The following is a 99,193-nucleotide window of genomic DNA, read 5'->3' as shown; positions in this document are numbered from 1 at the left end:
GCCCGCAGTCATCGAGGTCGTCACTCACTTGGGAGTGGTTGCCGATTTTCGCTCGATAGGTGCGGGTTGTCTCCAGCATTGTACTGTGTTCATAAGAACTTATGGGACCTTTCATATTAAAGGTAGTGGTTGGCGTGGAATACCCAGCCGTGCAGTCATCGGTGGGTGGCGTCATCCAGTGACGGCGCGTATCCCCGCGCTAAAGCGCGAGGTTTCGCGCCTGCTCATCCCATAATGATGTTCCGAACCAGTTCTCCCATGCCGAGGAGTAGTCGCTCACGTTCCACCCGGCCGAACGCCCCCACTTCGCGTCGTCTCGAGAAGAAGAAAAGCTCAGAACGGCGGCGAGGTCGGGATGCCCGTGCTGTAGTCGCCGAGCGGGCGGACGCCGATGCCGTGGAAATCGGGGGTGGCGACGTCGTCGTCTTCGATGTCTTCCTCGCTGTAGTTGTCGATCGAGTCGGGTTCGATCAGTTCGACGATCTCGCGGTCCTCGACGTCGAGGACGGTAAATCCGGGCGTCTCACCGCTCGCGGCGTGCGGGCTACCCGACTGCTGCTCGGGACCGCGCAGGGTGACGAACATGAACTCGCCGTCGGGCGAGGCCCACATGATGTCCGGGGCGCGTCCGTAGTCGTCGATCTCGTCGATGACGTCGTCGGTGTCGGGATCGAGGATGATCCCGTCGTCGGTCTGTCGGTTGAGCACCCACAGTTCCTCGCCGTCGGTGGTGAACCAGAAGCCGTGGGCGTCGACGCCGCCGGTCGATCCCTGGTCGATCAGTGTGTGGTCTTCGGTGTCGAAGATGTAGTACTCACCGACGCCGTCCTCGACGTTCTCCGCCGGCAGGCCGGCAGTGAGGTAGAACTTCGACTCGGTCGGGTGAGGCATCGTCCCACAGTTGGTCGGGATGCCGTCGTCGTCGCCGTGGAAGATCTTCTCGATCGAGAAGTCGTCGTGGTCGACGATGACGAGACCGGCGTTGTTGTAGCTCGGGCCGAGCGTGTGATACGAGTAGCGCTCGTCCTGCGTGAACGAGTGACAGATCGGGTTGCGGTTCTCGAAGTCGCCGCCGTGGTCGGCCGCGGCGTCGCTCTCGGCGATGACGATCTCGTCGACGATCTCGAACTCCTCGTCGTCGAGGTCGGCGTCGATGCGAACGATCTTGTTCTCGCCGATGACGTCGACGTGGATGTACTCGTCGTCCGGCGAGAAGCCAGCCATGTGCGATCCGCCGCCGGTTTCGAGGACCTCGACGACCTCCTTGTCCTCGGTGCGGACGACGACCGTCTTCTGCCCGGCCGTACAGGCGATGGCGGCGTACTCGTAGTCCGAGGAGTACGCGATCATGTGCGGTACCTCCGCCTCGTACTCGTTGAAGTCGATGCTGTCTACCTCCTCGAAGGAGTCGCCGTCTTCCTCGGGTTCGTAGATGTAGACGATGTTCCGTCCCTGGTCGAGTGCCCAGATCTCGTAGCCCGGGTCGCCGCCGGTCAGCGACGACGCACACCCGGCGAGAGCGATGCCCCCCGCGACCGCTCCAGCCTGTAGCACGTTTCGTCGTGTTACCTGTCTCGTCATGAACCTCCCTCGAAAGTCGAACGGTTAATAGATGGCGGTTCTCCCCCGCCGATGCGGTAAATTTCGGCGGTTGACGCCGGTCGGTGCAAATTTTCACCTGTCACCCCGCAACCGGCAATATTAACCTCGAGCTGTGACGGAGGATCGAGTGCCGGTGTGCAACGATACGGATCGCTCGTCCCCCGTGAGCGGAAATTAGCGCCAGTTCACCCGGACACAGCAAGCGACGTACGGGCGGAAGTAGACACGGTTTTACTCGTTCGCCCCGAGCCATCCCGGTAGTGAGTCTCCTCGAGCGGACGGACCTCTCGCGGCGAGCCTACCTCCGCACGGCGGTCGCCGTCGGCGGCGCGGGTGCGCTGAGCGCCTGCCTCGAACGGAGTGGTGACGACGAGATCCCGCGGGGGACGGACGACCAGCGTACGCTTCCCGGACGCCAGCACGCCTGGAACGGGGTACTCGAACGTGACGACCACGGCAACGTCCGCCCGCCGGAACACCACGTACTGCTCGCGCTCTCCCTGCGCGGGGAACCGACCACCGAGGACCGCGAGACGGTCGAATCGAGCCTGCGAACGCTCGAGCGTGCGTTCGAGTGGGGTGCCTCGGGCCTGGTGTTCACGGTCGGCTACAGCCACGCCTACTTCGAGCGGCTGGGTGAGCCGCCAGCGGGCGTCGACCTGCCAGCACCGACGGCGCTCACCGAGCGGGAGGACCCAGAAGTCGACGAGTTCGACGCGCTGGTCCACCTCGCGAGCGACCACGCGTCGGCCGTCCTCGCCGCCGAAGAGGCGCTGTTCGGCGAGGTCGAGACGCTCAACGGTATTTCCGTCGAGGTGGACCTCTCGAGCGTGTTCGAGCGTGAGGGCGCACTCCGGCGGACGGGATTCGTCGGACCCGGATTACCAGCGGCGGAGACGGACCTCCCGGCCGTCCCCGACGCGGTTCCCGAGGACGCGCCCTTCTTCATGGGCTTTCGCTCCGGCTTCCGCGAGAGCCAGGCGAGCGAGGACCGCGTGACGATCACGGAGGGTCCGTTCGCGGGTGGAACCACCCAGCACGTCTCCTCGATGACCCTCCAGCTAGACGTCTGGTTCGAACAGGACAGCCACGCCCAGCGCGTCGCGAAGCTGTTCAGTCCCGAACACGCCGACGAGGGGTTGGTCGGTGAGGTCGGTGAGCGCCTCGGCGACTCGAGCGGACTGACGAGCGAACGCATCGAGGCGACGGCGAACGACGCGCGCCGGCGCGGGGTCGTCGGCCACGCACAGAAGGCCGCACGCGCCAGGGAGGACGGCCAGCCGTTACTGTTGCGCCGGGATTTCAACACCGTCGACGGCGACGTGCCGGGCTTGCACTTTCTCTCGCTGCAGCGAACGGTCGAGGAGTTCGGTCGCGTCCGCGAGGCGATGAACGGGACGGACCTGGCAGGAAGCGGCGTTGGGACCGTCCTCAACAACGGGATCCTTCAGTATCTGTTCGTCGACCGTCGCGGGAACTACCTCGTGCCGCCGCGTAAACACCGCGCACTCCCTCCGAGTGCACCCACGACCGAGTAGGAAATATTTGCCACAAACGATGACACGAAACGACGACTCGAACGCGACTCGCGAGCGAAAACCGCGACAGTATCGGACGAATCGGCGCGGATTTCTCTCGCGCGCGGGAGCCGCGGCCGGCCTCGTTGCGGTCACCGGCTGTCTCGCCGAAGACGACGGCACCGACGCCGTTCCGGCGTTCCCGAGGGTCGAGGACCCGCCGGAGGCGGTCTACGTCCCGACCCATCGGGAGGCGATGCGCGTCCTCGAACCGCTCGAGGCGGGCGAGTACACGCTCGCGTCGATGCTCTCGTATCCACACCCGTTCTGGCTCGTCGACGGGACCGAGACGGTGCCGGTCGAACCCGATAGCGATCTCGGCGTCCACATGATGTTCACCGTCTGGGACGAAGCGACCGGAACCGTCATCCCGCTCGATTCCGGGGCGGAGATTAGACTCGAGCGCGACGGCGAGCCCGTCGGCACGCCCCGCCTCCCGTGGACGATGATCTCACAGGAGATGGGCGTCCACTTCGGCGACAACGTCCCGCTCGAGTCGTTCGGCACCTACACGGTCGAGGTGAGTCTGCCGCCACTGGGTGTCGAGCGGACCGGTGCACTGGCGGGTCGCTTCACCGACGGCGGCCGCGCCACCTTCGAGTTCGACTACGACGAGGCGTTCGTCGAGGAAGTCGTCGGCGGTGTCGAGTACCTCGACGAAGCCGTCTGGGGTCGCTCTGGTGCGCTCGAGCCGATGGACCACGCCGGCCACGGAGACAGCCAGCACCACGGCGACGACCACCACCACGATGACGGCCACAACCACCACGGCGACACCGGGGGACACGCTCACGCACACGTTCCGTTCTCGGCGCTCCCGGCCAGCGGCGACTATCCCGGGACGCACCTGCTCACCGCAGACGGCGCGTACCCACAGAGCGGTGACGCGACGTTCGTGCTCACGGTGCTCGAGGCTGGGAGTCGCTTCGCCGACGAGCGTTACCTCCTCGTGTCGCCCCGGACGCCCTACAACCGGGTCCCGCTCGCCGACATGGCACTCGACGTCCGACTCGAGCGAGACGGGACGACCGTCCAGCGGGGACCACTCGAGCAGACGCTCGACGACGAGTTCGGTCTCCACTACGGGAGGGCACTGGAAGACGTCGAACCCGGTGACGAACTGACGCTCACGGTCGAGACACCACCGCAAGTCGCCCGTCATCAGGGGTACGAAACCGCGTTCCTCCGGATGGAACCGATCGAACTGCGCGTCCCCGAACTGGGGTGAGTACGATGGGAACGTCACCACGTGCCGAGACCCAGCGACCGGCCGAACACTCGAGGGCGCGCACCGCCGCCCGTCTCTGTCTCGTCGTCCTCCTCCTCTTCGGGACCGCGTTCGCGAGCGTCCCGGTGACGGCCGGCGACAACGTCGCGCTCTTTTACGTCGAGCCGGACGAGGTCGACGCCGACCCCGGTGAGACGGTCACACTCGAGGTCGTGATGAGCACGCACGGAGGCTGGAGCGGCGAGGGCGTCGGGGACGCGGCCCTCGCCGTCGAAACCGACAGCGACGCACTGATACCGGTGGCGATCGACCCCGGGCCGTTTCTCGCCGGCGACGGGAGCGACCTCGAGGTCCGGACGAACGTCGACGAAGAGAACGCGAGCGCGTGGATCAGCCAGAAGCGGGTGCCCGCAGGCGACGGGGCGACGGGAACCGAACCCGTCGCGACAGTCACCCTCGCCGTCGCAGCCGATGCGGAGCCGACGAGCGCGACGGTCTCGATCGTCGGCTCACAGGCGACGCTCGTCTCCGAGATTCGCCAGGCCACGATGACGCGCGAGGCGACCGTCCACGTCGACGGCGGCGAACCCGACGACGCGAGCGACGACGGGAGTCCCGAGGGTGTGACGCTGGCCGAAGACGAACCACCGACGGGTGACGACGCCGACGCGATACCCGGCTTCGGACACGCACTCGCCGTCGGCGTACTGGCGCTCGTACTGACGGCGCGCTACGCGCGGACTCGGTGAGAGACGGGACGAAAACAGCGCTCTCGCGACGACCGATCAGAAGTCAGTGCTCACGAACCGACAGCCACACGGCGAGGCGTAGTGTTCGAGCGGTCCGACCGTCGTCACGACCGAGAGCGGCGTGTGACACACCGGGCATCGTTGGCGTGAGTCCGACGATTCCGGTTCGTCGCTGTCGACATCGACCGCCTCGACCTCGACGCCACCGTCCGCCTCGAGATCGAGCTGGACGTCGACTGCCCGGCTCATCGTCGCCACCACCGGACGCGACGCTGTCTCTCGAGCGACCGGTTCCAGACGAGTCTCCGCAGCACACTCGAGTATCGTCCCAGACGCAGTGATTCGTATCTCATCGTAACCCGATTCGCCGCGGATACGCACCGTCGTCGACGAGAGGGCGACGACTGCGTACGGTTTTCCAGGGCGACCGTACTCTCGAGAACATCACTCACTGATTTAAAATTATCGTCTTCAGAGATAATATTATATATTCGTGTACGGTTCTGTGCTCATCGAGCGCCGGAGCGACTGGTGTAGTAGAGCGGGATCAAGAGGACGAGAAACACCGTCCCCATCGCTGCGATGGCGAGCCAGATGGCACCGAGCGTCCGCTCGTCGACGTACCCCGCGATTTCGGCCAGCCACAGGAGACTGTAGAGACCCACGATGACGAGCGACGCGACGTAGAGACGAAGTCCGAGACCGACGACGTGATACAGGTGCGTCCGCGTCGGCCGCGGAAGCCGTTCGATCATCGAACCCCCTGAGTTCGAGACGGTCGTCTCGGTACGCCCTCGAGAGGAGACGGTCTCATCCACCGGCGAATAGGCGGGGTTCGGAGCACCCACGCCATAGCGCCCACCCGATGCATAGTCGAGAAGGTGCGGGCGACCGCTTCTGTATTCCGGCCGACTCGGGCGACCGACTCCCACACCTCGGTCACGGCCACTGCCAGTACACTTAATGGTGCATGCTAACAAAGGTCGAAGCTACCGATGGGAGACGGGGAACGAGCCGACGGCCACCGGCCGGACGAGAACCAGTCACCGGCGCGTGAAGACGCCGCGGACAGGGAGACCCCGGCACGCGACGAGCGCCACGAACGCGGTACGACGACAGCGGCTCGAGCAGCGTCCACCGACGAGGGAGCGACCGAACAGACCGACGAGACGGACCGACCGTCCCGGCCACCGAGCACACCGATCCGTGTGTTACACGTCGACGACGACGACGCCTTCCTCGAGCTCGCCGCGACGTTCGTCACCCGCGCGAACGGCCGCCTGCGCGTCGAAACCGAAACCGACGTCGGCCGCGTATTCGAGGAGGGTCTCCTCGCCACCGTCGAGTGCGTCGTCTCCGACTACGACATGCCGCCGACCGACGGCCTGCAGTTTCTCGAGCGGGTCCGTGAGCGCTGGCCGACGATGCCGTTCATCCTCTACACGGGCAAAGGCAGCGAAGAAATCGCGAGCGAAGCCATCTCCGCGGGCGTCACCGACTACCTCCAGAAGGAAGTCGGCACCGACCAGTACGCCGTCCTCGCCAACCGGATCGTCAACGCCGTCGAACAGCGCCGCGCCAAACGCGGCTTCGCCGACCGCGAACGCCGCTTCCAGGTCGCCACCACCGAAGCCTTCGACGCCATCTGGATACTCGACCTCGAGACCGGCCACCTCGAGTGGCGCGGTCTCACCGAAACCTTCGGCTTCGACACCGAGACGGTCGAACCGACCCTCACCTGGTGGCTCGAACGCGTCCACCCCGACGACCGCGAGGAGGTCCGTGACTCGCTCGAGTGTGCACTCACGACCGGCGAGCGCTGGCAGCAGACCTACCGAATCCGCGACGCAGACGGCACCGACGTCCGCGTTCACTGTCGCGGGCGCACCGTCGGCGAGGGTGGCAGCGAGATGATCGGGGCGGTGCGACCGCTCGGAGAGTAGGGGCTCGAGCGGGAACCGCTCCCGGCGGTTCGGATCGAGGTGAACAGCCGCCCTCATAATGTATTCCCTCTCGAACGGGAACACCTATACCGAACGGACTGACAGGGAGAGGTGGAATGAACGAGAATCGAGACGTTGTGGACATTCTCGAGCGGGTGCGAGCGTCGCGACGGCGCAAACGCTGTCGACACTGCAGCGGTGTCGTTTCGATCCGAGGGTTCAGAGGGTCGTACCGCTGGGAGTGTCGAGAGTGTGATGCGCTCGGGATCGGCTACCGATCCCGGGCGGCCGCGGTGAACGGCATCGGGAACCGGCGCGACTAGTATCCTCCGAAGCGAGTTAGCGAACGCAGAAGACGCGGTCGGAGCGAGGTACGGTGTGGGGTTTATGCCGGAGTTTGTGGTACGGCTGTACGGTCTTCATGCCAATCGAAAACCTAGCCCGAAGCGAGGTCGTAACGGCCGAAGAAGACGAGTCCGTCCAGGAACTCGCGACACGCATGGAGGAGTCGCAGGTCGGCAGCGTCGTGATCACCAGTGAGGACGAACCAGTCGGAATCGTCACCGACCGTGATCTCGCGACGCGCGTGATCGGCGACGGAAAGGACCCGTCGGAGACGACGGCCGGAGACGTCATGTCCGAAGACCTGGCGACGATCGACCAGACAGACGGGTTCTACCAGGCGACCGAACTGATGAGCGAACACGGCATCCGTCGGCTCCCGGTCTGTGACGAGAACAACGACCTGGTCGGGATCATCACGTCCGACGACCTCAACGAACTGCTCGCCGACGAGCAGATGCAGCTCTCAGACGTGATCCAGACCCAGCGGCCCGACTACTGAAGACACCCGTACAACCCACCACACCCTCCGAGCAGTACGCGCAGGCGGTCGCTCCGCCTTCCCGTACGTAGCGGTCGCTGCTCCCTCGAGCGTTGCGTCGTGAAAAATGGGACCGCGGTCACAGCGAAGCTGTTCCCTGCTCCCATTTTCTCCGAAAATATGGGACCGCCGAGAGTGAGCAATTCCGGAGGAATTGCGATCTACGGCGGTCTCACGAGTGAACGAGTAACACGAGTAAACGAAGTGGGACCGCCGAGAGTCGAACTCGGGTCCTACGGACCCCATCCGCAGAGGATACCACTACCCCACGGTCCCGTGTTTGGACCGATGCGGGTGTCGGGTTTAAGAGTGTCGTTTCACGGTGACTGGTCGGCGTCCGTGAACAGGGGGGCGACCTCGCCGTCGGCGGTCTCGAGCGTGCCTGCGAACGCGACCGGATCGCCGATGGCGGCGTCGCCCTCGAGCCGACAGAGCAGTCGGGTTGCGCCGAGGTCGACGATCCCCACGCGGTAGGGGGCGTCGAAGCCGGTGGGGGAGACGGCGACCGTCGTCTCGGTGTGGAGAGTGCCCTCGAGCGGGAGGGTCGTCGGCTCGAGGTCTCGAGTCGCACACTCGAGGCAGGCGGCCTGTGGGGTGGCGCTCGTCCAGCCACACTCGCGACAGCGGCCGCCGAGGAGGACCCCGTCGCGGAGGGCGTCGACCCAGGCGGCGTGGCTGTAGGGGTCGTCGCTCACGCGGAGACACCTCCGTCGAGGACGGTGACGAGAGTCGTCGCGGCGTCGCCGCCGAGGTTGTGCGCGAGGGCGTAGCGGGCGTCGGGAACCTGTCGTTCGCCAGCCTCGCCTCGCAGTTGGTCGGTCAGTTCGACCAGCTGGGCGACGCCGGTCGCGCCGATGGGGTGACCCTTGGCTTTGAGACCGCCGCTGGGGTTGACGGGGATCTCGCCGCCGAGTGCGGTGGTTCCCTCGACGGCCGCGTGGCCGCCCTCGCCAGTGTCGACGAAGCCGAGCGCTTCGATGGCGAGGATCTCCGCGCCGGTGAAACAGTCGTGGACCTCGGCGACGTCGACGTCTGCCGGCTGGATGTCGGCTTCCGCGTAGGCCGCGGCGGCGGCGTCGCGCGCCGACTGGGTGGCGGTGAGGTCGGCCTTCGTCGCGAGTGGGACGGCGTCGGTGGCGTGGCCGATGCCCGCGACGCGGGGGGCGGACTCTGGGTCGTCGACGGCGTCTTCGCGGGTGACGACGACGGCGGCAGCGCCGTCGGAGAACGGACAGCAGTCGAGCAGGCGAAACGGCGAGGCGACGACGGGACCTTCGAGGACCTCCGCGACGGTGGTCTCCGTGCCGAACTGGGCGCGGGGGTTGAGGGTGCCGTGGCGGTGGTTCTTGACGGCGACGGCGGCGAGTTGTTCCTCGGTAGTGCCGTACTCGTGCATGTGGCGGGTGGTGAGCAGGCCGAAGACGCCGGGGAAGGTGAGTCCGGTCGGCTGTTCGTACTGGCGGTGGGCGGCGCTGGCGAAGACGGCGGTCATCTCGTCGGTGCCGAGACCGGTCGCGGGCGTGCAGCGCTCGACGCCGCCGACGAGGACGGTGTCGTACTGGCCCGCCGCGACCGCGCGGACGGCGTGAGAGAAGGCGTTCGAGGAGGTCGCACAGGCGTCTTCGAAGCGCGTACACGGGATGCCCGCCATGCCGAGGTGGCTCGCCAGCGTCGGTGCCAGGTGGGTGTCGCCGTCGGTCTGGCCGCTCATCGCGTTGCCGAGGTAGAAGGCGTCGATGTCGGCCGGAGCGCACGCCGCGTCGTCGAGTGCGTCGACGGCGGCGTCGGCGAACAGTTCCGCGAGCGGGCGGTCGTGGACGCCGAAGTCGGTCATCCCCGCCCCCACGATTCGAACGTCGGTCATGGAGGTACTCGAGGGCGCGAGCGCCAAAAGCCGTTCGTGAACGCCGCAGAACGCGCCGGCGGTTCCACTCCCCGTCAGACGAGGACGCGCTCGAGCGAGACGACCGTGCCGCTCTCGGCGTCGGGGTCGCCGACGAGGCGGCCGAGACAGACGGCTGCGCCGTCGGGGGTGTAACACGCCAGCAGGTCACCGCGGTCGACGTGCTCGGCGTCGGGTGCCGGCTCGACCGCGAGCACGCCGGGTGCGTAGACGGGCGCGCCGTGGGCCACCTCGCGGGCAGCGTTCTCGGCGATCGTCACCGAGGGGAGGTGCTCGAGGACGCGCTCGGCGGGCGAGACGGTCTCGTAGAGCGGGTCGGTGTCGCCGTCTTCGGTCCAGAAGGCGAGGGCGTCGAGGAAGTCGTGAGCCGAGACGAGCGTCCGGTCGTCGAAGGGGTCGGTCGCCGTCCGCCGGAGGTGGCCCATGTGTCCGCCGGTGCCGAGTGCGAGACCGAGATCGTGACAGAGCTTTCTGACGTAGGTGCCGCTCTCACAGCGGATGCGCAACAGCGCCTGGCGGTCGGTCGTCTCGAGGACCTCGAGATCGTATATCTCGCGCACGCGAAGGCGTCGGGAGACGGCGCTCTTTCGCGGCGGTTTCTGGTAGATGGGGGCTTCGAACTCGCTCGCGACCGAGTCGATGTCGGTGGGAACGGGACCGTGACACTCGAGGACGGCGACGTACTCCTTCGCGCCCTCGAGGAAGGCGGGAGCGAGGCGGGTGGCCGTGCCGAGCATGATCGGGAGACAGCCGGTGACCTTGGGGTCGAGCGTTCCGGCGTGGGCCGCACGCTCGATGGGGTCGCCGCCTGCGCCCTCGAGCGCGTCGGCGACGGCGTCGCGCAGCCAGCCGCTGACCTGGTGGGAGGAGGGACCGGGCGGTTTGTCGAGGTTGCAGACGCCGAATGCCAGTAGTTCCTCGGGGGTTCGCTCGTCGGGTGGGCCGCGAAGGGGAGCAGTCATGCGCGGTCAGAACTCGTAGGAGACGCCGGTGATCGGGTAGGCACCCTCGTCGGCGTCGGGCTGGTTCTCGTAGGCTTCGACGGCATCGGCGAGCGTCTCGATGACGGCGTCGGGCGACCAGCGGCCGGTGTTGATCGCGAGGTCGTAGATCCGCAGGTCGGTGAAGTCGATGCCGTAGTACTCCCGGTAGCGGAGAATCTCGCTCTCCTCGCGAGCCTGGGTCTCCTCGAGTGCGACGGCGGGGTCTTTGTCTTCGCGGTCGGCGATGCGTTCGCCACGGACCGCCGGTGGGGCGTCGAGCCAGAAGCGGAGGTCGGCGTGCTCGCCCGCCAGCCAGCCAGCGAGACGTGACTCGAGGACGAGGTCTTCGCCGTCGACGGCGAGTTCGCGCAGGCGTCGATCCAGGTCGCGGTCGATCTCCTCGTCGTCTTCGGCGAGTTTGTTGAACTCGAGCGGGGTGCAGTCGTTCTCGGCGGCGAGTTCGCGGAAGATGTCGCCGCCGCTGACGTGTTCGAGACCGAACCGCTCGGCGAGGAGTTCGGCGTTCGTGGTTTTGCCTCCTCCCGGTGGGCCGGAGACGGTGAGTAACATATTCGACCTCCGACGGGGCGGGTAAAATGGGTTTTGAAAGCGCGCGAGTGGGCGCGGGCGGTGTCGAGCCGTAGCGATGCGGTGAAGCGGCGTGAAAAGAGGGTGACGCGGCGAGGTTAGCTCGTCGAGGGCGTCATGTCGATGTTGATCGCCTTCCTGAGCAACTGGGTGAAGCCCATCGAGCAGAGGAAGTACCAGACGATCCAGGCCCACATCGGGCCGATGAGACCGGCGTTCCACTCGGTCGCCCCGGCGATGGGCATGACGACGGTGTTCTCGATGCCGTCGATGTAGCCGCCCTGAATCTTCCAGTACATCCAGAGGAACAGCGGGATGGTAAAGAGCATGATCCAGACCATCGGGCGGAACTGCTCTTTGAACATGCCGAGGTTGTCGGCCATCGCCTCCATCTGTTCTTCCTGGACGCGCTGCATCTCGTTGTCGAGGCGCTCGAGTTCGGCCTCGCTGGCGTCGCGTGCTTTCGCCTCCTTCTGGCGGGTCTGGACGTCCTTTCGTTTCTCCTGCATGGCGCGCATGCGCTCCTGGTACTTGCCCATCCGGTCCATGTTCATCAGGTTCGCCTGCAGGAGCGTCGAGTAGAGACCGGTGAGGAGTGCGACCGAGAGGATGACCGCGTAGAAGGGCAAGGCGGCGTCGAGCGGGGCCATGACGAGGTCGATTGCCCCGCCGACGACCTCGCGGACGGACTCGAGCCAGTAGCCGATCATCAGGAGTACCGAACCGAGGGCGGCGAGTTTGTCCCACTGTGACCACTTCGATTCCTCGGGGTCGATGTCGAGTTCGGGCAGCCCGTCACCGCCGTCGCCGTCACCGTCGAGTGCCTCGTCGTAGGCGTCGCGGTCGTCGATTTTGAACCCTTCAGCGCCTTCGACGAGGACACCTTTCTCGATGATTCGCCCCCACTGCCCGGTCGTGAGGTCCTCACGGACGTTCGCCCACTCGACCTCACCGCCGTTCTCGTCGGCAGCCTCACGGACCGACTCGAGCGCGTCGGCCATCGAGGCATCCTCGCGGACGAGATCGTATATCTTCTCCGCAGTGCGCGTCATCTATACCGAGGCTAGGTTTCGTCCGGTATACAAGTGTTTATCTTTCGGTGGCACGCGTCTCTCCGAAGGTGACACACTGCCGTCAGTAGGGGCGAGAGGGTGGATTCAGGTGACAGTGGGCGAGATAAACGGTGGTGAACGATCAGTCCGTGACGAAACAGGCGGCCTGAATCGGTCATACTCACTGGAAATTACCGAACTGCAGAACGTGTCGGTCTTCCGTGACTTGAATTTCGTCCGCGCGAGGGACGGTAAATAAACGGATCAGAACGAAACGGACGACCGGGCGGGTATATAGGATGTGGAGAATGTCTGGAAACCATGACGTTGTGGAGGCACACAGGATGGAGACCTGCGACGAGCGGGAGGCGTGGACAGACCGCGATGTTGGGTCTCGTACTGTTGCTGGGAATCGTCGCGGTCAGCAGCGTGGGCATCCTGGTCGTCGCGAGTGAGACGACGACGGAGCTTCAACAACAGAGCGAAACGGACCGCATCGAGGGGGCGTTCGTCGAACTGAGCCAGCAGATGGCCGAAGCCTCGACCAAGAGTGACGTTTCGAAGGCGATGGATCTGGCAGCGGGCGAACGCGGAGCGGTCGTGAAGAAGGACTCGGGCTGGATCAAGATCGAGTCGGCAGAACTCGAGGAGCCGTTGAACCTATCGATCGGTACGATCGAGTACGTCGGTGACGACGGAACCCGGATCGCGTACCAGGCTGGCGGCGTCTGGCGCGAGACGGGGAACGAGACGCGTACGGTCGCGGCGCCGCCGATCCACTACAGCAGTCAGTCGGAGACGTTCACGTTCCCAGTCGTAACAGTCAGCGGCGCGGAGTCGCTCGGATCGGGTGACGTCACCATCTCGCACAACCGGACGGGGACCTTCACGAACGCGACGGTCGTCCAGGACGACAGCATCGAGATTGCGATCAAGAGCGAGTACTATCGCGGGTGGCAACAGTACTTCGAACGACAGACCGGCGAATCGTCGATCCGAAGTGTCGACCACGACCGGCAACTGCTGACCGTCCGACTCGGACACCTGGATATCGAAGAAGCGTTCGAGAACGGCATCGTCATCTCCGAGGGCGCGGACATCCACCACAACGCGAACGTCGAGGGAGAGGTCGTCTCCGGGACGCTGCCCCAGCTGGACCGCGTCATCGACGACATGGTCGAGAACTTCAACACGAGCGCGTACGACGTGGGGACACTCGACGGCACCGACGGAACGCTCACGAACGGCACGTACTTCACAGACGGTCTCGAGCTCCAGGCGTCACTTCCGGTCGACGTCGGCGACGGCAACGTGACGGTGGTCGTCGACGGCGACGTCAACGTCAACGGACACCAGCTGCACGTAGTCAACGCCGACGGGACGGACCACGCGATGAAGGTCTACGCGACGGGCGACCTGATCGTCGACGGCGGGAACGTCTGTGTCGATCCGTGCGGCGGAGCCGTCGACGCCGAACGGCTCCAGGTGTACGGGACCTCGACGATGCAGGTGACGATCGGGCCGGGCGGAACGATCTTCGAGGGAATCATCTACGCGCCGAGCGACGACGGCTTCGATACACAGAACGAGGTCGCACCGAACCACTGCGCCGACGAACAGGTCTGTATCATCTCGAACGTACGCTTCGACGGAGCGGTCGTCGCCTCGTCGGTGAACGTCCAGTCATCGTCCGTGAGTTTCGCCCACGACCCGAACCTGGTGAACGTCCGGCCCGACCTCGAGCCCGAAGGCTACACGCTGCCGCCACAGCTCACCTACCTCAACGTCGCCCACCACGAAGTGAACGTCGAGAACGTCTGAGGCGGTCCGTGGTGAGAGGCGAACGCAGTACTCTCGAACGACAGACTGAGAGCCGTCGAGACCGGGAATGGTGAGAGGTGAGACGTGTTCTTCGATATATTATCCACACCGACAATTAATTTTAAAGATAGTGGGTTTTTTGGCCGAACGGTTTATGTCTGTTTGACTGAATGCTAGTGTTCAATGTATCATCGGCCGCGTGCGGGAGTAACGACGGTGACACCATCTCGAGCGCAGACCGCGGTGCTCGGGTTGGTCGTCTTACTCGGCGTCGTCGCGGTCGCGAGCGTCGGCATCCTCCTGGTGGCCGGTGAGTCGAGTTCCGGTCTCGAGCGCCAGGCCGAAGCAGAGCGGGTCGAGTCGGCGTTTCTCGAGATGAGCAAGGAGATCGAGACGGCGACGGCTTCCCGTGACGTAACGCGGTCGGTCACCGTCGACGTCGAACCGAGCAACGGCGAGATCCGTCTCGTCGAGCGTGGCGAAATCGACGTCTCGATCGACGACGAGTCGATCTTCGAGACGGGACCGGTAGCGCTCCGGGCCGTCGAGTACACGTCGAACGACGGGAGCACGATCGCCTACGAGGGAGGCGGTGTGTGGCGCTCGAGCGGTGAGGCGGTCCAGGTCCGCAGCGAGCCGAATCTCTACCTGAGCGACGGGACGCTCACGCTTCCGATTCAGACGTTCACTGCGAACGGTGAGTTCAGGGGCGGGTCGGCGTCAGTGACGAGCACGGAGATCACCTCGCGGTACTCGGGACTCGTCGAAGACGGTGAGGAGGTCACGGTGACGGTCTCGAGTCAGTACTACCGCGGATGGGAACGGTACTTCGAGTCCATCGGTGCCGGGAACGTCTCGGTGAGTGCGAGCGGACCGGACGGGGTGGGGACGGTGTCGGCGACGTACGATGTCGATGGACTGCCCGAGGAACCGTCCGGCGGACTCCCCATCGATCCGTCGTTCGAGGAGGCAGTCAGCGTCGACGGTCCCTTCTCGATGAAGGGGACGCAGTTCGTCGGTGACGTCTCGGCGACCGATGACGTCGTCCTCGAGTCGAACAGCGTCGACGGAACCATCGTGACGGCGGGGGACGTTCACGTGACGAGTCAGACCGGGGAAGTGACGGGCAGCATCATCGCAGAGGGGTCCGTGACGATGGAAGGACACACGCGGGTTCACGGCGACATCGTCGCGGGCGGAAACACCTACGGGAGCGACAGCGGCCACATTCACGGCGACGTCGTCGTCTACGGAACGCACGGGTTCTCGCCGAACTATCAGATCGACGGCGACCTCGTGACCGACCCGGACGGCACGCATCCACACCCCGAGTCGTTGACGGGTGACAACGAGCGTGTGTTGCTCGACGACGACATCGAACGCATGGTCGCGTCGGGAGACGAGAGCGAGTTCCGGACGCTCACCGGCGGAGAGACCCTCACGGCAGGGACCCACTACATCGATTCGATCGACCTCGGCGGCGGCCAGGTCGAACTCGACGTCGGTGACGGTGACGTCCACCTGATCGTGAGAGACGACATCGAAGTCAACCAGTGGGGCGGCATCCACGTGACGAACCACGAGGGTGGCAACGTCGCCCAGCTGTTCACCGCCGGCGACCTGCTCGCGGGCGTCGGCGGCGGCGGTGGCTTCGAGTTCTGTCCCGCGACGAACGGCAACTGCGACGAGACGGCGACGCCGTTGCAACTCTACGGCACCTCCGAGATGACGGTGTCGTTCAACCAGCACTCGAGGCTCCACGGCATCGTCTACGCACCCGGCGCGGCGTTCGAAGGTGACAACTACGGACACATCTTCGGCAGCGTCACCGTCGGCTCGTTCGTCGGCGACAACAACATGAACTACGAGTACGACGGCGAGCTCGAGCACGGTATCGACCAGCCGACAGACCCGACCGGCGGAGAGCCGGAGCCGGACCCCGAAGAGACGGAGTCGGCCGGTCTCGACGAGGTACGGTACCTCCACGCGACGACCTACGAAATCACACTCGTGGCGACCTGATCGGGAGACGGCGCGCCACCGCGGCGGTCGATTTAAAATATCTTCCCTGAAATGGCATAATATTAAATATTCAATAGACCAGTACGTTACATATCTTTTATTGTTTTGTCACACACTGTACTGGACATGGGACCGTGGGGGAGTTGGGGGATAGCTACTGGAGACCGTCGCGGCCAGACTGCGGTACTCGGGTTCGTCCTCCTGATCGGTGTGGTCGCCGTTGCGAGTATCGGACTCCTCTTGGTGGCGGGGGAGACGAGTTCGAGTATCGAAGAACAGGCCGAACGCGACCGGATCGAGGGCGCGTTCCTCGAGATGAGCCACCAGATCAAGACGACCTCGTCGACGGCCGACGTCGCTCGGACGATGGATCTCGCGCCCGAGCACGGGCGGGCCGTGGTCGACCCCGACGCGGGGTGGATCACCGTCGAACTCGTCGACGACGGGACGGCGTGTACGCTCCTCGACGAACGGCCGCTGGGGAGCGTTCGCTACGAACAGGGCGACTCGAGCGTCGCGTTCCAGGGCGGCGGCGTGTGGTCGGCGAGCGCCAACGAGAGCGCGATGCTCTCCTCACCGGCGGTCTACTACTCACCGGGGTCGACGCCCGAAGAGGCGACGCTCCACCTCCCGGTGACGAGCGTCACCGGTGAGGGGACGGTGACGGGAACGATCGACATCGAGAGCCTCGAGACGACGCGCGTCTACCCCGCATCGGGGACGTGCCTGTCGGGGTCACACCAGACTGCGCTGCGAAACGGTGACGTCGAGATCACCATCCACAGCGAGTACTACCTGGCGTGGGGGCGCTTCTTCGAGGCGGAGGTCGACGGCGAGGTCTCGTACGGACCCGACGGGAGCGACGAGGTATCCGTCTCGCTCGCGAGTCCGCTCGAGGGTGGCGGACTCGAGGGACCGATCGTCTCCGACGCGGTGACCCTCGAATTGACCAACTACGGTGAGATCGACAGCTACGACTCGACGGGTGGACCGTACGCGCCCCCGGGGAACGCGAACGCACCGGTAGTCGTCGAAGGGAACTTCACGCCGTCGGTGGACGTCGTCGTCGGTGGATCGGTGAAAGCTGGCGGCGACGCCCACGTCGCGAACGCGATCGACGTGAGCGGTGACGTGACCATCGCCGGAGCGAGCGAGGTCTCGAACGATCCCTGGTTCGGCGGGACGTACGCCACCGGCGAGACGCTGTCCGTCCAGGGTGGAACGTTCGGCGACGACGTCCTCGCTGGCGATCACGTGGAGGCGTTCCAGTCGGCGACCGTCCACGGTGACCTCCACGCGGGCGGCGACGCGGCAATCGGCACGGGCACCGAAATCTTCGGCGACGTGATCGCCGACGGTGACGTGGTCGTCACCGGTGGTGCGACCGTCCACGGGGAGATTCACGCGAGCGGTGACGTCACGTTCGAACACCAGGCGACCCACCACAACGACGTCTACGCGGGCGGCTCAGTCACGCTCGAGCCGGTCGACGCGCAGGTCGTCGGCACCGTCCGCGCTGGCGAAGACGTCAGACTCGAGTGGGCGAGCGAGATCGACGGCGACGTCTACGCGGGTGGAGACATCACGAGCAACGGCGGGAGCGTGACCGGTGCCGCAACTGCGGGTGGGAGCGTCGACGACGACAGCGTCGACGGATCGAGTACCGACTCGGCTTCTCCACCGCCATCCCCCGCCTACCGACTCCCCGACGACCCACCAGCGCCGGAGATCGACACTCCGGACGCCGTCGACGAGGAGATCGAAGCGGCCGGCGACCGACTCGCGGACGAGAACGACAACACGAACACGACCCGCATCGTCGGCGGGGAACTCGTCGGCTGTGAAGCGTTCTCGGGATGTACGCTCGAGGCTGGCTCGTACTACCTCGACGAAATCGCACTCGACGGCACTGGCTCGAACGCGGAGACGCTCGTGCTCGATACGAGCGACGGGCCGATCACGCTCTACGTCGACAGCGACCTCTCCGTCGTCGAGGAGGCGAACGTCGAGGTCGTAGGTGACGGCGGTGTGACCGTCTACCTGAACGGTGAGTTCCTGCTGACGAACGAGGGGACAATCGACGTCGCGGGACAGCGCGCACCGCTGCTCTGGGTCCACATGAACGCCGACAGCAGCGCCCAGTTGAGCGTCGACTCGTCGTTCGTCGGCGTGTTGCACGGACCCGGCGGATCCGGGGCGTCGGGAACGGACGTCGACATTTCCGGACGGACCACGATCTACGGAGCGGTCGTCGGGAACGTCGAATCGACGGCGAACGACAACCGGATCCACTTCGACGAGGCGCTGACAGAGCCACCACAGAGCGAGACGGCGACCACCACGGCACAGGTCTCGTATCTCGACGTGGTCCTGAGCGAGGTCCACCTCAGCTCGGGACCGTAGGCGTTCATCGCCACGTGACATCACCATTCATAACTTTCATCCGGGCATAGGTACGGAATCATAAATACATCCAGGATAGATTATTGTAATTGGACTGCATCTAGACGAATACTTTATATTGAAGACCGCCATAATTAATGATATGGGTGTAGGGGGAGTGAGTGGTGGGTCTCACCGGACGAGGCGAGCGGAGGCGGCGGTGCTCGGAATCGTACTGCTCATCGGAGTGGTCGCCATCGCGAGTATCGGCATCTATCTCGTAGCGGGTCAGACGAGTTCCGAGATCGAACAGCGAAGCGAGAGCGAACGTGTCGAAGCCGCGTTCCTCGAGTTGAGCGCGAACCTCGAGACGACGGCTGCGGCCCACGACGTCGTCCGTAGCACCGACTTCGACCTCGAGACCAGCCACGGCGAGATGCGACTCGTCGAGAACGGCGAGATCGACGTGTTACTCGACAACGACTCGATCTTCGGCCCGGGTGAACGTGAGCCGATTCCGTTACACTCGCTCGAGTACCGCGCGGCCGACGGGACGACCGTCGCCTACCAGGGTGGCGGCGTCTGGCGCGGCAGTGGAGACGGCTCCATCGCAGTGTCGACGCCGGAGGCGCACCTGCGCGAGGAGTCACTGACGCTGCCGATTCCCGCCCTCGACGCAGCGGGTCACTCGAGCAGCGGTACGTTCTCGATGGAGCGAACGGGATCGACGATTCACCACAGCGGCTACGTGACCGACGGGCCGCTCGTCGTCGCCGTGACGACGCCGTACACCGGCGGCTGGGCGTCCTACTTCGAATCGCTCGGACTGGCCAACGTCACAGTCGAAGACGGGACGGTAACTGGTGAACTCGAGACGGCGCCAGCAATCGACCCTGGCGAGACCAACGGCGGCGAGGGGACGAGCGGCGATCCGGTGGAGATAGTCAACGTGTTCGACCGGGCGGTGAACATCGAAGGTGGTCTCGATACGAGTACGGGGGGAACGATCACCGGTGACGTCGTCGCCATCGAGGACTCGGTCGTGCAGATGGGTGTCGACGGCGACGTCATCGTCGACGGTGACGTGGTGGTCTCCGACGACGGCGGTGACGTCACCGGAGACGTCATCGCCAGCGGGACAGTCACGGTCAGAGACAGCGTCGGTGGGGACGTCGTCGCTGGAGGCGACGTGATCGTCACCGACGAGACCAACTCGATCGGTGGCGACATCGTCGCCGGCGGTGACGTCTACCTCGATCCCGGAAGCGTTGGTGGAACGGTGACGGCACCGGGAGACATTCAACTGGGAAGCAAGATCAACCGACAGTACGACGCACTCTACGCGGGTGGACAGATCACGCCGCCACACCCGTTCTACTGCTTCGGTCCCTGTTCGAACCACCACGCCAACGACGGTGAGATCGATGACCGAATCCACGACCACCTCGGGACGGACATCGCCACGTACGTAGATGGGATCGTCCCCGAACCGTTCGAACCGCTCGACGAGACGATCCAGGGCTGGATCGACGACTACGAAGGGGAGTTCGTCGACATCGACGAAGACGATGGGCCGCTCACTGCGGGGACCTACCACGTCGATACCCTGTCTGTCGACGACGAACAGGACCTCGTCTTCGACGTGGGTGACGGCGACATCGACGTGATCCTCAGTGGCGACGCGTACGTCCGCGGGAACGTCCACGTCGAGAACGAAGACGATGGTGTCGTCCGCTTCTGGGCCGCGAACGACTTCGACATGAATAGTTCGAATATGTGCCCCGGTGTCAGCGGCTGCCGAGGCGTCGGTGACAGCGACGCGAGCGTGATCCAACTGTACGGCACGTCGTCGACGACGTTCACCTTCTTCGGTGAACCAGTCCTCCACGGGACGATCTACGCACCCCAGGGTGAGTACGAAGACGACAACGTCGTCTTCGAAGGCGACGGCAACCTCCGCATTTTCGGAGCAGTCGTCGCTGGCGGACTCGATTCCGAGGGGAAGCTGACGTTCATCTACGACGAGAACCTCGCAGACACCTACGAGGTCCCCGGAGCACCCGGCACCGGGGCAGGCAGCGAGGAAGAAGACCCGGCCGAAGAGCACGAGTCGACGGAGAACACGATTCGCTATCTCCACGTGATCGTCTCCGACATCGAAGTCGACCGTCGCTGACCGGCCACGACGGCACGCTGGCGAAGACCCCGGTCCCGTGTCGTATCACACCACCCGTCACGTCTGTACCACTCTCCCGTGTCCGACCGACCGAGAACCAACAGCCGTGAGCCGATGCTCGAGGAGAGACACCAACTCCGTAGATAGTCAATCACTCAAGAACGTTCGGGGAGTAATTATTCCACGCAATTCAGTAATATATTCATCGAGATAAAATAGTATATTACCTTTGAGGGAGTATTGGTCTCAAAGAATGGGTGGAAAAAGTTACTCGGGTGAGTGTACGTGAACCGAGATTCACGAGCGGTGGCACCTGTCCTCGGCTTCGTCATCCTCTTCGGCGTGGTCGCCATCGCCAGCGTGGGTATCTTACTCGTCGCTGGCCAGACGACGACCGACATCGAGCAGAACGCCGAGAAAGAGCGTATCGAGGGGGCGTTCACCGAGTTGAGCGCCGAACTCGAGACCGCTGCCTCCTCGCGTGACGTCACACGCTCGGTCGACCTCGGTCACGATCCAGCGATGGGTGAGATCGCGTTCGTCGAGAACGGTCAGATCGACGTCTTCGTCGACGACTCGTCGGTGTTCGACGACGGGCCACAACCCTTGCGGTCGCTCGAGTGGACGGCCACCGATGGAACGTCAGTCGCCTACCAGGGCGGCGGTGTCTGGCGCAACAGCGGCGACGGATCGGCCGTCGTCTCGTCACCCTCGCTCTACCACCGCGAGGGAACGTTCGTCCTCCCAGTGATGAACCTGACCGAGGCGAACGTCTCCGACGACGGCGACCTGACGCTCCAGAACCACGGGAGTAGCTCGCTCTCACAGTTCACCAACGGCGGCGAGATCAGACTCGAGGTGACCTCCGTCTACTACGGTGGCTGGCAAACCTACCTCGAGTCGGCGTTTCCCGACGCAGAGGTCGAGGTCGTCGACGAAGAGCGTGGTTACGACGGTGCACAGACCGTGATCGCCGAGATAGATGTGTACCCGGGAAATAATCCCTCAATCGGAACCGGTGTCGATGCAGCGAACCTCGTCGATGCGTCGGACGGGTTGAGTGGCCCAACGATCGGTAGCGACGTGATCGCTCGAGAGATCGACTGTGACAATGGTGCATCGACTGGCAACGATAGCGAAATTATCGACTGTCAGTACCAGGAAGACGAGTACAATTCCACGATCCGTCACGACCCAGTCTACGAACCCGAAGACGAGACGATCGATCACATGATCGATACCGCCAGCAACCACGGGACTGACCTGGGACCAGTTGGAAATAACGAGAATCTACGGCTCGACAGCGGATACTACTTTGCGGATGAAATAGACATCGACGATCAGTACGAAACGATCGAGGTCGACCTGTCCGATGGTGACGTCGTTCTGGCAGTCGAAGACGACGTCAATATGACAGGCGATAGTGGAAAGATCAACGTAGTCAATGCTGGAGACAATCGTTTCAGTATGTACGTCGGTGGTGACATTCTGCTACAAAATATCGAGGCGTGTGTCGACGGCTGTGACGGAGAGAACGCGAGCGCTAACTGGATATACGGCAAGTCGTCATCGGTAATTGAGGTCAGCTCTGCTGGAACGATGTTCCAAGGAGTCATATTTGCTCCCAGTAACGACGAAGATGACTTCTCGTCAGCGTACGACATCACGCTTACCGGACAGATCGATTTCTGGGGAGCAATCGTTGGTCACACGCTCTCGATACAGAACGAAGACACGACGATGAACTTCGACGAAGGCGTAAGTGAACTGATTCCGGGCCCTGCTGACGAAAACGTCGTCCACTTGCACGTCCCGACCCACTCACTCGAGATCAGCGCCAACTGATAGTCTCCCGTCGTAGTAGGCGCTTTCGTATCGTACGCGATCGTTGTACGAAGGTAACTTCTGGTCGACATCGCTCACGTGTGAGCAACTACTGGTTGAGCGAACGCGTTCGTCTGCCTCTCAGGAAAGTAGACAGTCGAAAGCAGTGTACACTTCGACAACCAAACAATATAGATATGCTTATACCAACACATCATAAATTGACACCTCAGGCGTCGTCGAGAGACCTACACTGGAACACGCGTCGCTGGTGGTGATTCCTTTCACAGCGTCAATCCACAACCGACTGCTTGTCCTCCGGCGGTCGTCTGATAGCGTGCACCGTCTACAATCACGATGACAGAAGATACTCACGACCCGATAGAACGAGAGATTGCAACGCTCGACACAGCAGAGCACCCAGTCGCCTCGGCCGAAGCGATCGTCGAAGCACTCGTTGCCTCTGCTGATGCCGATACGTACCCTCCTCAAGAAGCATGGATAGGGCGTCTCGAGGAGTGTTACGAGGTCCAGCGAACACCACTGGTTCGGTCGGCGCTGATTCGAGGTCTCGCGGCGGCCACGACGGTAGACAACTGCCTCAATCGGAAGACCGAACTCACGGCGGAAGACGTCGAACGCTACCGAAACAGACTCGAAGAACTGTACGACGACAACGCAGACTCTGAGGCTGCAGAATGGCTCGCTTTCGCGACCAGCCAACTGGTCGCATCGTATGCGACTGACAGTCGGCTCGAGGATATTTCGCTCGAGATTCAACGACTCACTCGGCTACACGAGTCCCACCGACAGGAGGCGATTGCAGCCTCTCTCGCCGACGCCCTCGTCACCGAAGCAGGTCTTCATTTCACGCTCGACCAGGGGCGGACGAGCAAGATCGATGCGAATTATCAGTTCGTCGAGAGCCTCGCACGAGAGTATCCCGGCGAGCGTCTCGACGAACGGCTGGCGGGTGCGTTGAGCTACTCGGCTCGCGCGAGCTACGAGCGAGAGCACCTCAACTACGCCCTCACCGAACGAACGGCTAGTCGAATCGAAGGTCTCTACCAGCGATACCGGAGCGACGAGCTGGCCTACTGGCTGGCCCATGGCACCCACCCGAAGGTGTGGGCTCTCGGCAGCCAGGAGAAGTTTCAGGCAACCGAAGCGGAGATCGAACGCATCGAACAACTGGTCGACACACATGACGACGAACGCCTCCCAAGGCTCCTCGGGTGGTACTACCGCAACGAGGTCTACAATCGCGTCGGCGCTGAACGATCTGTCGAGGTCGAACAGACGCTCGACCGTCTCACGACCTTCTACGAATCGTACGCCGAGTGGGAGTCAGTACCTGAATACTACGCAGACGCGCTCCGGAGCGCCGTAAAATTCTATTTCGAGCAGGAAAACTTCGAGGCAGCGGAACAGAAACTCGAGTTGATCACAACACTCACCGACACACACGACCCAACCGAAACTGCGGTCTCGAGTCGTTACGCCCGAGCGCTCGCCAGGGGAGTCGAAGCGAACGTCGAACGTGGCGAGATCGATACCGCGATGGCGTACTACGATCGTATTCGGGAGTTGGTTGACGACGACAACGACGTCGGATCGCCGTTGACCGAGGCGACCAAAGCGCTGGCCGACCGAATCCTCGCGGCGGAGAACCTTGACGAACTCGAGCGCATCGTCACGGACCTCTGGTCGGTGGTCGAAGCCTCGACTGATCGGTTCGTCGCTGCTGAGTTACAGACTCGTGCTAACCTCACTCGTGGTCACTGGTGGCCCGATGACGGTGAGTTCCAAGTTACTATCGAGGAAGAAACAGCGAGCACAGTGACAGTCTCCGTCTCAGATCAGTACGAGCTCGAGCACGTGATCACCGTCGGAACCGACGGCAGCGTGTCGACCAACACTGGCGAGGGGGACATCCCCGAAACTATCGGCGACCTCTCTCCGTTCCAGCAGCAACTGGCCCAGTTCGTTCGTGGATATGCCGCATACTGGCTTGACCGGGAACACGACGTCGACGTTCTCAGCCCTGAGTCGAAGCCAGAATCAATCGAGGCAGTCAGTAAGGCAATCGCCGAGCTGTCGACCGAGGAAGTCGACGAACTATTTGGCGAGTACCTGGCGCAACACGCTAGTCACTGGAACGATACAGCACCGTTTGTCGACGAAGTCAAACGTCCGGTCGATCCGGTCGGTATTGACCTCGAAAATGAGGTCGTACTCTATGAGGTGTGGGTCTCTATCGAAGACGGAACTGTCGCAGGGGTATCGGACATTCAAATTGCCGTCCTCGACGACGACGAGCGGACCGTACTGCGAGAAGCATCGGTTCCCGACGGAGAGACGTACGCACTGGTGTCGCTTCCGGTTCGGTTCGTCGTGACTCCCGAATTGTTACAGCTTGTAATGGGTGAGCACCTCCGCTGTCAGTGTCGTGACCGGTACGTCGCTCTCGGAATGGAACCGCCAGTCGAGTCCCGAATCCTCGGCCCCGGTCAGCAGTCGCTTACGAGTCTCTATACCGAGTACGACTCGGTTCCTGACTTCCACAACCCAGAGGCAAACGTGGCGGGATACGAACCCGGAACTGCACCCGAGATGCTGGTTGCAAAACACATCCAGAACGTCCTCTACGAGGATGTCGCCTGGGCACGAGACGTTCTCGACCACCTCGAAGGAACACCAACCACGGCACCGATACCGCCGACGATCACCGCACCGACAAACACTTGGAGGGGAGACCAATGAACGCATCAATCACCTCGACCGACGGGCAGACAGTAACAATTGCAGTCGTCGACAACTGGGAGCGCGAACACACGATCACTGTCGATGAACACGGATATATCGAGACCCACGAGACGGCCGATTACTCGTGTGATCCAGCCGATCGAACGCCGGAAGCGGACGAGCAACTCTACCAGGCCCGACGATACGCTCGTCACACACTTGCAGAAGAAACGGGTGAGTTGATGGTTCTGTTAGGTGAATATCCGGACCTGCTCGATCAAGTCGCTGGCCTGGTTGGGGAGCTCTCGGACGACCGATTCGAAGACTTATTTGGCCCACTGATGCAACAGTTCCGGAGCCACACCGAACCCGACGTCGAGCCAGTGATCGAGGTCCCCGATGTCGATGACAAGTTGTTCACCTACTACACGCAAATACTGGGTTTCGAGGAATCATCATCAGCGGGCGTGAACACACGCCAGCAGTTCGCCGACGCACTCGGTGGTGCGTTCGTCGAAAACCAGTTTTCGAAGTCACTCGGTGGGGATGCATCGAGCGGAGTCGACTTCTTGGCCGATGTTCGCCGCGTCGCACAAGAGCGAGGGTACGACCTGAGTGACCTGATCGACCTCACCGACCTCGGGACGTGGTTCTGTCGTATCGATCCTGATTCTGGCGAAGAGGAACTGCTCGAAGCAACGCCGGTCAACGAAGAGCCAGTCGCAGCCATCTCGTTGCCACCGATCGATCCCGGGACGCCAACGGAGTTCCGCCGAACGCTTCAACACCACCTCCTCTGCCAGGCCAGGGACAGTTACATCGGGATGGGTGTCGAACCACCGGAATACTTCAAAGTCCTCGGACACGGCCTTCCACTGATGACACAGCGGTACCGCGCGTCCGAGTGCTACGAGAACTATCACGACCCGGATGCACCCGTCTCAGTCTGGGACCCCGCAAAGCAGTTCCCCAAGTAAGTCAGGACGGGGGCCAGAGGATAGGTCCGACGAGCCGTCTCGACCCACCAACGAATTTATACTGCGTCTTCGATCACTGCCTGCACGTCCGCCCAGACGTCTTCGGGCGACTGCTCACCGTCGACACGCTCGAGGACACCCCGCTCGTCGTAGAGGTCGATCACCGGCGCAGTGTTCTCGTGGTAGACACGCAGGCGCTCGGTGACCGTCTCCTCGGTGTCGTCGTCGCGCTGGATCAACCGTTCCTCGACCGTCTCGTCCTCGGGTGGGTTGTACTCGAGGTGGTAGATGTCGCCCGTCTCGGGGTCCATCCGACGGCCGGTGAGGCGGTGGATGAGTTCCTCCTCGGAGACCTCGAGCGTGAGGACGACGTCTAAGTCGGTCATTCCCTCGAGTTCTTCGGCCTGGGCGCGGTTTCGCGGGTAGCCGTCGAGGACGAAGCCGTCGGCGCTCGAGAGCGCTTCCTCGACGATGGCGTTGACGACCTCGTCGGGGACGAGTTCGCCCGCCTCCATGATCTCGCCGGGCGTGTCGTACTCGTCGTGGACGTCGCTGATGTCCATCTCCTTGTTCGCGCGGAGGGCGTCACCGGTCGTGATGTGCTCGACGTCGAAGTGTTCGGCCATCCGTGCGCTCTGCGTCCCCTTGCCCGCCCCCGGCGCTCCGAGGATGAGAATTCGTGGCTGTGCCATACCCTCCCGTTCTGGGCGGTCACATAAAGCCTTAAAGAAACGGGACCGACCCTCTGTGTATGGGCCAGACTCGTTTCGACGCCGCGACGCCGGCGGACAGACGCGCGCTCTTCGAAGACGCCATCGCTGCGCACGACGGTCGGGGGAGTGCGTTTCTCACCATCGAGGCAGACGCGGCGTCCGTCGCGGACGCGTCCGACGGTCCCGACCCCGCACTCGGCCCACCCTGGGTCCAGCTCGGCGGGCGAACCGTCTCGTTCGACTGTACGCCTGCGGAACTCGAGCGGGCGAAGGCGCTCTGTGGAGACGAACCAACGGCGACGGTCGAAGAACTGGTGCGACCCGACGACGCAGAAGGAGTACACGTGCGCGCGAGCGTCCTCGCCGACGACGGCCGCGTCGCTGCGTTCCTCGACGAGGTCTTTCGGACGGTGTACCGACTCGAGGAGACCTATCGTGCGTGGGTCGTCGAGGTGTGAGGAGCGCCGTTCAGCCGATCGTCAGATCGTCGCTTCCACCATCTTCACCCTCGGCTCCCTCGTCCCACTCGAGTTCGAACTCGACGCTGAACTCGCCGGGACCGCCGCTGCTCGGCGTCTCGTGTTCGGCTTTGATCTCGAAGGTGGGGCGCGCTGGCGGCGACATCGTCACCGACTCACCGCCGGACTCGAGCGAGAGGTCACCGCCGGACTCGAGCGAGTCGGCGACGGTGCGCAGGTAGTCGGCGATCTCGGAACGGTCCATGTCGCGCTCGAATTTGAACAGAATCTCTTCTGGCATGGTGACTCCTACGTCGTCGGGATATAGAGACATTTCGCCGTCGAGAGTTGATACGCGGCCGTCGAGTCGACTGGGCGAACCGACGTGGCGAACATCTTCGGATACCGGGTGACTCGAGCGACTGACAGGGAGACAATATCATATTACAGTGACAGTTTGGCGCGCCGAGAACGATACACAAAAGAGTGGTGGGCCAAAGGTCCATCTAAGGGATCGGACTACGGGATGCAGATCACCGGAGACTGCGGCCGGACGGGCCGTCACATCGACCCGGATCACGACAGTGAGACGGTCGCCGGCGGCGCGTTTCCAAATAGATAAGTGTCCCCAGCAAACATCGTCCGATATAAAAACCCTACAATCGAGGTGAACACAATCTTCATCGCATTTCCATTCCCGATGCAAACGGATACACGGGTCGACGTATTCGAGGAGATCTTCATCGTCTTCCTCGCCCTCGGTACGCTCGTCGGCGTCATCGTCGTAGCGTACACCTTGTACAACGCGTACAAGTACCGCGACGTGGGGGCGGACGAAGACGAGGATCTGCCGACACTCGGGGAGCTGCCGACCGGAGGTAAAGGCGGGAGAAAACTATTCGTATCGTTCATTCTGAGTGCGATCATCGTCGTCTCGCTCGTCGTCTGGACGTACGGCATGCTGCTGTACGTCGAGGACGGGCCCGGGGACAACCCCGGTGACGACGCCGTCGAGATCGACGTCGAAGGACAGGCCTTCGCGTGGATCTTCGAGTACGAAAACGGCGTCGAATCGACCAACACGATGTACGTCCCAGCGGATACACCAGTCTGGGTCAACGTGACGTCAACAGACGTCTGGCACGCATTCGGGATACCCGAAGAGCGCGTGAAAGCCGACTCGATCCCCGGCGAGTACGACCTGACCTGGTTCATCGCCGACTTGCCCGACGGCGAAGAGGAGATCGTCTACGAGGACGGCATCGAGTGCTTCGAACTCTGCGGTGCCGGCCACTCCAACATGAAAGGCGACCTCGTCGTCATGGAGCCGGATGCCTTCGACGAGTGGCTCGAAGAAGAAGCGGCAGCACTCGAAGAGGACGAGGAAGACGAAGATGACGAGGAGGGTGATGCCTGATGGCGGACGACTTCCCGCCGATGACGTCGATCAAGCGGTGGCTCGTCACGACCAACCACAAAGACGTGGGCATCCTCTATCTCGCCACTGCGTTGTTCTTCTTGCTCTTCGGTGGCATCCTCGCGCTGCTCTTTCGCGTCCAGCTCTGGTCGTCGGGCGGCGTGATCCTCTCTGACAGCGCGTTCAACCAGTCGGTCACCACCCACGGGCTGTTGATGGTGTTCTGGTTCCTCTCGCCGTTCGCAGCCGGGTTCGCCAACTACTTCGTCCCGCTACAGATCGGGGCGAAAGACCTGGCGTTCCCCCGGCTCAACGCCCTGAGCTACTGGTTCTACCTGTTCTCGGGCCTGCTTATCGGCATCTCGTTCTTCCAGGGCGGGACGTTCGAGGGCGGCTGGACCATGTACGCCCCACTCAACGTGCCGATGTACACCGGCATGGAGGCCGCGACGGGTGGAAATACCGCGATCCTCGCACTGACGCTGTTCACCATCTCGATCACCCTCGGGACGATGAACTTCCTGACGACCATCCACCGCTCGCGTGCGGAAGGGATGGGACTGTGGAACATGCCGCTGTTCACCTGGTCGTGGCTGCTCACCGTCTGGATGATGCTGTTCGCGTTCGCGGCACTGCTGGCAGCGCTGCTGTTGCTGGCGACCGATCGCATTCTGCTCACCCAGTACTTCGCGACCGATCAGGGCTCGAGCCTGCTCTGGGCGCACATCTTCTGGTTCTTCGGCCACCCCGAGGTGTACATCGTCTTCTTCCCGGCGCTGGGAATCATGTTCGAGACGTTCCAGACGTTCACCGGCCGACGACTGGTCGGGCGTAAGTGGGTCATCATCGCGATGGTCCTCGTCGCCGTCCAGTCGTTCCTCGTCTGGATGCACCACATGTACCTGACGACGATCAACCTAGAGATCAAGACGCTGTTCATGGCGACGACGATCGGTATCTCGTTGCCGTTCGACCTGATGGTCTTCGCGCTGATCTACACGATGGTCAAAGGACGCGTCCGCTTTACGACGCCGTTCCTGTTCAGCCTGGGTGCACTCGTCCTGTTCATCCTCGGCGGCATCACCGGGGTCTTCCTCGGTGCCGTCGTGCTGGACTACGAGTTCCGTGGCACCTACTGGGTCGTCGCTCACTTCCACTACGTGATGGTCTCCGGGGTCACAGCCCTGATCGCCGGTCTCTACTACTGGTGGCCGAAGATCACCGGCAAGATGTACTCCGAGGCACTCGGAAAGCTCAACTTCGCCGTCTACTTCGTCGGGTTCAACCTGCTCTACTTCCCGATGTTCCTCGCCTGGGAGACCCCCCGACGTGTCTTCCACTACCAGGAAGGGATGGAGATCTGGCACCAGATGGCGACCGTCGGTGCGTTCGTCTTCGGACTGTCGTTCCTGATCATGTTCTACACGCTCGGAAAGAGCCTGGTCTCGGGTCCAGACGCACCCGACAACCCCTGGCAGTACGCACGAACCGCCGAGTGGGCGATCCCCTCGCCCCCACCGCTCGAGAACTGGTCCGGCCGGCCATCCTACGCGAGCGGCCGACTCGAGTTCGTCGACGAGACCCCCGCTGCAGCGCCAGCGACCGATGGCGGTTCACCTGCGTCTGACGGTGGGGCGCTCACGACAGCCGACGCCGTACACGGAACACTCGACCAGGCGCACGGACACGGCCACGAGGAAGAACACGCCGACCACGCCAGCATCTGGCCGTTCGGCATCGGTATCGGGATGTTCGTCTTCCTGCTCGGCGTCTCCGGACTGACGCCGTCGGTCGCAGCGCTCGCCGAGTGGCTCGACCCCGAGTGGGCAGCAGAGGCTGGCATCAGCGGGTCGGTCGACTACCTCTATCCGGCGATTACGCTCGCCGGACTCGCCATCCTCGCGTACGTCCTCTTCGAGTTCGGCCGTGAGCAGTTCAACGCGCCCGAGATGGCCGTCGCCGAACGCTGGCCGTTCGAAGGCGTCGGCAACACGAAACTCGGCGTCTGGTTCTTCCTCGCCTCAGACGTCGTCGTCTTCGGTGCGTTCATCGGTGCCTACGTGTTCATGCGCATCTACGCCGGCTGGGACACCTGGGGTCCGGTCCCCGACCACACCTGGGCTGGCCTGCTCAACACGTACATCCTGCTCACCTCGAGTTTTACCGTCATCCTCGCGCTGGTGATGGCCGAACGCGGCAACAAGAAGGGACTCATCGCGACGCTCGGAGCGACGCTCCTGCTTGGGCTGTCGTTCATGGGTGTGAAAGCCTGGGAGTGGTACGATAAGTTCCTCCAGGGCGACTTCTGGTTCAGCGGTCTCGAGTACTCGCTGTACTACGTCACCACCGGTCTCCACGGGGTGCACGTCCTGCTCGGGCTGTTCATCGCCGTGTTCATGCTCTATCGCATCTTCACGATCGATGCCTACCTCGAGGACTCGCGGCCAGTCGAGTTCTTCGGTCTCTACTGGCACTTCGTCGACATCGTCTGGGTGTTCCTCTTCCCGCTGTTCTACCTGATGTAACGGCGGGCGGACACCGCTACCGCTGCTCTTCTTCGTCTGCACACCGCTCGAGCGACGGCTGTAAACGGGCAGTGGCCGACGGAACGCCAGCCGACGGATACACTGCGCCCGGACACCGAAGAGCGGGCCGTCTGTGCTCGTTCACTGACGCACGTCGTACCGTAAGCCGAAACGAATCCGACGCCGTCCGGATTCAGCCGTTTCCCAGCCCGACGACGTGACTGCCATGCCAGTGGGCGGCGCAGGTCACGCGGGACACTCAATGTAGCACCCGGCCGACGTCGCAGGCATCGCTCGCGGTGTGAGACGTCGTCGGAGCTGCTCGCCCAATTGTCTACAGCGATCAGTCGATCCAGGCGAGCGAGTAGATGAACGAGAACATAAAGTAGATCAAGAAGATGGAGACGGCAGCTTTCGCGTGGAAGGTAAACAGGTCGTGTTCCGCAGCCTCGAGTTCCTCCTCGTATGCCTCGCGTTCGGCTTCACTGCAGACGTCTGTGTGACGGACACCGATGTGGACCGTCGCCAGTTGCTCGGAAGTGAACGGCCGCTCGCAGTACGGACAGGTCGCCACGGGATCCTCCCCCGGTGGGACGTCGTACTCTTCGTGGATGATCGATTCGGCGTACGTCTCCGGTTGCGTTGGCAGTGAGTTCGACATGGTGGTGTTGTGTGGGGTCAGGCGACGGTGTACGGTGCCTCCGCTGCGGGCAGCGAGACGAGCCAGAGGCTCACCATGGTGAAACAGATCATCACCAGAATAAACGGATACTGGCTACGGATCGCCTGCAGTCTGCCCGGAAAGAGTTCGAACGAGATGGTGTGAGCGATCCAGACGGCGAGGATGTGTCCCAGCAGGATGCCCGCTATCTCGACGTAGCCGAACCAGGGTGTCAGCCCGAGGACGATGGGGTTTGCGGGGTAGGAAAACGGCGCAGCCAGCGACTCGAGCAGCGACGGCCACAGCGAAATGGTGAAGCCGGCGTAGTGGGCGAAGTGATAGCCCGCCGCGATGGCGAACAGCGGTGGGGCGAAGCGAATCGCGAGGTACCGCTGTGAAAGGTACGTTTGCGCGCGCTCTCGCGTACGCGCGGCGGCGACCCAGTAGACCCAGTAGAACGCGACGAAGCCAGCGACGAGCAAGCCGAGGTAGACCGCTGCCGGTGGCACCCCGAGCGCGACCAGGAACTCGACCGTCCACGCTCCCGGGGGCGTCACGATGAAACCGCTGTAGGTCAGCTCCCAGACGAGGACGATGGCGAACGCCACCGCCGAGAGGTCGGTGAGAACGTCGTCGTCGGCCAGGCGAGAGCCGGGTGCACACAGCTCGAGTCCGTCCTCGGTTCGCTGGATCGGTGCGACGGCACCGTAGAAGCGAAACCAGACCGAGAGTGGGTCCGCCTTCCGGAACCACGCGTCGGGGGAGAAGACGACCCCACCCGTGACCGTGAGCACCGAGTAGACGAGAACCGCCGTCGCGAGCGCTCTGGGTGAGGAACTCAACGGAGCGACGATCTCGAGCCAGATCAGCGCGAGCAGTGCGCCGACGGCCGGCCAGGAAGCGAGGCGGTCGGGATACGCCAGAAAGCCGTGTGGCAGGGCGGTCGCGACTCGCCGCCACGGGTTGAGCGTCGGCCAGGGGTTGTAGACGGTGTAGGCGACCATCGTCAACAGCGCGCGAACGCCGACGAACGTGACGAGAACCGCGGCGCTGACGTTCCCCCACTGTGGCCCGAAGAAGCCGACCGCGAGGACGAGTGCGAGTCCGAGCACACCGAGCGTCCCCAGGAGCGTCCCGCCCACCCGCGCGGCCGAAGCGGCGACCGAGCGCCGGACCGAAACGTCGTGGTAGCCCTCGATAACGACACGGTCGGTGACGAGCATCGAGAACAGCGCCATCACCCCGACGACGCCGCCGCCGGAGGCGAGGTAGAGCCAGGTCGGGACCGAGATGTCGCCGCGAGACTCGGAGAGCCCCACGACGACGTTGCTGGCTGTCACCGCCGTCGAAGTAACAGCCAGGGCCGCGACCAGAGCCACAGCGGCGAGTATCAGCCGACGAATGGACGTCAGATGCATCCCCATCAGTCATCGAGACCGTAGGACCGAACGCTCATTTACGTATCGTTCTCGAGCGCAGCCGACGGACGGAGACGGGTCGTCGGTCCGAACGACTGGTGCGTCCATCCCATCGGAGAGACACCGACACTCGCCGCCCACGCGAGCCATTGAGGAAGCTATAAGTGCGCGTCACCCCGACTGCCTACCAATGGCGAGTGTTCGGCTATACGCGATCATCTACGTCGTGTTACTGGTGTTAGGGACGAGTAAGTTCGTGTTCTTCACGTTCGACCACTACTTCACGTACCTGGCGATCGATCCGTACTGGGGCGCGATGGGAGCGACGCTCATCCTCGCAGTGGCGAAGTCGCTGCTCATCATGGCGTACTTCCAGCACCTGATCGACGAACCGCGGTCGATCTCGTACGTCATGGGTATGGGCCTGTTTATGGTCTTCCTGCTGACCATCGCAGCGGGCTACTCGATTCAGTAGCGAACGAACGACGACCACGACAACGCGACACCGACGCAGCCCTCTTTTGCCGTATCCAACGTGTTCGAGCGGTGCGTCCCGCGGGTGGGAGAGAGACGCAGGACCTCACCGGCAGGTGAGCGCGGCCTGCGGATCGGGCTTCTCGCGAAGGTCTCGAGAGCGCGGACACTCACCAGTGGGTGAACAGAACCGAGACCACCCGCCAGTGGACCAACGCGGCCGAGACCACCCGTGGTCGGTCACTCGAGCGCCGCGGCCGGAGAAACACGTCGACGAAGGCCACGCGTCCGTACGCGCTGTGGCTACACACGTGGCTCCCGCTCACGCGTCGGTTGCGATCACTGCAGGTGGATGCGCGAGAGCGGGAGGCGGGACAGGAGACGACACCTGCCGGTACTCGAGTGCGAGCGACGGAAGAATCAGAACAGGTGAACGATCAGGCCGAGACGAGCGTCGCGACGACGCCGATCAGCAGCAAGAATCCGATCACGACCGAGGCGACGCCGACCGCCGCCGCCGTCTGACCGAACCGGTCACGCGCGGCGAAGTACGAGCCGAAGAAGACGAAGCCGGCGAGTACGGCCCCGCCGACGCCGAGGAAGGCCATCTCGAGGACGCCGGCGTCGACACCAGCGCCCTCCGGGAGTCCTTCGATCATCAGAATCGCTCCGGCGAGGAACACGAGCGACAGGACGATAAACGAGAGCCACCACGTGGTCGGGTTGTTCATCACGGTGACGAACCGACTCGAGGAACCGTCCGCTCTGCCGGACCACTCTGCGAAGCCGCTTCGGCCACCGGCGTCGCCGCTCGGTGTCGCTCGCTGCCCACTTCGGTTGATCGCGATCGCGACGGCGATCACGAGCACGCCCATCAGGAGTGTACTTAGTAGGTAAATCTCTGGCATGGAACCGCCTCGTTGCTAGCGCTTGTTGCTTCGTCCATATATATCCTGCACTTGTGGATTTCCGACTCGAGAGCAGCCAGTCACCCGGTTGAGAGGTTGTCGACAGAGAACAGACACTACCACCGAGAACTGTCGGCGACCGACTCGCGAACCGACTCGAGTGCCTCGCGTGTGTTGACGTTCGACAGCATCCGGGCCGCGTCCGCGGGAAGGTCGTCGCCCCCGACGACGCACGTCTCGAGTCCCGAGAGAACGTCGAACAGCCCGGGCTGACGGCGAGCGGTCTCGTCGGCCGACGGCCGGACCGCGGCGACCGCCTCGCACAACGGCTCGAGCCGGTAGACGCCCGCGAGCGGGTGTGCGTAGCCGTCGTCCGTCTCCGGGACGACAGCGTCGACACCGGTCTCTACGAGTGCGGTCTCGAGCCTCTCGAACAGGACCGACTCGACGAGCGGCAGGTCACACGCGACGAGTCCGACCGACCGGCTCCCGGATCCGTCGAACGTCGCCGGCCACTGCGCTGTGAGCGCGCTCACCCCCGCGCTCACGCCGTAGACCGGTCCACAGTCGGGAACGTCGTCGGCGGCGAACGCGAGGTCGAGACACGCTTCGGCCGACTCGAGCGGCGCGAGCGCGCGACGGAGTGGCGCGTGCTGTTCGGCGCGGGCTGAAATGACTACGCGGTGTGTGAGCGCAGCGAGTCGCGCGACGACGTGGCCCACCATCGGCGTGCCGTCGATGCTCGCGAGCGCCTTCGGTCCGCCGTCGAACCGCTCGGACCGGCCACCGGCGAGGACGATTAGCGCGTCCACTGCTCACCACCGGGGCGGGACGCTCGAGGCAACGCACGCATTCGATGGAGAAGACGGCGCGCCCGTCCGTAAACGGATCGAAATCGGCCCACCCGCTCGAGGCGGACTACCGGTCGACGCTCCCGAGGACGATGTCGAGACTGCCGAGTGAGGCGATCAGGTCGGCGACGTACTCGCCTTCTGCCATCTCGGGCAGCGCCGAGAGGTTGTGATAGCACGGGCTGCGAATCTTGAACCGGGCTGGCGAGTTCGTCCCGTCGGAGCGGACGTAGATGCCGAGTTCGCCCTTCGCCGACTCGACCGCCCGGTAGGTCTCCGCGTCCGCCGGTGGGCGTAGCGTCCGCGGGACGTTGCTCTGGACCTGGCGGTCGTCTTCGGGCCAGCGCTCGAGGAGGTCGAGACACTGCTCGACGATCTTCGCCGACTCTTCGACCTCCTGCATACGCACGAGCACGCGCGAGAAGTTGTCACAGCCGTCTTCGGTGATAACGTCCCACTCGAGTTCGGAGTAGTAGCCGTAGGGGTCGTCCCGGCGGAGGTCGTAGTCGATGCCCGACCCGCGGGCGACGGGACCGGTACAGCCGTAGTCCTTCGCGACCTCCGGTGCCAAGGTGCCGGTGCCGACGGTCCGGATCTGGAAAATCTCGTTCGTGACGATCAGGTTCTCGTACTCGCGGAGTTTCGTGGGGAGTTCCTCTAGGAAGTCACGGCTCTTTTCGAAGAAGGCTTCGCGCGGTTCCGGGAGGTCCCAGCAGACGCCACCCAGTCGGAAGTAGTAGAACATCATTCGCTGGCCGGTCAGATCCTCCAGGATGTCCTGGACGACCTCTCGGTCGCGGAAGGCGTACTGGAAGATGGCGGTGAAGTCGCCGTAGACGTCGAGCGCGAACGTACCGAGCGCCAGGAAGTGCCCGAGCATCCGCCCGAGTTCGGTCGCCATCGTCCGCAACACCTGGGCGTACTCGGGCACCTCGAGTCCCGCCAGGTCCTCGATGGCGCGGGCGACCGCCCACTCGTTCGGGAGGTTCGCCGTGTAGTCCCACCGATTCGAGTAGGGGATGATCTGGTAGCGGTAGGTCCCCTGCTGGCACATCTGCTCCTCACACCGGTGGAGGTAGCCCACGTCGGGTTCGACGCTCGCGACGGACTCCCCGTCGAGCACCGCTTTGAGGTGTAACACCCCGTGTGTCGCCGGGTGGTGTGGTCCGATGTTGAGCAACATCGTATCCGACTCGGCGTGGAGTCGATCCGCCTCGAGCGGATTGGCGTGTTTTGCGAACTTCACGACCTGCGGTTTGTCCTGGTCGTAGCCGAGACTCAGTGGGTGGCCCTGCCAGGTTTCGGGAAGCAAGATCCGGCGGAGGTCGGGATGGCCGTCGTAACGAATCCCGACCAGGTCGTACGCCTCTCGTTCGTGCCAGTCGGCCGTCCGAAACACCGACTCTGCACTCTGACAGACCGGATCGTCTTTCGAGAGCGGAACCACGAGCGTCACCTCGTGGCGGCGCTCGTCGTACTTCGTGAGGTGGAGCAGCGACTCGTAGCGGTCCTCGTACTCCTGGGCCGTGATACACGAGAGGTGGTCGAACCCCGCCTCCTCGCGGAGGGCGACCAGTGCCGACTGGACCGCGTCGGCACGGATCACGAACGCCGGGGCGTTCGTGTGATCGTCTCGAGCCAGCGTGTACGGCTCGAGCACGCGCTCGAGCGTCGTCTCGTCGGCCGTCTCGGCTCGCTCGTGGTCGAACTCGGGGTCGATCCGGCCGCCCAGTGGCTCCTGTTCGCTCATCGGATCACCCCACCTCGCTCGCGTCGTCGCCTACGTCGTCCTCGAGTTCCTGTCCGTTACCGGTGCCCTCCTCTGCCGGGAGGTCGGCGTCGTCCTCACCTTCCGGGCCACCACAGCCTGCGAGAGACACGACACTGGATGCGACACCCGCCAGCCCACACACGCGCCGTCTCGTCAGCGGACGAGGGTCTGCTCGAGCCATGCCGTGCTAGTCGGTACCGACGGGCATAAAGCGAGAGCCGACACTCGCGTGCAGGGGACCCGAAAATCGCTACACAGATTCGCCGGAGCACGAGAGCCGGGACGGCCGACTACTCGTTTGGTCGGACGACGGTGACCGGGGCGGCCGACCGCCGAACAACCGTCTCTGCGACACTTCCCAGCAGGTACCGAGCGACGCCTCGTTTTCCGTGGCTGCCGATAACGACGTGGTCTACGTCGTTGTCATCGGCGTACTGGACGATTCTCGTGGCGGGGTTTCCTGCGTCGATTTCGGTCTCGACCGACACGCCGTCCGGAACCGTCTCGAGAGTCGACTCGAGAACGTACTCGGCCTTCTCCCGTTCGTTTTTGAACCCGTGTTCCTCCGTATAGCCGGGGAACGCTCGCCGTCGCTGGTAATCGACCATCGGGTCCATCACGTACAGGAGCGTCAGCGTCGCGTCTTCGAACCGATTACAGGCGTATTCGACTGCACGGCGAGCGGCCGGCGACCCATCGACTGGGATGAGAACGTGTTCTCCCATGCGTTCGCTTCGAGGTCGACGGCAAAATTAGCAGCGGTGTCGAGAACACTCGTCGTATCCGACTGTCGAAACTCGAGACGGTGAGAAAATCGAAAACGGATGGCCGGAGCGTTACTCTTTGCCGAACATCTGGCGCATCATCGGATGCATCTCCATCATCTGCTCTTCGGCGATCTCTTCGTACAGTTTGTACGTGATCGAGACCGCGAGCAGCAGGCCAGTCCCACCGACCGCACCGATGGTCCCGAGCATGTTCGCGCCGACGGCGAGGATGCCGACGAGCGCGCCGCCGATGACGGTCACCTGCGGGATGTAGCGCTCCATGACCTTCTCGACGACACCGACGTTCTGTCGGAAGCCGGGGATCTGCATCCCGGAGTTGTGGATCTGGCGCGCGGTCGCCTCGGGACCCATGTTCGTCGTCTCGACCCAGAAGATGGCGAAGATCGCTCCGCCGATGACCATGAACGTCAGGTCGACGGCGATGCGGACCATCACCATCCACGGCTCCTGGGTAACGCCTGCGGTCCACCACATCCAGTCACCGGGTGCGTAGATCGGCGCCGTGTAGTAGAAGAATCCACTCACGGGCTGGCCGGCCTCACTGTAGACGCCGAGCCAGCCGGGCATGTTCGCCCACTGGCTGTTGACGATCTGGCCGATGAACTGGACGTTCATCTGCAGCGCACGGACGAGGATCATCGGCAGGACGCTCGCGTAGATGAGCTTCACGGGGAAGCGCCCTCGAGCACCCTTTACACGGGCGTGACTCAGCGGAATCTCGACGCGGACCGACTCCGCGTAGACGACCACCGCGAAGATCAACACCGTCGTCATCAGGGCGAGTAGCTGCCCACCGCCGTCGGCGATGAACAGCGTGTAGAGCGCCTCACCGCTCGCGAACGAGCCGAGGACCGTCTCACCGGTGATAATCTGGATCCAGCTGTAGATCAGCCCCTGGTCGCCCCAGGCGAGCACACCGGAGACGAGACCCTGGCTGACACCGGCGACGATGAACAGCCCGATCCCGCTCCCGATCCCCCACTTACTGACGACCTCGTCCATGTAGAGGATGAGGATGCCACCGATGAAGATCTGGGTGAACAGCAGCCACTGTATCTCGTTGCCGGTGAACGTGAGTCCACCGAGCGTGAGCGCAGACTGGGCTGGAAGGAAGTCACCGGCGAACACCATCGGCAGCGCCGTCAGCGCCGTCATGACGATCACCAGCAGCTTCTGGAGACCCTGATAGAGGACCTGATCTCGAGGGTCGCTCGTATCGAGCCCGAGTAAGTTCGCCCCGCCCAGCAGCTGTAAGACGATGCTGGCGGTGACGATCGGGCCGATGCCGACCTGCATGAGCGAGCCGTGCTCACCGGCGAGCACCGCGCGGAACTCACCGAAGATGTCGCTGGCTTCGCCCACCTCGAGTCCGAGGAGTGCGATGTTCGTCAGGAAGAAGTACAAGACGAGGATGCCGGCCGTCCAGGCGAGCTTTCGCTTGAAGGGGACGTGCCCCTCAGGCCTGCGCACGGCTGGCATCCGCGTGAGCACCGGTTCGACGGTTTCCTTCCATCCCATGGGTTAGTCCTCGCCCTGTTCGTCTTCGTCGTCGGTCGCCTCGGCCAGTGCCTCCTCACCGCGGGCGCTGAGGACGGCCTCGCCGCCGGCGTCCTCGAGTTTCTCCGTCGCCGTCTCGGAGAAGGCGTCGGCAGTGACCGTGAGCGTGTTCCGGACCTGGCCGTTGCCGAGGACCTTCACGATGTCGGCCTCGTAGCCGCCGTCGACGACATCGCGAGCGTCGACCTCGTAGCCGCCGTCGACCTCGTCTGCGAGGTCGTCAGCGACGTAGAGGGCGATGTCCTCGTCGAGCGTCTGTAAGTCGACCTCCGCGACCGTCTCGCGGATGCCGTGTGGGCGCTTGAAGCCGTGTTTGCCTTTCGGTTCGTAGTTGTGGAACTCGTGTTTGCTCCGCCCGGCGCGACCACGGCCACCACGGTGGCCCGCACCACGGCGATTCTTGTGCGTTCCGCCGCCGTGGGTTCGTGTGCCGCGCTGGCGTCGTTTCTTGCTCGTCATGGTTAGCGCATCGAGTTGAGGAGTTCGTTAATCTCCTCTGTTGTATGCTTTCCGAGTTGCCCGCCCCGACCGGCCGGGTGCTTGATACCATCGTGGCCGCCGCGTGGCGGGTGGAGACGGAGCGTCGGCGACAGCCCCTGCTCGCGCAGCGTCGTCTCTTCGGCCAGCAGCGCCTCGGCCAGTCCGGCGAAGTCGTCGTAGTCGGTGTTCTCTGCGACCCACGCCTCGTCGACGTCCGACTGGCGGCCCTCGAGTGGTTCGGCTCGCTTCGCGAGCAGCGTCTCGAGGACCTCCTGGCTGGGTTCGCCGAAGGCGACGAAGTCGTTGACCTTCGTGATCATCCCACGGTAGGTGTCCGTCTCGGGGACGAGCGTACAGTGGTTGACCTTGTGGACGTTGAGCATCGACAGGGTGTCGTCGACCGCCGTCTGGCGGTTGACCTCGCCACGAAGCTGAACGATGGCCTTCATTGTTCGACCACCTCACCGTCGGTCTCCTCGCCCGCGTACTGCGGCGTACGCGACTGCGAGGCGTTCTGCAGCGCGTTGTAGGTCGCCTTCGCGAGGTTGACCGTCGTCCGGGTGTTGCCGTGGCTCTTCGTCCAGGCGTTCTCGATGCCGGCGAGTTCGAGGACGGCGGTAACCGTCTCACTCGCGGCGAGTCCGAGACCCTCGGGTGCAGGGATGAGTTCGACCTCGACCGATCCCGCCTTCCCGGTCGTCCGGTGGGTCAGCGAGTGTGGGCGGTCAGAACGGTCCTCCCAGGAGCCCGAGCCGCGAGGGACCTGGATCATGTTCAGCTTCGCGATACCGATCGCCTTCTGGATGGCGGAGCCGACCTGGTCGTCTCGGCCTTCGGCGTACCCGACGAAGCCGTCGCGGTTGCCGACCGCACAGACACAGCGGAACTTCACGCGCCGACCGGAGTCGGTCATCCGCTGGACCATGTTGATGTCCAGAACCTCGTCGTCCAGTCCGGGGAGGAGCTGGTCGACGATCTCGGGCTCCTTCAGCGGGAGTCCCGAGTTGAGGGCAGCCTCCATCGTGTCGATCTCGCCCTCCTGAACTTTCTTTCCGAGACGGGTAACCGGCTCCCACCCGTCGTTGTAGTTTCGTCCGCTCATTCTAGAATCTCCTCTCGTACCGCATCGAAGTGTTCTGGGAGCGTCGTTGCGTCGAACTCCCCGCTATAGAGCGGGTCGTCGAGCGACTCGGCGTACTCGGCGATGTGCTCGCCGCGCGTTCGCGACCAGTCCGCCAGCACGCTGTCGTTGTGCGGAACCTCGAGTCCCGCGTCGATCGCTCCTTCCTGTACCGCGAACACCTTACTGCCGGGCGTCGCCGTGTTGAGACCGATGTCCAACACGGCCTCCTCGACGCCCGCCTCGACCGCTCGCAGGCCGGCCAGCAGGCCGGTCAGGTAGGCAGCCGGGAGGTTGCCCGTTGGCGCTTCCCAGCCGTACTCTGTGAGGTCGCTCGAGTGTGCGCTCGCGTGTGTGACGTCGCCGTTGGGTCCGGGAGAGACCAGCTGCGCCGTAGTGTGGGCGTTGCTCACGCGAGCAACGAGGCGTGGTTTGCCCGATTTTAGCAGGCGCAACCTCTGGTGGTAGTCGGTCCGGACTTCCCGGCGACGACGCATCGGCACCTTGTATCGTGGTCCTGTTGCCATTAGTCGTCACCGTAGTGATTGTCGATGTAGTTCAGCAGGTACTGGACGCTGCGGAACTCCCCGCCGCTCGCCTTCCGGTAGAGCTGGCGGTACTGCGTCGGCGTAATCTCGCCGTCGTCGCGGAGTTCTCGGAGCGTCCGTCGCTGCGCGCGGATCCGGCTCGTCCAGTCTTCTTTCGAGTTCTGGCGTGCACCCTTGGTCCCTCGGCGCTTGCCGGGTCCCTTCTGGTGTCCGTAGGCTCGCTTGGCGTTGCGCTCGCGAGCGCGGCCGCGTGAGTTCCCGCGGGCGTCTTTCGAACGGATCAGGCCGTCGGCGACGAGTTCGCGAATCTCTTCGCGAGTGATCGCCTCGGCGATGTCCGCCTGTGCGTCGGGGTCGAACCAGACGCGGTTCTTCCCGACGTCCAAGACGTCTGCCGCCAGTCGCTTCTGTGCACGAAGGTCGGTCATTGGTCGTCCACCTCGACTTCGAGGTAGGTCGGGTTCAGGACGCGAATGCCCGCGTCCTCACACTGCTCTTCGATCTGTTCGCGCTTTCGCGCGCCGACCGAGGAACCGATGCGGACCGCCTGGGTGTCGCCGTCGACACCCTCGACGTCAGACGGCGTCTCGACGCGGACCTCTTCGAAGCCGCTCGGGTGTTTGCCCCGAACGGATTTGGGCGTACGGTAGCCGGAGTGGACCTTCGGGCCCTTCCCCTTGATGCCGCGGCGCTGTTTCGAGAGGCCACCACGGGGGCGACGCCACGATTCGGGCGTGCGCTTTTTCTTGTGGTAGTCCTGGCGCTTGAACGCCGGTTTCCCCTCGCGGGCACGCTGGCCGAGCAGTCGCCCCTCCTCCTCGGAGAGGTCGGGCGTCTTCTCGGTCAGCCCACGTGCGACGAGTTCCGTCTCGACGTCTTCGACGACGTCCTCCTCGGCTGCCTCGTCTTCGATCTCGGCGTCGGTCTCCTCAGAGACCTCGAGGTCGCCGACGTCGGCTTTGATACGCGCAGCGAGCGCGTTACCGATGCCGTCGGCCTCGGCGAGGTCGCTCTGGGAGGCCTCGCGGACGTCGTCGACCGACTCGAATCCGGCGTCGCGGAGCGCGCCGGCCTTACTCGAGCCGACGCCGCTGATGTCCTCGAGTTCGGACGGACCGTCGTCTGCGGCGGTCTCTTCCTCGAGTTCTTCGGTCGTCTCGAGTTCGTCGTTGTCGTCTGCCATCTATCAGGCACCTCCCATCTGGGGTTTCTCGGTGATGTAGACCCCGTCCTGGAAGACGCGGATGTCCTTTCCTTTCACCTTCGTCATCTGTTCGATGTCGGCGGCCGTCTGGCCGACGTGCTCTTTGTTCGGACCGGAGAGCGTCAGCGCTTCGCCGTCGACGGAGACGTCGGTGTCACCGTGGATACTCGTTCGTCGCGGTGCTTTCTCGCCGAGGAAGTTCTCGATGACGACTTCCTCGCCTTCGACGCGGACCTGCATGGGGAAGTGAGAGTAAAAGACTTCCATCTGATACTCCCAGCCCTCGGTCACACCGTAGAAGGCGTTCTCGACGTGGCTCTCGAAGGTGCCGACGGTCGCGTTCGTTTTCGCGTTGTCGACGGAACTCTCGATGACCACGTGGTCGTCTTCCACGTCGACGGTCACGTTCGGGTACCACAGCCGTCGGGTGACGGTGCCGTTCGGGCCCTCGATCGTGACGTCTAGGTGGTCGACGTCGGCGGTTACGTCCTCTGGTAGTTCGAGTTCAACTCGCATGGTTAGTAGACGTACGCGATCACCTGGCCGCCGACGCCCTGCTCGCGCGCCTCGTAGTGGCTCATGATGCCACTGCTCGTCGTGACGACGAGCGCGCCGAAGTCTCGAGCGGGGAGATACCGTTTCTCCAGCGTCTCGAACTCGTCGGCGCCGACTGCGTAGCGGGGCTTGACGGGACCACACTTGTTGATCGCTCCTTTCAATTCGACCTCGAACTGGCCGGCTTTTCCGTCGTCGATGTACTCGAATCCGGAGATGTACCCGCGGTCGTAGAAGACCTCGAGTACGCTGCCGATCTCGTTCGAGGCGGGTGATACCTCGTGGGAGAGATGTCCCACACTCTCGGCGTTGTCGATGCCCGAGAGCGCGTTGCTGAGTGGATCGTTCCCGGTCATGTTATCGATACTTCTTGAATCCCATGTCGCGGGCGATCTCGCGGAAACACTGGCGACAGAGGTTGATGTCGTACTTGCCGACTAACCCCTGCTTGCGGCCACAGCGCTGACACGCCTGGACCTGCCCGGTGCGCTCACCGGCCTGCTCGCCCGCCTGTTCGTTTTCACTTTCACTCATCGTCTGGGTCCTCTACGTCCACGTCGAACGTCGACTCGAGGAAGCGGATCGCGTCCTCCGGCGTGAGTCGGTGGTTCGCGGGAATCGACGTGGTGGCCTTGTCTCGCTTGGCGATGCGGTAGCCCGGACGCACCATGTTGACGGTGACGTCGAGACCGTAGATACCGATCGTCGGGTCGTACTCCTGACTGGGGAAGTCGGTGTGTTCTTCGACACCGAAACTGAAGTTCCCCATCTGATCGAACTGCGTCGCAGAGAGGTCTGCGAGCGGCAGCGCGGTCTCGAGGAACGCCTCGGCGTCCTCGCCGCGGAGCGTGACCTTCGTGCCGATCGGTTCGCCCTGGCGGATACCGAACTCGGGTTCGGTCGACTTCGCCAGCGTGCGAACGCTCTGCTGGCCGGTGACGTCCTCGATGATGCCCTCGGCACGGCCGAGGTCGCGACCGCCGCGGCCGACGCCCATGTGGACGACGACTTTCTCGACGCGGGGTTCGCGCATCTCGTGGAAGCCAGCGTCAGCCTCGCTCATTCGTCATCACCTGCGAACTTCTCGTCGATGACGACGACGTACTCCTCGACGGTCTCGAAGCCGTCGTCCTCGTCGATGTCGACGGTGACGACGTTCGGACCGCTACCGGGAGTGACCTCGATGGTCTCGATCGTCCCGATCTTGCCGGCGTGGTTACCGCGGACGGCGGTGACGAGCGCGCCCTCTTCGTAGGGGAAGTGGGCGACGATCTCTTTCGACTCGTTGTCGACGACGACCGAGTCGTTCGAGTTGTACTCGTCGACGTCGTCGACGGTGATGTTGGAGCCGTCGTGGAGCGACAGCTGTGTCGCGCCACCGGTCACCTGGCGCTTGCTGACGACCTTGCCGAGACGGCTATCCGCTGCCGACTCGTCGATCGGCGTCAACGAGAGTCGGCCGCCTTCGTCGGGGAAGATGCGGTAGTACTCTTCGCGACCCGGGAAGGCGACGATGTCGAACATGCCGATCGGTCGCTTCTCGTCGTTGATCGGGTCGCCGTTGACGAGGATCGAGTCGTGTGCGAGTGCGTACCGGGCTTCCTTGCGTGAATCGACGTAGCCGAGGACGTCCCGGAGCAAGATCAGCAACGGCACACCCTCTTCACCGTGGGGACCCGCGCCCGCCTTGACGGTGAACGTGGCGGTCTTTCGCTCGACCGGCCACGACTTCGGTACCGAGAGTCGTTTCTGGTGGTTACTCATTGTTCATCACCTGCTGTGTCACCCTCGAGACGCGCCTCGCGGCGCTCGTCGGAGAGGTCGAGATCCGTGAGTCGGACGTTCGACGCCGGGATCGGCCGGGCGACTTCCTCGCCGTCGGCCGTCTCGACGGTCACGTCTTCGACGTGGATGACCTGCTCTGAGAGGTCCACTTTCAGCACCTCACCGGTCGTTCCGGCGTGGTCACCGCGGAGCACCTCGACCGTGTCGCCCGCGTTGACGCGGGTCCGACGGCGGCCGTACTCCTCGCGGAGCTCGTCCGAAAGCGTCGCGTGCAGCTGCTTGCCGCGCTGGTGGAGCGGGGCACGCGCCGTCTGGGTTCGCTGTTTGCGTGGTTGTTTACTCATGTTAGACGATCATGGTCGCTGTACTCGCGATCGCACCGAAGCGCTCTGCGACTTCGCGAGCGATCGGACCCTTAATCTCCGTTCCACGAGGCTCGTGGTTCTCGTCGATGATGACCGCGGCGTTGTCCTCGAACTTCAGGCGGGTCCCGTCGGGACGACGGATCGCCTTCCGCTGTCGAATAACGACGGCCTCGAGCACCTGTCTGCGCATCTCGGGCGTCCCCTTCGTGACGGAGACGGTGACCTTGTCACCGAGTCCAGCCTTCGGCTGGCGGTTCTTGGTCCCGTGGTAGCCCGCGACGCTGATGACTTTCAGCTCGCGTGCGCCCGTGTTGTCGGCACAGGTGACGAGCGAGCCCTTCTTCAGGCCCTGAGTGATGTCGGCTTTGATCGCCTCCATCACTCCTCACTCTCCTCGTCTGCGGCGACGTCCTCGGCCGAGAGGTTCCGGTCGGGCTCTTCCCGGCGGGTCAGCTCTGCGAGGTCCGTCGCCGTCGCTTCTTCAGTTACTTCGACGACCACGTGCGATTTCGTCTTCGACAGTGGTCGGCACTCTGCGATTCTGACCGTGTCACCGACCGAGAGCGGCTCGAGCACGCCCGGCACGTGCGCCGGGGTGCGCGAACGACGTTTCATCTGACGGTTGTACTTCGGAACCGTCACGTCGTACTCTCGCTCGACGACTACAGTCTTGTCCATGTCCGTCGAGACGACGGTGCCGACGAGGATCTGACCTCGTACGGACAACTCGCCGTAAAACGGACACTTCTCGTAGTCGTATTCCTCCGGGTTCTGTGGTTCCGGAGGGGTTGGTACGTCCAGTCCTATTGCCATGGTGAATCACCGGTCGTTTCTGTTCGTCGGGCCGGTCGTGAGAGCAGTCGCGATCCATCGACCGTAACGTAGGCCACGCCGTCGCCAGCGCAGTCTGTGTCCGTCGTGTCGAACCCAGGTTGAGTGTCGGCCAGTTCCGACGTGGTCCCCAGGGACTTCTCGTCCCCGGCGGCTTCATCTGTGATCGCAAACTCGAATGTCGAACCCGACTTCGGCACCGTCACTACCCGAAACTCGTCGTGGCCGTGACTCGACTCAGCATCTCGAGTCGCTTCCGGCGACTCGCGGACCTCTACTGAGAGCGTGTTCGTCGTCTCGAGGACGACGCGCCCGGAGAGACCCTCCCGCGAGGAGTCGTCGCTCTCGACGACCCGTACCGGGAGTCCGTTGAGTTCGTGTCGCACCAGTGTCTCGGGTGTGAGTGCCATCTTATTCCTCTAGGTCGCCTTCTTCTCGCTGGATCGTTTTGACCCGAGCGATCGTCCGTCCGAGTTCGCCGATTTCGCCCGGATTCTCCGGAGCACCACCGGCAGCGAGGACGGCCTTCGCGTTGAGCAACTCGGTCTCGAGTTCCTCGAGTTCCGCCTCGCGTTCGGCGGGCGTCATGTCGCGAATCTCGGCGACGTGCAAGATCGCCATCAGTTCTCACCTCCCTCGGAACCCTCGCCGTCCATCTCGGCCAGCAGCTCTTCGGCTTCGGTCTCGACGTCCTCGTCGAGTTCCTCGAGGTCCTCGTCGTCTTCGTCGGCTGCGTCGTCAGCTTCCTCGGCATCCTCGTCGTCGGTCTCCTCCTCGAGCACCTCTTCGACGACCTCTTCGTCGATGTCGGCGTCCTCGTCGTCGGTCTCCTCCTCGGCGTCAGCCTCGGGTTCGTCTTCGACGTCGGGTTCGGTCTCGAGCAGTTCCTCGACGCCCTCGTTGGTCTCGACGGCCTCGGGGACGACCTCTGCGGGGTCGATGTCGTCGTGGATACGGAAGTCGTCGGGAAGCTCCGCCCCTGGCGGAATAATCTTCACCGTGACACCGATCGTGCCGAGTTTCATGACGGCGACGCCCTGGCCCTCGTCGACGATCTCTTCGGCCGGCTCGCCGTTGTGTTTGATGTAGCCGCGGTTGAACTTCTCGACGCGCGAGCGCGCACCGGTGACCTTCCCCGCGAGGACGATCTCGGCACCCAGTGCGCCGGCGTCCATGATGCGGTCGATCGTGGTGTGGCCCGCCTTGCGGAAGTACCAGCCACGCTCGAGCGCGTTCGCGAGTCGGTCGGCGACGATACGGGCGTTGAGATCCGGCTCGTCGACCTCCTGTACGTCGATCTGAGGGTCGTCGAGATCGAACTTCGTCTCGAGTGCGCTCGTCACTTTCCGGATGTTCTCCCCGCCTTTGCCGATGACCATCCCGGGCTTCTCGGCCTTGAGGACGATCTGGGTTCCCATCGGTGTCTTCGCGACGTCCATACCACCGTAGCCTGCGCGGCCGAGTTCTTCGGCGAAGAACTCGTCGATCTGCGAACGCTGCAGGCCGTTTTCGATGAACTGGTGTTCGTCAGCCATTAGTTATCGTCCTCCTCGGGTTCGGCGACGACGATCTCGACGTCGACCTGTGGCGTGTTCCACGCGCTCGCCCGCCCCATCGCGCGGGGCTTGCGACCGAGCGACTCGCCGACCTTGTGGGCGGCGACGTGCACGATCTCCATCGACTCGCCGTCGAAGCCTTGGTGGTCGGCGTTCGACGAGACGTTCTCGAGGAGGTCGAGAAACGCCTTGCTGGCCTTCTCCGGGTAACGACCGGCGTCCCAGCCGTCGATGTCCGATCGGTGGCCAACGCCGCTGTTGTGCGATTTGAAGGGGACCGATCGCTCGCCGTCGACGACGGCTGCCAGGTAGTCCTGGGCGTCGGCGACGGTCAGACCCTTGATCTCGCGGGCGATTTCCTTGCTGTGCTTGTGGCTCATGTGACGCTCCCGGAGCATCGCTTTGGCCGTCGATTCCGGGTCCGCATCGACTGAGTAGTTGATTCCCATGATTCGATCACTTCAGTGGGACGAACTTCGACGAACGGGTGGCACCGATACCGGCCTGTCCGTGTTCGACGGAGTTTCGCGTCAGCTGGAACTCACCGAGGTAGTGACCGATCATCTCGGGATCGACCTTCACACGCTCGAAAGACTGGCCGTTGTACACCGCAAACGTCAGTCCAACGAACTCGGGCAACACCGGCATGTCGCGCAGGTGCGTTCTGATCGGCGAGTTCGCCGTCTCGTTTTCGTCCTTGCTGCGGGCCTTCTCGAGCAGTTTCTGTTGCTCTGTGGTGAGGCCGCGCTCGATACTTCGCCGCTTGCGTGCGGGGAGCAGTGCTGCGACGTCCTCCAGGTCCATCTCCTGGAGTTCGTCTAGCGTGTAACCGCGGTAGGTGAACTCCTCACCCTCGCGGCCGGTACGGAACTCCGAACTCATTTGTTACCACCTCGGCCGGTGCGGCGCGAGGAAATGTCACCCACCTTCCGTCCCGGCGGCGCGTGCCGAGAGACGGATTTGGGTCGGCCGGGGTGCTGGCGGCCACCGCCACCGAACGGGTGGTCGACGGCGTTCATCGCGACCCCGCGAACGCGCGGGTACTTCGTCCCGCGGGCGCGCATCTTGTGGTACTTCTTCCCTGCCTTGACGAACGGCTTCTCCGTTCGCCCACCACCGGCGACGACGCCGATGGTCGCTCGGCAGTTGGGATCGAGGCGCTTGACCTCGCCACTGGGCAACTGGACGACCGCCGCGTGGCGGTCGTGGGTGATCAGGTCCGCGTTGACGCCCGAGGCGCGTGCGAACTTCCCACCGTCACCTGGCTTGCCTTCGACGTTACAGACGGGGACCCCCTCGGGGATCTCGGCCAGCGGCAGCGTGTTGCCGGGCTTGATCTCCGCGGAGATGCCGATCTGAATCTCGTCGCCGACGCTCACGCCCTCCGGCGCGAGGATCAGGCGCTGGTCTCCGTCGTCGAACTCCACCGCGACGACCGGCGCAGACCGCGCCGGGTCGTGTTCGACGTCGACGACCGTCCCGCTGATGACGTCCGTGTCTTCGGGCTTCTTGTGGTCGAGTTTCGCCTTGTAGCGGTGGCTCGGCGCACGGAACGTCGGCGTCCCGCGACCGCGGCGTTGACCCTGGATTCGTCGTCCCATGGTCAGAACACCCCGATTCGCGAGGCGACTTCCTGTGCGTCGTCCTCGTCAGCGAGTCGTACGGTTGCTTTCTTCTGGCCGTTCATCGTGATCTGCGTGTTGACGTCGTCGACGCTCACTTCGAAGCGCTCCTCGACGGCGTCTCGGATCTCCGGCTTCGAGGCGTCGACGTGAACGATGAACTGGAGTTTGTTCTCGAAGTCCATGTCGTTCATCGCCTTCTCCGTCACGAGGGGGTACCGGATGATTCCGCTCATCGGTCGGCCACCTCCTCGAGTGCGCTCTCGGTCCAGACGGTCAGGCGACCGGCCTGGGTGCCCGGCGCGAGGTCCTCTGCACACACCTCGCGAGCGGTCGCGACGTCGGCACCCGCCAGATTGCGGGCGGCGCGCGACGGACCGGTCTCGCTCGAGGTGACGAAGAGGATCGAGGTGGGCTGTTTGTACTTCCGACCGCGGAGTTTGCCCTGTCCCGAGCGGACGCTGCGTCCGTCCTCGGCGCGCTCGATGTCGGCGTCGAGACCGACCGACTCGAGGAAGGAGACGACCTCCTTCGTCTTCGTCAGATCCTCGAACTCGTCCGAGACGACGAGCGGAATCTCGGTCTCCTCGTCGAAGCGGTGTCCGCGGGCGGCGACGAGTTCTGCGTCGGCCGTCGCGGCGATGGCGCTCCGGGTCGCGAGCTGTCGTTCTTTCTTGTTGATCGATTCGGACCGGTCTGCCTCGGCCTTCGGCGGGTGCGCTCTGCGTCCCGAAACCGCATGAGGGACGCGGCGTGCGCGTCCGTTCTGTCGGGGGACGTGAGCGAGTCCGCGGCCGCTTCCGAGTGACTCCGCCGGCGTGCGCATGCCAGCGAACTCGTCGGCACCGTAGTCCTGTCTTCGGTTGGCCTGGGCGGCGCGTACGGCGCGAGCGATGACGTCCGGGCGGTACTCCGTCTCGAAGACCGCCGGGAGGTCGACCGATCCCGCCTCGCCGCCGTCCAGGTCACGTACTGTAGCCTGCATGGATTATCCCTGGTTAGATGCGGTGGAGACGAAGCGAACCTCGGGGTCGAGGCGTGGCTGGTCTCCAGGTCGGATCGCCGGGCGAAGGCGCACGAGGCGCTTGTTCGGCCCGGGGAGCGAACCCTTGATCAACGCGTGCGGTCCGTCGACTTCGCCGTAGTTGACGAAGCCACCGTCGACCGTCGCGTCCGCGCCATCGCCGACGGCGATGAGGCGCTTGTTGAGTTCCGTCCGCTGGTGGTAGCCGGTCTGACCCTGCTGGGGGACCGTCGAGCGGACCCGGGAAGGGTTCCAGGGACCGAGGTTCCCGATGCGGCGGCGCCAGCCTTGCCGGGCGTGTTTGCCCTTGCGTTTCTGGACGCCCCAGCGTTTGACGGGACCCTGGGTACCTTTCCCCTTCGTGACGCCGCTGGCATCGACGTACTCGCCAGCACGGAAGACGTCGTTCATGGTGTGCTCGCCGCCGTCTGCGACGAGTTCGAGCGCGAAGTCGACGCGCTCCTCGAGAGAGCCGCCGCCGACGCGCGTTTCCATGACGTCGGGTTTCTTCTTGGGCACCGACGGAATCGTGCCGGGCACCGTGTGAGTGATGACGCGTACGTCACCGATGCGACCCTCCTCGAGGGCCTCCCGAAGCTCGGCTTCGGCAGCATCGGCGTCGTACTCGTCACCGGGAACGTCGAGGACACGGTCGAGTTCGTCGTCGAACTCGGTGGTCCAGACTTCGGTGAGTGGGCGCTTTCCGTACGGTGTATCTTCGTACGCACGCAGGGCGACGGCGCGCATTGGCGGCGTCTCCACGATGGTGACGGGGATGGTCCGTTCCATCCCTTCGGTCGACGAGTTCGCTTTGTCGTCGATCATCACCACGTGGGTCATACCGGCCTTGTAGCCCGCGAAACCCTGGAGCGTCGGCTGTCCGTCGTCGTCCGGCCACGAACTGAACCGTGGGACCTCGCTGGTCGCACGCTTTCGTGGGCCGAACCCGAGTGAGCCTTTGCGTGGTGCGTTTGGTTGTGGCATTCTATCACGCTGTGAGTGAGAGGGAAGCGAGGGTGGCGAACATCGCTTCTTCCGTTCGCACGGTTTCGCTTCCCTGGTTCGGAATCGTGTTTAGCCAGAGGTCGAACCCCAGGTCGTCCGCTGCTGTGGGTTCGACTCTGTCCCTGCCGTCTGGGCCAGGTGACACCTCGATTCCGAGGATGTCCGGCAACCCTCTCTCGGGCGAGCCGAACGCGACGGTCATCCCGTCGCGCTCGAGCCGTCCGGCCAGCGTCTCGAGTCTCCCGACGGTGAGTTGCTCACCGAATCGGGAGGCTGCGATGCGAACGCCGGCGTCCTCACGGCCGAGTGTTGCCGATAGGTCCGCCCGCTCGACCGACAGCCCCGGGAGGGGGCCGTCGACGAGTTTCGCACGAACCGGTCGTCGCGAAGAGATCCTGATGGGTACGCGCTCGCCCACCTCGACCTCCATCGATGGAGGCGTGTTGAGAGCGATCGGGTGTTGCAGTCCGCAATTGACCCGGACGCGTCCGTCAGGTCCGACCTCGGTCACGATCCCTTGTCTTAACGACCCCGAACCGTTCGATTCGGAGCCGGTCTGTGAGACGGCCCGCAACGGCGGTAAGACACCGACGTACTCGAGTTCGTCGCGTCTGTCCCAGGCCTCCTGTCGGAGGTAGGGTGGCGTCGCGGCGTACCGCAACACGGTGTCGACGAACGTGCCGTCGTATCGCCGCTCGCCTTCCGTATCGTGGAAGACGACGAGGCGGTCTGCCCGGAAGATCGTCGCCGCACGGGCGACGTACCCGAGTTTACGAGTTGCCTCGCGTTTGTCCTCGGCTTCACGGACGATCGACGACGGCACGAGCACGCTAACGGTCATACCGTGGCGCTTCGGTGCCGTCTCACTAGACTGTAGCGATCCTTGTGTACAAGCTCTTAAAAGAGTAGCGGATTGAATCCTGGCCTGTGAACGCCTCACAGGGCCGAAAACGTGCTAATCGAAGCCACTGTCACGGACGGTGATGTGCACCGGTGTGGGCGGGCGATCTCGAGTACGAACACCCACCCTCGAGTCGGGGTGATAGGAGCAGTGATCGGCCGCCCGTGTGCGCACGTGAGAAGCACTTTCTGCCGGCGCTCGAGACCGCGCCGTCGGCCGGTTGTGACGTGGTCTCGAGTGACGTGACTCGAGGTCACTCAGCCGCCCCAATTCGCAACCCTTATACATCCCTCCGAGATAGTAGAAAGTGCAACAGGGCGTTGATAGTGTAGTGGTATCACGTGACCTTGCCATGGTCACAACCTGGGTTCAAATCCCAGTCAACGCACTTCTTCGAACACAACTTTCACGAGCGGTGCATCGCACCGCGAGTATCCGTGTTCGAAGAATAGTCCGGGGATTTGAATCAGACCAGTCGCAGCCCGCACAGCCGAACGACGTGAGGCGAGCAGGACCGTCTGGGCGTGGTTCAAATCCCAGTCAACGCACTTCTTCCGAATTCACTCCGCGAGCGACCGCGCAGCGTGTCGCGAGTACGACGAATTCGGGAACGTCGTACCAGTGGGATTTGAAGTATACTGAGGTTCCGCGAGCGAAGCGAGCGGGTTCTCAGGAGTAGTTCAAATCCCAGTCAACGCACTTCTTCCGAATTCACTCCGCGAGCGACGTCCTCGAGCGCGTCACAGTCCACCCGTCGGAACCGTTCCGGATGGAGACCGGTCACACGGACAGCCACGACGTATTTACTCGAGGCCTCCGATACGCGAGTGATGAGTCTCTACGGCGAGTTCACCGTTCCGGCCGAGGCGTTCGCGTTGTACCGGACGCTGCAGGCGACACCCGACGTCGTGATCGAGATCGAGCGGGTCGCCGCCACCGAGGAGGTGCTCACGCCGTACTTCTGGGCATCGGGGGAGGATCGTGAGACGGTCGCCGAAGCGATCGAGAACGACCCCTCGGTCGAGGGGCTGACGGAGCTAGACGAGTTCGAAGAGGCGACGCTCTATCGGGCGAGCTGGACCGAGAACATCGAATCGATCGTCTACGCCTACACACAGGTTGAGGCGACGATTCTCGAGGCGAGCGGCCACCGCGACCGGTGGGAGTTGCGGATGCGTTTCGACGACCGCGAGCGACTCGAGCAGTTCCAGAGCCACTGCGCAGCGGCCGACATCCCGTTCCAGCTGACGCAGTTACACGAACTCTCCCAGCCACGGACCGGGAGCCAGTTCGAGCTGACGCCGAAACAGCACGAGGCGCTGGTGACGACGTGGGAGCTCGGCTACTACGGACGCTCGGACGTGACGCTCACCGACGTCGCCGCGGAACTCGGCATCTCACAGCAGTCGGTCTCCCAGCGACTCAACCGCGGCTACGAGAAACTGATCGGGAATACGCTCGTCGTCACGCCGCCGTCGGCCGGCGAGGAGTGATAAAAGGTTGTACATACAGTCCGTAGGCTCATCCGGACGTTCTCCGATGTACGGTACACAATGGCCGCCCGCCGACTGGACACGTCCTCGCTGTTCGAGTTGTGTCGTCACCGTCGCCGCCGCCTGGTCCTCGAGTGTCTCGTCCGGTCTCCGAGGCCACGCAGCGTCGGCGACGTCGCCGCCGCCGTCGTTCGCGAGGAGTGTGGGCGGTCGCTCGAGAGCGTCTCGAGCGACGTCGAGACGGGCGTGGTCTGTTCGCTCGTTCACGTCCACCTGCCGATGCTCGACGACTACGGCGTCGTGGCGTTCGACCACGAGCGGGGGCGGGTGACGAAGACTGACCGGTGTGGACAGCTCGAGCCGTATCTCGCGGCGCTCGAGCAGGACCGTTCGGAGCTGTGAACGAATCGGAGCCGTGCTGAGAGAGTCGCCAGGCAGCGAGCGTAGCGACACGCCAGAACGGCTGGCAGTCTGTCGCAGCGGCCGAGTCTGCGGGCGAACGACTTTTGTACACCGGTGAGGTACGAGTCAACCGTCGATTGCACCGGAAACCGAACGATGTACTCCGAATCCACACAGCCGACCGACGAAGGGGGGCCGACTTTCGATCAGTCGAACGACCGGTACGTCTACCGCTACGACCCCGGGGGCAGCGCGACGTTACCGACGGCGCTCGTCCACGCCATCGCGACGGTCGCAGACGTCGACGTCTCCCAGGGGGAGTTCTCCCTCTACGACAGCATCGACCCGGACGCACTCGAGCGACTCTTCAGCCCGAAAGCGGACGGGACGCGGCGAGTGGGGGGACACGTCGCGTTCACCGCGCTCGAGCACGCGGTGTACGTCTACGCCGACGGGACGGTGTTCATCTACCCGCCCGAACACGCGCCGCGCCCGCACGACCCAGACACGCCGCCGCTCGAGCGAGCGTCGGTGCGAAACGAACAGCCACTCTCGGAGCAGTAGCTATTTTCTCTTCGCTGTCGTCGGTGGAGGTATGACAGTGATCGCGTTCCTGTCGGTCGCACCGGTGATCGAAGACAGCATGTCCGGCGAGGTCGCGAAGGCCGTCGACGCGCTCGAGGGCTTCGACGTGAGCTACGAGACGACGCCGATGGGGACGACGATCGAGGCGGCGAGTACCGACGAGTTGTTTGCGGCGGTCCAGGCGGCCCACGACGCGGTCGACGCCGACCGGGTGAGTACGCTGTTGAAGGTCGACGACAAGCGCACGAGCGAGCAGACGGCAGCCGAGAAAGTCGCCGCCGTCGAAGACCACCTCGGGCGGCCGGCGGCGAACGCAGACGACGGTGCGTGAGCGAGGCGAGCGACACGCTCAACAGGCACGAGCGAGTAGCCGGCGTATGGACGAGACGACACTCTCCGTCGGTGGCATGGCGTGTGGCGGCTGTGAAGAGACCGTGACTGACGCGCTCGAGGCACTCTCCGGCGTCTCGTCGGCGAGTGCGAGCCACGAGAGCGGTATGGTCCGTGTCAGCCACGACGAGTCGACGGTCGACGCCGAGACGCTCGAGACGACGGTCGAAGACGCGGGCTACGAGGTCGTCGTCTGAGCGGGCGGTAGACGGGCGGCGGACTGCCAAACGGTTTTAGGCGGGAGCGGAAAAGGACGGGTATGAACAGTCTCAACCGGATGGCCATCGAACTGGTCGACGAGGCGCTCGAGTACGCCGAGGAACTCGGTGTCGGGGCGTACGAACTCGAGAACGGCACGACGGTGCTCGACTTCGGCCAGGAGTTCGCGGGCGGCATCGAAGCCGGATTGCTCCTGACCGAGGTCCAGACCGCCGGGCTGGCGACGCCCGGGCGCGGACTCGACACCATCGGTGGGGCGACGGTTCCCTACATCGAACTCTCGAGCGATCAGCCGGCGCTCTCGTTTCTGTGTTCACAGAAGGCGAGCTGGGAACTCGAGACCGAGGACTTCAGCGGACTCGGCAGCGGTCCCGCCCGGGCGCTCGTCGCCGAGGAAGACGAGTTCCAGCGCATCGGCTACGTCGACGCCTTCGACCTGACTGCGCTCGCCGTCGAGACCGACCAGCGCCCGACCGAGACCGCCGCAGCGCAGGTCGCTGACCTCTGTGAGGTCGAGCCGACGAGCATCTACCTCCTCACCTTCCCGACGGCGAGCGTCGCCGGGAGCGTGACGAACGCGGCTCGAGCGGCCGAGCTGGCGACGTTCCGGCTGAGCGAACTCGGCTACGACCCGCTCGAGATCGTCTCCGCGAGCGGGCGTGCGCCGGTCGCCCCGGTCGCAGCCGACGAGGCGACGGCCATCGCGCGGACGAACGACGCCATCGCCTACGGCGGCCGCGCCCACCTGGTCGTCACGCAGGATTTCGACCGGTTCGACGAGGTCGCCTCGACGGCAGCCTCGGCGTACGGCCGCCCGTTCGTCGAAGTGTTCGACGAGATGGAGTGGGAGTTCGACCAGGCCGAACCCGAACTGTTCGCCCCCGCGACGGTCACCATCGACGTCCTCGGCGGGCCGACCTACGCCTTCGGCGAGACGGACGAGGCGATACTCGCCGAGTCGTTCGCGATCGACGGCAGTGTCTGAGCGATGCAGTTCAAACTCCTCCCACAGCCACCGGCCGACCTCGCGTTCCTCGAGACCGTCCACCGGGCCGTTCCGCTCGTCCCAGGGAGCGAAGACGACTGCTGTGCCCGAATCATGGACCGCGCGGGGATCACCCACCGCGACGAGGCACGCACCTGGCTGACGTTCCTGCGGGCGCTCGAGCTCGCCGAGGAAGGGCCTTCAGGGTTCACCCGGGTCCGACGCGAGGTCGAGCGCGACCACCTCCAGCGGGCGTTTCGCGAGCGCGTCTACGGCGCTGAGCGAGTGCTCGAGATCCTCGCCGATGCCGGTGAGCCACGCTCGAGCGAGACCGTCTTCGCGCGCTTTCGCGACGAAGTCCCCGCCTACGAGCGCCACCGCTACGGCGATCGGCTCGAGGAGGTCTGGGGCGAGCGGGTTCGGCGGCTGCTCGAGTGGGCGGTACTCCTGGAGCTCGTCGAGCGAGACGGCGACGGCTACAGCCGCGAGTCGTGACCTGAGCGTCACTCGAGCGGGTGGACGCCGGTGACGGTGCCGACGCCTTTGCTTCTGCCCTCGCGGAAGACGAACTTCTGGCCCTCCTCGAGGAGGTAGGGGCGGAACTTGAAGCGGACGCGGGTCTCGCCGGTGTCGCCGGGGAGTAAGCGCCCATTCTCGGGGTAGAAGGCGGCGGCCTCGCCGATGGTCTCGACGTGGACGACCGGCTCGTAGCCGTCGCCGATCCGGGTGGGGTGGTTGAGCACCATCACTTCGGCGTCGAACTCCCTGACGGGCGTCGGGTCGGCGTCGGCGGGCAGGAGGACCATGCCGCGTTCGATCGCGCTCTCTTTGACACCTTTGAGCGCGATGCCGACGATCCGGCCGGCGCGCGCCCGGTCGACGCGGTGGTAGTGCATCTCGATCGAGCGGACCTCGACCTCGAGGAAACGGCCGTCGGCCATCGGTCCGAGGAGGAGTTCGTCACCGGCTTCGACCTCGCCGGACATGACGGTGCCGGAGGCGACGGCACCGACGCCGGTGACCGAGTAGCTCCGGTCGACGTACATGCGGAACTCGCCGTCGTCGTCGCCGGTCTTCGGCAGGCGAGAGAAGAGGTCGTCGAGGTGGTCGAGACCGGCCATCGTGACCGCGCTGGTCTCGACGATGGGAACGACGGTCTCGCTGATCTCCTCGAGTGCGGCGTCGACGCCGTGGCGGGCGACCCGGAGGGGTGATTTGCCGACCTCGCGCAGGAGGCGTTCGACCTCGCGTTCGACCTCGTCTGCGCGTTCCTCGGAGACGGCGTCGACCTTGGTGATGGCGACGAGGGTGGGCAGTTCCGTCGCGAGCAGGACGCCGAGGTGTTCGCGCGTCGTCCGCGTCGGGCCGTCGTCGGCGGCGACGACGAGCAGGCCGTAGTCGAGTTTCTGGCCGACCAGGCCGCGGATGGTCGTCCGGAGCCAGGGTTCGTGGCCGACGGTGTCGACGAACGAGACCAGGCGGTCGGCCGCTTCGACGATCTGTGCCCGGTCGGCCTTCCGGTCGGGATTTCTGACGTGGACGGGTCCGTCCTCGTCGAAGCCGTAGACGGCGTAGGAGAGGTCCGCGGAGAGACCGCGTTCGACCTCGTGGGGCTGGACGTCGAGGTAGGCGCGCGTCTGTCCGTCGCCGTCGTCCGCCCGTCCGGTGACGAGCGAGCCGACGAGCGTACTCTTGCCGTGGTCGACGTGGCCGGCCGTGCCGACGACGATGTGCTGGTCGTCGCTCTCGAGGACGGCCCCATCGCAGACCGTCGCGAGACCGACCAGGCCGCCGCCGATACCCCAGGTGTCGACGTCGGCGATGTGGGCGTCGGCCTCCTCGGCCAGCAACGAGAGGACGTCCATCGTCTCGGAGAAGGTGTCGGGGTCGATACCGGCGAGACCGCCGTCGTCGGTGACGCCGACGACGTAGGTCGCCTCGCCCTCACCGGAGAGGACGCGGTGGCGAAGTTGGGCAGCCAGACTCTCCCGTCGGCCGTCGACCAGGTGAACGTCTCGAGCGAGGCGTTCTTTGAATTCGACGCTGCCACCGTCCTGTTCGCCACGTTCCAGGGCCCGCTCGAGGAGGGCCCGGTCACGGGTCATGGGTGAGCGATAGCAGGCGAGTGAGTAAAAGGTTTCCCACAGGATATGTGCTATCGAAGGACACGCGAACGATCCGCAGTGTCGGAGAGCGCGTCAGTTGACGAATGCTATACGGTAGAGAGAGTACATAGATAGTCGAGAGAATGTCGGCGATAACACACCGACGCGGACGTATCAACGCTAGTGGCTCTCGTTCAGGGTTTACTGAGATACAGCTATTACCGGCCGGCGCTCACCGTGGAGTGATGTCGAAGCAAGCAGCGTACGTTCGGTCGGTTCTCCAGAGTCACCCACGAGTACTGAGCGCCGCCTTCGGTGCCACACTGATCCTCTCGCAGGCGATCGTGTACCCGACCGGAAACGGCGGAGTGATCAGCTGAAAGAGGAGCTACAGTTCTTCGAATACCTCGTCAGTCGACCAGTACCACTCGCCGTCGAACTCGACCGGGATACCCTCGAGTCGGAGGAAGCGAGTGAGCGCCGACCCGGACAGTGAGAGCGTCGGGAGTTCGCCGCCGACGAGGAAGTAGCGGTCGATGCCGTCGATGTAGGGGATGTACGCCGAACCCATGCCGGTGTCCGAACAGTGGTAGAGCTGGAGACGGACGCGGTAGGGCCGGTCCCCGTCGGTGTCGGCGGACTCGACGTGACAGACGTTCGGGACGCCGCCGCCCGACTGGGTGACCGCCGCGCCACCGTCGCCGACGACGACGTACTGCGCGCCGACCAGCCGGTACGACCGGGCGACGTCGACCGCAGAGCGGAGCGTAAAGCCCGTGTTGAGGAGGCGGGCGACGAGGCGGCCGACGGCCACCGCGTCCGGGTTGCCGACCTCGCTCACCGTGACGATGCCGCCGACGCTGCCCGCCTCGATCAACTCGACGCCGATCTCGTAGGAGAGACAGCCGTTGAGCAGGAAGAAGTCGACGCCCACGTCGGTCAGCGACTCCGCTGGAAGCGTTCCGTCCCGGCAGACGAACGCACCGTCCTCGACGTGGCCGACGTAGTGTACGAAGTCGGTATCGGCCGCGAAAATCCCGCGTAACTCCTCGACCGTCACCTCCCGGTGAACCGTGACGTCGAAGGGCAGTTCCTCCCGGTCGCCGTAGGCCACCCCGTCGACCTCCGCGAGCATCCGCGGGTCGTTACAGACGATCGTGATCTCGATGCGGTCGCTCGAGGCCGCCGCGGTGAGTCCGTGTTCGAAGCCCGCCGGGAGGAGTTTGTTCGCCCCGACTGGGACGCCAGGTCCCGCCCAGGCCTGTTCGATGGCGTCGGTTTCGGGCGGCGAGACGAACGCGTCGAGACCGAGACCGGCGCTGTCCGACGGTGCGGCAGACCGGACGAATTCCTCGAGACCGAGCGCGGGTGGGCCAGCGCTCGAGGGGGTGTCGGTGTCTCCGCTCCGGATAATCGAGAGGTCGTTCGCGAGAAACGGTAACAGACGGGCGTTCTCGGGGTCGTCGGTGACGTGCGTCACCAGCTGCCAGGGTGGGAAGACGTCGGCGACCGCCTCGAACGGGAGCGAGAGATACGCTTCGAGGCGTGCAGAGAGGTCCATGTGGTACAGTTCGGTGAAGTCGGCGTCGAGACGCTCTTCGACGGCGTGGCGCTCGTCGAGGTCGATCCGGTACAGCCCCTCCGTCCGGACGAGACAGTCCACGAAAAACAGCTGCTCGAGGACTTCCTCGAGCGAGCGTTCGAACGCCGGTCCACCCCTCCCGAGCGGGTGGGTGAACCCACGGTCGGTCTCGAGGCGTGGCTCGTCGCCGACGGTGACGGTCGCGCCCAGGTAGTACGCGAGCGAACTCGCCGCGTAGACGGCCGCCCGGTCGTCGGGGACGACGAGCCTGACCCCCGTCGCCGGTGGTTCGACGGTGGCTGGAATCTCGAGGGCGTCGCCGAGTTCCAGGCGGGGCGGGTGGCCGCGCAGCGTCGGCAGCGAGCGCTCGGGGCTCGTCGTCTTCAGCGCGGAGCCGAACGTCGAGACGGCCGCCGCGAGGGCCGCTGGTTCGGTCGTGGTCGTGACGGTGGCCGCCGGGCGCTCGTGCGGTGAGCGTGCGCCGAGGTGGAGGCGCGTCGGGCCATCGAAGGCGAACGCCAGCCGCCGGTCCGAGGAGGCGATGGTGAGCGGCCCCTCGACACGCAGGCAGAGCCTGATCGGCGTCATCAACTCGAGGTGGTACTCGCCGTCGCCGAGCGGTTCGTAGGCGTTGTGTTCGACCTCGGTGAGCATCCGGCCGTGGCGGTCGCGGACGACCGTCGGGACGACGTACGGCAACAACAGCGACGCGGCCGTAAACGCCGTCGCCACGTCGACGGGAACGCAGAACGCGTCGGGGTCACTCTCGTGGAGGGTCACGGGGTCGGACGTCTGCAGCGGATAGCGCTTGTTTCTCACGGGGTCGACGACGGTGAGACCGGGGCGGTCGTCGTCGGGGCGAAACGTCGGCGCGACCGGTCGCTGGTACTCGAGCGGCGGTGAATCGGCGTCGACGGAGCCGCGTCGGTCGGCCGGCGTCACCCGGGATCACCCGCCGGGAGACCAGTGGTGTCGGTGTCACGCCCGGACACCGGGGGCGAGGTGTGTCTGGTTGTGCGAGCGGCGTGTCCGTCGCTCGTCGGGTCGAACAGTGCGGTCTCGTCGATCATTTCCAGCCATAGGCGCGAGCGCTACGAATACCTCGCGGATAGGCCAGGTCGAGACAGTCACGTAAGTAACGAAGAGCCGGCGAGCAGCCGAGAACCGGTCGGCAAACGTGACAGACACGCGGCGCTAGATATAAGATCGTTCACGACGTTGGTAGGTCGCGATGTCCGATACGAAGACACCGATCCGAACGTTCCTGCTCGAGCACCCACGGCTCACGGGTGCTCTGCTCACGACCGCGCTGGTGGTCTCACAGGTCGGCACGGTCGCCGCCGGCAACGGCGGTGCGACGACCTGAGTCGGCCGTCAGACGCCCCACTTTTGTGCGGTCACAGCGCCCGCTCGAGCAGCGGGTCGCTCGACCAGTAGAACTCGCCGTCGACCTCGACGGGAATCTCCTCGAGCGCCAGGAAGCGACGCAGTTCGTCACGCGAGAGCTCGAGTGGCGGGAGGTCGCCGCCGGCGACGAAGTGGTGGTCGACGCCGTCGACGTAGGGGATGTAGAGACCGCCCATGCCGGCCTGTGCGTGGTAGACGTGAATCGTCACCCGGTAGCGGTCGCCGACGGGAGTGACGTGACACCGGTTCGCGATGCCGCCGCCCGACTGGGTGACCGCCGCGCTGCCGTCGCCGACGACGACGTACTGTGCGCCAACCAGCCGGGTGCGCTGTGCCACAGAGAGCGCGGTCCGAAGTGTGAAACCGCCGTTCAGTAGCCGGGCGATCAGCCGTCCGATGGCGACGGCGTCGGGGTTGCCGACCTCGCTGAGCGTGACGATGCCGCCGACGCCGCCCGCCTCGATCAGGTCGACGCCGAGGTCGTAGGACCGACAGCCGTTGAGCAGGAAGGCGTCGACGCCGACCGACTCGAGCGTCGCTGGCGACAGCGTCCCGTCGTCACAGACGAACGCGCCGTCTTCGACGTGACCCACGTAGTGGAAGAAGTCGACCTCGGCGGCGAGCAACGACTCGAGTTCGGCGACCGACGGCCGCCGGTGGACGCTGACCTCGAAGGGGAGTTCGTCGCGGCCGCCGTAGAGACTGCCCTCGAGTTCCTCGGCCATCGCGTCGTCGGTACAGGCGACCGTGATCTCGATGGTCTCCGGTTCGGGCGACTCCGCGAGGGCGTTCTCGAACGCCCCGTCGAGGAGTTTGTTCGCCCCGACCGGAACGCCCTCGCCGAGCCAGGCGCGCTCGAACGCGTCCGCGTCGGGCGGCGAGACGAACGCGCCGGTCTCGAGGCGTCGCTCTCGGCTCGCGTCGTCGCTTACGGCACGGACGAACGCGTCGACGTCGGCCGAGAAGGGCGTCTGCGCGCGCGTCGAGGGGGTCGACTGAGCAGGTGACTGTGAGTCGGTGGGCGCGGCTCTGACGATCGAGAGGTCGTTCGCGAGAAACGGGAGCGAGCGGGCGTGTCTCGACTCGGGCGTCACGTAGGTGACGAGCGACCAGGCCGGGTGGAGGTCCTCGACGGTCTCGACCGGCACCGATCGGTACGCCTCGAGTCGCGCCGCCGGGTCCATCGCGTACAGTTCGGCGAAGTCGAGGTCGACGCGCTCTTCGACGACGCGCCGTTCGTAGAGCGCGGTCCGGTACAGGCCCTCGGTTCTGACGACACAGTCGAGGAAGAAACAGTGTCGGAGCACCCTCTCGAGTGAGCGTTCGAGGTCGTGCTCACCCTGTCCGAGCGGATCGGTGAAGCCGCGGTCGGTCTCGAGGCGTGGCTCGTCGCCGACGGAGACCGTCGCGCCCAGGTAGTACGCGAGCGGAGCCGCCGCGTAGAGGGCACCGGTGTCGGGCGGGACGACGAGCCTGATGCCCGTCTCGGGCGGATCGAACTCGGCCGGAATCTCGAGGGTGTCGTCGAGGACGAGTCGCGGTGGGTGGCCGCGCAACGTCGGGAACGCTCGGTCGGGTGCGGTCGTCTTCAGCGCGGAGCCGAACGTCGAGATGGCCGCGGCGAGCGCCGCTGGCTCGGCCGTCGTCCGGACGGTCCCCGCGGGCACGTCGTGCTGTGAGCGTGCCCCAAGCCGGACGCGCGTCGGCCGGTCGAACTCGATGGTCAGCCGGTCGTCGCTCGAGCGGACCGTCACCTCGGCGTCGACGGAGACGTAGAGTCTGACCGGTGCCATCAGCTCGAGGAGGTACTCGCCCGCTGGAAGCGTCTCGTTGGCGTGGTGTTCGCCTTCGAAACACAGGTCACCCTCGGCGTCGCGGGCGTAGACCGGGACGACGTAGGGCAGCGCCAGCCGGTCGGTGACGAAGCTCGTCGCGCCGTCGACCGGGAAGGAGAACCCCTCGGCTGGCGCCGTCTCGAGGTCGACCGGGGCGGCGGTCTCGAGTGGAAACTGTTTGTTCTCGATGGGGTCGACGACGGTCAGGCCGGGGCGGTCGTCGTCGGGCGTAAACGTCGGCGTCACCGACTGCATCGATGGCTCACCCGGAGCGGGTGTCGAACGGCTCATCGGTCGTCGACCGCGAACCACGGCGTCGTGTACGCGCCGTCTCGCAGGTGCCAGCGCTGTTCCGGGACGGTGGCGTTGATACGCAGTTCGACCGTCGCGTCGAAGGCGTCCTCGAGCGCGGCGACCGCCGGCGTGTCGCGCTCGACCGGAAGCACGTAGTGAGCGAGCGCCGCGGTTTCACGAACCGAGGCGTAGATCGGCTCGAGGAACGCGCGGACGCCCGCCTCGTCGCGACTCTCGAGGACCGGGCGCAGGGAGTCGAGACAGACGCGTACCGACGCGGAGTCCCCGCCGTCGTCGCCACCGAGGTCGGAGAGGGCGTCCGCGACGGCGCTCGCGAACGCGTCGACGTCGCCGGAAACGTCCGTCACCGACGGCGGCGGCGTTCCGGCGCTCACCTGTGGCTCGGTAGCCGAACGCGAGGTGGTGGCGTGGTTGACGACGTGTGTCGGTCCGCTCGGCGTGGGACTCGGTGAGCCGAGCGTCGGTGGTCCCAGTCGCTCCGAGACGGTCTCGAGGTCGCGGTCCAGGAGTGCGAAGAGGTGTCGGTGGCCTGCTCCGGACGCACCGAGCAGCGTCGAACTGACGGCGTCGACCAGCGCGTCGGGGACGGCACCGACGACGAGGACGTTTCCTCCGCGCTGTTTGAGACGTCCCAGCGTCGACCCCATCGAAATCGTCTCCGTCGGCGAGACGGCCACGTCCTGACCGAACGCCGAGAACCGAACGGTCGCGCCGGTGCGAGCGATGCCGTTCGCCCGGTCACGGTTCAACGACGCGAGCGCCTCGAGGTCGACGATTCCCTCGAGTGTCGATCGGACGAGCGCCGGATCGGTCCCCGACCGGGCGGCGAGTTCGAAGACGACCGCCATCGCGACGTCTGCCCCCTCCTCGGCGTCGACCGGAGTGACGTGCGGCCAGCGCTCGTCGTTCGGTGGTGGTTCGTGGGTGACGGTCACCGTACCATCGGGCGTGGCACGCACCCGGACGCCTGCGTACGCGAAGGATATCTCCGGCCATCTGGCGTCCGCTGGCGCGTGCTCGACCAGCGCGTCGAGCGCATCGGCGTCGACCGTCTCGTTCAACGGCGGTAACTCGAGGGGCGAACACCCCGCCTCCTCGGCGACCTGCTGGACGAGCGTGACGCTCGAGAGACGAGGTACGGCCGAGACGGCGTTTGAAGTGTCGGCTCGCGGATAACTCGACGGCGTCGAGGACCCGTCGTCATCGTCGATCATCTGTGGTCGCTATGCTCAGGACACACGAAAACCTCGCGGATAGGCTCACTGCGAACGCTCACAGCGTCAAGCGGTAGCCTCGTCAGAACGAACGTCAGTCACGCTCGAGTGTCACTGTTCTGTTCGGCCAGGTGGCCACCGAAGCGCGCTACCACGTTTATTACGCTCCGTAGCCTCGAGTTCGTATGGTCGACCGTCGCACGGAGGACACCGACGCACAGTCGTCGACGCCCGTACGTCGCTGCGCATCCGCAGACCCCGGCCGGGCGAGGATCGACGAGGCGCTACGGCTTCTCAGCCACCACCGCCGACGGGACGTCCTCTACTACCTCGCAGACCACGACCTCGCGAGCCTCGACGCGCTCGCGACGACGGTCGTCTGTCGAGAAACGGGTGTCTCGAGCGAGCGCGTCGACGCCGCCGAGCGCGACCCCGTCCTCGTCGACCTCTATCACAACCACGTGCCGAAACTCGCCGACTGTGGACTCGTCGAGTACGACCGCCGGAGCGGTGCGATCAGGTGGAGCGCCTCGACCCCCGTCGAGACGCTGCTCGAGTGCAGCCGCGAACTCGAGGGGGAGATCGATCACTCCGAGAGGCGGTCGTAGGCGGCCGTCACGCGTTTGAACGCCTCCTCGTCGCCGCCGCGGTCGGGGTGGACCTCCTTTACTTTCTCCCGGTAGGCGCGCTTGACCTCACCGGCGTCCGCCGCCTCGCTCACGCCCAGCGTCCGCCGCGCCTGTGTGCGCGTCGGTCCCGGCTGCGAGGTCGGCGCGCGACCGGTGCCGCCACGGCGTGGTCCGCCGCGTGGACCTGCGCCGACGCCGCCAGCACGGGCCGCACGCTCGGCGCGCGTCCGCGGTCCACGGCTGGCACGCGGACCAGCCCCGAAGCCACCTCGAGCGCGCTCACCGCGGCGTGTTCGGCTGGCGTGGCTCCGGTAGGCCGCACGGGCGAGTTTCCCGCTGCCGTGGTAGTACATGAAGTAACTCGTCACGCCGAAGGGGACGGCGACGGCGGCCGCGACGGGCTGGGCACTGACGACGGCACCGATCAACAACAGCGCCGTGAGACCGGCGAAGACGGCGGCCAGCCCGAGAACGAGCGGCGAGCGATACACAGGGGAGCTACGGGTTCGAAGGCTGTAAAAGCCCCGGACGAACCGGCCACGGGTTGATACGACTCGAGCACGTACCTCCGCTATGAGCGTCAGTGGTCTCTGTCAGATCTGTGAGAGTCGGCCGGCGACCGCGCGCTGTGAGAACTGCGGAACGCTCGCCTGTGCACAGCACTACGAGTCGGGACTCGGGCTGTGTGCCGACTGTGCGGCGCAGGCGCAGCCCGGCCGCGAGCGGAGCGAGGTCGACGAATATCGGTTCTGAGACCGGAGCGAGACTCGAGTGCGCCCACCTCGCTCGAGTTCACTCCCGGTAGCGGTTCAGCCGGTCTTTGAGCCGTTTGGCGGCCTCACCGGCGACCGCCGCGAAGTTCTCTCCGGCGTCTTCTCCCGCGAAGATGATCCCGCGCGAGGAGTTCACCAGGCCGACCCCGTTCGCCAGGCCGAACTCGACGGCGGCCTCCGCGTCTCCGCCCTGGGCGCCGACGCCGGGGACGAGAAACGGCAGGTCGGGCACCTGCTCGCGCAGCGACTCGAGTTCCTCGGGCTTGGTCGCGCCCACCACGAGACCGACGTTGTCGTTCGCGTTCCAGAGGTCCGCCAGTCCCGCGACGCGCTCGTAGACCCGCTCACCGGTCTCGAGTTCGAGGTCCTGGAGGTCCGCCCCACCGGGGTTCGAGGTCCGACAGAGGACGAAGACGCCCGCCTCTTCGTCGTCGAGAAACGGCTGGAGCGAGTCCAGTCCCATGTACGGGTTGACCGTGATCGCGTCGGCGCGCTCGAGCGCCTGGGCGTACTGGCGGGTCGTGTTCCCGATGTCGGCGCGTTTGGCGTCGAGGAGGACCGGAACACCCTTGCCGTGGGCGTAGGCGATGGTCTCCTCGAGTGCGGCCCAGCCGTCGGGGTCCTCGTAGAAGGCGGCGTTGGGTTTGTAGACGGCGGCGTGTTCGTGGGTCGCGTCGATGATCCGGCGGTTGAACGCCCACCGCGGCAGGTCGTACTCCTGGAGGTGCTCGGGAATCCGCTTCGGGTCCGGGTCCAGTCCGACGGAGACGACGCTGTCGGCCGTCACGATCCGGTCGTGCAACCGATCGAAGAAGTTCATGCTCTCGAGTGGCGCGTCGATCAGGGAAAACGTTGCTATCGCGGCCGATCCGAGCGGCCATCAGGTCGGACACGAGGCGATCGGCGAGCGGGACCAACCGAATCGCTCAGGGCTGCAGTCGGCCCTCGTCGCTCGAGACGACGCCCGTCTCGGTGACCACGGTTCTGCCTGGCAACTCGGGTTCCGGGTCGCGGCCGAGGGTGAGCAGGCGTTCGGTGAACGTGAGTTCGTCCGGACTCGGAGACGGTTTCTGGATCGTCTCGTACTCGACGGCCACGCCGTCGGCGTCGGCGGCGATGCGGACGGCACACAGCTGGTACGACGGGAAGAACACCGGCGGGAGGACGCCGACGATGCCGTCGCGCCGGTGGAGGCGTTTCAGCCACGTGCCGGTGTTGACGAGCAGGCGGCCGTCGACCTCCCGGACCCCCGCCCGGTGGGTGTGGCCGTAACAGAAGACGGCCGTCTCCGGGTGCTCGGCGAAGCGTTCGCGGGCGGCCTCGGCGTACGGCTCTTCGGGGTCGACCGTCAGATCGGTCTCGAAGACGCCGAAGCGGTCGATGGTCTTCCTGACGTCACGTTTGACGAGGTAGAGCGGAATCCCAATGAGCACCAGCAGACCGGCGACTGCGACGTTGATCACGAGGAGGAACCAGACGGCCGTCCCCGCCAGGCCGAACCCCTCGAGAAACGCCTCCGTCTGTGCCAGCGGCAGCGAGATGACGCCGGTCAGGTCGAGCCCCGCGAGCACCGCGAGGAGGGCGCTGATGTTGAACAGCAACAGAAACGGGACGAGCGCGTGGCGCATGAACGGGTTCATCTCGCGGTAGAAGTACTTCGAGAGCAGCCAGATCGGCATCCGTTCGGTGGGGGTCACCGCCTGGACGTCCCTGAGCCAGTTGTACCGTCCACGTTCCGAGAGCCGTCCCGCACGGCTGGTGACCTGCGTGTTGTAGTAGTAGCCGAGCGGCGTCTCGGCGGGGTTACCCCAGTCGTCGATGCGGTTGTTCGGGTCGCGCTGGTGGCCGTGCTCGAAGTGAATCGTCCGCCCGCCGACCGGCCGGGTGATCGACGCCTCCTGGACGAGGTCGACGTTGTAGGCGGCGAAGCGCTCGACGTACTCGTCGTAGGCGGCCAGTTCGTGGTCGTGGTTGCCCGGCAGCAGGGTGATCGGCACGGACGCACCGGTCGCGCGCAGCTGCGCGAACAGGTCCGGGTAGGTCGCCTCGAGGTGGTCGAACTTCGCCAGTCCCTCGAGCGTGGTGAACTCCCAGAGACCGAACGCGTCGCCGTTGATCACGAGTTCGACGGACTCCTCGGTCCGCTCGAGGCGCTCGAGAAACGCGAGCAGTTCGTCGAGAAAGTCGACCTCCTCGAGCTGTTCGTCGCCGCCGATGTGGAGGTCGCTGATCACGTAGTAGACGGTGTCGTCGGCGTCCGCTGCCATCGTCCGTTCACTCGCGGTCCCGACTCAAAGGCGTTGGCACTGGCCGGACGGTCCCGTCATCCGACGCGTTCGGCGACAACGCCAGCGTTAACCTCGCGCTCGAGAACTCCCAGCACATGACACGACTCGCGCTCATCGCACACGACGAGAAGAAGGCCGACCTGATCGAGTTCGCGACGCGCCACGAGTCGACGCTCGAGCGCTTCGACCTCGTCGCGACCGGGACCACTGGCAGACGGCTGATGGAGGAGACGGGACTCGAGGTCGACCGCGCCGCGTCGGGACCGCTCGGGGGCGACCTGATGATCGGCGCGGAGGTCGCCGAGAACCGCCTCGCGGGCATCGTCTTCCTCCGCGACCCGCTGACCGCACAGCCACACGAACCGGACATCTCGGCGCTGTTGCGCATCTGTGACGTCCACGACACCCCGCTGGCGACGAACCTCGCTTCCGCGGAACACCTGATAAGTGGACTCGCCGAAGAGGTCTGACTCGAGCCAGCGACCACGTGACTCGAGCGGGGGTAGACGCCGCGGAGGGTGACTCGAGCCAGCGTGAGCGACAGGCGTCTCGAGTCGGCGACGCTCAGCGAAAGACATACCACGCGCGGCGGACAGGTCAGTGTATGAGACAGCACCTGTTCAGGTTCGAAGAGGAGAAACTCCCCCTCCCAGTGCTTCTGGCGACGGCCGCCCTGGTCGTCATCTTCGTCGTCGGCCTGCTCTACCGAGTCGGCGTCACCCTCCTGTTCTGAACCGGCGTGCGGTGGCGGCCGGAGGTTCTTCGATATCGGTGGCTCACCGTCCGTCAGTCGTCAGTGGTGTCTGACGTACGGACGCCGAACAGGCGCTCACGGATCGAGCGCCCCGTCGGCCGTTCGGCGACGAGGACGGAACACTCGACGTCTTCGATCACGTCGTGAGCGAGCGTCCCACGGACGAGTCGCGAGAGCAAACCGCGTTCGGTCGCGCCCATGATGAGCAGCGTGTGCTCGGCCGCGGCGTCGACGATGGCCCCCTCGATGTCGTCTCCGGTGTCGATCACCATCTCGGCGTCGCCCAGGCCGTGGTCGGCCGCCCACTCGCGTAAGAAGTACTCGGCGTCGGCGGCCGTCTTGTCACCGGCGGCGTGGAAGAGGGTGATCGTCGAACCGAGCTGGTCACGGAGGTTCCGTGCGAGTTCGGCACTCAGATCCGACCCGGTTCCGCCCGCGGTCGGGACCAGCACGCGCTCGGGCTCGAGTCCGCGGTCGTTGAACACGAGGAAGTCACACGGCAGGTCGTGGGTGAGTTCGTCGAGCGGGCGTTCTGCGCGGCCAGCCGTCCAGGCGCGGCCGGGACCCCAGCCCATGACGACCGTATCAGCGTGCTCGCGCCGGGCGACGTTGAATACCTCTTCGAACGCCCGGTGAGAGACGACCGTCTTCACGTCGACGGGGACGTCCATCGTATCAGCGTGTTCGCGAACGCGTTCCATCAGTTGCTGTGAGTCGGAGTCGATCTGTCGGAGGTGTGCAGACCCCTCCGAGAGCGGGGTCTGGTCCGGCACCTCGACGATGTGGACCGCGCGGACGACCCCGTCGTTGGCCTTGGCGACGACGCTCGCGAGCGAGAGCAAGTGCCCCTCGGTTCGTGGGTTCGACACCGGCACCAGGACGGTGTACTCGCCGTTTCCGGTCGGCTGGGCGGCGGTCGCCGCGGAGACGGCCGCGTCGGGCAGTTCGTCCGAACGCGAGAGGATGTACTCGCTCAGGACGCCGACGCGGTCAGTCTCGGTGCGGGCGTAGACGCCGTACCAGACGACGGCCGCGACGACGAACAGTAGGCTCAACGCGATCTCGACCCTCTCCATGAAGCCGATCAACCCGAGCGAGAGCACGATGCCGAGGATGGGTGTGATCGGATAGAACGGTACCCGGAAGTCGGGGTCGTACTCCGGGACGTCGGCCTCGCGGAAGACGATCAACGCCGCGTTGATCAGCGCGTAGACGACCAGGTGAAGAACGCTCGCGGCCTTCGCCAGCACCTCGAGATCACCACCGAGGACGACGATGAAGACGAGGATCAGCGCGCCGGTGACGGCGATCGACCGGTACGGCGTCGCGAAGCGGGGGTGAATCTCGTTGAGCCAGCCCGTGACGATCTTATCCCGGCCCATTGCGAAGTTGATCCGCGCGGAGGCGAGGATCGAGGCGTTGGCGCTCGAGGCGGTCGCGAGTAAGGCGGCGACCGTGATCGAGGTGACGCCGATCACGCCGAGGTTGTTCGCGAAGACGACGCTCGCCACGTCGGACATCGGCGTCTCGAGGTCGATCGCGTTGTACGGGATGATGCCGACCATCAGGCCGACGAGGATCGAGTAGATGACCATCACGATGGCGACGCTGCCGATGATGGCGATGGGGAGGTTCCGGCCGGGGTTCTTGAGTTCTTCGCCGATGGTCGCGATCTTGGCGTAGCCGAGATACGAGACGAAGACGAGCGCCGCCCCGGGCAGGATTTCGCCGTAGCCCAGCGGGGCGACCGAGCCGTCGACGACGACCGTCCCCCAGTCGAACGAGAAGAAGCCGACGAACGCGAAGATCGTGAGAATCGCGAGCAAGAGGGCGACGATGACCGTCTGGACACCGCCGGTCTCTTTCGCGCCGATGTAGTTGATGCCGACGAAGGCGATGCCGGCGAGCAACGCCCCGATCTGGATATCAGTGAGGACGAACGGTCCGATCACGATCGTCGGCAGGAGTTCGACGCTGCCGTAGAGCGGGATCGGCACCGTCACGCCCGAGAGGAGCGTCGCGAGGTAGCCACCGAAGCCGATACAGTAGAAGGCGCTCGCGAAGGCCAGCCCCATCCAGTCACCCATCCCGGATATCGACCCGAACAGCGGTCCGAGCGCCCGGTTGATGTAGTAGTACGCCCCGCCCGCTTTCGGCATCGCCGTCCCGAGTTCGCTCACCGAGAGCGCGTTGACCATCGCGATCGAGCCGCCGATGAGAAAGGAGATAACGACGACTGGTCCCGCCTCGGCCGCGGCGACCCCCGGGAGGACGAAGATCCCCGCCCCGACCATCGTCCCGATCCCGATGGCGAGCGCAGAGACCAGCCCGAGGTCCTTCGCGAGTTCTTCGTCGGTGTTCGCCATCAGCCCCCTCCCGTGGTAGCTGTCAGCCTGGGTCGATACGTTCGCTGTGTAGATCGTTGTGACTGTTGCGCGAGAACCCCGTTCATACTCGCTCGAAGAGTGACTCTCTTCTTAACTGGTTCGATTACTCCGCCCGGGGGAGCGAGACGGCAGGCACCGGCGGCTCGGTGATCAGCCGGGTCGAGACGTCACCGGCGAGCAGCCGGACGAGGCGACTGCCGCCGCGTGCGCGGAAGACGATCGCGTCGGCCTCCGCGTCGGCGACCGCCTCGAACAGCGTCTCGACGACGTCCGTGCCGTAGGCGGTCCAGGTGTCGAGTTCGATATCCTCCCGCCCGCCGAGACGCGAGGCGAAGCGCTCGAGACACGCCGCGGCGTCTTCCTGTCGTTTCTCGAGCGGTGCTTTGTCGATCCCGCCGCCAGCCTTCTCGATGACGTGGACGGCCGTGACGCGCTCTATATCGTCGATGTACGGCACGAGTGCGTCGCAGGTCGCGTCTGCGTCGTCCCCGGTCGCGACCGGGACGAGGACGTGCTGGAAGAGTACCATGACACTTCCGGATTTGGTGAGGGCAGTGAAATAGGTTCGTCTCGGAGCGGTCCCGACCAAACGGCGTGGCCCGACCGAGGCATGGTCATCCGGAATGCCGGAAATACCGCCCCGAATATTCCGGATTCGAGAATCTATGGAGTATATATTGCTCGAGGAGGAACTCACAGAGGTGTCCGATGGAGGCATCCGTAACGTGATCAGGAACGAGCGGTCGACGACGCACGTAGCGGCGAGGCGGTCTACGACGGTGTCCGTACGGCCCGGTCGGCGAAGCCAGTCACCGACGGCTGGAACACCATCAGCGAGCGACACGCCCCTGCCGACGTACCAGGGTGAGCGACACACGGCCACCGGGATAAGGTAATGCGACCGAACCTACGCGTCGACTGGCGGGCCGGGCTGAGCCTCGTCGGGACGATCCTCGCGTTCTTCTCACTGGCGTTCGTCGTCCCGATCGTCGTCGCACTGCTCTACCGGGAGGCTGATCTCTGGATCTTCGTCCTCACGATGGTTCTGACCGGGAGTGTCGGAGTCGGTCTCCGCCGCCTCGATCCCGAGCCGTCACCCGGGGCGCGGGAGGCGTTCTTCGTCGTCGCCCTCTCGTGGTTGCTCGTCGCGGTTTTCGGGGCGATCCCGTACGTCCTCGCCGGAAACGACACGGTCGCACACCCGGTGTACGCGCTGTTCGAGAGCATGAGCGGCTTTACGACGACGGGAGCGACGGTCCTCGAGGACATTTCTTTCGAGACACACTCCCGGTCGATCCTGATGTGGCGACAGTTGACCCAGTGGGTCGGCGGGATGGGGATCATCGTCCTCGCAGTCGCGATTCTCTCGCAACTGGCCGTCGGTGGCGCACAGTTGATGGAAGCCGAGACGCCGGGTCCGGGCGTCTCGAAACTCACGCCACACATCGCCGAGACCGCCCGCGTCCTCTGGATCGCGTACGTCGGTTTCACCCTGCTCTACATCGCCTTACTCTACGGGTTGCACCTCGCGGGCGTCGCCCCGAACATGGACGCCTACAACGCCATCGCCCACGGGTTCACGACGCTGCCGACGGGTGGCTTTTCGCCAGAAGCGCGCAGCATGGAGGCGTTCTCCCCGGCGGTGCAGTGGCTCGTCGTCCCGTTCATGTTCGTCGCCGGGGTGAACTTCGTGCTGTGGTGGCACCTCGTCTCCGGCGACCCGCGGGCGCTGGTGCGAGATCACGAGTTCCGGCTCTACCTCGGTACGGTCACGACGCTCACGCTCGTCTGCACGCTCGTGTTGTTCCTGGACACCGCCCTCGGGACGCCGGAGGTGGGACAGATCGGCGGGCGACTCGAGCCGTCGCTCCGTCACGCGGCCTTCCAGATCGTCTCGCTGACGAACTCGACCGGCTACGCCAGCGTCGACTTCGACACCTGGTCGGGTCCGGCCAAAGCGATTCTCCTGTTCGCGATGTTCGTCGGCGGGAGTACCGGGTCGACCGGCGGTGGGATCAAAGTGCTCCGGTGGCTGGTGATCCTCAAGTCGCTGCGCCGCGAGGTGTTCACGGCGGTCCACCCCGAAGCGGTGCGGCCGGTTCGCATGAACGGCCGAATTCTCGACGAGGAGGCGATCCGCGGCATCTACGCGTTCACGCTGCTGTACCTGGTTCTCTTTTTCGTCGGAATCGGTCTGCTCGCGCTCGACGCTGGCCGGGTCGGCTTCGACATCGGTCTGATCGACCTCGTCACCGCCTCGATAGCCACGCTCGGAAACATCGGGCCGGGATTCGGCGTGATCGGACCGATGGGCGGCTACGGCGAGTTCCCCGAGAGTTCGATCCTGCTGTTGATCCTCTACATGTGGATCGGGCGACTCGAGATCTTTCCCGTGCTGGTGTTGTTGACGAGGGCGTACTGGCGGTCCTGACCGAGGGACCACACCGGTTTCCAGTCCACACGGAACACGCAAGCCAGTGTGGGACACCACCGGTTTGATTATAGCATCCACTGAAGCGACCGGTAGAGCGGACCGGTGACTCGATGAGTCAGATTGCCCTCGCCGCCGACTTCGCGATCATCATCGTCGCAGCGACGGTGATCGGTCTCGTCGCGCGCCGGACGGGACAGCCGACGATCATCGCCTACATCCTCACGGGACTCCTGCTCGGGCCGGTGGTGCTCGATATCGTCACCGAAGACGTCCTCGTCGAGAACATGGCCGAACTCGGTCTCGGCTTTTTGCTGTTCCTACTCGGCATGAAGATGCGCTTCGACGACATCCGGGAGATTCTCCGTCCGATCGTCAACATCGCCGTCTGGCAGACGATCCTCCAGACGGCGCTGGCGCTGCTGGTCGCGTGGGCGCTCGGGTTCGACCCCACGGAGATCGTCATCATCGCACTCGCGACCGTCTTCGGAGCGACGCCGATCATCGTCAAGATCCTGACCGACAAAGACGAGATCACCGCCCTGCCCGGAAAGATCGACGTCGGGGTCCTCATCGTCCAGGACATCTACCTCGTCGTCGTCCTCGCACTCCTCGGTGCCGACTCGCTCGAGAACCCGACCCAGATCGCGACGACACTCGGAATCATCACCGTCATGATGACGTCGATCGGTCTGTTCTCGCTCGCCTCCTCCCGGTACCTCCTCCCCCAACTCTTCCATCGCATCGCCGACAACAAAGACGTGTTTCTCGTCGTCGCCATCGCCTGGGCGTTCCTCTTCATCGCCGTCTCCGAGGCGTTCGACCTCTCGCTCGAGGTCGGTGCATTCCTCGCCGGGGTCAGCATCGCTCAGCTCCCCTACAGCAAGGAACTCGAGGACAAGATCACGCCGATCACCGACATCTTCATCCTCGTCTTCTTCGCGAGCATCGGGCTGCAACTCGAGGCGGGCGACCTCTTCGCTCACTGGTGGGAAGCCATCGTCGCGTCGGTCGTCCTGATGGTGGGGAACTTCTGGATCATGTTCTACCTCATCGACCGCGAGGCGTTCAGCGTCGAGACCTCCTTTCTCGGCTCGATCAACATGGTGCAGGTGAGCGAGTTCTCGCTCGTCGTGGGCGTCCTCGCGGTGAACCAGGGCTACGTCGGCTCGAACGTCCTCGGCTATCTCAGCCTGATGGCGCTGCTGACGATGAGCGTCTCGACGTACATCATCAGCTACAACCACACGATCTACGCCCGAGTCAAACCCTGGTTCAGTCGCTTCGAGTCGGACGAGAAAGGCGACGCCGACCTCGAGACGCACGACGGTCACGCGGTCGCGATCGGTTACGACGAGATCACAGAGCGCGTGCTCCCGCTGCTCGAGTCGGCCTACGGCGACGTCGTCGTGATCGACCGCCGGACCGACCACGTCGAAGAACTCGAGGCAGAGGGCGAGTACGCGTACGTCTACGGCGACGTCCGCCACGGAGAGGTCAGGAAGGACGCGGCCCTCTCGAAGGCCGCGTTCGTCCTCAGCTCGAGCGTGCAACCGGAGGTCAACAGGGTCGTACTCGCCGAGGCCGCCGACGACGCGACGGTGTTCGTCGAGGCGAGGCGGATCGACGACGCACGTGACCTCTACGACCGAGGGGCAGACTACGTCATCATGAGCACCTACCTCACAGCGGCGAAGCTGAGCGAGTACCTGGAGCGATACGTCACCGACCGCGAGACCTTCGAGAAAGCGGTGGCACAGGACATCGAACTGATCGAGCGCCAGGCACGCCACCGCGAGCGCCTGCCGATCGACGACGAGCCAGAACCGGAGGTCGACGATGACTGACCTGATCACCACGCTCGCGATCGTCTTCGTGACGGCAGGCGCGCTGCTCGTCGTCGCGAACCACTTCTCGCTCTCGCCGGTGCCGTTCTACATCGTCGCCGGCCTGATCACCGGGGCGTTCGTCGACCAGCCCGAGATCGTCGACCTCGCGCAGTGGGGGATCGCGTTCCTCGTGTTCGTCTTCGGGTTTCGTGTCGACTTCGGTGCCGTCAGATCGGTGCTGAGAGACAGCGAGGCGGCAGCCGTCACACAGGTGGTGGTGGTGACGCCGGCGGCGTTCGGTATCGGTCTCCTCTTCGGGTTCGACCAGCTAAACGCACTCTACTTCGCTGTCGCCGCCGCCCTGAGTTCGACCATCGTCGGCGGCGGTCTCCTCGAGCGGGAGATCAGGGACAATCTCGTCCACGGCCGACTCGCCTCGTCGGTCCACTTCTTCGACGACCTGCTCGCGATCGCCATCGTGCTCGTCCTCTCGGCCGAGGCGTTCACGCCGACGCTCGTCACCTCGAAGATCGGCTACGGCGTCCTCTTTCTCGCGGCTGGCTTGCTCGTCTACCGTCACGGATTCCCGCTGCTCGTGCGACTGGCCGACGGCTCCGGCGAACTGGTGTTGATGGGCAGCATCTCGATCCTGATCGGCTTTCTCGCGGCCGCCGAACTCGCCGGCATCTCTATCGTCGTCGGCGCGTTCGCCGCTGGAATTGCGATCAGAAACGACAGCGCCGTCTCGCTCGAGGTACGAAACGGGATCGAGTCGATCCGGGACTTCTTCGTCGCCATCTTCTTCGTTACCGTCGGTGCGCTCGTCACCGTCCCGTCGCTCGAGGTGCTCGTCGTCGCCGCGACGCTCGTCTGCCTGGTCGTCCTCGTCAACCCGTTCGTGATCATGCTCTCGTTCCTGTACGAGGGATACGACGCACGAACGGCGTTCCTCGCGAGCACGAGTCTCAACCAGGTGAGTGAGTTCTCACTGGTCGTCGCGATTCAGGCCCTGTTACTCGGAACCATCACCGAAACCGTCTTCGAGGCCATCATCCTCGCCGCGGCGGTGACGATGATCCTCACCTCGTTCACGCGTCGACACGAAGAAACGATCTACCGGTCAGTCATCGAAGGCGCAGTCGCCGAGCGACAGCACCGACAACTCGCGGAGCGAAGCAGCGTCTCCGACCTCTCCGATCACGTCGTGATCGTCGGGTACGGCCGGCAGGGACGGATCATCGTCGAGCGCTTCGAACGGCTCGACTGTCCGTACGTCGTCGTCGAAAACGACCCCGTGCTGTGGGACAGCCTCCGTGAGGACTGTTCGAACTACGTCCTCGGCGACGCACTGTCACGCTCGACGTGGGACAGCGCGCGCGCCGAAGCGGCCGCACTGATCGTCTCGACGGTCGACCACGCCCCAGTCTCAGAAACCGTCCTCGAAGTCGCCGACGAGCGCGACCTCGAAGCTGACGTTATCCTCCGGGCAGGCGACTCGAGGGCCGCCCAGCGGCTGCTCGAGGCGGGCGCGACGTACGTCAGCGTTCCGAACGTCCTCGCAGGCGACCAACTGGCGTACATCGTCGAGGGGGTGCTCAGCGGCGAGACGGACGCAGCAACCGTGCGCTCGAACCACGTCGATCGCCTCGAGACGCTCGAGCGGTACGGGTTCGACACTGCAGTGCCCGACGACTGACGGGGGCTGAGCGGCGAGGCACAATCGGGACCGGACGAGACGCTGGTGGCCACCGAGTCTCACGCATTTTATTAGGGTGCCACTCGCTCGTCAGGGTATGACCATCTACGAGAGCGACCTTCCCGGTGTCGGGAAGAAATACGAGATCGAACTCGAGGACGGCGAGCGCCTCGTGATCGTCACGCACAACACGGGAAAACGCGAGTTGTTCCTGAAATCGGACGCCGGCGCCGACTCACAGAAGTTGTTCGAACTGCCGGATCGGCTGGCACGGACGGTCGGCACCATCCTCGAAGGGGCGTACTTTCAGCCCGTCCAGAGCAACCAGGTCGAGACGATGCTCTCCGACGAGACGTTCATCGAGTGGTACAACGTCGCCGACGACGCCGCGCTCGTCGGACAGAGCCTCGAAGAGGCGGACGTGAGACAGGCGACGGGCGTGTCGATCGTTGCGATTCAACGCGGAGGCGACGTGATCGCGCCACCGAAGCCGGAGACGACGATTCAGGCGAGCGACACGCTCGTCGTCGTCGGCGACCGCGACGACTGTACCGCGTTCGAATCGCTGCTCGGAGGCAACGGCCAGCGGTGATCGACCGATGGTAGCACAGATGGAGGTGACGAGCAGTGGCCGGTGAAACCGCACTGATAGACGTCGGTGTGCTCTTCGCCGTCGTCGCCCTCGCAGGATTGCTCGCGAACCGTATCGGCCAGTCGGTGATCCCGTTCTACATCGTCGCCGGAATGCTCGTCGGACCGCACGTCCTCGGTTCCCTCCCCGAGCGACTCGCCGCTGGCGTCACCGTCTTCGGGTACGAGGTCGTCCCACCAATCAGAGACGTCACCGTCTTCGGATACGACCTGATCGCGGGAGCGAGCGCCATCTCGCTCGTCGAAACCGACTTCATCCACCTCGGTGCCGAACTCGGTATCGTCTTCTTGCTCTTCTTCCTCGGTCTCGAGTTCAACATGGACCGCCTGCTCGCCGCGAAAGAGCGCATCGGGAAGGCGGGGACGGTCGACCTCGTCATCAACTTCGGAATCGGACTCGTCCTCGGCTACGCGCTGTTCGGGGCGTTCCTCCCGGCGTTTCTCGTCGCCGGCATCGTCTACATCTCCTCGAGTGCGATCATCACGAAGTCGCTGATCGACCTCGGCTGGATCGCGAACGACGAGGCGAATCCCATGCTCGGGACGCTCGTCTACGAGGACCTCTTCATCGCCATCTACCTGGTCGTCGCCTCGGTGTTCGTCCTCGGCGGTGGCGACCTCGGCGCGGCACTCGGCGACATCGGCATCGCGATGGGGTTCATCATCCTCCTCCTCCTGTTCGTCCACTTCGGCACCCAGTTCTTCCAGCGCAGCCTCGAGACCGACTCACACGAGTACTTCGTCCTCCGGGCGATCGGCATCACCGTCCTCGTCGCCGGGGCGGCACTCGCACTCGGCGTCAGCGAGGCGGTCGCGGCGTTCTTCGTCGGCATGGCCTTCTCCTCGACCGACCACGTCCACGAACTCGAGAAACTCCTGGAACCGGTCAGAGACACCTTCGCCGCCGTCTTCTTCTTCTGGATCGGGCTGGTTACCAACCCGGCGCTGTTCGCCGGTGTCGTCGGACTCATCGCCGCGGCCGTCCTCGTCACGACGCCGACGAAACTCGTCAGCGGCTATCTCGGCGGACGGATCTACCACCTCGACGAACGCCGCTCCGTCCGCGTCGGTCTCGGGATGGTCACTCGCGGCGAGTTCTCACTGATCATCGCGAGTATCGCCATCGCCGGAGCCGGGGCCGGACTCTCGACCGAAACGGCGAACGTCATCAACGCCTTCGCCGTCGGCTACGTCCTCTTCATGAGCATCCTCGGAACGACGCTCATGCAACACTCGAGTCGCATCGAGGCGATCGTCGTGCCACGGCTGCCGGGCGAACGCACGGGCGCAGCGCAGCCGAGCAACGATTGACGCCCCCGTCCGCAGGCTTCGGTCGAGAGACTGACCCACCAACCACAGAGCGTGGATTCGTCGCAATTCGAAACGGAAGCGGCTAAATCCCCTGGCTTCCTATACGCTTCCATGCCGACGCCACGGGCGGTCGTCTTCGACCTCGATTACACCCTGGCGGTTCCCGAGCAGGATCGGGAAACCATCCTCACCGAAGCCACGAAGCGAGCGGGCGCACCGCCGCTCTCGCGTGATGCCTATCTCGAGGCCCACCGGCGAAACCTCACGCGCGAGACGCGAGAACCGATCTTCGAGGACCTCCTCGCCGACCACGACACCGACGCCGAGCCGGCGGCCGTCGCACGGGCCTACCGTGAACGGATCGCCGAGACGCTCACCCCGCTGCCGGGCGTCGAGTCGATGCTCGACGACCTCCGAGGGCGCTACCGGGTCGGCCTCCTGACCAACGGTCCCGTCGTCGCCCAGCGCGATAAGATCGCCACCCTCGGCTGGGAGCGCGCCTTCGACGCCGCGCTCGTCACCGGCGAACTCGCCGCGGGCAAACCCGACCGACGCGCCTTCGAGGCCATCCTCCGCGAACTCGACGTCGCCCCTCGAGAGGCCATCTACGTCGGCGACGAGGTCGACGCCGACATCTACGGCGCGACCAACGCTGGACTGTACGCCGTGCAGGTCCTCCTCGAAGACGGCCCGGTTCCGAACCCGCGGGCGATGGCTCACGTCGAGCAGGCGACCATCGCGACCGATCTCCCGGCGTTACTCGCCGACTTCGAGTGAGCGCGCCACGCTCCCGAGCAGTCTCGCCGCGCGTTTGACCGCCGCGCCCGACTCGACGAGCAGCCGTGCCGACCCGTCGGCGTCGCTGACGGCACAGTCCATATCCGACCCACACTCGGCGACGAGCGACGCGTCGGCGTCGAACGTCAGCCTGGCTTCCGCCTCGCGGATCGAGACGCGAGCGAGGCGCTGACTCGAGTCGACCAGCGAAACGTCGTAGGCTCGCTTCCACTCCGCACCCGCCTCGACCTCCCGGTCGGCGTTGGTCACCGCGAGGTGGCAGAGACCGCTGTCCGCTCGCCCCTCGAGTTCGGAGGCCAGTAGCTGGGCGATCCGTTTCCCGTCCGTAGTCCGTGCGTCGACCATGGTGGCGCTTCGGTGTCGGAGACGCTGTACCTTCGGGTTCCGCGGCGGGTCAGTCGCCCTCGAGCAGCGCGCTCCGGGCGAGCGGGACCAGTTCCTCGACGTCGACACCCTCGCGGTGGGCGTAGACGACGGCGGCCGCTTCGATGGTGATCTCGAGGTCGCTCTGGAGGGCGTTGACCGCGCCGACGACCTCGTGTTTCTCCGCACCGGTGGCGACTAACGCGTCGAGGACGCGCTCGAACGCCGAGCGCCGTCGGAGGAGGTCCTCAGCGGGGACGAACTCCTCGGGAATCGTCACCGTCGACGGGTCGAACGCGAGCACGAGGTCGTGGCCCTCCCTCGAGAGGAGGTCCGCCTCGGTCGCGACGTCGACCAGGCGCTTCGACTGGTCGGGAGTGAACCAGCCACGCTCGAGCGAGAGCGAGACGACGAACTCGTTCTCTCGCAGTCTGCGAGTGCCGTTCTGGGCGAACGGGGCGGCGACGGCGACGCGGAGACTCATCGACGGCAGTTCCCCAGCAGGCCCGATAATCGTGACGGTTCGTCGGCCGTCGGTGGCCGGAGCGGGAGACCGACGGCGAAAAGGTGCATTAAAGTAGCAGCCGAGACTTTGCCCGGGTATGCAAGATCAGGGACGCTCTACGCGCAAGCGAACCGGTGGCCGACTCAAGCACTTCAGCAACCGGAAGAAACACCAGCTCGGACGCCACCCGACCGAGACCCAGGTCGGTGAGGGCCGCTTCCGGACCGTCAACGTACGCGGCAACGGCACGAAGACCCGCGCACTCGCGACCGACGTCGCCAGCGTCAACGACGGCGCTGAGACGGTCACCGCGACCATCACCGACGTCGTCGAGAACGACGCCAACCCCAACTACGTCCGCCGAAACATCATCACCAAAGGTGCCGTCATCGACACCGACGCGGGCCGCGCTCGCGTCACGTCCCGACCCGGCCAGACCGGCCACGTCAACGCGGTTCTCCTCGAGTAACTCTCGCCGTCGGTGAAACGATTCTCCAGCACCCACTCGCCGTAGCCACTGGTCCGTCGGCAGCACCAGTCTCGAGTCGGCCGCTCTCGAGTGTCGGCCGAACCGGAACACTGAATCGCCGTCGGTGACCGGTGTGAATACGAACCGAGATGGCCGAATGCAGACCGATTCGGGCGGACGAACTCGACGACCTCCTGGCGCTGTATCGGATGCTCAACCCGGACGACCCGGAACTCGAGCCGGCCCAGGTGTCCGATCTGTGGGACGAGATGCTGCGTGACGAGTCGCTCGAGATCGTCGTCGTCGAGCACGACGGGCGTCTCGTCTCCTCGTGCGTGCTCTCGATGACGGCGAACCTGACGAGAGGTGCCAGACCGTTCGCGGTGATCGAGAACGTAGTGACACACGAGGGGTACAGAGGAAACGGGTTCGGAACGCGATGTGTGCGAACGGCGACGACGATCGCAGCGCGTCGCGACTGTTACAAGATCATGTTGCTGACCGGCTCCGACGAGCGGTGGAAACACGAGTTCTACGAGGACTGTGGCTTCGACCGGGACGCGAAGACCGGGTTCGTCCTCGACCTGCGGTAGCTGGATGGCGGGCCAGCGACGGAGCGTTGGATCAGGAGCTATGGACGCGGTGCAGCCTTCTGGAGGGCGGTCTCGGCGATGTTGCCGCCGTAGTCGGCACTCCGCGAGAGCGAGTCGACGATGAGACCGAGCGACTGGGCCTGGATCGGGTCGAGGTCGCGCAGAATCTCGTCGATCGTGCGGGCGTGTTCGTCGATCGCGAGCACCTCTTCGCGGGCGGCGTGGCCGAGTTCGGTCGCCTCCGCGCTCTCGTCTGCGAACAGCGCGTCGAGTGACTTCTCGAGGACCTCGACGGCGTCGTCGTGGAGTTCGACGAGGGCGTCGGCGACGGGCTCGGGAATCTCCTCGAGTTTGAGCGCGAGCTGACTGATCTTGACGGCGTGGTCGGCGACGCGCTCGAGCTGGCGGGCGCTCGAGTGGTAGTCGAAACAGTCCTCGCGGGGGACGCCGAGTTCTTCGGCGGCGCGCGGCGAGCGCAGCGTCGCGCGAAAGATACGGGAAACGACGAGCCAGAGGCGGTCGACGTCGTCGTCGCGCTCGATGACGTCGTGGGCGATGTCGTCGTCGTTCTCGACGAGCGCGCGGACGGCGTCTTCGAGCATCGAGGAGGCGATCAGGCGCATCCGGGTGACGGCGTTTAGGATCGAGAGTTCCGAGGAGTCGAGGAGGTCCTGAATAACGACCTTGTCGGTCGTCTCCTCGAGCACCTCGACACCGACGAGACCCTGCGTGGCGCTGCGAATCGCGCGGCGCTGGTCGGTGGTGATGCGCCCGGCCTCGAGGCTGATGATGTCGAAGCCGCTGACGTACATCGTCATGACCGCGCGTGTGAGCCGTTCACCCTCGAGGTTCGTCACGTCGAGCGTGCCGCGCTGACGGCTGGTCTCGCTCTGTGGGGTCAGGAGCAGGGAGTCGTCGTCGGGGTAGAACTCGACGGTGGTGCCAGCGCTGACGTCGTTGGCCGTCGCCCAGGTCTTCGGCAGCGAGACCGTGTACGTCGACCCACCGGTCACCTGCACTTTGCGCGTCTCCATAGTGGGCGGGTTTCGGGCAGCCGACCATAAATGTACCCACATCTATAGACTCGAGTGGAATACGTCGGTAGCGGCCCTGTCGTACGTCGGTTTCGCGCGTCAATAGACGGTGAAAATACGCGAAAATAACCCAGACAATCGTTCCCACACATAGAACTATATAGAGAACATAGTAGCGTATTTAGACCGAGTGTCGCCTCTTCTCACACGATGGATGCAGAGCGCCGGACCGAAGGTGACGACGGGATCACGCGTCGACGCCTTCTGTGTGGGGCTGCTGGTGGGGCCCTCGCGGGCCTGGCAGGGTGCATCGTTCACGGCGAGGAGAGCGACATTTCCGGGACGGTTCACGTCGACGGGAGCAATACGGTGCTCCCGCACGCCGCGGCGGTCGCAGGCGAGTTCGGCTGGCGGAACAACCAGGTCGACGTACCGGTCCGGGGATCGGGCACCGGCGCGGGATTCCAGCAGTTTTGTATCGGGTCGACGGACGTACAGAACGCGAGCCGTCCGATCGACGAAGAGAACGAAGTCCCACTCTGTGAGGAACACGACGTCGAGTGGGTCAATATCGAGATCGCCCTCGACGGGATTGCCGTCTACAAGAATCCGGAGAACGACTGGTGTGACTGTCTGACCGTCGAGGAGTTGAACCGCATCTGGGACCCCGAGACGACGGTCGAGACCTGGAGCGACGTACGAGCGGAGTGGCCCGACGTCGAACTCGTCCGGTACGGGCGCGACCGTGCGTCGGGCACCTTCGACTACTTCACCGAGCAGATCAACGGCGCGGCGGGCGCGATGACGAGCGACTACAGCCCAAGCGCCGATACGAACGTCATCATCCGCGGCGTCGAAGGCAACCTCGGGGCGATCGGCTTCGGCGGCGCGAGCTACTACCACGAGAACCCGGACACCGTCGAACTCGTCGGCGTCGACGACGGAACCGGCTGCGTCCGGCCAACGACGGGGACCGTCGAAGGTGAATCGTACACGCCCCTGACGCGGCCACTGTTCGCCTACTTCAGGCGCGACTCACTGGCGCGTGAAGAGGTCAGAGCCTACGCCGAGTTTTACTTCGAAGCGATCGACGACCAGGCCCGCGAGGTCGACTTCGTCACTGACGGCGAAACGCTCGCCTGGACACAGTGGGGCGCTCGAGCCGTCGGCTTCTACGGCCTGCCCGACGACCGACTCGAGGAGAGTCGGGCGACACTCGAGGCGGCGCTCTCGGAGGTGTCTGAGTGAGCGCCGATCGGCCAGCGCTCGACATCACGTCGGGCGTCAGCGGCCGCCAGGCCACGATGGACAGGCTCACACGCTGGGTGTTTCTCTCGTGTGCGGCCGTCACCGTGCTGACGACGGCCGGGATCATCGTCGTCCTGGTCGCCGGGTCGCTCGACTTCTTCAGAGACGTCTCGATCCTCGAGTACGTCACCGGAACGACGTGGGACCCGACGGCCCCGCCGGAACAGCGGAGCTTCGGCGTCCTCCCGCTCGTCTGGGGGACGATGGTCGTCGTCGTCGGCTCGGCACTCGTCGCGATTCCGATCGGCACCCTGACGGCGATCTACCTCTCGGAGTACGCGAGCGAGCGGACACGCAAGACACTCAAGCCGACGCTCGAGGTGCTCGCGGGGATCCCGACGATCGTCTACGGCTTCTTCGCGCTCACCTTCCTCACGCCCCAGATCCAGCGCCTCTTCCCCGAGACGGGGACGTTCAACGCGCTGTCGGCGTCGATCGTCGTCGGGATCATGATCATCCCCATGGTCTCGAGTCTGAGCGAGGACGCGATGAGTTCGGTGCCCGACGACCTCCGGAACGCCGCCTACGGACTCGGCGCGACGAAGTTTACGGTGTCGACGAGCGTGGTCGTCCCGGCGGCGTTCTCGGGCATCGTCGCCTCGTACATCCTCGCGGTCTCGCGGGCCGTCGGTGAGACCATGATCGTCGCACTCGCGATGGGCAACCGCCCTCAGCTCACGTCGAACGTCCTCGACGAGATGCAGACGATGACCGCGTTCATGGTCGACGTCGCCCGGAGTGACGCCTCCGTCGGCTCACCGGGCTATCAGAGCCTCTTCGCCGTCGGACTCACGCTGTTCGCGATGACACTCGTGTTGAACTTCTTCAGTATGTGGATCAAAGCCCGGTACCGCGAGGAGTACCAATGAGCCGAGAGCGCGCACTCGAGAACCCCTTCGCCTCGGACGCGGAGAACATCGGCCGCACCCGGCTGATCGGCCGGCTCTTCGTCGGCGTCTGCTTCGCGTCGGCCATGGTCGGTCTCGTCGCACTCGCGACGCTGCTCGTCGACGTGTTCCTGCAGTCGCGGGGGTATCTCACGTGGGAGATGCTCTACTACCCACCGACACAGCTGCCCGAGAACTTCACCGGCGGCCACCGCGGTGCCGGTGCCTACCCGATGATCGTCGGCTCGATCTTCCTGATCGCGCTGACGGCCGTCTTCACCATCTTCCTCGGCGTCGGCGCGGCCATCTACCTCGAGGAGTACGCCCCCGACACACGGCTGACCGCGTTCATCGAGGCCAACGTCGACAACCTGGCGGCGGTCCCGTCGATCGTCTACGGACTGCTCGGCCTGGCGGTGTTCGTCCGCTGGATGAACCTGGGAGCGGTGTTGCTCGCTGGAGCACTGACGCTGACGCTGCTCATCCTCCCGATCGTGATCGTCTCGACCAAGGAGGCGATCCGGGCCGTCCCGAGTTCCCAGCGAAACGCCGCCTACGGGATCGGCGCGACCGAGTGGCAGGTCACCCGCGACGTGGTGTTGCCGAGTGCGCTGCCGGGTATCATGACGGGACTCATCCTCTCGCTGTCTCGAGCCATCGGCGAGACGGCTCCGCTCATCATGATCGGTGCCGCCGTGACGGTGTTGAATCCACCGAGCGGCCCCCTCAGCTCCTTCGGGGCGATGCCGATGCAGATCTACGAGTGGGCGAGTCGGCCACAGGACGAGTTCCACCAGGCCGCGGCGGCACTGATCGTCGTCCTCCTGGCGATCTTGCTGTTGATGAACCTGACGGCGATCCTCATCCGCAACAAGTACGACCGGCGTACCTGAGGGTTCCGTCAACCCCGTACGAACCGACGCACACAGTCCCTGCTGTCGTCGGAGGCGGCGTGGCTCACCCGCCACCGTCGCCAGCAGCCTCGAGAACCGATCCGTGGGCGGTCGCGTCGACGACGTTGACGCCGTAGAGCGCCGTCCGCCGGAGACTCTCGAGGACGAGCCCGTAGGCGTACGACTCGGCCGGTGTCTCGACGACCGCATCCGAACGGAACGCCGCGTCCGCGCGCTCGAGCGCGCTCTCGGCGCGAGATGCCTCCGCGAGCGCCCGCTCGTGCTCGCCAGCCAGCGCCAGCTCGACGACGTCTCGTGCGGCGGTGGCCACCTGCGAGAGGTGGTCGGCGACCGGTGGCGTGGACGGCGCAGGCAGGCCGTCGACCTGACGGGCGATCCGTTCTGCGTGGTCGGCGACCCGCTCGAGCTGGCGTGCGACGTCGTACGCCTGGAACGCACTCGAGCGGTCGATGTCGAAGCGGTCGACTTCGTGGACGTCGACCAGGCCGCGGTGAAAGCCGCGGGCGACGAACGCGAACAGCCGGTCGACCTCGTCGTCGCGTTCGACCACCCGCTGTGCGAGGGCGTCGTCGCCGGTGAGAACCGCCTCGAGCGCGTCGTCGAGCATCTCGAGGGCGAGGGTGCGAAGCTGGGCGACCGTCTGGGGGAGCGAGACGTCCGCCGGGTCGAGAAGGTCGCGTGCGACGATCACGTCCGGACGCTCGTCGACCACCTCGAAGCCGACGAAGGTGCCGATCGACCGGACGAACCGTCGGCGCAGGCCCTCGTCGATCCGGTCGACGCCGACCAGGTCGATGCGGTCGGAGCCGCGGACGTAGGCGGCGGTTATCCGGCGGAACGCCAGCTCCGGTGACGTCTCAGCCACGTCGATCACCGTCGAGCGCTCCCCGTCGTCGATGGGCGTCGGCGCGATGAGCAGCCGGTCGCTCGAGGGATACACCTGCATCGACATGCCCGACTCGAGACCGTGGCTGCGTGCCCACGCCTTCGGAATCGAGATCACGTACGTCGAGCTCCCGGTGAGCTGTACCTTTCGCGTCACCGCCTCCGGCGTGTACTGGCTCATCGGGGCGTCAGTAGATCAGCTCGTCGTCGTTCTCGACCATGTAGAGCACTCTGGCGGCGACGTTGACGGCGTGATCGCCGACGCGCTCGACGTCACGGATCGTGAGAAACATTCGTCTGACGTCCGCGAATGTGGTCTCGTCGGCGACCTCGGTCTCGATGAGGTCGCGAACCACGAGGTCGCTCGCGCGTTCACACCGGTCGTCGACCTCGTCGTCGCGGGCGGCGACCTCACGAGCGAGCGCCGTATCTCGAGTTTCGTACGCCGTCATCGCCGACCCGACCATCGAGAGCGCTTCCTCGCCGATGTAGGAGATGTCGATGTCGGGGTAGCGGTTGCGTTCCGCCTGCAAGGTGTACTGCCCGAGGTTCGTCGCGAGGTCGGCGATTCGCTCCAGATCGGTGATGATCTTGAACGAGGCGGCGACGAAGCGCAGGTCACCGGCGACCGGCTGCTGGAGGGCGAGGAGGTCGATACACGCGCCCTCGAGTTCGAGGTACCGCTCGTTGACCTCGGCGTCGCCGTCGATGATCGTCCGGGCGAGCGCCTCGTCTTTGTACGTGAACGCCTCGAGGCTCTGGGCCGTTCGCTCGGTGACGAGGTCGGCCATCTCGAGGACGCGTCGCTCGAGGTCCGCGAGCTGGTTCTGGTAGGATTCACGTGGCATGGCTATCCGAACTTGCCGGTGATGTAGTCCTCGACGCGGTCGTTCTCGGGGTTCGAGAAGACTTCGTTGGTGTCGCCGAACTCGACGAGGTTCCCGCCGGTGAGGAAGACGGCGGTCTTATCGGAGATACGGGCGGCCTGTTGCATGTTGTGGGTGACGATCACGACCGTGTACTCGCGCGCGAGGTCCTCGATGAGATCCTCGATTTTGGCGGTGGCGACGGGGTCGAGTGCCGACGCTGGCTCGTCCATGAGGATGACCTCGGGATCGGTGGCGATGGCGCGGGCGATACAGAGACGCTGTTGCTGGCCGCCCGAGAGCTCGAGTCCCGACTCACCGAGGCGGTCTTCGACCTCGTCCCAGAGGGCAGCCCCGCGAAGCGCCTCCTCGATACGCCCGTCGACGTCGTCGGTCTTTCCCTGGACGCGAAGCCCGTAGGCGACGTTGTCGCGGATCGACTTCGGAAACGGGTTGGGCTTCTGGAAGACCATGCCGATCTTCCGCCGGAGGGCGACCGGATCGACGTCGGCGTCGTAGACGTTCTTGCGGCGGAAGTAGAGGTCGCCGTCGACGCGGGCGACGTCGATGAGGTCGTTCATGCGGTTGATCGAGCGGAGGAAGGTGGACTTGCCACAGCCGGAGGGACCGATCAGCGCGGTCACTTTCCGTGCCGGAATCTCCATATCGATGCCGTCGAGCGCCTGATCCTCGCCGTAGTAGACGTCGAGACCGCTCGAGCGGATCACCGTCTCGTCGGGTCGGCTCGAGCGGTCGTCGCGTGACTCCGTCGAGAGCGCTGTGTCGATCGTCGAACTGTCTTCGGATTCGGCCGTGGTGGATGCGTGTGACATGGGTCTCGTCTGGTGGTGTTAGAGGTCCGTTTCGTACCGGTTTCGCAGGAAGACGGCCGCGGCGTTCATGCTCAGCATGAAGGCGAGCAGGACGACGATGCCCAGTGCGGCCAGGTGGTGGAAGTGTGGCTGTGGCTGGGCAGCCCAGATGTAGATCTGTGAGGGCATCGCGCTGAAGGTGTCGAACGGTCCCGGCGGCGTCCGGGCGGTGAACAGGATACCGACCATGATGATCGGGGCGGTCTCACCGATCGCTCGAGCGAGCGCGAGGATGGTGCCGGTGAAGATGCCGGGCATCGCCGCGGGCAGGACGACGCCGCGGATGGTCTGCCACCGGGTCGCACCGGTGGCGAACGAGCCGTGTCGGAGACCGTCCGGGACGGCTCTGAGCGACTCCTGGGTCGCGACGATGATGATCGGCACGATGAGCAAGGCGAGCGCGATGGCACCCGCGAGCAGGATCGATCCGGTGCCGATGCCGTTGACGATGGCGGCGAGGACGAGCAGGCCGTAGACGACGGAGGGGACGCCCGCGAGGTTCGCGAGGTTCGCCTCGATGAGTCGCGTGATCCGGGTGTCGGGGGCGTACTCTTCGAGGTAGACGGCCGAGCTAACGCCGATGAAGAAGGCCATCAGCGTCGTCAGAATCATCAGCCAGACGGAGGCGGCGATTGCGGCCATGAAGCCCGCGTCTTCCGGGTCGCGACGCGCACCCTGTGTGAGGAAGTGGACGATACTGATGTCGAACTCGACGATCCCGGCGACCGACTCGTAGACGACGTCCGCGAGCAACAACACCAGCGCGACCACGCCGAATAGGGAGGCGCTGATACAGAGCCCGAGGAAGAGCCGATTTTTGAGTTTCTCCCAGCGCAGGCTGTCGTCGGTGTGTAACGATTCAGCGGTGTCGTGGCTCATTGGTACACCTCGCGGTAGCGGCGCTTGATCCAGTCGTTGATCAGGTTCATCGTCAGCGTCATCACGAACAACACCATGCCGACGGCGAACAGGCTCTGGTACTCGACGGTCCCGACGGCGGACTCACCACGGGCCATCGACACCATGTACGCGGTCATGGTCATGATCTCGTTGAACGGGTTGCCGGTGATCTGTGCCTGCTGGCCCGCGGCGAGCGTGACGGCCATCGTCTCGCCGATCGCTCGCGAGACCGCGAGGATGTACGAGGCGAAGACCCCGGAGATCGACGCGGGTAAGACGACCCTGAGCGAGACGTCGAACTTCGTCGCCCCGAGTCCGTAGGCGGCGTTCCGGAGGTCGTCGGGGACGGCGGACATCGCGTCTTCGGAGAGCGACGAGACCATCGGAATCGTCATGACCCCGACGACGATACAGCCCGCCAGCAGGTTGTACCGGCCGGCGTTGTAGCCGAGGAGGTCACCCGCCGGCGAGATGAAAAACGGCGTCACGAACGAGATGGCGAAGAAGCCGTAGACGATCGTCGGGATCCCCGCCAGCACCTCGAGCGTCGGTTTGAGCTTCGATCGGACGCCGGGACTCGCGTACTCCGAGAGGTAGATCGCCGTCGCCGTCCCGATCGGAATCGAGACGAACGCCGAGCCGACGGTGATCGCGAGCGTCCCGTAGACGATGGGGAGGATGCCGTGAGACGGCCGGGCGTGATCCGGTGCCCAGCGCGTGCCGGTGACGAACTCGGTGAGCGAGACCTGCTGGTCGAGCGTCGCACCGAGAACCGCTTCGTGGAGCTTCACGCCGTAGAAGTAGCTGAAGCCGTTGTCCACCAACACCGCAAAAATGGCGAGCGTCGTCACGACGGTGATCGCCGCACACCCGAACAGCGTCCGGCGGACCCGCCGGTCGCGAACGCGATCAGCCCGCGCAACACCGGCCGTAATCGCGGTGTCGCTGTCTGTGTCTGTACTCATTACCGGTGTCCCTCGTTAGACGTCCGGCTGTACGTCGACCTGGTCTTCGACGCCGAGGTCTTCGAGAACGGCGTCGAGTTTGTCGTGGTTCTCCTGGGGCATCTCGGGCGGGGAGGCGTAGAATCCCTCCTGCGGGGCGAACTCGCGCTGGCCGTTGAAGTAAAAGCGCGCGAACGAGCCGATCAGGTTCGGGCGGTCCTCGAGCGAGTAGTGGCTGAGGAAGATGAACAGCGGCCGAGCCATCGGCGAGTAGACACCGTCTTCGATGTACTCCTCTTCGGGGGGGTAGAACTCGCCGTCGACGTCGCTCTCGACGGGAACGGCTTCGATCGGCTGGTCGTCGGCGATGGCGTGGTAGTAGCCGACGCCACCCCAGCCGAAGGCGTACTGGTTGCCCGCGACCGCGTCCATGATCTCGTTGGTCTGGCTGGTCGCGGAGTAGTCGTCACGGATCAGGCCCACTTCGCCGATGATGTTCTCGGTGAAGTAGTCGAACGTCCCGGAGGCGGAGTCTCGTGCGTGGAGGAGAATCTCCTCATCGGGATACTCGTCGCGGATGTCACTCCAGAGTTCGATATCGGACTCGAACTCCCAGACCGCCTTGAGTTCGTCGAGGGTAATCTCCTCGAGCCAGTCGTTCTCGGCGTTTTTCACGACCGCGAGACCGTCGGTGCCGACTTCGAAGTAGTCCCAGCCGACGCCGTTTGCCTCGGCGTCCGCTCGCTCCTCCTCAGAGATCATTCGGCTGGCACTCTGGACGTCGGAGTTGCCCTGGACGAACTCGGAGAAGCCCGCGCCAGTCCCCTGCGGGTCGACGTCGACCGAGGCGTCGGGGTACTCGTCCATGAACGTCTCCCCCGCACGGTCGGTGATCGGCGCGACGGTGTTGCTCCCGGTCGCCGTGATGGTGCCCGAGATGCCGTCACCACCGTCGTCGTCGCCACCGAAGCTACTCGTACACCCGGCGAGACCCGCGACGCCAACGGTCCCGGCCGCCGCGATGAACGACCGTCGCGATACACCGGCTACACGCTCCCATTCGGACTGATTGTCCGTCATCGGCCGAGCAGATGGATGAGTCGAATAAATACGATGCTATGACCCCTATTGTGAGTCTCGAGTGGTGTCATATGGCTATGTATTCATATATATGCCTACAGTGTGGCCGAGAGGCACGCTCGAGCGATGGGGCGGCGAGGGGAACGGAAGACGCCGCAGAGGGCCGACGACGTACCGCCGACGGACCGCTCGTTGGCTGTCCCTGCAGCAAGTGAGGCTCAGTCGAGATATTGAGACCTCGATAGTACACTTAGCAGCGTCTATGTAACCCCTCTTCCGAGGCGAGCACAGCGACGCGTCGACCGTCGTCACCCCACCATGACCACGATACCGACCGACCCGACCGACGGCACGCCAGCCGAGTACGAGAGCGACACCGGTGCAGAATTCGAACTCGAGTCGATCGTCGTCAGATACGAGACGCGAGCCGACCGGTGTACCGTCTACCCACGCGAGCGAAGCGAGGCAGAGGTGCTCACGGCCTGGCTCACGGCGGACGTCGACGCGTTCGTCCTGCTCGAGGAGATGTGGTGAGAAGAGGTAACGAGCCGGCGATTCTCGGTCCCCAGAGCGGATGCGCCGAGCCGGCGGTTGGGCTGTCTCGAGGGGCGTTTGGGAACATTCATATGAAAGATATCCCAATCGAATTTCGATGAGCGACGAAACCCAGGCGGCGACTCGAGTCGCGTTGATGTGCGTCCAGAACGCCGGGCGCAGCCAGATGGCGAGCGCGTTCGCCGAACGCGAGCGCGAGGCGCGGGGACTCGGCGAACGGGTCGACCTCGTCAGCGGCGGAACGAACCCGGCCGAGCACGTCCACGAGGTCGTGGTCGACGCGATGGCCGAACGCGATATCGACCTCGCAGACCGGACACCCCAGCGGGTGACGGAGGCGGAACTCGCCGCCTGCGACTACGTGGTGACGATGGGCTGTTCGACCCTCGAACTCGACGCCGAGTCCGAAACCGAGGTCCGCGACTGGGCGCTCGCCGACCCCCACGGCGAGCCACTCGAGACCGTCCGCGAGATCAGAGACGAGGTCGAGAACCGCGTCACGGTGCTGTTCGACGAGATCGAAGCGAGCCTCGACGATTCCTGAACGCGAGTGGGCGCGCTCGAGCGCCGAGGTGACTCGAGACGGGGGGTCCTGACGTGTCGTTCGCAGACCTCTGGGCGCTCGAGATGCTGCTCGCGGCGTTCGCGGGCGGGGCGTTCGGCGCGGCCATCGGCGCGCTCCCGGCGTTCACCTTCGCCGGATTCCTGGTGATCGCCGGTGAAACCTACGCGATGCTCGAGCGAAACCTCGGCGTGAGCGTCGAGGCGGCCGGACTCGGCTCCGTCGCGATCACCGAGTCGATCGCCCTGGGCGTCGTCTTCGGCCCACACGTCAGCTTCGGTGGTGGTGCGGCCGCGGCCGCCTACGCCGCCAAACGCGGCTATCTCGACACCGGCTTCGAGTACCACGAGGCGAAGAACGTCGTCCAGGGACTCGGCACCCGACCCGACGTGCTCCTCGTCGGCGGTGTCTTCGGGATCGTCGGCTACTGGATCGCGAGCGCCTCTGCCGCGCTCTCGGCGCCCTGGGGTCCCGTCGCGATGGGCGTCGTGCTCTCGGCGCTCTGTCACCGTCTCGTCCTCGGCTACAGCCTGATCGGGGCGACGCGCGGGAAGTTACTCGACATGCGCCCGTTCGAGAACGGAACCGCGCGCTCGAGCGAGCGAGGGAGGGACAGGCGGTCGGCGACCGACGGCGGCCGGCTGCTCGTCGAACCGTGGCTCCCCTACCAGTACAAGTGGGCGAACGTGACGGTGCTGGGTGCGGTCGTCGGCATCCTCGGCGCGTACATCGCCTACGTCACCGGAAGCGCGTTCCTCGCCTTCGGTATCAGCGTCGCCACGCTCGTCTACATCAACGCTGGCGTGGCGAAGATACCCGTGACCCACCACATCACGCTCCCGGCGAGTACGGCCGTTCTGGCGGTCGTCGGCGCACCGATGGGAGAACTCACGCCCGAACTCGTCGCCGCGAGCATCTCGCTGGGAGACGCGCTGCTCCTCGGCGCGGCCTTCGGCGTCGTGGGCGCACTCGCCGGCGAGGTCACCCAGCGAATCTTCTACGCCCACGCCGACACCCACCTCGATCCACCGGCGGCGAGCATCGTCCTCACGTCGTTTCTCATCGCCGTCCTCGCGATGGCTGGCGTCTTCGCCAGCGCCGTCTGGATTCCCCACCCCTGAGGGTGGTGGCCCACACCACCCCAAGCTCGAGTGAGTGACGGACAGAGGGGCGTCGGCAGCCCGGTGAAACGCGCTCGAATCCGGAACAGGTAACTGCCTCAGCGACAAGGTTGACTCGACCGGCATGAGCACGAACGAACCCGAGTCCCAGCCGTTTACCGCGGCAGCGGACGACGCTCCGGCGAGTGAGGCGACGGGCGAGCGGAAACCGGCCGGGGGATCGTCCAACCCGGACCAGACCGTCATCAGTTCGCGCGGTCTCGACGTCTACTACGGCGAGGACCAGGCGCTCCACGGGATCGACATGGACATCCCCGAACACCAGGTGACCGCGCTGATCGGTCCCTCCGGCTGTGGCAAGTCCACCTTCCTCCGCTCGATCAACCGCATGAACGACCTCATCGACGTCGCTCGCGTCGACGGTGACCTCTACTTTCACGGGAAGAACGTCTACGACGAGGACGTCGATCCCGTCGCCCTCCGACGCAAGATCGGCATGGTCTTCCAGAAACCCAACCCGTTCCCCAAGAGCATCTTCGACAACGTCGCCTACGGGCTCCGCGTCCAGGGCAAAGACGACGACGTCGAGGAGAAAGTGCTCACCGCACTCGAGCGTGCCGCCATCTTAGACGAGGTCGAAGACCGCCTGGACGAGTCGGGACTCGAGCTCTCGGGCGGCCAGCAACAGCGCCTCTGTATCGCCCGTGCAATCGCCACCGATCCGGAGGTCATTCTCATGGACGAACCGGCCTCCGCGCTCGACCCCGTCGCGACCTCACAGATCGAGGACCTGGTCGAGGAACTCGCCGAACAGTACACGGTCGTGATCGTCACCCACAACATGCAACAGGCCGCCCGCATCTCCGATAAGACCGCCGTCTTCCTCACCGGCGGCCACCTCGTCGAGTTCGACAACACCGACAAGATCTTCTCGAACCCCGAGAACGACCGCGTCGAGGACTACATCACCGGCAAGTTCGGCTGAACCACCACCGCCAGTTCGTCCGCGTCCCCGGTCGCCGTTTGCTATCCGCTGGCCTGTCAGTCACGGCAGTGAGCACAGCACCGGCTGGCAACCGACAGTGAGCGTCCGTCACGGCTCCCCGGCGACCCACCGCACATGTGAACAGGTACTGAACAGCAGCCGCTGGTGAGCCACGAGAAGGATGCGTGAGAGAGAACCGCCACCGAGGTCACGGGCGCGTCCCGTCGAGTGCGGCGACGAGGGCGATGGCGCGCGGGGTCGGGGCGTACTTTCGCCACTTCCCGTCTTTGTGGCGGGTGACGAGTCCCGCGTCGTGAAGCTGTGAGAGCGCGTGGCTGACCGCGCTCTGGCTGACCTCGAGTAGGGGGACGAGTTCGCAGACGCAGAGGTCCTCGTCGGCGGCGATCAGGAGGCGAACGATGGTGTAACGAGTCTCGTTCGCGAGCGCAGAGAGCGCCTCGAGGTCGACGGCGCGCGCCGACGCGGTGTGTCCCTCGTCGAGGGTGACAAGCTGTTGCATACGGGCTGTGACGTCGTCGTCCCGACACGCACCGAGTTCGTCCTCGAGATAGCGACGGAGACGGTCGTCCGACTGGCTCATAGCAAAACGGTTGTAGCTCTCTTCAAGTAAGTGTTCTCTCGGCCAGCTCGGAAACGGCGAGTGAATCCGGGCCGACAGAGCCAGAATCAGCCGACGCCGCCGACCGCGTGGGCGCAAGCTACATCACGGATGGCACGCTGTCCATAGCTATGGCCAGAAAGTCGTACCAGGAACAACTCGAGGGACTTCGCGAGGACGTCTGTTACATGAGCGAAGTCGTGATGGAGCGCCTCCGCATGGGTCTCGACGCCCTCGAGCAGAAAGACGAGGCGGTCGCCAGAGAGGTCATCGAAGGCGACGGCGAGATCAACCGGATGTACCTCGGACTCGAGCAGGACTGCATCGACCTCCTCGCCCTCCAGCAACCGGTGGCGAGCGACCTGCGCTTCATCGCCGCCTCGTTCAAGATCATCACCGATCTGGAACGAATCGCCGACCTCGCCGTGAACCTCGGCGAGTACACGCTCGAGGCCGAACGCGACCTCTTTCCCGACGTCGACGTGCAGGCGATGGGTGAACTCACCCTCGAGATGGTCGACGACGCGACGGAGGCGTACAACACCGAAGACGTCGACGCGTGTCGCGACCTCGCGAGTCGCGACGACGACCTCGACCACTTCGCCGAGCGCGCGAGCGAAATCGTCGTCCGCGACCTCATCGAGCGCGAACTCGACTCACACGACGAGGTGGAACTCCTCTTACAGGACGTCTCACGGCTCTTGCTCACGATTCGCGACTTAGAACGCGTCGGCGACCACGCCGTCAACATCGCTGCACGCACGCTCTACATGGTCGAGAACGACGACGAACTCATCTACTAACTGGCGAGAACTCGTTCGAGCGCCGTCACGGCACGCTCAACGGCCGATGTGTGTCTCGTAAGCGTGGACGGCCGTCACGAGTGCGACGATGGCGATGGCCAGAGCGCCAGCGACGCTCCCCGAGAGCGGGAGGTAGCCGGCCGACGCACTCGCGAGGACGAGCGCACCGGCACCGATCGAGAAGGCGTACCGACGCGGCCACGGGTCACGAAGTGGAGCCGTCGCTCGCTCGGCGTGATCGAGAAACGGATCGAACCGGGCGGCCAGCGGCGCCCGCTCGACGATGCCGCGATCCTTGTCGTAGTCGACGATGCCCTCCTCGTCGAGTTTGGGGAGGTGCGACTGATACAGCGAGATGTAGACGCGCTGGCGCTCGCTCGAGGAGAGGCGCTCGATCGTCGTCTCCTGTTCCCACGCCGCGACCTGCTCTGCGAGGTCGCGCATACGGACGGCCGTGCCAGCGTCGCGAAGGTAGCGCAACACGTCGCGCCGGCGCTTCGTCTGCAAGATGTGAAAGATGTCGTCCGTAGAGAGCGCACTCGAGGCGTCCTCGGCGTCGGTCTCGTCCGGCCGAGAGTCACCCACGCCGCGGTCCTCGAGTCGGTCCAGGACGGAGTCTGCGAGAGTCATCGAACCTGATACGTTACATCACCCGCGGAGTATATAAATGGGGCGACAGGTACGGAGGTGGTGTTTAGTTTAGCTCGATCCGCCGGTCCGTTGGCCGCGAACGCCCAGAAAGCCCCACCCAGCGGCGGTTGGTCGGCTGGTTTTCGCCTCACTAAACACGACAGGTACAGACGGGACGCCTGGTCGGCCACAGCCCACGCCCACAGCGTAGTAGTCGACGGTTCGACGTTCCCCACACCGGCGAGTTCGAATCCGACCCCCGCACCGACGTCGTGCGCTCACGGATCGGTAGGATCAGGTTTCGATTCTGGTGGGTGACGTCCGCCCGGCGAGTTCCGCGCTCACCAGCGCGGCGTGGCTGCGCCTGAGCCGTTCGGAGAGCGCCTGGTGTGAGATGTCGAGTTCGGCCGCCAACTCCTCGAGCGTCACCCGCCGCGGCACGTCGAAGTAACCCAGCTCGTGGGCCGCGACGATGGTCTCGTACTGCGTACTCGTCAGCGCCTTGTGCCCCTCCGAGGGATCACCGAACGGCGTCACCCGCGTCACTTCGGTGGTGAAGTCGTACTGCCTGAGCAGCGTGTGCGCCTCCGAGAGCGCGGCGTGATCGTGGAACAGCAACTCGAGCGTCCACCGTCCACTGCGGCCGCTGGCGTCGAGAATCGCGCCGTCGTTCGCCGAGACGAGCTGTTCGAACAGCTTCACACTCGCGGCGAACTCCAGCCGGAACAGCCAGCGCTCGTCGCCCGTCTCCGTCAGACAGGCGAGGACCTCGACGGTCGGGTCCGCCTCGAGTGCCGAGCGGATCGCGTTACGGCTCGCGCCGGACACCCACACCAGCGGCGGTGCGTCCCCGATCATCCCCGCAATCTGGAACTCGAACGAGCCAAGGCGGTCGAACGTCTGGGCGAACCCCAGTCTGTCGGCCGGAATCTCGAGTTCGACGACTGTCGTCATCACCGCCCTCCACCACAATCAGCTATAGACCCGTTTGGTTTGCGGAAGTGTTTCCCGATACCACAGAACGTTGATAGTCACTCGACAGAGAGTCTTTTCGCGAATGATACGAGTAGGGAGTCGGTACCGTCGTCTGAGGCGCTCGAGCGCCAGACACATATAGAAAATAAAGGCTCTGGTGAATCGCCAGACTGCGCCGACTTGATCCGTCAGAACTAGGGAGTTGAAGCGGGAAACGGCGGATGTCTATGTCCAAGATTTCCCGCTTCACTG

Annotated in this window: 107 protein-coding genes, 2 tRNA genes and 1 pseudogene; 45 read left to right on the top strand and 65 right to left on the bottom strand. The window is 64.9% G+C overall.

Annotated elements, in window-relative coordinates; all coding sequences use genetic code 11:
- Window positions 1–333: 333 nt before the first annotated feature.
- Window positions 334–1,581, bottom strand: a complete 1,248-nt coding sequence (locus tag N0B15_RS12955) for a YncE family protein (protein ID WP_425494239.1) — start codon at window positions 1,579–1,581, stop codon at window positions 334–336.
- A gap of 281 nt (window positions 1,582–1,862) precedes the next feature.
- On the opposite strand from N0B15_RS12955, the gene N0B15_RS12950 reads away from it, so the two are divergent.
- Genes N0B15_RS12950 through N0B15_RS12940 form a run of 3 tightly spaced genes read left to right on the top strand, consistent with a single transcriptional unit; the run spans window position 1,863 to window position 5,156 of the window.
- Window positions 1,863–3,140, top strand: coding sequence for a DUF7405 family protein (locus N0B15_RS12950; RefSeq protein ID WP_263020127.1), 1,278 nt, complete (start codon window positions 1,863–1,865; stop codon window positions 3,138–3,140).
- 19 nt (window positions 3,141–3,159) lie between these two features.
- The gene (locus N0B15_RS12945) at window positions 3,160–4,407 is read left to right on the top strand and encodes a DUF7350 domain-containing protein (protein ID WP_263020126.1); all 1,248 of its coding nucleotides are present in this window, start codon (window positions 3,160–3,162) and stop codon (window positions 4,405–4,407) included.
- Between the two features lie 5 nt (window positions 4,408–4,412).
- The gene (locus tag N0B15_RS12940) at window positions 4,413–5,156 is read left to right on the top strand and encodes a cohesin domain-containing protein (protein WP_263020125.1); all 744 of its coding nucleotides are present in this window, start codon (window positions 4,413–4,415) and stop codon (window positions 5,154–5,156) included.
- Between the two features lie 36 nt (window positions 5,157–5,192).
- Here the strand turns inward: N0B15_RS12940 and N0B15_RS12935 are convergent, their stop codons facing one another.
- Both N0B15_RS12935 and N0B15_RS12930 read right to left on the bottom strand, forming a co-directional pair.
- A complete protein-coding gene (locus N0B15_RS12935) occupies window positions 5,193–5,405 on the bottom strand; it encodes a hypothetical protein (protein WP_263020124.1) in 213 nt (70 codons plus the stop codon).
- Window positions 5,406–5,665: 260 nt separating this feature from the next.
- On the bottom strand, window positions 5,666–5,911 hold the full coding sequence (locus N0B15_RS12930; protein WP_263020123.1) for a hypothetical protein: 246 nt from the start codon (window positions 5,909–5,911) through the stop codon (window positions 5,666–5,668).
- A gap of 240 nt (window positions 5,912–6,151) precedes the next feature.
- Here N0B15_RS12930 and N0B15_RS12925 point away from each other — a divergent pair, with 240 nt between their 5' ends.
- Window positions 6,152–7,099 (top strand): response regulator, encoded by a 948-nt coding sequence (locus tag N0B15_RS12925; RefSeq protein WP_263020122.1) that lies wholly within the window; start codon window positions 6,152–6,154, stop codon window positions 7,097–7,099.
- Between the two features lie 421 nt (window positions 7,100–7,520).
- Window positions 7,521–7,943 carry a CBS domain-containing protein gene (locus N0B15_RS12920; RefSeq protein ID WP_263020121.1) on the top strand — a complete coding sequence of 141 codons (423 nt, stop codon included), beginning with the start codon at window positions 7,521–7,523 and terminating at the stop codon, window positions 7,941–7,943.
- A gap of 244 nt (window positions 7,944–8,187) precedes the next feature.
- On the opposite strand, the gene N0B15_RS12915 is transcribed toward N0B15_RS12920, so the two are convergent.
- The 6 genes from N0B15_RS12915 to N0B15_RS12890 form a co-directional block, all read right to left on the bottom strand.
- A tRNA-Pro gene (locus N0B15_RS12915) sits at window positions 8,188–8,258 on the bottom strand.
- Between the two features lie 41 nt (window positions 8,259–8,299).
- Window positions 8,300–8,677: a Zn-ribbon domain-containing OB-fold protein gene (locus N0B15_RS12910; protein ID WP_263020120.1), complete on the bottom strand. Its 378-nt coding sequence runs from the start codon at window positions 8,675–8,677 to the stop codon at window positions 8,300–8,302.
- Window positions 8,674–9,846, bottom strand: a complete 1,173-nt coding sequence (locus N0B15_RS12905) for a thiolase domain-containing protein (RefSeq protein WP_263020119.1) — start codon at window positions 9,844–9,846, stop codon at window positions 8,674–8,676. Before N0B15_RS12905 ends, N0B15_RS12910 begins: the two co-directional genes overlap by 4 nt.
- 74 nt (window positions 9,847–9,920) lie before the next feature.
- Window positions 9,921–10,847, bottom strand: a complete 927-nt coding sequence (locus N0B15_RS12900; protein ID WP_263020118.1) for an RNA-guided pseudouridylation complex pseudouridine synthase subunit Cbf5 — start codon at window positions 10,845–10,847, stop codon at window positions 9,921–9,923.
- A 6-nt stretch (window positions 10,848–10,853) separates the two neighbouring features.
- Complete coding sequence (cmk, locus tag N0B15_RS12895; RefSeq protein ID WP_263020117.1) at window positions 10,854–11,438, bottom strand: (d)CMP kinase; 585 nt, start codon at window positions 11,436–11,438, stop codon at window positions 10,854–10,856.
- A 116-nt stretch (window positions 11,439–11,554) separates the two neighbouring features.
- On the bottom strand, window positions 11,555–12,508 hold the full coding sequence (locus tag N0B15_RS12890; protein ID WP_263020116.1) for a DUF106 domain-containing protein: 954 nt from the start codon (window positions 12,506–12,508) through the stop codon (window positions 11,555–11,557).
- Between the two features lie 321 nt (window positions 12,509–12,829).
- On the opposite strand from N0B15_RS12890, the gene N0B15_RS12885 reads away from it, so the two are divergent.
- From N0B15_RS12885 to N0B15_RS12855, 7 genes are all read left to right on the top strand, one after another.
- Window positions 12,830–14,329, top strand: a complete 1,500-nt coding sequence (locus N0B15_RS12885) for a DUF7289 family protein (RefSeq protein WP_425494238.1) — start codon at window positions 12,830–12,832, stop codon at window positions 14,327–14,329.
- A 216-nt stretch (window positions 14,330–14,545) separates the two neighbouring features.
- The gene (locus N0B15_RS12880) at window positions 14,546–16,351 is read left to right on the top strand and encodes a DUF7289 family protein (RefSeq protein WP_263020114.1); all 1,806 of its coding nucleotides are present in this window, start codon (window positions 14,546–14,548) and stop codon (window positions 16,349–16,351) included.
- A gap of 126 nt (window positions 16,352–16,477) precedes the next feature.
- On the top strand, window positions 16,478–18,754 hold the full coding sequence (locus tag N0B15_RS12875) for a bactofilin family protein (RefSeq protein WP_263020113.1): 2,277 nt from the start codon (window positions 16,478–16,480) through the stop codon (window positions 18,752–18,754).
- 142 nt (window positions 18,755–18,896) lie between these two features.
- The gene (locus tag N0B15_RS12870) at window positions 18,897–20,909 is read left to right on the top strand and encodes a DUF7289 family protein (protein WP_263020112.1); all 2,013 of its coding nucleotides are present in this window, start codon (window positions 18,897–18,899) and stop codon (window positions 20,907–20,909) included.
- Window positions 20,910–21,215: 306 nt separating this feature from the next.
- The gene (locus tag N0B15_RS12865; RefSeq protein ID WP_263020111.1) at window positions 21,216–22,754 is read left to right on the top strand and encodes a DUF7289 family protein; all 1,539 of its coding nucleotides are present in this window, start codon (window positions 21,216–21,218) and stop codon (window positions 22,752–22,754) included.
- A 957-nt stretch (window positions 22,755–23,711) separates the two neighbouring features.
- Window positions 23,712–25,496 carry a DUF7958 family protein gene (locus tag N0B15_RS12860; RefSeq protein ID WP_263020110.1) on the top strand — a complete coding sequence of 595 codons (1,785 nt, stop codon included), beginning with the start codon at window positions 23,712–23,714 and terminating at the stop codon, window positions 25,494–25,496.
- Window positions 25,493–26,455, top strand: coding sequence for a DUF7958 family protein (locus N0B15_RS12855; protein ID WP_263020109.1), 963 nt, complete (start codon window positions 25,493–25,495; stop codon window positions 26,453–26,455). Before N0B15_RS12860 ends, N0B15_RS12855 begins: the two co-directional genes overlap by 4 nt.
- Window positions 26,456–26,511: 56 nt before the next feature.
- On the opposite strand, the gene N0B15_RS12850 is transcribed toward N0B15_RS12855, so the two are convergent.
- Entirely contained in the window at window positions 26,512–27,147 is a 636-nt protein-coding gene (locus N0B15_RS12850; protein WP_263020108.1) for an adenylate kinase, read from the bottom strand.
- A gap of 59 nt (window positions 27,148–27,206) precedes the next feature.
- On the opposite strand from N0B15_RS12850, the gene N0B15_RS12845 reads away from it, so the two are divergent.
- A complete protein-coding gene (locus tag N0B15_RS12845) occupies window positions 27,207–27,626 on the top strand; it encodes a DUF7975 family protein (RefSeq protein WP_263020107.1) in 420 nt (139 codons plus the stop codon).
- Between the two features lie 10 nt (window positions 27,627–27,636).
- On the opposite strand, the gene N0B15_RS12840 is transcribed toward N0B15_RS12845, so the two are convergent.
- Complete coding sequence (locus N0B15_RS12840) at window positions 27,637–27,927, bottom strand: amphi-Trp domain-containing protein (protein WP_263020106.1); 291 nt, start codon at window positions 27,925–27,927, stop codon at window positions 27,637–27,639.
- Window positions 27,928–28,293: 366 nt separating this feature from the next.
- Here N0B15_RS12840 and coxB point away from each other — a divergent pair.
- Window positions 28,294–29,031: pseudogene (coxB, locus tag N0B15_RS12835) on the top strand (cytochrome c oxidase subunit II); the annotation flags it as partial.
- Between the two features lie 11 nt (window positions 29,032–29,042).
- On the top strand, window positions 29,043–31,568 hold the full coding sequence (locus N0B15_RS12830) for a cbb3-type cytochrome c oxidase subunit I (protein WP_263020105.1): 2,526 nt from the start codon (window positions 29,043–29,045) through the stop codon (window positions 31,566–31,568).
- Window positions 31,569–31,911: 343 nt separating this feature from the next.
- On the opposite strand, the gene N0B15_RS12825 is transcribed toward N0B15_RS12830, so the two are convergent.
- Both N0B15_RS12825 and N0B15_RS12820 read right to left on the bottom strand, forming a co-directional pair.
- A complete protein-coding gene (locus N0B15_RS12825; RefSeq protein WP_263020104.1) occupies window positions 31,912–32,229 on the bottom strand; it encodes a DUF7410 domain-containing protein in 318 nt (105 codons plus the stop codon).
- Between the two features lie 17 nt (window positions 32,230–32,246).
- Window positions 32,247–33,653 (bottom strand): hypothetical protein, encoded by a 1,407-nt coding sequence (locus tag N0B15_RS12820; protein WP_263020103.1) that lies wholly within the window; start codon window positions 33,651–33,653, stop codon window positions 32,247–32,249.
- 184 nt (window positions 33,654–33,837) lie between these two features.
- On the opposite strand from N0B15_RS12820, the gene N0B15_RS12815 reads away from it, so the two are divergent.
- Window positions 33,838–34,122 carry a cytochrome C oxidase subunit IV family protein gene (locus N0B15_RS12815; protein WP_263020102.1) on the top strand — a complete coding sequence of 95 codons (285 nt, stop codon included), beginning with the start codon at window positions 33,838–33,840 and terminating at the stop codon, window positions 34,120–34,122.
- Window positions 34,123–34,558: 436 nt separating this feature from the next.
- Here N0B15_RS12815 and N0B15_RS12810 read toward each other — a convergent pair whose 3' ends face one another.
- From N0B15_RS12810 to N0B15_RS12665, 30 genes are all read right to left on the bottom strand, one after another.
- Window positions 34,559–35,029 (bottom strand): hypothetical protein, encoded by a 471-nt coding sequence (locus N0B15_RS12810; protein ID WP_263020101.1) that lies wholly within the window; start codon window positions 35,027–35,029, stop codon window positions 34,559–34,561.
- 116 nt (window positions 35,030–35,145) lie between these two features.
- Window positions 35,146–35,841, bottom strand: a complete 696-nt coding sequence (gene mobA, locus N0B15_RS12805; protein WP_263020100.1) for a molybdenum cofactor guanylyltransferase — start codon at window positions 35,839–35,841, stop codon at window positions 35,146–35,148.
- Window positions 35,842–35,947: 106 nt separating this feature from the next.
- The gene (locus N0B15_RS12800; RefSeq protein ID WP_263020099.1) at window positions 35,948–37,630 is read right to left on the bottom strand and encodes an NADH-quinone oxidoreductase subunit D; all 1,683 of its coding nucleotides are present in this window, start codon (window positions 37,628–37,630) and stop codon (window positions 35,948–35,950) included.
- A 4-nt stretch (window positions 37,631–37,634) separates the two neighbouring features.
- Window positions 37,635–37,832 carry a hypothetical protein gene (locus tag N0B15_RS12795; protein WP_263020098.1) on the bottom strand — a complete coding sequence of 66 codons (198 nt, stop codon included), beginning with the start codon at window positions 37,830–37,832 and terminating at the stop codon, window positions 37,635–37,637.
- 109 nt (window positions 37,833–37,941) lie between these two features.
- Window positions 37,942–38,376 carry a universal stress protein gene (locus N0B15_RS12790; RefSeq protein ID WP_263020097.1) on the bottom strand — a complete coding sequence of 145 codons (435 nt, stop codon included), beginning with the start codon at window positions 38,374–38,376 and terminating at the stop codon, window positions 37,942–37,944.
- 111 nt (window positions 38,377–38,487) lie between these two features.
- The gene (gene secY, locus N0B15_RS12785) at window positions 38,488–39,957 is read right to left on the bottom strand and encodes a preprotein translocase subunit SecY (protein WP_263020096.1); all 1,470 of its coding nucleotides are present in this window, start codon (window positions 39,955–39,957) and stop codon (window positions 38,488–38,490) included.
- Between the two features lie 3 nt (window positions 39,958–39,960).
- Window positions 39,961–40,455: an uL15m family ribosomal protein gene (locus tag N0B15_RS12780; protein ID WP_263020095.1), complete on the bottom strand. Its 495-nt coding sequence runs from the start codon at window positions 40,453–40,455 to the stop codon at window positions 39,961–39,963.
- A gap of 2 nt (window positions 40,456–40,457) precedes the next feature.
- On the bottom strand, window positions 40,458–40,925 hold the full coding sequence (locus N0B15_RS12775; protein ID WP_263020094.1) for a 50S ribosomal protein L30: 468 nt from the start codon (window positions 40,923–40,925) through the stop codon (window positions 40,458–40,460).
- Window positions 40,922–41,578 carry a 30S ribosomal protein S5 gene (locus tag N0B15_RS12770; protein WP_263020093.1) on the bottom strand — a complete coding sequence of 219 codons (657 nt, stop codon included), beginning with the start codon at window positions 41,576–41,578 and terminating at the stop codon, window positions 40,922–40,924. Before N0B15_RS12770 ends, N0B15_RS12775 begins: the two co-directional genes overlap by 4 nt.
- Window positions 41,575–42,123 carry a 50S ribosomal protein L18 gene (locus N0B15_RS12765; protein WP_263020092.1) on the bottom strand — a complete coding sequence of 183 codons (549 nt, stop codon included), beginning with the start codon at window positions 42,121–42,123 and terminating at the stop codon, window positions 41,575–41,577. The genes N0B15_RS12770 and N0B15_RS12765 overlap by 4 nt, the downstream gene beginning before the upstream one ends.
- Entirely contained in the window at window positions 42,123–42,572 is a 450-nt protein-coding gene (locus tag N0B15_RS12760) for a 50S ribosomal protein L19e (RefSeq protein ID WP_263020091.1), read from the bottom strand. The genes N0B15_RS12765 and N0B15_RS12760 overlap by 1 nt, the downstream gene beginning before the upstream one ends.
- Window positions 42,569–43,327 carry a 50S ribosomal protein L32e gene (locus N0B15_RS12755; RefSeq protein WP_263020090.1) on the bottom strand — a complete coding sequence of 253 codons (759 nt, stop codon included), beginning with the start codon at window positions 43,325–43,327 and terminating at the stop codon, window positions 42,569–42,571. Before N0B15_RS12755 ends, N0B15_RS12760 begins: the two co-directional genes overlap by 4 nt.
- A 3-nt stretch (window positions 43,328–43,330) precedes the next feature.
- Window positions 43,331–43,864 carry a 50S ribosomal protein L6 gene (locus N0B15_RS12750; protein ID WP_263020089.1) on the bottom strand — a complete coding sequence of 178 codons (534 nt, stop codon included), beginning with the start codon at window positions 43,862–43,864 and terminating at the stop codon, window positions 43,331–43,333.
- A gap of 2 nt (window positions 43,865–43,866) precedes the next feature.
- Window positions 43,867–44,259 (bottom strand): 30S ribosomal protein S8, encoded by a 393-nt coding sequence (locus N0B15_RS12745; RefSeq protein WP_263020088.1) that lies wholly within the window; start codon window positions 44,257–44,259, stop codon window positions 43,867–43,869.
- Between the two features lies 1 nt (window position 44,260).
- On the bottom strand, window positions 44,261–44,437 hold the full coding sequence (locus tag N0B15_RS12740) for a 30S ribosomal protein S14 (RefSeq protein ID WP_263020087.1): 177 nt from the start codon (window positions 44,435–44,437) through the stop codon (window positions 44,261–44,263).
- Window positions 44,430–44,966, bottom strand: coding sequence for a 50S ribosomal protein L5 (locus N0B15_RS12735; protein ID WP_263020086.1), 537 nt, complete (start codon window positions 44,964–44,966; stop codon window positions 44,430–44,432). The genes N0B15_RS12740 and N0B15_RS12735 overlap by 8 nt, the downstream gene beginning before the upstream one ends.
- On the bottom strand, window positions 44,963–45,667 hold the full coding sequence (locus N0B15_RS12730; RefSeq protein WP_263020085.1) for a 30S ribosomal protein S4e: 705 nt from the start codon (window positions 45,665–45,667) through the stop codon (window positions 44,963–44,965). Before N0B15_RS12730 ends, N0B15_RS12735 begins: the two co-directional genes overlap by 4 nt.
- Window positions 45,664–46,032, bottom strand: coding sequence for a 50S ribosomal protein L24 (rplX, locus tag N0B15_RS12725; RefSeq protein ID WP_263020084.1), 369 nt, complete (start codon window positions 46,030–46,032; stop codon window positions 45,664–45,666). The genes N0B15_RS12730 and rplX overlap by 4 nt, the downstream gene beginning before the upstream one ends.
- A gap of 1 nt (window position 46,033) precedes the next feature.
- Window positions 46,034–46,432, bottom strand: a complete 399-nt coding sequence (locus tag N0B15_RS12720) for a 50S ribosomal protein L14 (protein ID WP_263020083.1) — start codon at window positions 46,430–46,432, stop codon at window positions 46,034–46,036.
- Window positions 46,432–46,866: a 30S ribosomal protein S17 gene (locus N0B15_RS12715; RefSeq protein WP_263020082.1), complete on the bottom strand. Its 435-nt coding sequence runs from the start codon at window positions 46,864–46,866 to the stop codon at window positions 46,432–46,434. The genes N0B15_RS12720 and N0B15_RS12715 overlap by 1 nt, the downstream gene beginning before the upstream one ends.
- Window positions 46,857–47,294: a ribonuclease P protein component 1 gene (locus N0B15_RS12710; protein WP_263020081.1), complete on the bottom strand. Its 438-nt coding sequence runs from the start codon at window positions 47,292–47,294 to the stop codon at window positions 46,857–46,859. Before N0B15_RS12710 ends, N0B15_RS12715 begins: the two co-directional genes overlap by 10 nt.
- Window position 47,295: 1 nt before the next feature.
- Complete coding sequence (gene rpmC / locus N0B15_RS12705) at window positions 47,296–47,505, bottom strand: 50S ribosomal protein L29 (RefSeq protein WP_263020080.1); 210 nt, start codon at window positions 47,503–47,505, stop codon at window positions 47,296–47,298.
- Entirely contained in the window at window positions 47,505–48,419 is a 915-nt protein-coding gene (locus tag N0B15_RS12700; RefSeq protein WP_263020079.1) for a 30S ribosomal protein S3, read from the bottom strand. The genes rpmC and N0B15_RS12700 overlap by 1 nt, the downstream gene beginning before the upstream one ends.
- Window positions 48,419–48,889 carry a 50S ribosomal protein L22 gene (locus N0B15_RS12695; RefSeq protein ID WP_263020078.1) on the bottom strand — a complete coding sequence of 157 codons (471 nt, stop codon included), beginning with the start codon at window positions 48,887–48,889 and terminating at the stop codon, window positions 48,419–48,421. Before N0B15_RS12695 ends, N0B15_RS12700 begins: the two co-directional genes overlap by 1 nt.
- A 7-nt stretch (window positions 48,890–48,896) precedes the next feature.
- Window positions 48,897–49,322, bottom strand: coding sequence for a 30S ribosomal protein S19 (locus N0B15_RS12690; RefSeq protein ID WP_263020077.1), 426 nt, complete (start codon window positions 49,320–49,322; stop codon window positions 48,897–48,899).
- The gene (locus tag N0B15_RS12685; protein WP_263020076.1) at window positions 49,319–50,041 is read right to left on the bottom strand and encodes a 50S ribosomal protein L2; all 723 of its coding nucleotides are present in this window, start codon (window positions 50,039–50,041) and stop codon (window positions 49,319–49,321) included. Before N0B15_RS12685 ends, N0B15_RS12690 begins: the two co-directional genes overlap by 4 nt.
- A gap of 2 nt (window positions 50,042–50,043) precedes the next feature.
- Complete coding sequence (locus tag N0B15_RS12680; RefSeq protein ID WP_263020075.1) at window positions 50,044–50,298, bottom strand: 50S ribosomal protein L23; 255 nt, start codon at window positions 50,296–50,298, stop codon at window positions 50,044–50,046.
- Window positions 50,295–51,047 (bottom strand): 50S ribosomal protein L4, encoded by a 753-nt coding sequence (rpl4p, locus tag N0B15_RS12675; RefSeq protein ID WP_263020074.1) that lies wholly within the window; start codon window positions 51,045–51,047, stop codon window positions 50,295–50,297. Before rpl4p ends, N0B15_RS12680 begins: the two co-directional genes overlap by 4 nt.
- 3 nt (window positions 51,048–51,050) lie before the next feature.
- Window positions 51,051–52,070 carry a 50S ribosomal protein L3 gene (locus N0B15_RS12670; RefSeq protein WP_263020073.1) on the bottom strand — a complete coding sequence of 340 codons (1,020 nt, stop codon included), beginning with the start codon at window positions 52,068–52,070 and terminating at the stop codon, window positions 51,051–51,053.
- A gap of 4 nt (window positions 52,071–52,074) precedes the next feature.
- On the bottom strand, window positions 52,075–52,932 hold the full coding sequence (locus N0B15_RS12665) for an RNA methyltransferase (protein ID WP_263020072.1): 858 nt from the start codon (window positions 52,930–52,932) through the stop codon (window positions 52,075–52,077).
- A gap of 377 nt (window positions 52,933–53,309) precedes the next feature.
- Between N0B15_RS12665 and N0B15_RS12660 the strand changes: the two genes are divergently transcribed.
- The 8 genes from N0B15_RS12660 to N0B15_RS12625 all read left to right on the top strand — a co-directional run bounded on the left by N0B15_RS12660 (window position 53,310) and on the right by N0B15_RS12625 (window position 57,561).
- A tRNA-Gly gene (locus N0B15_RS12660) sits at window positions 53,310–53,380 on the top strand.
- A 442-nt stretch (window positions 53,381–53,822) separates the two neighbouring features.
- Window positions 53,823–54,485 carry a helix-turn-helix domain-containing protein gene (locus N0B15_RS12655; protein ID WP_263020071.1) on the top strand — a complete coding sequence of 221 codons (663 nt, stop codon included), beginning with the start codon at window positions 53,823–53,825 and terminating at the stop codon, window positions 54,483–54,485.
- A gap of 60 nt (window positions 54,486–54,545) precedes the next feature.
- Window positions 54,546–54,887 carry a DUF7344 domain-containing protein gene (locus N0B15_RS12650; RefSeq protein WP_263020070.1) on the top strand — a complete coding sequence of 114 codons (342 nt, stop codon included), beginning with the start codon at window positions 54,546–54,548 and terminating at the stop codon, window positions 54,885–54,887.
- 156 nt (window positions 54,888–55,043) lie between these two features.
- Window positions 55,044–55,451 carry a HalOD1 output domain-containing protein gene (locus N0B15_RS12645; protein ID WP_263020069.1) on the top strand — a complete coding sequence of 136 codons (408 nt, stop codon included), beginning with the start codon at window positions 55,044–55,046 and terminating at the stop codon, window positions 55,449–55,451.
- 31 nt (window positions 55,452–55,482) lie between these two features.
- Window positions 55,483–55,803, top strand: coding sequence for an MTH1187 family thiamine-binding protein (locus tag N0B15_RS12640; RefSeq protein ID WP_263020068.1), 321 nt, complete (start codon window positions 55,483–55,485; stop codon window positions 55,801–55,803).
- A 46-nt stretch (window positions 55,804–55,849) separates the two neighbouring features.
- Window positions 55,850–56,059, top strand: coding sequence for a heavy-metal-associated domain-containing protein (locus N0B15_RS12635; protein ID WP_263020067.1), 210 nt, complete (start codon window positions 55,850–55,852; stop codon window positions 56,057–56,059).
- Window positions 56,060–56,121: 62 nt separating this feature from the next.
- Window positions 56,122–57,066: a methenyltetrahydromethanopterin cyclohydrolase gene (mch, locus tag N0B15_RS12630; protein WP_263020066.1), complete on the top strand. Its 945-nt coding sequence runs from the start codon at window positions 56,122–56,124 to the stop codon at window positions 57,064–57,066.
- 3 nt (window positions 57,067–57,069) lie between these two features.
- Window positions 57,070–57,561, top strand: coding sequence for a double winged helix-containing putative transcriptional regulator (locus N0B15_RS12625; RefSeq protein WP_263020065.1), 492 nt, complete (start codon window positions 57,070–57,072; stop codon window positions 57,559–57,561).
- Between the two features lie 8 nt (window positions 57,562–57,569).
- Here the strand turns inward: N0B15_RS12625 and N0B15_RS12620 are convergent, their stop codons facing one another.
- The 3 genes from N0B15_RS12620 to N0B15_RS12610 form a co-directional block, all read right to left on the bottom strand.
- Window positions 57,570–59,171 (bottom strand): GTPBP1 family GTP-binding protein, encoded by a 1,602-nt coding sequence (locus N0B15_RS12620; RefSeq protein WP_263020064.1) that lies wholly within the window; start codon window positions 59,169–59,171, stop codon window positions 57,570–57,572.
- Between the two features lie 388 nt (window positions 59,172–59,559).
- Window positions 59,560–61,695: a hypothetical protein gene (locus N0B15_RS12615; protein ID WP_263020063.1), complete on the bottom strand. Its 2,136-nt coding sequence runs from the start codon at window positions 61,693–61,695 to the stop codon at window positions 59,560–59,562.
- A complete protein-coding gene (locus N0B15_RS12610) occupies window positions 61,692–61,823 on the bottom strand; it encodes a hypothetical protein (RefSeq protein ID WP_263020062.1) in 132 nt (43 codons plus the stop codon). The genes N0B15_RS12615 and N0B15_RS12610 overlap by 4 nt, the downstream gene beginning before the upstream one ends.
- Window positions 61,824–61,984: 161 nt before the next feature.
- On the opposite strand from N0B15_RS12610, the gene N0B15_RS12605 reads away from it, so the two are divergent.
- Window positions 61,985–62,119, top strand: a complete 135-nt coding sequence (locus N0B15_RS12605) for a DUF7503 family protein (RefSeq protein ID WP_263020061.1) — start codon at window positions 61,985–61,987, stop codon at window positions 62,117–62,119.
- A gap of 31 nt (window positions 62,120–62,150) precedes the next feature.
- Here the strand turns inward: N0B15_RS12605 and N0B15_RS12600 are convergent, their stop codons facing one another.
- Both N0B15_RS12600 and N0B15_RS12595 read right to left on the bottom strand, forming a co-directional pair.
- Window positions 62,151–64,286, bottom strand: a complete 2,136-nt coding sequence (locus N0B15_RS12600; protein ID WP_263020060.1) for a hypothetical protein — start codon at window positions 64,284–64,286, stop codon at window positions 62,151–62,153.
- A complete protein-coding gene (locus N0B15_RS12595) occupies window positions 64,283–65,524 on the bottom strand; it encodes a DUF7504 family protein (protein WP_263020059.1) in 1,242 nt (413 codons plus the stop codon). The genes N0B15_RS12600 and N0B15_RS12595 overlap by 4 nt, the downstream gene beginning before the upstream one ends.
- Window positions 65,525–65,709: 185 nt before the next feature.
- On the opposite strand from N0B15_RS12595, the gene N0B15_RS12590 reads away from it, so the two are divergent.
- Window positions 65,710–66,132: a DUF7344 domain-containing protein gene (locus N0B15_RS12590; protein WP_263020058.1), complete on the top strand. Its 423-nt coding sequence runs from the start codon at window positions 65,710–65,712 to the stop codon at window positions 66,130–66,132.
- Here N0B15_RS12590 and N0B15_RS12585 read toward each other — a convergent pair.
- Window positions 66,111–66,644 carry a J domain-containing protein gene (locus N0B15_RS12585; RefSeq protein WP_263020057.1) on the bottom strand — a complete coding sequence of 178 codons (534 nt, stop codon included), beginning with the start codon at window positions 66,642–66,644 and terminating at the stop codon, window positions 66,111–66,113. The genes N0B15_RS12590 and N0B15_RS12585 overlap by 22 nt on opposite strands.
- Window positions 66,645–66,726: 82 nt before the next feature.
- Here N0B15_RS12585 and N0B15_RS12580 point away from each other — a divergent pair, with 82 nt between their 5' ends.
- Window positions 66,727–66,906 carry a hypothetical protein gene (locus N0B15_RS12580; protein WP_263020056.1) on the top strand — a complete coding sequence of 60 codons (180 nt, stop codon included), beginning with the start codon at window positions 66,727–66,729 and terminating at the stop codon, window positions 66,904–66,906.
- Window positions 66,907–66,945: 39 nt separating this feature from the next.
- Here N0B15_RS12580 and pyrF read toward each other — a convergent pair whose 3' ends face one another.
- Window positions 66,946–67,746 carry an orotidine-5'-phosphate decarboxylase gene (gene pyrF, locus N0B15_RS12575; protein WP_263020055.1) on the bottom strand — a complete coding sequence of 267 codons (801 nt, stop codon included), beginning with the start codon at window positions 67,744–67,746 and terminating at the stop codon, window positions 66,946–66,948.
- 106 nt (window positions 67,747–67,852) lie between these two features.
- Entirely contained in the window at window positions 67,853–69,193 is a 1,341-nt protein-coding gene (locus N0B15_RS12570) for a metallophosphoesterase (RefSeq protein WP_263020054.1), read from the bottom strand.
- A gap of 116 nt (window positions 69,194–69,309) precedes the next feature.
- Here N0B15_RS12570 and mgsA point away from each other — a divergent pair, with 116 nt between their 5' ends.
- Both mgsA and N0B15_RS12560 read left to right on the top strand, forming a co-directional pair.
- Complete coding sequence (gene mgsA / locus N0B15_RS12565; RefSeq protein WP_263020053.1) at window positions 69,310–69,684, top strand: methylglyoxal synthase; 375 nt, start codon at window positions 69,310–69,312, stop codon at window positions 69,682–69,684.
- Between the two features lie 134 nt (window positions 69,685–69,818).
- Window positions 69,819–69,947, top strand: a complete 129-nt coding sequence (locus N0B15_RS12560) for a hypothetical protein (protein ID WP_263020052.1) — start codon at window positions 69,819–69,821, stop codon at window positions 69,945–69,947.
- A gap of 53 nt (window positions 69,948–70,000) precedes the next feature.
- Here the strand turns inward: N0B15_RS12560 and N0B15_RS12555 are convergent, their stop codons facing one another.
- Together N0B15_RS12555 and N0B15_RS12550 are read right to left on the bottom strand one after the other, a co-directional pair.
- Window positions 70,001–72,334: an amino acid permease gene (locus N0B15_RS12555; RefSeq protein WP_263020051.1), complete on the bottom strand. Its 2,334-nt coding sequence runs from the start codon at window positions 72,332–72,334 to the stop codon at window positions 70,001–70,003.
- A 124-nt stretch (window positions 72,335–72,458) separates the two neighbouring features.
- Window positions 72,459–72,884: a universal stress protein gene (locus N0B15_RS12550; protein ID WP_263020050.1), complete on the bottom strand. Its 426-nt coding sequence runs from the start codon at window positions 72,882–72,884 to the stop codon at window positions 72,459–72,461.
- A gap of 366 nt (window positions 72,885–73,250) precedes the next feature.
- Between N0B15_RS12550 and N0B15_RS12545 the strand changes: the two genes are divergently transcribed.
- The 6 genes from N0B15_RS12545 to N0B15_RS12520 all read left to right on the top strand — a co-directional run bounded on the left by N0B15_RS12545 (window position 73,251) and on the right by N0B15_RS12520 (window position 81,050).
- Window positions 73,251–74,786 carry a TrkH family potassium uptake protein gene (locus N0B15_RS12545; protein ID WP_263020049.1) on the top strand — a complete coding sequence of 512 codons (1,536 nt, stop codon included), beginning with the start codon at window positions 73,251–73,253 and terminating at the stop codon, window positions 74,784–74,786.
- A 113-nt stretch (window positions 74,787–74,899) separates the two neighbouring features.
- A complete protein-coding gene (locus N0B15_RS12540) occupies window positions 74,900–76,633 on the top strand; it encodes a cation:proton antiporter (RefSeq protein WP_263020048.1) in 1,734 nt (577 codons plus the stop codon).
- The gene (locus N0B15_RS12535; protein ID WP_263020047.1) at window positions 76,626–78,311 is read left to right on the top strand and encodes a cation:proton antiporter; all 1,686 of its coding nucleotides are present in this window, start codon (window positions 76,626–76,628) and stop codon (window positions 78,309–78,311) included. Before N0B15_RS12540 ends, N0B15_RS12535 begins: the two co-directional genes overlap by 8 nt.
- Before the next feature lie 97 nt (window positions 78,312–78,408).
- The gene (locus tag N0B15_RS12530) at window positions 78,409–78,903 is read left to right on the top strand and encodes a cation:proton antiporter regulatory subunit (RefSeq protein WP_263020046.1); all 495 of its coding nucleotides are present in this window, start codon (window positions 78,409–78,411) and stop codon (window positions 78,901–78,903) included.
- A gap of 35 nt (window positions 78,904–78,938) precedes the next feature.
- Window positions 78,939–80,273: a cation:proton antiporter gene (locus N0B15_RS12525; RefSeq protein ID WP_263020045.1), complete on the top strand. Its 1,335-nt coding sequence runs from the start codon at window positions 78,939–78,941 to the stop codon at window positions 80,271–80,273.
- Window positions 80,274–80,384: 111 nt separating this feature from the next.
- Window positions 80,385–81,050, top strand: coding sequence for an HAD family hydrolase (locus N0B15_RS12520; RefSeq protein ID WP_263020044.1), 666 nt, complete (start codon window positions 80,385–80,387; stop codon window positions 81,048–81,050).
- On the opposite strand, the gene N0B15_RS12515 is transcribed toward N0B15_RS12520, so the two are convergent.
- Together N0B15_RS12515 and N0B15_RS12510 are read right to left on the bottom strand one after the other, a co-directional pair.
- Window positions 81,030–81,416 (bottom strand): DUF7993 family protein, encoded by a 387-nt coding sequence (locus N0B15_RS12515; protein WP_263020043.1) that lies wholly within the window; start codon window positions 81,414–81,416, stop codon window positions 81,030–81,032. The two genes, N0B15_RS12520 and N0B15_RS12515, sit on opposite strands and share 21 nt — an antisense overlap.
- A gap of 49 nt (window positions 81,417–81,465) precedes the next feature.
- Window positions 81,466–81,918 (bottom strand): DUF2240 family protein, encoded by a 453-nt coding sequence (locus N0B15_RS12510; RefSeq protein ID WP_263020042.1) that lies wholly within the window; start codon window positions 81,916–81,918, stop codon window positions 81,466–81,468.
- A 118-nt stretch (window positions 81,919–82,036) separates the two neighbouring features.
- Between N0B15_RS12510 and N0B15_RS12505 the strand changes: the two genes are divergently transcribed.
- Together N0B15_RS12505 and N0B15_RS12500 are read left to right on the top strand one after the other, a co-directional pair.
- On the top strand, window positions 82,037–82,408 hold the full coding sequence (locus tag N0B15_RS12505; RefSeq protein ID WP_263020041.1) for a 30S ribosomal protein S8e: 372 nt from the start codon (window positions 82,037–82,039) through the stop codon (window positions 82,406–82,408).
- Window positions 82,409–82,557: 149 nt separating this feature from the next.
- On the top strand, window positions 82,558–83,001 hold the full coding sequence (locus N0B15_RS12500) for a GNAT family N-acetyltransferase (protein ID WP_263020040.1): 444 nt from the start codon (window positions 82,558–82,560) through the stop codon (window positions 82,999–83,001).
- Between the two features lie 38 nt (window positions 83,002–83,039).
- Here N0B15_RS12500 and N0B15_RS12495 read toward each other — a convergent pair whose 3' ends face one another.
- Window positions 83,040–84,035 (bottom strand): phosphate signaling complex PhoU family protein, encoded by a 996-nt coding sequence (locus N0B15_RS12495; RefSeq protein ID WP_263020039.1) that lies wholly within the window; start codon window positions 84,033–84,035, stop codon window positions 83,040–83,042.
- A 210-nt stretch (window positions 84,036–84,245) separates the two neighbouring features.
- Here N0B15_RS12495 and N0B15_RS12490 point away from each other — a divergent pair, with 210 nt between their 5' ends.
- Genes N0B15_RS12490 through pstA (N0B15_RS12480) form a run of 3 tightly spaced genes read left to right on the top strand, consistent with a single transcriptional unit; the run spans window position 84,246 to window position 87,123 of the window.
- A complete protein-coding gene (locus N0B15_RS12490) occupies window positions 84,246–85,283 on the top strand; it encodes a PstS family phosphate ABC transporter substrate-binding protein (protein ID WP_263020038.1) in 1,038 nt (345 codons plus the stop codon).
- Between the two features lie 56 nt (window positions 85,284–85,339).
- The gene (pstC, locus tag N0B15_RS12485) at window positions 85,340–86,212 is read left to right on the top strand and encodes a phosphate ABC transporter permease subunit PstC (protein ID WP_263020129.1); all 873 of its coding nucleotides are present in this window, start codon (window positions 85,340–85,342) and stop codon (window positions 86,210–86,212) included.
- The gene (pstA, locus tag N0B15_RS12480) at window positions 86,209–87,123 is read left to right on the top strand and encodes a phosphate ABC transporter permease PstA (RefSeq protein ID WP_263020037.1); all 915 of its coding nucleotides are present in this window, start codon (window positions 86,209–86,211) and stop codon (window positions 87,121–87,123) included. Before pstC (N0B15_RS12485) ends, pstA (N0B15_RS12480) begins: the two co-directional genes overlap by 4 nt.
- 64 nt (window positions 87,124–87,187) lie before the next feature.
- Here the strand turns inward: pstA (N0B15_RS12480) and N0B15_RS12475 are convergent, their stop codons facing one another.
- From N0B15_RS12475 to N0B15_RS12450, 6 genes are read right to left on the bottom strand one after another with little or no spacing between them, the layout of a single operon-like run.
- Window positions 87,188–88,210: a phosphate signaling complex PhoU family protein gene (locus tag N0B15_RS12475; RefSeq protein ID WP_263020036.1), complete on the bottom strand. Its 1,023-nt coding sequence runs from the start codon at window positions 88,208–88,210 to the stop codon at window positions 87,188–87,190.
- Window positions 88,211–88,217: 7 nt separating this feature from the next.
- Window positions 88,218–88,877, bottom strand: a complete 660-nt coding sequence (phoU, locus tag N0B15_RS12470; protein ID WP_263020035.1) for a phosphate signaling complex protein PhoU — start codon at window positions 88,875–88,877, stop codon at window positions 88,218–88,220.
- Between the two features lie 2 nt (window positions 88,878–88,879).
- Complete coding sequence (gene pstB, locus N0B15_RS12465) at window positions 88,880–89,728, bottom strand: phosphate ABC transporter ATP-binding protein PstB (RefSeq protein ID WP_263020034.1); 849 nt, start codon at window positions 89,726–89,728, stop codon at window positions 88,880–88,882.
- An 18-nt stretch (window positions 89,729–89,746) separates the two neighbouring features.
- Entirely contained in the window at window positions 89,747–90,646 is a 900-nt protein-coding gene (pstA, locus tag N0B15_RS12460) for a phosphate ABC transporter permease PstA (RefSeq protein ID WP_263020033.1), read from the bottom strand.
- Window positions 90,643–91,632 carry a phosphate ABC transporter permease subunit PstC gene (pstC, locus tag N0B15_RS12455; protein WP_263020032.1) on the bottom strand — a complete coding sequence of 330 codons (990 nt, stop codon included), beginning with the start codon at window positions 91,630–91,632 and terminating at the stop codon, window positions 90,643–90,645. Before pstC (N0B15_RS12455) ends, pstA (N0B15_RS12460) begins: the two co-directional genes overlap by 4 nt.
- A 15-nt stretch (window positions 91,633–91,647) precedes the next feature.
- The gene (locus N0B15_RS12450; RefSeq protein ID WP_263020031.1) at window positions 91,648–92,691 is read right to left on the bottom strand and encodes a PstS family phosphate ABC transporter substrate-binding protein; all 1,044 of its coding nucleotides are present in this window, start codon (window positions 92,689–92,691) and stop codon (window positions 91,648–91,650) included.
- Window positions 92,692–93,009: 318 nt separating this feature from the next.
- On the opposite strand from N0B15_RS12450, the gene N0B15_RS12445 reads away from it, so the two are divergent.
- From N0B15_RS12445 to pstB (N0B15_RS12430), 4 genes are all read left to right on the top strand, one after another.
- On the top strand, window positions 93,010–93,225 hold the full coding sequence (locus tag N0B15_RS12445; RefSeq protein WP_263020030.1) for a DUF7511 domain-containing protein: 216 nt from the start codon (window positions 93,010–93,012) through the stop codon (window positions 93,223–93,225).
- Window positions 93,226–93,343: 118 nt separating this feature from the next.
- Window positions 93,344–93,790: an arsenate-mycothiol transferase ArsC gene (locus N0B15_RS12440; RefSeq protein WP_263020029.1), complete on the top strand. Its 447-nt coding sequence runs from the start codon at window positions 93,344–93,346 to the stop codon at window positions 93,788–93,790.
- 53 nt (window positions 93,791–93,843) lie between these two features.
- Window positions 93,844–94,929 (top strand): DUF7973 family transport facilitator, encoded by a 1,086-nt coding sequence (locus N0B15_RS12435; protein WP_317618606.1) that lies wholly within the window; start codon window positions 93,844–93,846, stop codon window positions 94,927–94,929.
- Between the two features lie 124 nt (window positions 94,930–95,053).
- The gene (gene pstB / locus N0B15_RS12430) at window positions 95,054–95,914 is read left to right on the top strand and encodes a phosphate ABC transporter ATP-binding protein PstB (RefSeq protein ID WP_263020028.1); all 861 of its coding nucleotides are present in this window, start codon (window positions 95,054–95,056) and stop codon (window positions 95,912–95,914) included.
- Window positions 95,915–96,122: 208 nt separating this feature from the next.
- On the opposite strand, the gene N0B15_RS12425 is transcribed toward pstB (N0B15_RS12430), so the two are convergent.
- Window positions 96,123–96,515 carry an ArsR/SmtB family transcription factor gene (locus tag N0B15_RS12425; protein WP_263020027.1) on the bottom strand — a complete coding sequence of 131 codons (393 nt, stop codon included), beginning with the start codon at window positions 96,513–96,515 and terminating at the stop codon, window positions 96,123–96,125.
- 149 nt (window positions 96,516–96,664) lie between these two features.
- Between N0B15_RS12425 and phoU (N0B15_RS12420) the strand changes: the two genes are divergently transcribed.
- A complete protein-coding gene (gene phoU, locus N0B15_RS12420; RefSeq protein ID WP_263020026.1) occupies window positions 96,665–97,336 on the top strand; it encodes a phosphate signaling complex protein PhoU in 672 nt (223 codons plus the stop codon).
- 36 nt (window positions 97,337–97,372) lie between these two features.
- Here phoU (N0B15_RS12420) and N0B15_RS12415 read toward each other — a convergent pair whose 3' ends face one another.
- Both N0B15_RS12415 and N0B15_RS12410 read right to left on the bottom strand, forming a co-directional pair.
- Window positions 97,373–97,966, bottom strand: coding sequence for a DUF7344 domain-containing protein (locus tag N0B15_RS12415; RefSeq protein ID WP_263020025.1), 594 nt, complete (start codon window positions 97,964–97,966; stop codon window positions 97,373–97,375).
- A 294-nt stretch (window positions 97,967–98,260) separates the two neighbouring features.
- Window positions 98,261–98,920 (bottom strand): helix-turn-helix domain-containing protein, encoded by a 660-nt coding sequence (locus tag N0B15_RS12410; RefSeq protein WP_263020024.1) that lies wholly within the window; start codon window positions 98,918–98,920, stop codon window positions 98,261–98,263.
- Window positions 98,921–99,193 lie beyond the last annotated feature (273 nt).

The organism is Natronobiforma cellulositropha (assembly GCF_025629245.1).
GTDB lineage: Archaea > Halobacteriota > Halobacteria > Halobacteriales > Natrialbaceae > Natronobiforma > Natronobiforma cellulositropha.
This window is presented reverse-complemented; position numbering and strand designations above follow the sequence as displayed.

Bases quoted from the DNA above. Each gene is read 5' to 3' on its own strand.
- N0B15_RS12645 (WP_263020069.1), top strand. From the start codon at position 55,044: ATGTACTCCGAATCCACACAGCCGACCGACGAAGGGGGGCCGACTTTC.
- N0B15_RS12780 (WP_263020095.1), bottom strand. From the start codon at position 40,455: ATGACGAGCAAGAAACGACGCCAGCGCGGCACACGAACCCACGGCGGC.
- rpl4p (WP_263020074.1), bottom strand. From the start codon at position 51,047: ATGCAGGCTACAGTACGTGACCTGGACGGCGGCGAGGCGGGATCGGTC.
- N0B15_RS12490 (WP_263020038.1), top strand. From the start codon at position 84,246: ATGGATGCAGAGCGCCGGACCGAAGGTGACGACGGGATCACGCGTCGA.
- N0B15_RS12885 (WP_425494238.1), top strand. From the start codon at position 12,830: ATGACGTTGTGGAGGCACACAGGATGGAGACCTGCGACGAGCGGGAGG.
- N0B15_RS12850 (WP_263020108.1), bottom strand. From the start codon at position 27,147: ATGGCACAGCCACGAATTCTCATCCTCGGAGCGCCGGGGGCGGGCAAG.
- rpmC (WP_263020080.1), bottom strand. From the start codon at position 47,505: ATGGCGATCTTGCACGTCGCCGAGATTCGCGACATGACGCCCGCCGAA.
- N0B15_RS12750 (WP_263020089.1), bottom strand. From the start codon at position 43,864: ATGCGAGTTGAACTCGAACTACCAGAGGACGTAACCGCCGACGTCGAC.
- pstA (WP_263020033.1), bottom strand. From the start codon at position 90,646: ATGAGCCACGACACCGCTGAATCGTTACACACCGACGACAGCCTGCGC.
- N0B15_RS12640 (WP_263020068.1), top strand. From the start codon at position 55,483: ATGACAGTGATCGCGTTCCTGTCGGTCGCACCGGTGATCGAAGACAGC.
- N0B15_RS12940 (WP_263020125.1), top strand. From the start codon at position 4,413: ATGGGAACGTCACCACGTGCCGAGACCCAGCGACCGGCCGAACACTCG.
- N0B15_RS12475 (WP_263020036.1), bottom strand. From the start codon at position 88,210: ATGAGCCAGTACACGCCGGAGGCGGTGACGCGAAAGGTACAGCTCACC.
- N0B15_RS12690 (WP_263020077.1), bottom strand. From the start codon at position 49,322: ATGAGTTCGGAGTTCCGTACCGGCCGCGAGGGTGAGGAGTTCACCTAC.
- cmk (WP_263020117.1), bottom strand. From the start codon at position 11,438: ATGTTACTCACCGTCTCCGGCCCACCGGGAGGAGGCAAAACCACGAAC.
- N0B15_RS12825 (WP_263020104.1), bottom strand. From the start codon at position 32,229: ATGTCGAACTCACTGCCAACGCAACCGGAGACGTACGCCGAATCGATC.
- rplX (WP_263020084.1), bottom strand. From the start codon at position 46,032: ATGAGTAAACAACCACGCAAACAGCGAACCCAGACGGCGCGTGCCCCG.
- N0B15_RS12555 (WP_263020051.1), bottom strand. From the start codon at position 72,334: ATGGCGAACACCGACGAAGAACTCGCGAAGGACCTCGGGCTGGTCTCT.
- N0B15_RS12510 (WP_263020042.1), bottom strand. From the start codon at position 81,918: ATGAGTCTCCGCGTCGCCGTCGCCGCCCCGTTCGCCCAGAACGGCACT.
- N0B15_RS12500 (WP_263020040.1), top strand. From the start codon at position 82,558: ATGGCCGAATGCAGACCGATTCGGGCGGACGAACTCGACGACCTCCTG.
- N0B15_RS12680 (WP_263020075.1), bottom strand. From the start codon at position 50,298: ATGAGCGGAATCATCCGGTACCCCCTCGTGACGGAGAAGGCGATGAAC.
- N0B15_RS12700 (WP_263020079.1), bottom strand. From the start codon at position 48,419: ATGGCTGACGAACACCAGTTCATCGAAAACGGCCTGCAGCGTTCGCAG.
- N0B15_RS12560 (WP_263020052.1), top strand. From the start codon at position 69,819: ATGAGACAGCACCTGTTCAGGTTCGAAGAGGAGAAACTCCCCCTCCCA.
- phoU (WP_263020035.1), bottom strand. From the start codon at position 88,877: ATGCCACGTGAATCCTACCAGAACCAGCTCGCGGACCTCGAGCGACGC.
- N0B15_RS12495 (WP_263020039.1), bottom strand. From the start codon at position 84,035: ATGGAGACGCGCAAAGTGCAGGTGACCGGTGGGTCGACGTACACGGTC.
- N0B15_RS12425 (WP_263020027.1), bottom strand. From the start codon at position 96,515: ATGAGCCAGTCGGACGACCGTCTCCGTCGCTATCTCGAGGACGAACTC.
- N0B15_RS12655 (WP_263020071.1), top strand. From the start codon at position 53,823: ATGAGTCTCTACGGCGAGTTCACCGTTCCGGCCGAGGCGTTCGCGTTG.
- N0B15_RS12605 (WP_263020061.1), top strand. From the start codon at position 61,985: ATGTCCGATACGAAGACACCGATCCGAACGTTCCTGCTCGAGCACCCA.
- N0B15_RS12505 (WP_263020041.1), top strand. From the start codon at position 82,037: ATGCAAGATCAGGGACGCTCTACGCGCAAGCGAACCGGTGGCCGACTC.
- N0B15_RS12710 (WP_263020081.1), bottom strand. From the start codon at position 47,294: ATGGCACTCACACCCGAGACACTGGTGCGACACGAACTCAACGGACTC.
- N0B15_RS12540 (WP_263020048.1), top strand. From the start codon at position 74,900: ATGAGTCAGATTGCCCTCGCCGCCGACTTCGCGATCATCATCGTCGCA.
- N0B15_RS12955 (WP_425494239.1), bottom strand. From the start codon at position 1,581: ATGACGAGACAGGTAACACGACGAAACGTGCTACAGGCTGGAGCGGTC.
- pstA (WP_263020037.1), top strand. From the start codon at position 86,209: ATGAGCCGAGAGCGCGCACTCGAGAACCCCTTCGCCTCGGACGCGGAG.
- N0B15_RS12670 (WP_263020073.1), bottom strand. From the start codon at position 52,070: ATGCCACAACCAAACGCACCACGCAAAGGCTCACTCGGGTTCGGCCCA.
- mgsA (WP_263020053.1), top strand. From the start codon at position 69,310: ATGACACGACTCGCGCTCATCGCACACGACGAGAAGAAGGCCGACCTG.
- N0B15_RS12920 (WP_263020121.1), top strand. From the start codon at position 7,521: ATGCCAATCGAAAACCTAGCCCGAAGCGAGGTCGTAACGGCCGAAGAA.
- N0B15_RS12855 (WP_263020109.1), top strand. From the start codon at position 25,493: ATGAACGCATCAATCACCTCGACCGACGGGCAGACAGTAACAATTGCA.
- pstC (WP_263020129.1), top strand. From the start codon at position 85,340: ATGGACAGGCTCACACGCTGGGTGTTTCTCTCGTGTGCGGCCGTCACC.
- N0B15_RS12720 (WP_263020083.1), bottom strand. From the start codon at position 46,432: ATGGAGGCGATCAAAGCCGACATCACTCAGGGCCTGAAGAAGGGCTCG.
- N0B15_RS12755 (WP_263020090.1), bottom strand. From the start codon at position 43,327: ATGGCAGACGACAACGACGAACTCGAGACGACCGAAGAACTCGAGGAA.
- N0B15_RS12440 (WP_263020029.1), top strand. From the start codon at position 93,344: ATGAGCGACGAAACCCAGGCGGCGACTCGAGTCGCGTTGATGTGCGTC.
- N0B15_RS12760 (WP_263020091.1), bottom strand. From the start codon at position 42,572: ATGACCGACCTTCGTGCACAGAAGCGACTGGCGGCAGACGTCTTGGAC.
- pstB (WP_263020034.1), bottom strand. From the start codon at position 89,728: ATGTCACACGCATCCACCACGGCCGAATCCGAAGACAGTTCGACGATC.
- N0B15_RS12945 (WP_263020126.1), top strand. From the start codon at position 3,160: ATGACACGAAACGACGACTCGAACGCGACTCGCGAGCGAAAACCGCGA.
- N0B15_RS12745 (WP_263020088.1), bottom strand. From the start codon at position 44,259: ATGACCGGGAACGATCCACTCAGCAACGCGCTCTCGGGCATCGACAAC.
- N0B15_RS12450 (WP_263020031.1), bottom strand. From the start codon at position 92,691: ATGACGGACAATCAGTCCGAATGGGAGCGTGTAGCCGGTGTATCGCGA.
- N0B15_RS12650 (WP_263020070.1), top strand. From the start codon at position 54,546: ATGGCCGCCCGCCGACTGGACACGTCCTCGCTGTTCGAGTTGTGTCGT.
- N0B15_RS12775 (WP_263020094.1), bottom strand. From the start codon at position 40,925: ATGAAGGCCATCGTTCAGCTTCGTGGCGAGGTCAACCGCCAGACGGCG.
- N0B15_RS12930 (WP_263020123.1), bottom strand. From the start codon at position 5,911: ATGATCGAACGGCTTCCGCGGCCGACGCGGACGCACCTGTATCACGTC.
- N0B15_RS12545 (WP_263020049.1), top strand. From the start codon at position 73,251: ATGCGACCGAACCTACGCGTCGACTGGCGGGCCGGGCTGAGCCTCGTC.
- N0B15_RS12905 (WP_263020119.1), bottom strand. From the start codon at position 9,846: ATGACCGACGTTCGAATCGTGGGGGCGGGGATGACCGACTTCGGCGTC.
- N0B15_RS12765 (WP_263020092.1), bottom strand. From the start codon at position 42,123: ATGGCAACAGGACCACGATACAAGGTGCCGATGCGTCGTCGCCGGGAA.
- N0B15_RS12730 (WP_263020085.1), bottom strand. From the start codon at position 45,667: ATGAGTAACCACCAGAAACGACTCTCGGTACCGAAGTCGTGGCCGGTC.
- N0B15_RS12815 (WP_263020102.1), top strand. From the start codon at position 33,838: ATGGCGAGTGTTCGGCTATACGCGATCATCTACGTCGTGTTACTGGTG.
- N0B15_RS12685 (WP_263020076.1), bottom strand. From the start codon at position 50,041: ATGGGACGACGAATCCAGGGTCAACGCCGCGGTCGCGGGACGCCGACG.
- N0B15_RS12820 (WP_263020103.1), bottom strand. From the start codon at position 33,653: ATGGGGATGCATCTGACGTCCATTCGTCGGCTGATACTCGCCGCTGTG.
- N0B15_RS12845 (WP_263020107.1), top strand. From the start codon at position 27,207: ATGGGCCAGACTCGTTTCGACGCCGCGACGCCGGCGGACAGACGCGCG.
- N0B15_RS12610 (WP_263020062.1), bottom strand. From the start codon at position 61,823: ATGATCGACGAGACCGCACTGTTCGACCCGACGAGCGACGGACACGCC.
- N0B15_RS12695 (WP_263020078.1), bottom strand. From the start codon at position 48,889: ATGGGAATCAACTACTCAGTCGATGCGGACCCGGAATCGACGGCCAAA.
- N0B15_RS12665 (WP_263020072.1), bottom strand. From the start codon at position 52,932: ATGACCGTTAGCGTGCTCGTGCCGTCGTCGATCGTCCGTGAAGCCGAG.
- N0B15_RS12715 (WP_263020082.1), bottom strand. From the start codon at position 46,866: ATGGCAATAGGACTGGACGTACCAACCCCTCCGGAACCACAGAACCCG.
- N0B15_RS12515 (WP_263020043.1), bottom strand. From the start codon at position 81,416: ATGGTCGACGCACGGACTACGGACGGGAAACGGATCGCCCAGCTACTG.
- N0B15_RS12890 (WP_263020116.1), bottom strand. From the start codon at position 12,508: ATGACGCGCACTGCGGAGAAGATATACGATCTCGTCCGCGAGGATGCC.
- pstC (WP_263020032.1), bottom strand. From the start codon at position 91,632: ATGAGTACAGACACAGACAGCGACACCGCGATTACGGCCGGTGTTGCG.
- N0B15_RS12410 (WP_263020024.1), bottom strand. From the start codon at position 98,920: ATGACGACAGTCGTCGAACTCGAGATTCCGGCCGACAGACTGGGGTTC.
- N0B15_RS12840 (WP_263020106.1), bottom strand. From the start codon at position 27,927: ATGCCAGAAGAGATTCTGTTCAAATTCGAGCGCGACATGGACCGTTCC.
- N0B15_RS12445 (WP_263020030.1), top strand. From the start codon at position 93,010: ATGACCACGATACCGACCGACCCGACCGACGGCACGCCAGCCGAGTAC.
- N0B15_RS12625 (WP_263020065.1), top strand. From the start codon at position 57,070: ATGCAGTTCAAACTCCTCCCACAGCCACCGGCCGACCTCGCGTTCCTC.
- N0B15_RS12415 (WP_263020025.1), bottom strand. From the start codon at position 97,966: ATGACTCTCGCAGACTCCGTCCTGGACCGACTCGAGGACCGCGGCGTG.
- N0B15_RS12830 (WP_263020105.1), top strand. From the start codon at position 29,043: ATGGCGGACGACTTCCCGCCGATGACGTCGATCAAGCGGTGGCTCGTC.
- N0B15_RS12795 (WP_263020098.1), bottom strand. From the start codon at position 37,832: ATGGCTCGAGCAGACCCTCGTCCGCTGACGAGACGGCGCGTGTGTGGG.
- N0B15_RS12530 (WP_263020046.1), top strand. From the start codon at position 78,409: ATGACCATCTACGAGAGCGACCTTCCCGGTGTCGGGAAGAAATACGAG.
- N0B15_RS12570 (WP_263020054.1), bottom strand. From the start codon at position 69,193: ATGGCAGCGGACGCCGACGACACCGTCTACTACGTGATCAGCGACCTC.
- N0B15_RS12595 (WP_263020059.1), bottom strand. From the start codon at position 65,524: ATGATCGACGATGACGACGGGTCCTCGACGCCGTCGAGTTATCCGCGA.
- pyrF (WP_263020055.1), bottom strand. From the start codon at position 67,746: ATGAACTTCTTCGATCGGTTGCACGACCGGATCGTGACGGCCGACAGC.
- phoU (WP_263020026.1), top strand. From the start codon at position 96,665: ATGGCCAGAAAGTCGTACCAGGAACAACTCGAGGGACTTCGCGAGGAC.
- N0B15_RS12600 (WP_263020060.1), bottom strand. From the start codon at position 64,286: ATGAGCCGTTCGACACCCGCTCCGGGTGAGCCATCGATGCAGTCGGTG.
- N0B15_RS12800 (WP_263020099.1), bottom strand. From the start codon at position 37,630: ATGAGCGAACAGGAGCCACTGGGCGGCCGGATCGACCCCGAGTTCGAC.
- N0B15_RS12635 (WP_263020067.1), top strand. From the start codon at position 55,850: ATGGACGAGACGACACTCTCCGTCGGTGGCATGGCGTGTGGCGGCTGT.
- N0B15_RS12535 (WP_263020047.1), top strand. From the start codon at position 76,626: ATGACTGACCTGATCACCACGCTCGCGATCGTCTTCGTGACGGCAGGC.
- N0B15_RS12590 (WP_263020058.1), top strand. From the start codon at position 65,710: ATGGTCGACCGTCGCACGGAGGACACCGACGCACAGTCGTCGACGCCC.
- N0B15_RS12770 (WP_263020093.1), bottom strand. From the start codon at position 41,578: ATGAGCGGACGAAACTACAACGACGGGTGGGAGCCGGTTACCCGTCTC.
- N0B15_RS12900 (WP_263020118.1), bottom strand. From the start codon at position 10,847: ATGACTGCTCCCCTTCGCGGCCCACCCGACGAGCGAACCCCCGAGGAA.
- pstB (WP_263020028.1), top strand. From the start codon at position 95,054: ATGAGCACGAACGAACCCGAGTCCCAGCCGTTTACCGCGGCAGCGGAC.
- N0B15_RS12520 (WP_263020044.1), top strand. From the start codon at position 80,385: ATGCCGACGCCACGGGCGGTCGTCTTCGACCTCGATTACACCCTGGCG.
- N0B15_RS12870 (WP_263020112.1), top strand. From the start codon at position 18,897: ATGGGTGTAGGGGGAGTGAGTGGTGGGTCTCACCGGACGAGGCGAGCG.
- N0B15_RS12925 (WP_263020122.1), top strand. From the start codon at position 6,152: ATGGGAGACGGGGAACGAGCCGACGGCCACCGGCCGGACGAGAACCAG.
- N0B15_RS12790 (WP_263020097.1), bottom strand. From the start codon at position 38,376: ATGGGAGAACACGTTCTCATCCCAGTCGATGGGTCGCCGGCCGCTCGC.
- N0B15_RS12735 (WP_263020086.1), bottom strand. From the start codon at position 44,966: ATGAGCGAGGCTGACGCTGGCTTCCACGAGATGCGCGAACCCCGCGTC.
- N0B15_RS12875 (WP_263020113.1), top strand. From the start codon at position 16,478: ATGGGACCGTGGGGGAGTTGGGGGATAGCTACTGGAGACCGTCGCGGC.
- secY (WP_263020096.1), bottom strand. From the start codon at position 39,957: ATGGGATGGAAGGAAACCGTCGAACCGGTGCTCACGCGGATGCCAGCC.
- N0B15_RS12810 (WP_263020101.1), bottom strand. From the start codon at position 35,029: ATGCCAGAGATTTACCTACTAAGTACACTCCTGATGGGCGTGCTCGTG.
- mch (WP_263020066.1), top strand. From the start codon at position 56,122: ATGAACAGTCTCAACCGGATGGCCATCGAACTGGTCGACGAGGCGCTC.
- N0B15_RS12580 (WP_263020056.1), top strand. From the start codon at position 66,727: ATGAGCGTCAGTGGTCTCTGTCAGATCTGTGAGAGTCGGCCGGCGACC.
- N0B15_RS12620 (WP_263020064.1), bottom strand. From the start codon at position 59,171: ATGACCCGTGACCGGGCCCTCCTCGAGCGGGCCCTGGAACGTGGCGAA.
- N0B15_RS12740 (WP_263020087.1), bottom strand. From the start codon at position 44,437: ATGAGTGAAAGTGAAAACGAACAGGCGGGCGAGCAGGCCGGTGAGCGC.
- N0B15_RS12935 (WP_263020124.1), bottom strand. From the start codon at position 5,405: ATGAGCCGGGCAGTCGACGTCCAGCTCGATCTCGAGGCGGACGGTGGC.
- N0B15_RS12550 (WP_263020050.1), bottom strand. From the start codon at position 72,884: ATGGTACTCTTCCAGCACGTCCTCGTCCCGGTCGCGACCGGGGACGAC.